Source organism: Saccharicrinis aurantiacus (assembly GCF_001660705.2).
GTDB classification, from domain to species: Bacteria; Bacteroidota; Bacteroidia; order Bacteroidales; family Marinilabiliaceae; genus Saccharicrinis; species Saccharicrinis aurantiacus.
Window position 1 is genome coordinate 57,672 of sequence record NZ_LYBV02000026.1, and the last position, 115,343, is coordinate 173,014.

Annotated in this window: 92 protein-coding genes and 1 tRNA gene; 57 read left to right on the plus strand and 36 right to left on the minus strand. The window is 33.8% G+C overall.

Features of this window, described 5'->3' with window-relative positions:
• Positions 1-203 precede the first annotated feature (203 nt).
• Complete coding sequence (locus A8B35_RS10410; protein WP_068472648.1) at positions 204-1,922, plus strand: DEAD/DEAH box helicase; 1,719 nt, start codon at positions 204-206, stop codon at positions 1,920-1,922.
• A 153-nt stretch (positions 1,923-2,075) separates the two neighbouring features.
• Here A8B35_RS10410 and A8B35_RS10415 read toward each other — a convergent pair whose 3' ends face one another.
• A complete protein-coding gene (locus tag A8B35_RS10415; RefSeq protein WP_068472650.1) occupies positions 2,076-2,627 on the minus strand; it encodes an NUMOD4 domain-containing protein in 552 nt (183 codons plus the stop codon).
• 349 nt (positions 2,628-2,976) lie between these two features.
• Here A8B35_RS10415 and A8B35_RS10420 point away from each other — a divergent pair, with 349 nt between their 5' ends.
• On the plus strand, positions 2,977-3,975 hold the full coding sequence (locus tag A8B35_RS10420; RefSeq protein WP_068472652.1) for a tRNA dihydrouridine synthase: 999 nt from the start codon (positions 2,977-2,979) through the stop codon (positions 3,973-3,975).
• On the opposite strand, the gene A8B35_RS10425 is transcribed toward A8B35_RS10420, so the two are convergent.
• Positions 3,972-5,750, minus strand: a complete 1,779-nt coding sequence (locus A8B35_RS10425; RefSeq protein WP_068472654.1) for a chloride channel protein — start codon at positions 5,748-5,750, stop codon at positions 3,972-3,974. The two genes, A8B35_RS10420 and A8B35_RS10425, sit on opposite strands and share 4 nt — an antisense overlap.
• A gap of 226 nt (positions 5,751-5,976) precedes the next feature.
• On the opposite strand from A8B35_RS10425, the gene A8B35_RS10430 reads away from it, so the two are divergent.
• The 7 genes from A8B35_RS10430 (at position 5,977) to A8B35_RS10460 (ending at position 16,573) form a co-directional block, all read left to right on the plus strand.
• Positions 5,977-7,071 (plus strand): AhpC/TSA family protein, encoded by a 1,095-nt coding sequence (locus tag A8B35_RS10430; RefSeq protein WP_068472656.1) that lies wholly within the window; start codon positions 5,977-5,979, stop codon positions 7,069-7,071.
• A gap of 294 nt (positions 7,072-7,365) precedes the next feature.
• Positions 7,366-7,953, plus strand: coding sequence for an RNA polymerase sigma factor (locus A8B35_RS10435; RefSeq protein ID WP_068472658.1), 588 nt, complete (start codon positions 7,366-7,368; stop codon positions 7,951-7,953).
• Between the two features lie 90 nt (positions 7,954-8,043).
• Positions 8,044-9,204: a FecR family protein gene (locus tag A8B35_RS10440; RefSeq protein ID WP_068472659.1), complete on the plus strand. Its 1,161-nt coding sequence runs from the start codon at positions 8,044-8,046 to the stop codon at positions 9,202-9,204.
• 26 nt (positions 9,205-9,230) lie between these two features.
• Positions 9,231-12,875, plus strand: coding sequence for a SusC/RagA family TonB-linked outer membrane protein (locus A8B35_RS10445; RefSeq protein ID WP_083634409.1), 3,645 nt, complete (start codon positions 9,231-9,233; stop codon positions 12,873-12,875).
• Positions 12,876-12,908: 33 nt separating this feature from the next.
• Positions 12,909-14,390: a RagB/SusD family nutrient uptake outer membrane protein gene (locus tag A8B35_RS10450; protein ID WP_075602901.1), complete on the plus strand. Its 1,482-nt coding sequence runs from the start codon at positions 12,909-12,911 to the stop codon at positions 14,388-14,390.
• Between the two features lie 6 nt (positions 14,391-14,396).
• Positions 14,397-15,365, plus strand: coding sequence for a substrate import-associated zinc metallohydrolase lipoprotein (locus A8B35_RS10455; RefSeq protein ID WP_171973189.1), 969 nt, complete (start codon positions 14,397-14,399; stop codon positions 15,363-15,365).
• A complete protein-coding gene (locus tag A8B35_RS10460; protein ID WP_068472662.1) occupies positions 15,365-16,573 on the plus strand; it encodes a DUF4302 domain-containing protein in 1,209 nt (402 codons plus the stop codon). Before A8B35_RS10455 ends, A8B35_RS10460 begins: the two co-directional genes overlap by 1 nt.
• Before the next feature lie 105 nt (positions 16,574-16,678).
• Here the strand turns inward: A8B35_RS10460 and A8B35_RS10465 are convergent, their stop codons facing one another.
• Positions 16,679-17,704 carry a hypothetical protein gene (locus tag A8B35_RS10465; protein WP_068472664.1) on the minus strand — a complete coding sequence of 342 codons (1,026 nt, stop codon included), beginning with the start codon at positions 17,702-17,704 and terminating at the stop codon, positions 16,679-16,681.
• 11 nt (positions 17,705-17,715) lie between these two features.
• Positions 17,716-19,005: a phenylacetate--CoA ligase family protein gene (locus A8B35_RS10470; protein ID WP_068472665.1), complete on the minus strand. Its 1,290-nt coding sequence runs from the start codon at positions 19,003-19,005 to the stop codon at positions 17,716-17,718.
• Positions 19,006-19,418: 413 nt separating this feature from the next.
• On the opposite strand from A8B35_RS10470, the gene A8B35_RS10475 reads away from it, so the two are divergent.
• The 22 genes from A8B35_RS10475 (at position 19,419) to A8B35_RS10580 (ending at position 47,100) form a co-directional block, all read left to right on the plus strand.
• Complete coding sequence (locus A8B35_RS10475; RefSeq protein ID WP_068472666.1) at positions 19,419-20,255, plus strand: ABC transporter permease; 837 nt, start codon at positions 19,419-19,421, stop codon at positions 20,253-20,255.
• Positions 20,256-20,274: 19 nt separating this feature from the next.
• Positions 20,275-21,534, plus strand: a complete 1,260-nt coding sequence (locus tag A8B35_RS10480) for an ABC transporter ATP-binding protein (RefSeq protein WP_068472667.1) — start codon at positions 20,275-20,277, stop codon at positions 21,532-21,534.
• Between the two features lie 6 nt (positions 21,535-21,540).
• Positions 21,541-23,442 (plus strand): polysaccharide pyruvyl transferase family protein, encoded by a 1,902-nt coding sequence (locus A8B35_RS10485; protein WP_068472668.1) that lies wholly within the window; start codon positions 21,541-21,543, stop codon positions 23,440-23,442.
• Positions 23,442-24,647 carry a glycosyltransferase gene (locus tag A8B35_RS10490; protein WP_068472670.1) on the plus strand — a complete coding sequence of 402 codons (1,206 nt, stop codon included), beginning with the start codon at positions 23,442-23,444 and terminating at the stop codon, positions 24,645-24,647. Before A8B35_RS10485 ends, A8B35_RS10490 begins: the two co-directional genes overlap by 1 nt.
• Before the next feature lie 3 nt (positions 24,648-24,650).
• On the plus strand, positions 24,651-25,481 hold the full coding sequence (locus tag A8B35_RS10495; RefSeq protein ID WP_068472671.1) for a glycosyltransferase family 2 protein: 831 nt from the start codon (positions 24,651-24,653) through the stop codon (positions 25,479-25,481).
• A 24-nt stretch (positions 25,482-25,505) separates the two neighbouring features.
• Entirely contained in the window at positions 25,506-26,735 is a 1,230-nt protein-coding gene (locus A8B35_RS10500) for a glycosyltransferase family 4 protein (protein WP_068472672.1), read from the plus strand.
• Between the two features lie 51 nt (positions 26,736-26,786).
• Positions 26,787-27,980 carry a glycosyltransferase gene (locus A8B35_RS10505; protein ID WP_068472673.1) on the plus strand — a complete coding sequence of 398 codons (1,194 nt, stop codon included), beginning with the start codon at positions 26,787-26,789 and terminating at the stop codon, positions 27,978-27,980.
• Positions 27,970-29,022, plus strand: coding sequence for an acyltransferase family protein (locus A8B35_RS10510; RefSeq protein WP_068472674.1), 1,053 nt, complete (start codon positions 27,970-27,972; stop codon positions 29,020-29,022). The genes A8B35_RS10505 and A8B35_RS10510 overlap by 11 nt, the downstream gene beginning before the upstream one ends.
• Positions 29,019-30,212: a glycosyltransferase family 4 protein gene (locus A8B35_RS10515; protein ID WP_068472676.1), complete on the plus strand. Its 1,194-nt coding sequence runs from the start codon at positions 29,019-29,021 to the stop codon at positions 30,210-30,212. The genes A8B35_RS10510 and A8B35_RS10515 overlap by 4 nt, the downstream gene beginning before the upstream one ends.
• Positions 30,213-30,217: 5 nt before the next feature.
• A complete protein-coding gene (locus tag A8B35_RS10520) occupies positions 30,218-31,573 on the plus strand; it encodes a glycosyltransferase family 2 protein (protein ID WP_068472677.1) in 1,356 nt (451 codons plus the stop codon).
• Positions 31,563-32,702, plus strand: coding sequence for a glycosyltransferase family 4 protein (locus A8B35_RS10525; RefSeq protein ID WP_068472678.1), 1,140 nt, complete (start codon positions 31,563-31,565; stop codon positions 32,700-32,702). The genes A8B35_RS10520 and A8B35_RS10525 overlap by 11 nt, the downstream gene beginning before the upstream one ends.
• A 5-nt stretch (positions 32,703-32,707) precedes the next feature.
• Entirely contained in the window at positions 32,708-33,826 is a 1,119-nt protein-coding gene (locus tag A8B35_RS10530; RefSeq protein WP_222844141.1) for a glycosyltransferase, read from the plus strand.
• Positions 33,827-33,831: 5 nt separating this feature from the next.
• A complete protein-coding gene (locus A8B35_RS10535; protein ID WP_068472680.1) occupies positions 33,832-35,232 on the plus strand; it encodes an O-antigen ligase family protein in 1,401 nt (466 codons plus the stop codon).
• Positions 35,216-36,334, plus strand: a complete 1,119-nt coding sequence (locus tag A8B35_RS10540; RefSeq protein WP_075602902.1) for an acyltransferase family protein — start codon at positions 35,216-35,218, stop codon at positions 36,332-36,334. The genes A8B35_RS10535 and A8B35_RS10540 overlap by 17 nt, the downstream gene beginning before the upstream one ends.
• 6 nt (positions 36,335-36,340) lie before the next feature.
• A complete protein-coding gene (locus A8B35_RS10545) occupies positions 36,341-37,360 on the plus strand; it encodes a glycosyltransferase family 4 protein (protein ID WP_068472683.1) in 1,020 nt (339 codons plus the stop codon).
• Positions 37,357-38,703, plus strand: coding sequence for a phenylacetate--CoA ligase family protein (locus tag A8B35_RS10550; protein WP_068472684.1), 1,347 nt, complete (start codon positions 37,357-37,359; stop codon positions 38,701-38,703). The genes A8B35_RS10545 and A8B35_RS10550 overlap by 4 nt, the downstream gene beginning before the upstream one ends.
• On the plus strand, positions 38,700-39,887 hold the full coding sequence (locus A8B35_RS10555; RefSeq protein ID WP_068472685.1) for a glycosyltransferase family 4 protein: 1,188 nt from the start codon (positions 38,700-38,702) through the stop codon (positions 39,885-39,887). The genes A8B35_RS10550 and A8B35_RS10555 overlap by 4 nt, the downstream gene beginning before the upstream one ends.
• Positions 39,880-40,800: an NAD-dependent epimerase/dehydratase family protein gene (locus A8B35_RS10560; RefSeq protein ID WP_068473068.1), complete on the plus strand. Its 921-nt coding sequence runs from the start codon at positions 39,880-39,882 to the stop codon at positions 40,798-40,800. The genes A8B35_RS10555 and A8B35_RS10560 overlap by 8 nt, the downstream gene beginning before the upstream one ends.
• 1 nt (position 40,801) lies before the next feature.
• On the plus strand, positions 40,802-41,776 hold the full coding sequence (locus A8B35_RS10565) for an MraY family glycosyltransferase (RefSeq protein WP_083634412.1): 975 nt from the start codon (positions 40,802-40,804) through the stop codon (positions 41,774-41,776).
• A 142-nt stretch (positions 41,777-41,918) separates the two neighbouring features.
• Positions 41,919-43,823: a polysaccharide biosynthesis protein gene (locus A8B35_RS10570; protein WP_068472687.1), complete on the plus strand. Its 1,905-nt coding sequence runs from the start codon at positions 41,919-41,921 to the stop codon at positions 43,821-43,823.
• 135 nt (positions 43,824-43,958) lie between these two features.
• Positions 43,959-44,735 (plus strand): polysaccharide biosynthesis/export family protein, encoded by a 777-nt coding sequence (locus A8B35_RS10575; RefSeq protein ID WP_068472692.1) that lies wholly within the window; start codon positions 43,959-43,961, stop codon positions 44,733-44,735.
• Positions 44,736-44,751: 16 nt separating this feature from the next.
• Positions 44,752-47,100 carry a GumC family protein gene (locus A8B35_RS10580; protein WP_068472694.1) on the plus strand — a complete coding sequence of 783 codons (2,349 nt, stop codon included), beginning with the start codon at positions 44,752-44,754 and terminating at the stop codon, positions 47,098-47,100.
• Between the two features lie 73 nt (positions 47,101-47,173).
• On the opposite strand, the gene A8B35_RS10585 is transcribed toward A8B35_RS10580, so the two are convergent.
• The 4 genes from A8B35_RS10585 to A8B35_RS10600 form a co-directional block, all read right to left on the minus strand.
• Positions 47,174-49,639 carry a TonB-dependent receptor plug domain-containing protein gene (locus A8B35_RS10585; protein ID WP_068472696.1) on the minus strand — a complete coding sequence of 822 codons (2,466 nt, stop codon included), beginning with the start codon at positions 49,637-49,639 and terminating at the stop codon, positions 47,174-47,176.
• A gap of 13 nt (positions 49,640-49,652) precedes the next feature.
• Positions 49,653-50,156: a YfiR family protein gene (locus A8B35_RS10590; RefSeq protein ID WP_075602903.1), complete on the minus strand. Its 504-nt coding sequence runs from the start codon at positions 50,154-50,156 to the stop codon at positions 49,653-49,655.
• 275 nt (positions 50,157-50,431) lie between these two features.
• Positions 50,432-51,754: a tRNA (N6-isopentenyl adenosine(37)-C2)-methylthiotransferase MiaB gene (gene miaB / locus A8B35_RS10595; protein ID WP_068472700.1), complete on the minus strand. Its 1,323-nt coding sequence runs from the start codon at positions 51,752-51,754 to the stop codon at positions 50,432-50,434.
• A gap of 95 nt (positions 51,755-51,849) precedes the next feature.
• The gene (locus A8B35_RS10600) at positions 51,850-52,509 is read right to left on the minus strand and encodes a ferredoxin--NADP reductase (RefSeq protein ID WP_068472701.1); all 660 of its coding nucleotides are present in this window, start codon (positions 52,507-52,509) and stop codon (positions 51,850-51,852) included.
• A gap of 201 nt (positions 52,510-52,710) precedes the next feature.
• Between A8B35_RS10600 and ppk1 the strand changes: the two genes are divergently transcribed.
• The 10 genes from ppk1 to A8B35_RS10650 all read left to right on the plus strand — a co-directional run bounded on the left by ppk1 (position 52,711) and on the right by A8B35_RS10650 (position 67,005).
• The gene (ppk1, locus tag A8B35_RS10605) at positions 52,711-54,759 is read left to right on the plus strand and encodes a polyphosphate kinase 1 (RefSeq protein WP_068472703.1); all 2,049 of its coding nucleotides are present in this window, start codon (positions 52,711-52,713) and stop codon (positions 54,757-54,759) included.
• A 102-nt stretch (positions 54,760-54,861) separates the two neighbouring features.
• On the plus strand, positions 54,862-55,893 hold the full coding sequence (gene tdh, locus A8B35_RS10610) for an L-threonine 3-dehydrogenase (protein ID WP_245820785.1): 1,032 nt from the start codon (positions 54,862-54,864) through the stop codon (positions 55,891-55,893).
• Positions 55,894-56,434: 541 nt separating this feature from the next.
• Positions 56,435-59,302 (plus strand): excinuclease ABC subunit UvrA, encoded by a 2,868-nt coding sequence (uvrA, locus tag A8B35_RS10615; RefSeq protein WP_068472705.1) that lies wholly within the window; start codon positions 56,435-56,437, stop codon positions 59,300-59,302.
• A 33-nt stretch (positions 59,303-59,335) separates the two neighbouring features.
• Positions 59,336-59,848 (plus strand): GNAT family N-acetyltransferase, encoded by a 513-nt coding sequence (locus A8B35_RS10620; RefSeq protein ID WP_068472706.1) that lies wholly within the window; start codon positions 59,336-59,338, stop codon positions 59,846-59,848.
• A gap of 107 nt (positions 59,849-59,955) precedes the next feature.
• Positions 59,956-62,151, plus strand: a complete 2,196-nt coding sequence (locus A8B35_RS10625; RefSeq protein ID WP_068472709.1) for a S9 family peptidase — start codon at positions 59,956-59,958, stop codon at positions 62,149-62,151.
• 190 nt (positions 62,152-62,341) lie between these two features.
• A complete protein-coding gene (locus tag A8B35_RS10630) occupies positions 62,342-62,734 on the plus strand; it encodes a hypothetical protein (protein WP_068472711.1) in 393 nt (130 codons plus the stop codon).
• A gap of 115 nt (positions 62,735-62,849) precedes the next feature.
• On the plus strand, positions 62,850-63,482 hold the full coding sequence (locus A8B35_RS10635) for an energy transducer TonB (protein WP_171973190.1): 633 nt from the start codon (positions 62,850-62,852) through the stop codon (positions 63,480-63,482).
• A 126-nt stretch (positions 63,483-63,608) separates the two neighbouring features.
• Entirely contained in the window at positions 63,609-65,528 is a 1,920-nt protein-coding gene (gene argS, locus A8B35_RS10640) for an arginine--tRNA ligase (RefSeq protein WP_068472713.1), read from the plus strand.
• Positions 65,529-65,614: 86 nt separating this feature from the next.
• Positions 65,615-66,298 carry a glutamine amidotransferase-related protein gene (locus A8B35_RS10645; protein WP_068472714.1) on the plus strand — a complete coding sequence of 228 codons (684 nt, stop codon included), beginning with the start codon at positions 65,615-65,617 and terminating at the stop codon, positions 66,296-66,298.
• Positions 66,299-66,417: 119 nt separating this feature from the next.
• On the plus strand, positions 66,418-67,005 hold the full coding sequence (locus A8B35_RS10650; protein WP_075602904.1) for a hypothetical protein: 588 nt from the start codon (positions 66,418-66,420) through the stop codon (positions 67,003-67,005).
• A 58-nt stretch (positions 67,006-67,063) separates the two neighbouring features.
• Here the strand turns inward: A8B35_RS10650 and A8B35_RS10655 are convergent, their stop codons facing one another.
• The 5 genes from A8B35_RS10655 to A8B35_RS10675 form a co-directional block, all read right to left on the minus strand.
• Positions 67,064-67,999, minus strand: coding sequence for a lytic transglycosylase domain-containing protein (locus A8B35_RS10655; protein WP_068472724.1), 936 nt, complete (start codon positions 67,997-67,999; stop codon positions 67,064-67,066).
• A gap of 260 nt (positions 68,000-68,259) precedes the next feature.
• Positions 68,260-69,366, minus strand: coding sequence for a 4-hydroxythreonine-4-phosphate dehydrogenase PdxA (gene pdxA / locus A8B35_RS10660; RefSeq protein WP_068472726.1), 1,107 nt, complete (start codon positions 69,364-69,366; stop codon positions 68,260-68,262).
• Between the two features lie 429 nt (positions 69,367-69,795).
• Complete coding sequence (locus A8B35_RS10665) at positions 69,796-71,223, minus strand: leucyl aminopeptidase family protein (RefSeq protein WP_068472727.1); 1,428 nt, start codon at positions 71,221-71,223, stop codon at positions 69,796-69,798.
• Between the two features lie 163 nt (positions 71,224-71,386).
• A complete protein-coding gene (locus A8B35_RS10670; RefSeq protein ID WP_068472731.1) occupies positions 71,387-71,782 on the minus strand; it encodes a hypothetical protein in 396 nt (131 codons plus the stop codon).
• A 67-nt stretch (positions 71,783-71,849) separates the two neighbouring features.
• Positions 71,850-72,863, minus strand: coding sequence for a DUF4837 family protein (locus tag A8B35_RS10675; protein ID WP_068472735.1), 1,014 nt, complete (start codon positions 72,861-72,863; stop codon positions 71,850-71,852).
• A 406-nt stretch (positions 72,864-73,269) separates the two neighbouring features.
• Between A8B35_RS10675 and ispE the strand changes: the two genes are divergently transcribed.
• Together ispE and A8B35_RS10685 are read left to right on the plus strand one after the other, a co-directional pair.
• Entirely contained in the window at positions 73,270-74,082 is an 813-nt protein-coding gene (gene ispE / locus A8B35_RS10680) for a 4-(cytidine 5'-diphospho)-2-C-methyl-D-erythritol kinase (protein WP_068472736.1), read from the plus strand.
• A gap of 166 nt (positions 74,083-74,248) precedes the next feature.
• Positions 74,249-74,322, plus strand: a tRNA-Met gene (locus A8B35_RS10685).
• A 32-nt stretch (positions 74,323-74,354) separates the two neighbouring features.
• Here A8B35_RS10685 and A8B35_RS10690 read toward each other — a convergent pair.
• Positions 74,355-74,846: a hypothetical protein gene (locus A8B35_RS10690; protein WP_068472738.1), complete on the minus strand. Its 492-nt coding sequence runs from the start codon at positions 74,844-74,846 to the stop codon at positions 74,355-74,357.
• An 85-nt stretch (positions 74,847-74,931) separates the two neighbouring features.
• A complete protein-coding gene (locus A8B35_RS10695) occupies positions 74,932-75,417 on the minus strand; it encodes a hypothetical protein (RefSeq protein WP_075602905.1) in 486 nt (161 codons plus the stop codon).
• A 719-nt stretch (positions 75,418-76,136) separates the two neighbouring features.
• Between A8B35_RS10695 and A8B35_RS10700 the strand changes: the two genes are divergently transcribed.
• From A8B35_RS10700 to A8B35_RS10730, 7 genes are all read left to right on the plus strand, one after another.
• The gene (locus tag A8B35_RS10700; protein ID WP_068472740.1) at positions 76,137-76,712 is read left to right on the plus strand and encodes an RNA polymerase sigma factor; all 576 of its coding nucleotides are present in this window, start codon (positions 76,137-76,139) and stop codon (positions 76,710-76,712) included.
• A 20-nt stretch (positions 76,713-76,732) separates the two neighbouring features.
• Positions 76,733-77,152 carry a hypothetical protein gene (locus A8B35_RS10705; RefSeq protein WP_068472745.1) on the plus strand — a complete coding sequence of 140 codons (420 nt, stop codon included), beginning with the start codon at positions 76,733-76,735 and terminating at the stop codon, positions 77,150-77,152.
• Positions 77,153-77,177: 25 nt separating this feature from the next.
• On the plus strand, positions 77,178-77,975 hold the full coding sequence (locus tag A8B35_RS10710; protein WP_068472746.1) for a class I SAM-dependent methyltransferase: 798 nt from the start codon (positions 77,178-77,180) through the stop codon (positions 77,973-77,975).
• 151 nt (positions 77,976-78,126) lie between these two features.
• Positions 78,127-80,487, plus strand: coding sequence for an efflux RND transporter permease subunit (locus A8B35_RS10715; RefSeq protein WP_068472748.1), 2,361 nt, complete (start codon positions 78,127-78,129; stop codon positions 80,485-80,487).
• Positions 80,487-81,782, plus strand: coding sequence for a 1-acyl-sn-glycerol-3-phosphate acyltransferase (locus A8B35_RS10720; protein ID WP_068472750.1), 1,296 nt, complete (start codon positions 80,487-80,489; stop codon positions 81,780-81,782). Before A8B35_RS10715 ends, A8B35_RS10720 begins: the two co-directional genes overlap by 1 nt.
• A 16-nt stretch (positions 81,783-81,798) precedes the next feature.
• Positions 81,799-82,596, plus strand: coding sequence for an SDR family oxidoreductase (locus A8B35_RS10725; protein WP_068472751.1), 798 nt, complete (start codon positions 81,799-81,801; stop codon positions 82,594-82,596).
• 43 nt (positions 82,597-82,639) lie between these two features.
• Positions 82,640-83,698, plus strand: a complete 1,059-nt coding sequence (locus tag A8B35_RS10730; protein WP_068472752.1) for a VOC family protein — start codon at positions 82,640-82,642, stop codon at positions 83,696-83,698.
• Positions 83,699-83,777: 79 nt separating this feature from the next.
• Here A8B35_RS10730 and lepB read toward each other — a convergent pair whose 3' ends face one another.
• The 9 genes from lepB to A8B35_RS10775 form a co-directional block, all read right to left on the minus strand.
• Entirely contained in the window at positions 83,778-85,214 is a 1,437-nt protein-coding gene (lepB, locus tag A8B35_RS10735) for a signal peptidase I (RefSeq protein ID WP_068472753.1), read from the minus strand.
• Between the two features lie 169 nt (positions 85,215-85,383).
• On the minus strand, positions 85,384-87,693 hold the full coding sequence (locus tag A8B35_RS10740) for a TonB-dependent receptor (protein WP_068472754.1): 2,310 nt from the start codon (positions 87,691-87,693) through the stop codon (positions 85,384-85,386).
• A 20-nt stretch (positions 87,694-87,713) separates the two neighbouring features.
• Positions 87,714-88,625, minus strand: coding sequence for a DUF4249 family protein (locus A8B35_RS10745; RefSeq protein WP_071792532.1), 912 nt, complete (start codon positions 88,623-88,625; stop codon positions 87,714-87,716).
• A 2-nt stretch (positions 88,626-88,627) separates the two neighbouring features.
• Complete coding sequence (locus tag A8B35_RS10750; RefSeq protein ID WP_139314866.1) at positions 88,628-89,284, minus strand: outer membrane protein; 657 nt, start codon at positions 89,282-89,284, stop codon at positions 88,628-88,630.
• A 21-nt stretch (positions 89,285-89,305) separates the two neighbouring features.
• Positions 89,306-89,935, minus strand: coding sequence for an outer membrane beta-barrel protein (locus A8B35_RS10755; RefSeq protein WP_083634414.1), 630 nt, complete (start codon positions 89,933-89,935; stop codon positions 89,306-89,308).
• A gap of 21 nt (positions 89,936-89,956) precedes the next feature.
• Entirely contained in the window at positions 89,957-90,577 is a 621-nt protein-coding gene (locus A8B35_RS10760) for a hypothetical protein (protein WP_068472763.1), read from the minus strand.
• Positions 90,578-90,941: 364 nt separating this feature from the next.
• Entirely contained in the window at positions 90,942-91,520 is a 579-nt protein-coding gene (locus A8B35_RS10765) for a hypothetical protein (RefSeq protein WP_139314867.1), read from the minus strand.
• Positions 91,521-91,594: 74 nt separating this feature from the next.
• Positions 91,595-91,879, minus strand: coding sequence for a DNA-binding domain-containing protein (locus A8B35_RS10770; RefSeq protein WP_068472766.1), 285 nt, complete (start codon positions 91,877-91,879; stop codon positions 91,595-91,597).
• Between the two features lie 777 nt (positions 91,880-92,656).
• The gene (locus A8B35_RS10775) at positions 92,657-93,268 is read right to left on the minus strand and encodes a hypothetical protein (protein ID WP_139314868.1); all 612 of its coding nucleotides are present in this window, start codon (positions 93,266-93,268) and stop codon (positions 92,657-92,659) included.
• Between the two features lie 851 nt (positions 93,269-94,119).
• Between A8B35_RS10775 and A8B35_RS10780 the strand changes: the two genes are divergently transcribed.
• Complete coding sequence (locus A8B35_RS10780) at positions 94,120-95,046, plus strand: DMT family transporter (protein ID WP_068472770.1); 927 nt, start codon at positions 94,120-94,122, stop codon at positions 95,044-95,046.
• A gap of 302 nt (positions 95,047-95,348) precedes the next feature.
• Complete coding sequence (gene dnaB, locus A8B35_RS10785; RefSeq protein ID WP_068472773.1) at positions 95,349-96,899, plus strand: replicative DNA helicase; 1,551 nt, start codon at positions 95,349-95,351, stop codon at positions 96,897-96,899.
• A gap of 363 nt (positions 96,900-97,262) precedes the next feature.
• Here dnaB and A8B35_RS10790 read toward each other — a convergent pair whose 3' ends face one another.
• The 4 genes from A8B35_RS10790 to A8B35_RS10805 form a co-directional block, all read right to left on the minus strand.
• A complete protein-coding gene (locus A8B35_RS10790; RefSeq protein WP_068472775.1) occupies positions 97,263-97,961 on the minus strand; it encodes a YjjG family noncanonical pyrimidine nucleotidase in 699 nt (232 codons plus the stop codon).
• A gap of 272 nt (positions 97,962-98,233) precedes the next feature.
• On the minus strand, positions 98,234-99,097 hold the full coding sequence (locus tag A8B35_RS10795; protein ID WP_068472777.1) for a Cbp1 family collagen-binding glycoprotein adhesin: 864 nt from the start codon (positions 99,095-99,097) through the stop codon (positions 98,234-98,236).
• A gap of 172 nt (positions 99,098-99,269) precedes the next feature.
• The gene (gene rsmI, locus A8B35_RS10800; protein WP_068472779.1) at positions 99,270-99,980 is read right to left on the minus strand and encodes a 16S rRNA (cytidine(1402)-2'-O)-methyltransferase; all 711 of its coding nucleotides are present in this window, start codon (positions 99,978-99,980) and stop codon (positions 99,270-99,272) included.
• 9 nt (positions 99,981-99,989) lie between these two features.
• On the minus strand, positions 99,990-100,805 hold the full coding sequence (locus A8B35_RS10805) for a hypothetical protein (RefSeq protein ID WP_068472781.1): 816 nt from the start codon (positions 100,803-100,805) through the stop codon (positions 99,990-99,992).
• 141 nt (positions 100,806-100,946) lie between these two features.
• Between A8B35_RS10805 and A8B35_RS10810 the strand changes: the two genes are divergently transcribed.
• Together A8B35_RS10810 and A8B35_RS10815 are read left to right on the plus strand one after the other, a co-directional pair.
• A complete protein-coding gene (locus A8B35_RS10810) occupies positions 100,947-101,525 on the plus strand; it encodes a thymidine kinase (protein ID WP_068472782.1) in 579 nt (192 codons plus the stop codon).
• 14 nt (positions 101,526-101,539) lie between these two features.
• Positions 101,540-104,002: a bifunctional UDP-N-acetylmuramoyl-tripeptide:D-alanyl-D-alanine ligase/alanine racemase gene (locus A8B35_RS10815; RefSeq protein WP_068472784.1), complete on the plus strand. Its 2,463-nt coding sequence runs from the start codon at positions 101,540-101,542 to the stop codon at positions 104,000-104,002.
• 134 nt (positions 104,003-104,136) lie between these two features.
• On the opposite strand, the gene A8B35_RS10820 is transcribed toward A8B35_RS10815, so the two are convergent.
• From A8B35_RS10820 to A8B35_RS10840, 5 genes are all read right to left on the minus strand, one after another.
• The gene (locus tag A8B35_RS10820) at positions 104,137-104,847 is read right to left on the minus strand and encodes a Crp/Fnr family transcriptional regulator (protein WP_068472786.1); all 711 of its coding nucleotides are present in this window, start codon (positions 104,845-104,847) and stop codon (positions 104,137-104,139) included.
• Between the two features lie 151 nt (positions 104,848-104,998).
• On the minus strand, positions 104,999-105,634 hold the full coding sequence (locus A8B35_RS10825) for a flavodoxin family protein (RefSeq protein WP_068472788.1): 636 nt from the start codon (positions 105,632-105,634) through the stop codon (positions 104,999-105,001).
• A 229-nt stretch (positions 105,635-105,863) separates the two neighbouring features.
• Positions 105,864-107,513, minus strand: a complete 1,650-nt coding sequence (locus tag A8B35_RS10830) for an NAD+ synthase (RefSeq protein WP_068472790.1) — start codon at positions 107,511-107,513, stop codon at positions 105,864-105,866.
• A gap of 47 nt (positions 107,514-107,560) precedes the next feature.
• Positions 107,561-108,217, minus strand: a complete 657-nt coding sequence (locus A8B35_RS10835) for a porin family protein (protein ID WP_068472791.1) — start codon at positions 108,215-108,217, stop codon at positions 107,561-107,563.
• A gap of 188 nt (positions 108,218-108,405) precedes the next feature.
• Entirely contained in the window at positions 108,406-109,380 is a 975-nt protein-coding gene (locus tag A8B35_RS10840; protein ID WP_068472794.1) for a bile acid:sodium symporter, read from the minus strand.
• A gap of 122 nt (positions 109,381-109,502) precedes the next feature.
• On the opposite strand from A8B35_RS10840, the gene gldB reads away from it, so the two are divergent.
• Together gldB and A8B35_RS10850 are read left to right on the plus strand one after the other, a co-directional pair.
• Positions 109,503-110,519, plus strand: a complete 1,017-nt coding sequence (gene gldB / locus A8B35_RS10845; RefSeq protein ID WP_068472796.1) for a gliding motility lipoprotein GldB — start codon at positions 109,503-109,505, stop codon at positions 110,517-110,519.
• A gap of 15 nt (positions 110,520-110,534) precedes the next feature.
• Positions 110,535-111,065 carry a 5-formyltetrahydrofolate cyclo-ligase gene (locus A8B35_RS10850; RefSeq protein ID WP_068472799.1) on the plus strand — a complete coding sequence of 177 codons (531 nt, stop codon included), beginning with the start codon at positions 110,535-110,537 and terminating at the stop codon, positions 111,063-111,065.
• 60 nt (positions 111,066-111,125) lie between these two features.
• Here the strand turns inward: A8B35_RS10850 and A8B35_RS10855 are convergent, their stop codons facing one another.
• Positions 111,126-111,293 carry a DUF362 domain-containing protein gene (locus A8B35_RS10855; protein WP_068472801.1) on the minus strand — a complete coding sequence of 56 codons (168 nt, stop codon included), beginning with the start codon at positions 111,291-111,293 and terminating at the stop codon, positions 111,126-111,128.
• Positions 111,294-111,585: 292 nt separating this feature from the next.
• The gene (locus A8B35_RS10860) at positions 111,586-112,776 is read right to left on the minus strand and encodes a M20 metallopeptidase family protein (RefSeq protein WP_068472802.1); all 1,191 of its coding nucleotides are present in this window, start codon (positions 112,774-112,776) and stop codon (positions 111,586-111,588) included.
• A gap of 164 nt (positions 112,777-112,940) precedes the next feature.
• On the opposite strand from A8B35_RS10860, the gene A8B35_RS10865 reads away from it, so the two are divergent.
• On the plus strand, positions 112,941-113,879 hold the full coding sequence (locus A8B35_RS10865) for a cation diffusion facilitator family transporter (protein ID WP_068472803.1): 939 nt from the start codon (positions 112,941-112,943) through the stop codon (positions 113,877-113,879).
• Between the two features lie 680 nt (positions 113,880-114,559).
• Here the strand turns inward: A8B35_RS10865 and A8B35_RS10870 are convergent.
• Positions 114,560-115,231, minus strand: coding sequence for a DUF4369 domain-containing protein (locus A8B35_RS10870; protein WP_068472804.1), 672 nt, complete (start codon positions 115,229-115,231; stop codon positions 114,560-114,562).
• Positions 115,232-115,343: the final 112 nt, after the last annotated feature.

Genomic DNA, 115,343 nt, shown 5'->3' on the forward strand with positions numbered 1-115,343 from the left:
TTAGCAGAAAAAGCGAGCTAGAGTAAGCAGATTAACGTTAATAAAACATAATTGATAATTGAAAATTGGTAATTAAACTTACCTTTGCGCTCGATTTACCGATAAGAGTAAGTCATAATTTCATTACGTAATTCTAGTATGCTTCTGTTTTCCAGTTTATTATTTGGTTGAGATGTGGGGGTAAACTGGATAAATTGGTACATATGATAACATTTAAAGAATTAGGATTGTCTGAGAATATTCTAAAGGCAATTGATGAATTAGGATTTGTAAATCCAACCCCAATTCAGGAAAAGTCTATCCCTGAGTTAATAAACAACAAATCTGATTTAGTAGCCTTAGCGCAAACAGGAACAGGAAAGACTGCAGCCTTTGGTTTACCAGTATTAGAAAGAATTGATATTTCTAATAACAAAGTACAAGCTTTGATGCTTTGTCCAACACGTGAGTTGGCACTTCAAATCAGTAGAGATCTTGAGAATTTCAGTAAACATATGAAAGGACTTCATGTAACTTCTGTATATGGAGGAGCTGATATTCAAAAACAAATCAAAGAGTTAAGAAGAGGTACACATATTGTAGTTGGTACTCCAGGACGTGTTAATGACTTAACAAAGAGAGGAATACTAAAATTAGCTAACCTTGAGTATTTGGTTCTTGATGAGGCTGATGAGATGTTAAACATGGGATTTAAAGAAGAATTAGATTCTATTATTGGTAACACTCCTGATTCTCGTCAATCTTTATTGTTCTCTGCGACAATGCCAAAGGAAATTGCCAGTATGGCAAAAAGATACCTTACTGATCCAGTAGAGTTAAAAGTTGGTAAAACAAATTCAGGAGCAAATACAGTAGATCACCAATACTATATGGTTCATGCTAAAGATCGATATTTGGCATTAAAGCGTTTAGCAGATATACATCCTGATATTTATGGAATTGTTTTCTGTCGTACCCGTTACGAAACCAAAGAGGTTGCTGAAAAACTAATGTCTGATGGTTATAGTGCAGATGCTTTACATGGTGATTTATCTCAAGCACAGCGTGATCAAGTAATGCACCGTTTCCGTAACAAGAATATTCAAATACTTGTTGCTACAGATGTTGCTGCTCGTGGTATTGATGTTAACGAGTTGACTCACGTTATTAACTATAACCTTCCGGATGATATAGAGGCATATACTCATAGAAGTGGAAGAACAGGTAGAGCAGGAAAAACAGGTACAAGTATTGCCATTATTCATACTAAAGAATCAAGTAAGATTCGTGAAATTGAGCGTATTTCAGGTATCAAGTTTACTAAAAAATTAATTCCTTCAGGAGAAGAGATTTGTCAACGCCAATTATTCCATTTAGTTGACAGAGTTGAGAATGTTGAAGTGAATCACGAACAAGTAGATTCTTTTTTACCAAGTATTTTCGAGAAGCTTGAAGGTTTTGATAGAGAAGAATTAATTAAACGTTTTGTATCTGTTGAGTTTAACAGATTTATTGCCTATTACGAAGGTGCTAAAGACTTAAATGTTTATAGAAAAGAGCGTGATGATTTCGGCGGAGGACGTTCAAACCGCAGAGACCGAGGAGATAGAGGTAACTTTGCTAGAATGTATATTAATGTAGGTAAGGCTAAAAATCTTACAGCACCGCGTTTGATGGGAATCGTTAATGAGTATTCTGGTAAAAACAAAATAGGTTTTGGTAAAATTGAAATTTTAAGAAACTTCTCTTTCTTTGAAGTGGATGAGGGTAATAAGTCAGATATTATCTCAGCCTTAAAGGGGAAAGCATTTGAAGGGGAAACCTTACACGTTGAACAAGCTTCAGCTAAGCCAAGTGGTGGCGGAGGCGGTGGCCGTAAAGGTGGCGGTAACTATGGAAACGGTGGTGGAAATAGACGACGTTCAGATAAACGAAGAAGATAGTTCCTTCAAAAACAATATTTCAAAGGTTGCCTCAGTTTAGGCAGCCTTTTTTTTATTAAAAAAAATGGTATAAAAAAAGACTGTCGGTTTGGAGCGACAGTCTTTTTGATCGATAGTTTAGTTGTACTGGTTAGATGGTACGTCTTTAATATTTTATACGGTGGCCCAACAAGCCTTGTTTTTAATTCTTGAGATCTGCATCTCACTAACGCAAAATAGCTGAGCAATCACTTTTTGTTTATGCCCTTTTTTTAGCATTGTTTTAATTGCATTTACATCTTTCGGCTTTAACTTTGAACGAGTAACAATACCACCTTTTTCTTGTCGTGCTTTTGTCATTCTTTCTTTAGCTCTATTAAAGCTTTCAACTTTTGTCATCCACATTAAGTTTGAAACTTGATTATTAATTTTGTTCCAATCTTTATGTCCTACAACTTCTTGTAGTTCGTTATCTTTTGCGATAAAGGCCTCTGCAACTAATTTGTGCACAAGGCATGTTTTCTTTTTACTATTGATAATAATATTTACACTATTATAACCTTTAATTTGTCCTTGTTTAACAAATTTACCTTCGGGCTTACTGGTGTAAAAACTGATTATTCTACCATAATTACTAATACTGTATTTGTTGTTAGAATTAGCAATTGTTCTCCATTTTTCGTTCGTTAGCCTTGTTAGTTTGGTTTGGTTAATGATTGGGTCCATTACTCTTAATAGTTAAGGGGGTTATAAGCATTTTAATTCGTATTTGATGTTACAAATGTATGCTAAGAAACTGTCTTATCCAAACAGGAAGGTGTTTGTAAGTGATTGTATTGGTGAGTTTTGTAATTGGGGTTGTCGTGTTTTTTAAATGAAGTATCGAAGTTTTTATACGAAATGTATTCTTTTTTAAATGAAGTAAAAAATGTATTTTTTTTCAAAAAATGTGCATATTAATTTATCTATAAATGTTGATATTTTAGTTCTGGTCAACTATTTTATAGTATTATTGTTTATTACACGAATTAGCCTTGGTGAATTGTAAATTCAATCAGGTTTTAATATTTATTAAATGAGTTTTTGGAATACCTTAGATAGTTTTTTTGCACTTGCTCCGATGGAGGATGTAACAGATACCGTATTTAGAGAAATGGTATTGAGGAATACACATACAAATAAAATGAATGTAGTTTTCTCTGAGTTTCTTTCAACAGATGGCTTTTGTCATCCTATAGGGAGAGAAAAAGTGTCGCATCGTTTTTTTATAAATGATTCCGAATTAGAGTTGTTGAAACAAAAGGATGTTAAGTTGGTAGCGCAAATTTGGGGAACAGACCCGAAAAAGTTTGCAGAAACAGCTGAATATATTACCAACCACACTCCTTTTGATGGTATTGATATAAATATGGGTTGTCCTCAAAAAAACATTATAAAAAAAGGAGCTTGTTCAGCCTTGATTAATACCCCAGAATTGGCCAAAGAGATTATTCACTCAACTATTAATGCAACTACATTACCTGTGAGTGTAAAAACGCGCATAGGGTTTAAATCAGTTAATACAGAAGAATGGGCGACTACATTACTATCTACACCTATAAAAGCATTAACAGTACATGGAAGGACACAAAAGATGATGTCTGATGGTGTTGCGGATTGGAATGAAATTAGAAAGGTGGTAGATCTTCGCAATAAATTAGGATTAAAAATCCCAATTATTGGAAATGGAGATGTAACAAGTATTGATGATGGAAATACCAAGATTAGTGATTACTTGACTGATGGGGTAATGGTTGGAAGGGGAATTTTTTCCGATTTCTGGTTTTTTTCTAATAAAAAGGAAGTAAGTATTGAGGATAAGCTTAGCGCGATGCTACTACATGCTGAATTATACCATAATACTTGGGAAGGACAGAAGCCTTGGGTTGTATTGCGTCGGTTTTTTAAAATTTACACCTATCATTTGCCGCAGGCTGCGAAGCTACGTGATGGAGTTATGAATACGAATAGTTTAGAAGAATTGAAGCAAATTATTTTTGAATATAGAAAAACTATTGATGCTTTAGTCGACTAATAATGCGACGAAAATCGTTTCATTTGATTTCTATAGGCGGTGTATGCATTGGCTCTTGATATAAAGCCAATGTATCGCCCTTCATCAACAACAGCAATATTAAATCGACTTGATTTACGAAATAAGTTGACTAATTCTTCCATATTACTATCTGGTGTGATATAGTATTCTGGCATATACATGATATCTTCAACCATAACAGTATTGTATAATTCAGGTTTGAAAATAATACCTCTAATATCATCCATCTTTAACATTCCTCTTAAAATCCCTTTATCATCTACTACTGGAAAAATATTACGATGCGCTTTTGATATAATTTCTACTAAATCTCCTAGGGTAGCATCTGGTGCAACAGGAGCAAAATCCTTCTCGATAAGTTTCTTTACATCCATAACTGTCATAATATTTTGGTCTTTGTCATGGGTCAACAATTCATTTCTGTGTGCAAGTTGATGCGTGTAAACAGAATGTTTTTCAAATGATTTTGCAGTAATGTAAGATGTTGTTGCTGTAATCATCAATGGTAGAAACATCGAATAGCCTCCCGATAGATCGGCAATAAGAAATAATCCGGTTAAGGGAGCATGAAGAACCCCTGCTATCAGCCCACCCATACCGATCAGGGCGAAGTTCCGTTCCGATAATTGAACCCAACCAAATTTGTTGATAATTGTAGCGAAAAGAATGCCTGTGTTGGCACCCATAAAAAGGGTAGGAGCAAATATTCCCCCTACGCCACCGCTGCCAAATGTTACTGATGTGGCAATTACTTTGATACCAATTGTAAGCATTAATGCGATTATAAGAGTAACAAAATTATCTTGAAAATATGCGAAAATACCAATGTTATTTAAATAGTTAACATCGCCGCTTAATGCAGAATTTATTTCTTGATAGCCTTCCCCAAATAATTGAGGAAACAGAAACATTAAAATACCTAAAATACTAGCGCCAATAAATAAACGTTTACCAATACTGCTTGTGTTTTCAAATAGTCCTTCTATATATTTATAGGTTCGTGTAAAATAGGTAGCAATTAAACCACAGCTAAGTCCAAGAAGTATATAGAAGAATAATTCTTCTATATCGTACGTGTGGGTTACGTCAAAGGGGTAAACAACTTCAGTACCTAAAAAGATATAGGATACTGTAACGGCAGAAGCCGATGCAATTAATAGAGGTACGAGTGAGGCTAAAGTTAAGTCGAGCATGATCACTTCTAAAGCAAATACTATGGCCGCGATAGGTGCCTTGAATATGGCTGACATGGCACCAGCACAGGCGCAGCCAAGTAATAGGGTTATTTGTCTGTAATTTAGGTGTAAAAAACGACCTAAGTTAGAACCTATAGCCGCACCTGTTGATACCGTAGGTCCCTCTAATCCAACAGATCCTCCGAAGCCAACAGTTAATGAACTGGCAATAACAGAGGAAATCATGTTGTGCTTATTCATTTTACCCTGTGTTTTCGAAATAGCATATAATACATTCGGTATACCATGCCGAACAGGTCTTTTTACAATATATTTAATAAAAAGAACAGTTAATAGAATTCCTATACCTGGGGCAATAATGAAAAACCACCCATTCGTACTATTGTCAATTACATGATGTACTAGATCGTGTATTTTTTGTACCAGCATTTTAATGGTTACTGCAGCTAAACCTGAGGCGACTCCTATAACGATGCTTAATGCAATAATAAATTGTCTATTAGTTACATTTTTTAATCGCCACTTGAAGAGTTTTATAAGTAGGTGTTTTTTCTTCATAGATTAATTTTCTGCCCTTAATTTATGAAAAATTAGATTGCGAATGTGTTTATATGCTAATATTCTATATGGTTATTATTCATATTTGATTTTGGGCTAATTTATTATATTGGCATCCTCTTTAGAGAGATTGAAAATTGACCATATTAATACATTAGAAAGTGGTTTAGAATAAAACAAAATGAGATTAAAATTCTAACATAAATTATAAAGTAACTATTAGATTATGAATAAAATAATAATTGGATTTTCGTTAATGGTATTGATGCTAGCATCGTGTAATACAAAAAATAAGTTTAGCCTTAAGGGAAATCTTAAAGGGGCTGAAGGGAAAAATATTACACTTAGTATGTACGATAAAAGTGGCGTTAATGTGATTGATACCTTATCGATTGTTGATGGTGCGATTAACTTTGAATTAGAATTATCAGAACCTGTTTTGTTAATACTTGGAGAAAGTGGTAAGCGAGGGGCTGCTAGTTTTTTTGCTGATAATTCTGATTATACAATTAATGGTGATGCAGAAAACTTATTAGATGTAGAAATAAGTGGAGGTGATATATATAACTTATATAAAGAAGCAAATAATGCAGATGATAAGTTGCGTGAGATTAGTGCAGAATTGAGAGAAGCATATGTAGCAGCCAGTAACGAAGGGGATACAGCTAGAGCAAATTCTATTTCAGAAGAATACGATGGGGAAGTTAAGAAGGTAGAAGAATTTAAATTGGAGTTAGTAAAACAAAACTCAAGTTCTCCTGTCTCAGCATTTCTTATTTACGAGCAGTTTCGTCATAAAGCACTTGAAGAAATAGCGTCAGGATTTTTATTGTTAGATAAATCTTTAGAGAGCTGTACTTATTATGAGGCTTTGGTTAGTCGAAAATCTAAATTAGAGTCAGTAGCTGTTGGGAAGAAGGCTCCAGATTTCGAATTACTCGATGTTGATGGTAAACCATTTAGTTTATCTTCGGTAAAAGCAAAAGTATTACTAGTTGATTTTTGGGCAAGCTGGTGTGGCCCGTGTAGAGCTGAGAATCCGCATGTAGTTGAATTGTATAATGACTATAGCGACAAGGGTTTCGATGTTTTAGGGGTTTCTTTAGATAAACAAAAAGATGCTTGGTTAAAGGCTATTGAAGATGATAAGCTGACATGGAATCATGTTTCTGATTTAAAAGGTTGGAAAAACGAAGCTGCACAATTATATGCAGTTAATAGTATACCGCACACTGTATTGCTAGATGAGAATGGGGTGATTATTGCTAAAAATTTGAGAGGAGAAGAGTTAAGAAAGAAAGTAGCTGAGCTGCTTGATTAAAAAAGTTAAATAAGATGTGTAGTAAAAAAGCTTGACTAGTAGTCAGGCTTTTTTTTGCACTATAAAAGTAATCTATTACTTTTACGCCGCATTTGTTGATGAATTATTATTCATTTACCACTTTTGTTGTCAAAATGCTACAAGGTGTTTAGACTTAAGTATCGTTATTATAATAGTTCTTACTTCCACGTTTCAACCAAATTACTAACAAAATCAACATTGCAGTCTTTTATAGTTTGGTAATACCTGCTGCTCAATAATTATAGAAGTGAGTAGCATTTTTCTTTTTGCATTATGAGTGATATAAGTAACACATCTTATCGGTTATTGGTAAAACAACTTCAGACTAGTGATGAAGCAGCTTTTGAAAAGGTGTATGATTTAATGGCGTCAAAAATTTATCATTTTGTGAAGTTGTCGATAAAAAATAAGGAAGATGCTCAAGAAATTACTCAGGAGGTATTTATTAAGTTATGGAATGAGCGAGAAAGGATAGATTCGTCTAAATCTCTTCAGTCTTTTCTATACGTTATAGCAAAAAATAAAATTAACGATCACTTGAGAAAAGTATTAAATGAGAAAAAATATCTTGAGAGTATTATTCATTCCTATAATATTTTAGATGATGATTTAGTCAATATTATAGACTTCAGAGATACCGAGAAGGTTATATTAAAACTAATATCTATGTTACCAGAACGACGTAGGCAAGTGTTTGAATTAAGCAGGTTTAAAGGTTATACTTATAAGGAAATATCTAAAGAATTAGGAATATCTGAAAATACAGTTGATACACAAATAAGAAAAGCATTAGCTAATTTAAAAGAGGGGTTGTTGCGATTATCTATTTATTTATTGCTAGTAATAGGTGGTATTATTTAAGGGTATCGGTATATAAATGTTGTTTTTTTTAAAAAAAAAGCAATCTAGAGTCACGGAACATTAAAACTCAAACGTATTATAGTATAGTTGATGGATAATAATTCAAAAATATCAAAGCATATAGGTTCTATTTTAAATAAAAAAAGAATTAAAATAGATGAAGCAGAAGAGTTAACTGAATTTGTTAATAATTTTTCTGAGAGTATTGATGTCGATAATTATTTGAAGAATAATTGGAATGAAGCTGATGGAGATATAAAATTGCCTCATATGCTTCAAGCAATAAAAAAGAAAAGTAATATAAGTAGTCAAGAAAAAATAAAATGGTATAAAACAATTTGGTTCGAAAGAATATCTGTAGCTAGTGTTTTATTAGTGTTGTGCATTGGAACAATGTTTTATATAAAATCATCTCAACCAGAAACAGAATCTTTAATTGGCAAAGCAGGGCTTAAGGTTGTTGAGGATCAAATAACATTATCCGTTGGAGGTGATGTTTTTAATTTGTCGAAAAAGAATATTGCATTTAATAAAAATAAAGCAGAAGTAAATGGAACAGAGAGTCAGCTTGTGGTTAATGCTATTGAAGAAGAAAGTAAAACTATTAGTGTAGCTCAATGGAGCACCCTAAAGGTTCCAAAATTAAAAAACTACTTTATAAAACTTTCAGATGGTACTAAGGTGTGGTTAAACGCTTGTTCCGAGATAAAGTTTCCTGATCATTTTGTTGATGGAAAAAGGGAGGTTTTTATTAGCGGAGAGGCCTACTTTGAGGTTCAATCAGATGTGAATAATCCATTTTTTGTAAATACCAATAATTCTGTTATTCAAGTTACAGGTACTAAATTTAATGTTAATAACTATAGAGATGAGCTTAATACGGTTACTTTATTAGAAGGTAAGGTATCTGTGAAAGTAGGAGAAGAAAAGTATCATATATTGCCTGGTCAACAACTGGTTCGTGGTAATGATGGGGAATGTAATATATTAAAAGTTGATGCAGCGCTTTATTCAATGTGGAAGGATGGAGTTTACGAGTTTAGTAATATGCCAATAAAAGAATTGGCATGTAGATTAGAGCGTTGGTATGATGTTGACTTTGAGTTTGAGAATGATTCTATTGCGAGTGATTGCTTTAGCGGAATGATTAAAAAAGAGTATGATATAAAGTATTTTATACAAGTTTTAGAAAAAACTACAAATTATAAATTTACACTACAAGGATCCAAAATAGTAGTAAAAGAAGAGTAACCTAAATTTTAAAATAGTAAGAGCTTATGAAAAAGCCTTTGTCTTTTTTACCCTTCTGGATTCCAGATAGGTATAGGGATTCTTATGTCCCAATTCGAATATCATTTTTGGTATTTATATTTTTATTTTCCAACTTCTCTTTATTTGCTAAAGCGCAAGGTAATATAATATTACAAAGAGATGTGTTAACAGTTGAAGAGCTGTTTAAAGAGGTTAAAACACAAACAGGCTACACCGTTATATACAATAATAGTAAGCTTAATGGGGCAGATGTTATAACATTGCCAAAGCAAAATCTTGAGCTTGATAATTTAATGCACGCAGTGTTAAAAGAACGTGCCTTAGATTATGAAGTTGAAGGTGATTATATAATTGTAAGGCCGCAAAAAGCACCTAACTCACAGGATCAAACGGCTATTAAAAAAATTGCAGGAACAGTTGTTGATGAAGAAGGTTATCCTTTGCCAGGTGTTGCTGTTTTAATTAAAGGCACACAAAAGGGAACGGCTACAAATATTGATGGTGAGTTTCAAATGTCTGTACCTACAGATGCCATTATAGTGGTATCCTTTATTGGTATGATTACTCAAGAGGTAAGTATAGAAGGTCGTACAAAATTAGTGGTAACATTAAAGTCTGAACTAACTGATTTAGATGAGGTAGTTGTTACAGGTTATCAGCGAATTGATCGACGACTTTTTACAGGTTCTGCTGCTAAGCTAAATACAGAAGAAGTTAAGCTTGACGCTGTCCCTGATGTATCAAAATTTCTACAAGGTCAGGTAGCTGGAGTTTCAGTAGACAACGTTTCTGGTACGTTTGGAACAGCACCAGTTGTTCGTATACGTGGTAATGCCTCAATTAACGGAAATAACAAACCTCTTTGGGTAGTTGATGGAGTTATACTTGAAGATTTAGTAGAGGTAACAGCTGATGATTTAACATCAGGTAATTTGTCAACAGTATTGAGTTCTGGTGTCGCCGGGTTAAATCCTGATGATATTGAGGATATTCAAGTACTAAAAGATGCCTCTGCTACTGCTTTATATGGAGCACAAGCCATGAATGGTGTTATAGTAATTAATACCAAGAGTGGTAAGAAAGGAAAAATGCGTGTTAACTATTCGGGTAGTGTAGCTGTTAAGGAAAGACCCAATTACGGACAGTTTGATATTGCTAATTCAGCTGAAGAAATTTCTCTATATAAAGAATTAGCGCGCAAAGGTTGGATTGATTTACCAGGTTCAGTTAGAGCTAAAGATTATGGGGTTATGGGTAAAATGTACTCCGAAATAGCTAAAAATAATATTGGATGGGGTGCAAACGGAACTGTTAACGAGGCATTCCTTTCAAAGTATGCTAACGCTAATACCGATTGGTTTGACGAGTTGTTCCAAAATTCAATAGTTAATCAACATTCACTAAGTTTCTCTGGTGGATCTGAAAAGATGAATTATTACGCATCTCTAAGTTATTATAACGATAACGGTAGAACAATTGCTGATAACGTATCTAAATATACAGGTACAATGAAAATGGATTTTCAGTTAACTGATAAATTTAATGTTGGTTTGAAATTATCTTTTTCTCATAGAGATCAGGAGTTACCCGGTTCAAAAGATAGAGAATTCAATGCTGTAGAGGGCGTTTATAAGCGCGATTTTGATATTAATCCTTTTAGTTATGCTTTAAATACCAGTAGAAGTATGCGTGCATATGACGAAAATGGAGATTTAGAATATTTTAGAAGAGATTATAATCCCTTTAACATAATTCACGAGCTTGAAAATAATAAGGTTGAATTAGCGGCTACTGATTTAGTGGGCCAATTAAATTTAGATTATCAGTTTACCAAAGATTTATCTATTAATTCGATAAGCCAAATTCGAAGAAATACGGCTTTGCGCGAGCATATGATTCATGAGAATTCTAATCAGGCCAATGCTTATCGTGCTATGGATACCCAATTTATAAGAGATGCAAATCAATTATTATTTAGCGATCCTGATTTTCCTAACTCAAATCCATACTCAATTCTACCAACTGGTGGGTTTTATAACACAGTGGATAATAGTTTAGATTTTTTCTCTACAAGAAATTCTATTTCGTACAATCCAACAATTAATGATACCCACATAATGAGTTTCTTGTTCGGGCAAGAAATAAAGTATGCAAACCGTAAAGAAATTTCAAGTAATGGCTGGGGAATTCAATACGATAGAGGTAATCTCTATAGCGAACATGCAATGCTTTCAAAGTATTTGAGTTTACAAAATCAGAATAGAGAATCTCTAGATGAGGTTAAAGATCGTTTTATGGGTTTGTTTTTTAATGCAGCTTATTCGTATAAAGGTAAATATACTTTTAACGGAACAGTAAGGCGAGATGGGTCTAATCAGTTAGGTAAAACTAAAACAGCCAGATATCTAAATTCATGGAATGTAAGTGGTAAATGGAATATCACAGAAGAGAATTTTATGGAAGGCATAAATGGGATTAATTTACTTAGCTTAAAATCTACCTATGGTTTAAGTGGGGTGATGGGGCCATCAGCAAGTGCTATTGAAAAATTAATTGCTTACCAAACATGGCGTCCTTATGATAAGGAAACTGGTATTGAAGTTGAGGATTTAACTAATGAGGATTTGTCCTGGGAAAAAATGTATGAGTTCAGTTTAGGAATGGAAGCTGCATTTTTGAATAATAGGATTTATACTGATTTTGCTTACTACCAACGTAATTCTTTCGATTTAGTAGGCTCTGTTCGCACTTCAGGAGTTGGCGGAGAGCATATTAAGTATGGTAATTTTGCAGATATGGAAACCAAAGGTTTCGAAATTATGCTGAATACTGTAAATGTAATAGTTAGTCACTTTAAGTGGAACAGCAGTATTAACTTAGATTATAATACAAACGAAATTACAAAGCTCGATAATTACAATACTTTTAATGAATATGTAAGTAATACCGGAGGTAATATGTTAGGCAAACCACGAAGAGGTTTGTATTCTGTTGAGTTTGCTGGCTTAGATCAATTCGGACTACCTCAGTTTGTGAATACCGAAGGGGAACCCATGGATGAGAACTTAAACTGGCAAGAAAGAAAGGATGCTGAAAAGTATTTAAAATATGAAGGTTTGTTAGATGCACCTTTATCAGGAGGATTTAATAACACATTCGAATATAAAAACTTATCCTTAGGTGTTGGTTTGGTATTCAGAGCAGGTAACAAAGTTCGTTTAGATGATTTATTCACAAGTGAACCTGAAAAAATGGGCACACAATCTATATCTAAAGAGTTAGTTAATAGATGGTCGGCTCCAGGTGATGAAAACTATACCAACGTTCCTGCCATAATGGATATGAGATTTGATAAAGATCTCGATAGTCAAAGCTTAAATATCTACGAAATGTATAATAAAAGTGATGTTAGAGTTGCTGACGGTAGCTTTGTTCGATTAAGAAATATTAGCCTTGGTTATAATATTCCTGCAACGTTTGCAAAAAAGATGGGTATGCAAAGAGCTAAAGTGTCATTTCAGGCACAGAATATATGTTTGTTGTACTCAGATAGTAAGCTAAATGGTTTAGATCCCGAGTTTTATAGATCTGGTGGCGTTTCTCTTCCCGTACCACGTACTTATACATTTAGTTTAAATCTTAGTTTTTAATGAGATATGATAATGAAAAGTAAAAATATATATATGAAATACACATATACATTATTAATTGTACTATCTCTATGTTGTTCAGGTTGTAACGATTTCTTAAACGAGGCACCTGATAATAGGATAGAAGTTAATACACTCGATAAGGCTTCCGAGCTTTTAGTTGCTGCTTATCCAAATGTAGATTACTTATTTACAGATTGGTTTACCGAAGAGGCTGAATATATAGAAACCAATAATCAAACTCCACTGATGACAGAGTCTTTTATGTGGGAAGAGTTAGGGAGTTATGATGATACTAACTCTCCATCAGGATATTGGTATGCCGCATATAAATCCATTGCTCAGGCAAACTCAGCTTTAGAGGCTTTGGAAAATATCGAAGATGAGGATGATGTTTATAGAAATGCTATTAAAGGAGAAGCATTCCTGTGTAGAGCTTATTCACACTTTATGATTGCTACATTATTCTGTAATAATTATGATAGCACAACAGCAATTAAGGACATGGGTATTCCTTATGTAGCGGAAAGTGAAAAGCAACTCATAAAAGAGTACGATAGGGGAACATTAGCTAATACCTATGAAAAAATAGAGGCAGATCTTTTAGCAGGTTTAAAATTAGTTAGCGATGATTATTACAGTGGAAGTAAAAAATATCACTTTACTAAGCAAGCAGCTTATGCCTTTGCATCACGGTTTTATTTGTATAAAAAGGATTATAATAAATCTATTGAGTATGCAGATAAAGTATTTGGTGGCTCAGCAATAAACAAAGCTTATATAAAAGATTTAATTGCCTATTCTGAGCAGTCTGGTGTAACTGAAAAAATGCAGTTTTATATAAACAACGGCGATGCTAGTAATATATTAATAGTCGAAAAGCTAGTAAGTATAGGGTTACGTCATAATTACGGTTACCGAACAGCTATTAAATCATGGAATGCATTGTTTGAGGCTACTATTTTTTCTGGTAATGATTTCAGATATCGTTATATGTCTTACTATGGTGATGGGAGCAGGAATGTTATCAAAGCAGCAAAGTTTGATGAAGAATTTTACAAAGAAAGTTTAACAGCAACAACAGGGTATCCGTTTTATGTGCAAGCTGTATTTAGAGGAGAAGATTTACTCTTTAATAGAATAGAATCATACATACAGTTAGGGGATTTAGATAAGGCTTTAAACGACTTGAATGAGTTTTCTCAGTATCGTTACTCTACCCCAGTTGCCCTTACAATATCAGATGTTCAAGCCTATTACACAACAGTAGATGAAGAAGGTGTTACAGTTGTTCCGAGTGAGAAAGAAGCTTTATTGCAATTGTGTTTAAGCGAAAAAAGAAAGGAATACATACATGAGGGAATGAGGTGGTTTGATATTAAACGATATAATATCGAGGTAACTCATATAACATTTGATCATAAGAAGTTAGTGTTAGAAAAAAATGATCTGCGTAAAGTATTACAGATACCTATAGATGCAACTGAAGCTGGCTTAACTAAGAATCCAAGATAAATGAATATGAAGAATATAAAAATTATACATATACTATTACTTTTAGTTTTTATAACTAGTTGTAATGATGATGAGGCTCCTATTTATGTCCCTGATGAGCTTGAGGAATCTACCGATTTGATAGATGTGTACTTTAAAGATAACTTTCTCGAGCCATACGGAACTGCAGTCCGATGGCGCTGGGATGATAAGTTAGTTGATAACTCAAAAAGAGTTACCCCAATTAAGCGTGAATTTTGTATACCTATGGGTAACTTTATTAAAAACTTTTGGATAGCTCCATTCGAAAAAACAGAGGATGGTAAATCTTTTATTTATGAGCTTTTCCCACCAGAGGTTATGTTAATTGGTTCGCCAATGTATAATTCAGATGGAGAATCAATAACCCTTGGCTATGCTGATGCCGGTGTACGAATTACATTTACTCAAGTCAATGAGTATGATTTAGGTAATCCAGATTGGGTTTTGATGCAGTTAAGAACTGCAGAGCATGAGTTCGGACATATTGTTCATCAAAATTACAATTTACCAAATGGTTTAAAAGAGGTAACTCCTGCTAATTACAAATCTAATAATTGGCTAAATCTAGCTGGAGATGTTCAACAAAGCAACCCACGTATTTCACGCGAAGCTATATCATTAGGTATGGTATCAAATTATGGAACTTCTGATGTTAATGAAGATTTTTGCGAACTACTCTCAATTTATATCACTTCTGAAGTAGCGGAGTTTGAAGAGCGTTATTTAACGCATGAACCAGAAGAAATTATAAAACTAGATGATGGAACTGAGATTGAGCCGAACGCAGATGCTGCAGAAGTAAATGCAGGGCGAGATTTTATTGCTATTAAATTAAAGTTAGTTAAAGATTACTATTGGGAGAAATTTAAAATTGATCTTGATGTTTTACGAGACGAAATTGTATTTAGACTAAAAAATCCAAATAACCCTAATGGGGATAAATCTGATAAATAATGAAACATATATATTACATATTAGGTATCTGTATCCTTCTTATTTCATCTTGTACCGATGAAACTGAAGAAGTTTTTAAAGAAAGTCCTGAGGTTCGGATGTCCGGAGTGTTATCAGAATATCAAAATATTCTTATGAGTGGAGATGGACAGTGGTTAGCTTATTATGGAGGAGAGGCTATTTTAATGCACTTTTACAATGATAGTGTTGCTTTCAAATCAACATTTAACAATGGAAATGATGATAGAACAATAACTTACCGAGTAGGTGCTTCTCAAGCTCCAGAGCTTATATTTGAAACGCACTCGGTTTTTCATTCTTTATACGAATTGGATAGAGCCAATAGAGAGTATGAGTTTTTATTTGAAGAAATAAGTGATACTGAAATTACTTTCATCAGTAAAACTGATTTAGGTGCAGATAAAACCCGTATTGTTTTTGTTAAAGGTGTACCAAGTGATATTGATGATGCAAGAAAATTAAAACCAATAGTAGATTCATTGTCTTATTTTAAGGATTTCTATGTTGATGATAATCCTATTAATTATAGGCTTGTTACATTATCAGGAAAGACCTTTGTGAAGAATATTCAGGAGGATGGATTAATTGTAAATACACCATTAGATATGGGTATTACTAGGGATGGAGTCATTTTTGTGCCATCTCTGGAGATAGAAGGAGAAAGTGTGAGTGAATTTGTATTCGACGAAACCTCAAGCGTTTTTACGGCAAAAAACACTAGTAAAAAAATAGAAATTAGAGTTAGTGAGGATACACATTTTTCTAACTCGGATGTGTTTAGTAAGTTTATGGAGGTTGATTTTAAAGGGTTAATAAATACCTCATACTCTATGGATTCAGTGTTAACCTATTTACGCAAAGATGTTCCTAATTTTAGTGGAGTACAGTTTTATGTTATTAGAGGATGGACTTTAGCTTACGCTCCAGGTAGTGAAGGTGGTAATTGGGCCGGACTTTCTGATTTTCACTATAATAAAAGAGATGATAATAATTTACTAATAACATGGGATTATCTTGTTTGGGGAGGTTCTTTTTGGGAACTCTTTTACTATAGTAGAGGTGGAGATATTCTTTTCAATGAGTTTCTTCTTGATCCTAATGGTATTTATGTTGATGAGGTGGGAAGTGGAGAATACATCTTAGTTAGTAATACCGATCCTTCAAAATATATTCAATTAAACGATTAATAGTGTATTTTAATATTATTGTGGTAATAATACCTTAACGAAGGTGTTAATCTATTTGTATTAAAATTTAAGGGGGTGAATTGCTAAATGCATTTCGCCCTCTTTTTATATTATACTCTTTAAGTAATTAACAATTTTATTATCCTTAGGTAATAATCTACCGAGTTTTAGTAATGGATTAATAAGCATTAGAGGACCTGATAAGTAATTAGAGCTTGCACCATAACATTTAATTTCTTTAGCACCACTACTAATCTTGAATTTAGCTAATCCATCACCATCTTTTGTAGGGGGTCTTCCTCCTAGGTTATAAGTTTTTATGTTATTTTCATGAAATTGAGAAACTAGCTTCTTACTCAGAAATGACGACATACCATATTTGTATCCAAAGCTATTACATCCTTTTAAAAGCATGTAGGCGTAATTATTACAAGTAAAAACCAGTTCGGCACAATTAATTTTATCCTCATTGCTTGTTCCGTATATGGTTGTGCTGTCGTTATTATGCATTCTTTTTAGTGTTTTATTATTGAAAAACCTTAAGTAAAAATGATCATAATCTTTATCAAATTTCGATTTGCGCTTATCGTGTGTAGATTTAATAAGAGTATCGAGCTGATTGAATAAATTAGCAATGTTACCTGTTTGTATAGAAGTGTTTTGTTTAAAAGCTTTTTTTACATTACGCTTAAATTGTGATCCATACTTTATTGTGTCAGCATCTTTTACCGGAATTATATACTCTACACGTTCCGTTCGGTATAGCTCTTGGCTGGTATATTTTAAGCTGTGTTTGTTATCATAAGAACCAATATTAAGTTTCAAAAATCTATTATAAAGGCTGAATTGATATAAACTATCTAAGCATTTATTATAATGATCTTCATTAAGTTCTCTTAATGCTGGGCCAGAATAAAAATATAACTCATACCCTTTGATCGTTTTATTGTTGACAATTAGCCCAGCGATTTTAGCAATTTTAGAAGATCCATCGTTAAAATCAATGTAAATCGGTTCTGTATCTTCATCGTATACCAAGTTAAGCCATTCAGGAGTACAGAAAACACTATGTTGAAACTCAATTAGGTCTTGCTTCCATTTAGTCTCGGGTATAACAGATATATCATACATATTGATCTTGGTTAGTTAGAGATTAGTGAAATAAACCTTCTGAATTTACCCATTTTAGATCGTTCAATGTTTTCAACTTGACTCACTATAATTGTTACATCTTCATTGAGTCTATTATCGATTAGTTTTTTAAGAAGCGTTATATCTTTATCTTGAATGTCAATAGATGCCACAATGAGAATCTGAAAATCAGATATTGTTTTTTGTATAACTCTATACTCTATCAGTGCTTTAAATTTCTGTGCAAAATCCTTTATAATATAATAGAAGAAGGTATCTCCTGGGAGTTTTCTTCCTGAAGGCAAAAACATTAGCTCTTCTTTTCTACCTTCTAATTTGGTGATATATCTTTTATTGTCAACTGTTTCAATGCATCCAAGATCACCAATGTCATAGCGAATAAAAGGTGTTGCCTTATTAAATAAAGATGTACAAATAATACGGCCAAGTTGACCATCGGGAACTAGGTTGTCTGATTCATCAACAATTTCAATGTATAGTAATTCCTCTGATAATTTCCACTTATTAGTTTCACCAAATCCTATAATGCCAAGCTCAGAAGCTCCATACTCATTTGCAATTGGCAATTTCGTAGTCTCTCGTATTAAAATTTCATCTTGTTCAGAGCAGGTTTCTGCTGTAACTATAATGGCTTTTAATCGGGGGCATACCTCTTTTAATATGATTTGTTGTTTTTTTAAGTAATTACAAAACGAAATTATGGGAAATGAATAACCATATATATATTCTAATCGGTGTAATCTAAATTTTCTAATCCAACGCTCAAAAGTGCGATCCGATAAATCAAGTAAAGAAAACCGGTGTCTATTAGAAATATAATCTTTAAGTTTTTCTTTCAGATTTTCTTTTGAGTTAGATGGGCTCCCAAAAAACCTAGCTTGTTTATCATTAAGGGAGATTCCTAACTCTTTATATCTGTTACTAAATAACATCCATGTTAACGCATGGTTAAAATAGTCTAATGCGTAATAAAAGGGAGTTCCTGTCGAACCAGAAGTATTTCTTATGTAATATTTTTTATATCTGGTTTTATTTCTTGAAGTATCAACTCGGAGATCTTTTTTTTCAAGGATGGGTATATCACTCCATTTGTGAATAGGTTTAGTTACAAGGGTTTTATAATGGGAGTTATTCTTAAAGTGGTATTTGAATATTTCAAAACACTTTTCTTCTTGCCAAGAGGATGTTTCCTTAACCGTAGAAATTTTGTTAAAGAATTCACTAGCTTTCTTTACTGGGAACCCCTTTAACTTTAATAATGTATTAAAAGAAAAAGACAAAGTGATATTTTTTTTAGTTTAGAAGATTAAAAATATTCAATTTTTATTTAATAATAACTGTTTTTTCCACTAAAAGACATTTTTATGTTATGGATTATCATTATCTTAATTCAAATTATTATAGAGGTTTTTAGTTGATTTATAGAGGTATGTAGGAGGTGTAAATCACTTATCCGATTAATGATGTTATTCAGCAATAAATAGATTGCATTAATCATTTTTAAACATTCTATCTATTAAATGTATTGTACTTTAGAATTTGAAATTAAACATAAAGAGGTGAATTTATAATCTTTTTAGTGTTTAATACTCTCTATAAATTTATATGCTTGTCTCCTTTATTAGATCAAATAAAGATGTGACTGAGGAGGCGAAGCTGTGTAACATTGTTGATATTTTAACCCTTTAAAATAATGAATTTTCAAAATACAATATTACCTTCAGGTAGTCTTTTTAACCTAAGGCTAAAGGAGATTTGGAAGTATCGTGACTTACTTTTATTATTTGTTCGACGTGACTTTGTTGCGGTGTACAAACAAACCATATTAGGTCCAACCTGGTTTTTTATACAACCATTATTTACTACAGTTATTTATACATTTATTTTTGGTAGTATAGCTGACCTTCCTGCGGATGGAGTTCCGCACAGTTTGTTCTATTTAGCCGGAATAACAGCTTGGAATTACTTTGCAAACTGCTTAACTACCATATCAGATACCTTTTCTAAAAACTCAAGTCTATTCGGTAAGGTATATTTCCCAAGGGCTGTAACCCCATTGTCAATAGTTATTTCAAAACTGATTCAGTTAATGCTTCAATTGGTATTATTCGTTTTAGTGTACGTGTACTATATTATAAATGGCGCAAATATTGCTCCTAATATAACCCTACTGTTATTCCCAGTTTTAGTGCTAACCATGGCAATGCTAAGTTTGGGCTTAGGTATGATCATTTCTTCAATGACAACTAAATACCGCGATTTAAAGTTTCTGGTTAAGTTTGGAATTCAATTAGCGATGTACGGATCTTCTGTAATTTATCCTCTGTCCGAGTTTCCAGATCAATACCGAACGTTAATAGCATTAAATCCGATGGTTGGAGTAATCGAAACATTTAAGTATATGTTTTTTGGTGTGGGAACCCTCTCAAATGGCCTAATATTATATTCAATGACTGTTTCTGTTTTACTGTTTGTAATTGGTCTTGCAATTTTCAATAAAACAGAGAAGAACTTTATGGATACTGTTTAATTATTAATAATACGAATTAATGAAACCAATAATAAGAATTGAGAACCTTTCAAAACAGTATAGACTAGGAACTATTGGTACTGGTACGTTGTCTAATGATTTAAAAAGATGGAGTTATCGAATTAGAGGTAAGGAAGATCCCTTTTTAAAAGTTGGAGATACAAATAATAGAGCATCGAAAGGGCAGTCTAATTATGTGTGGGCTCTAAAGGATATTAATTTTGAGGTCAATCCAGGTGAAGTTGTAGGCATTATTGGGCGTAATGGAGCAGGTAAATCCACTTTATTAAAAATACTATCAAAAGTAACAGGTCCATCAACAGGGAGGATTGATTATGATGGAAGAATAGGTTCATTATTAGAAGTAGGTACTGGATTTCATCCAGAACTTACAGGTCGGGATAATATCTTCTTAAACGGTGCGATATTGGGTATGACCAAGAAAGAAATTAGATCTAAACTTGATGAGATTATTGATTTTTCAGGTTGCGAAAGGTATATCGATACTCCTGTTAAACGTTACTCATCAGGTATGACAGTTAGGTTAGGTTTCGCAGTAGCTGCCCATTTAGAACCCGAAATATTAGTTGTTGATGAGGTTTTGGCTGTTGGTGATGCTGAATTTCAAAGGAAAGCCATTGGTAAAATGCAAGATGTCTCCAGAAATGAAGGCCGCACGGTATTGTTTGTAAGTCATAATATGGCAAGTATACAAGCATTGTGTACAAAAGGAATTTTGCTGAGAAATGGAGAGGTTGCTTTACATAGCGATATCAGTAGTGTAATTAACGAATATGTAAGTTGTAATACAGATATAGATTTCAGAACCAGTTACGTGAATACTGAAAAATTGCAAGGGGAAGGTATTGGTATAAAGCAAGTATATTATTTGGCAGATGGAGTACAAGTTGATAATATAATGAGTGGTCAGGATGTCGATATCGTAATTCATTACGAATCAAGTTCGAGTTCTGGGTATATGAATACATTGGTAGGAATATATAATAACTTAGATGAAAAGTTAATTATACTGAATAGTGATTATGATAACAAAAAGGTTCCTTGTAAAAGAGAAGGGAAAATTACCTGTCGTTTAAAAAATATTCAGTTGGTTGAAGGTCAATATTCTTTAAATATTCAGTTAAGTAATGCTACTTCAGTAAAACACATAAAGGGCGTAATTAATTTAATGGTTGAAAAAGGCGATTTCTATGGAAATGGTTTAATCCCAACCATAAATGAATGTAAGTTTTTAGTTAATCAAGAATGGTATAGCTAATTTAATATGAGATTAAAAGCATTCAATTCAGCTGTGCAAGCCACGGTATTTCTTAATGATACTGAAGCTTCGTTGTATATATCATCACAAAAAGGCAAGGAATATGTATTGTTATATTCAGAACTTGATCTCCCACATAAAATTAAGAACCTTAGTGTTGATAAATTAGTTGTAGATCTATCATGCTACAATGGTGACTTTGGTGTAATTAGAAATTTATTTAAAGAGTTAAAAATTAGTTCCGGCTTTATTGAAATTATTTGGAGCTATTACTTGTATACTCAAAATAATGTAATAGTTAATCAGCTAGTTTCTGAATTGGTAATTGATCATTGTAAGAGAAAAGACATAATGTCTTGTGGACCTTATGATATTGATAAAGTAATGAATGATACAGAGGGTGAAAGTTGCAACATAACTAACATTCAATATGTATTTACTAAGCAATGTGCTTTAAAAATAGATGAGTATTATTCTTTTTTTAAAGCTAAGGGATGGAGGAGCAGATTTATTCCCAGTAACCTCTCTTGCCTCAAGAGAGATGTTTTAATCAATAATGAAATACTAACTGATGATGAAAGATATAATATTGCAATTTTTTATCATAAGCAACTCGAAGATAGTAATACGTCGCTCATTACAAGAAGATCTATTACCGATTTAAAAGATATCTTTTACAACAGTAATGATAATATAAATGCGAATAAGGTTAAAGCTTATTCAAAATATATTGGAGAAAGAAAAATAGAGGTAAGCGATTATTATAAGCACTATCATCAAAAGTTTTGGAATAATATATTTGAGCAAGAAAGTTCCACTAGGATTAACAAAATGGCTCAATTAGCACACCTAAATTCTAAATCTACAAAGAAAGGAATAAACACGAAGGTTTTTATTGTTGGATGGTATGGAACTGAAACTGTTGGAGATAAAGCCATACTAGGTTCAATAATAGAAGATTATAAGGTTAAATACAATGATGTGGAATTCATAATTGGAAGTTTGTTCCCTTACGTTACAAATAGAACAATGAAAGAACTTGGGGTTAATGCCAAGGTAGTTAATACACAGAATTATGATTTAATAAAATATAGTGTTTTATGCGATGAGATAGTGATGGGTGGCGGTCCATTGATGGATCTCCATTTTCTATATGTACCTCAAGTTGCCTTTAGTATTGGAAAAAAATATGGTAAGAAAACAGTGGTGTATGGCTGTGGTCTTGGACCTCTTAATTCACAGAAGCATATTGCTACAGTGAAGTCGATATTCAGCAATGCTTCTTTAATTAAGTTAAGAGATTATAACTCTATTAAATTCGCAAATTCATGGGGCTTCAATAATGTCGATTATTCTGGTGATCCAGCTAAAGATTATATCTTAAAATCACAAATGGCTTCAGCTACTAAAAATAACGGCAAAATTGTAGCTTGCTTCTTAAGAGAGCCACTTCGATCATTTTTTAAGGACTTATCTGATATTGAGTATTCAGAGCTGATATCAAATTTTGAGTCCTCTTTAGCGCTTATAATTAAAGATTATGTTGAGAAAAATGAAGTAGATAAAGTTGTATTTTATCATATGCATAATTTAGTAATTGGAGGTGATGATAGAGATTATTCAAGATATCTCATTAAAAAATATTTTAAAGATTATAGTAAAGTATCATATGATAGAAACTTATCAACGGTAAACTCTATTTCTGAAGCAATGAAAATGTCAAGCCTTAATATTTGTATGAGGTTCCATTCTGTATTATTCGCAGACACCTTAGGTACAAATTACGTTGCCTTAGATTATACAAATGGAGGCAAAATTACAGGCTTTCTAAAAGATCAAGGTAAATTAAGTAAAATGCGAACAATTAATGATGTCTTAAACTATAAACTAGACACAAAGTTACTTTAATGCTTAGGGTATTACATATTTGTTATTTAGATTCAGGAGGTGCAGGAAGAGCAACAGTACGTTTACACCAGGCCTTAAATAATTTGGATGTTGATAGTAAACTACTCGTGTTATATAAAAATACTAGCGAATCAAAAGTGTATAAATATGAGCAGAAAGATAAATTATTGATTCGTTTATTAAAGAAGTTCGGGATAAAGCAAACAGCTAAACAAAAGCATAAGAAATGTATTTCGGAGTTTAAAAAAACATACTTTATATATACCTCTCCAAAATCTGATTATAAAGTTGATAAACATGAATTAGTAGAGTGGGCTGATATTATTCACTTACATTGGGTATCAGGTTTCGTAGATTACAAGTCTTTTTTAAAATCGGTAAGCAAGCCAGTTGTTTGGACAATACACGATAAAAATCCGACTTTGGGAGGATTCCATTTGTTAATTGACAAAAAAAGGAATGAAAAGAATCCGATAATTAATTTAGAAAAAGCGCACTCCAATTACAAGCGCTTAGCATATAAGCAGCATAATAACCTTACAGTTGTTGCGCCTTCAAAGTTTTTAGCCGATTATTCTAGTAAAAGTAAATTGCTTGGGAGTTTTAAGCATCATCATATTTATAATTCAATTGACGTAAACTTATTCTATCCAAAAAATAATAAAGAGTTACGAAAATCCTACGAAATAGAAAATGATAAAACTGTTTTATTATTTATGAGTGAGGGATTAGATCATAAACATAAAGGCATTCATTTATTAATTTCAGCATTAAAAAAAATGGATTTATCCAACACGATTCTTATCACAGTGGGAAGTGGTAATGTTGAAGGTGTTGAAAATGTAATTTCGTTTGGTAAGGTGCAAGATGATAATAAACTATGTGAATTATACTCAATAGCTGATGCTGTTATTATACCAAGTTTAGAAGATAATTTGCCAAATGTTATGCTTGAAGCGATGGCATGCGGAACCCCAGTGATAGGAACGCCTATAGGAGGAATGATTGATGTTATTCAAGATGGTATAACCGGAATTAAATCTGAAGGCGTAGAACCTGTTCAAATCAGAGAAGCGATAGAAACTTATTTGAATACTAAGGATAAGTTTAATAGTGATGTTATAAGGAATTATGCCGTAAGTAACTTTATTGCAAGCAAGCAGGCCAGTGCTTACTTAAAAATTTATAAGAGTATTAAGAGTTAATATATGATGTTATCTATTATAACTGTTGTCTTAAATGATAGAGCAGGATTACTACGAACTTTTAATTCTGTCTTTAATCAAAGCTATTCACATTACGAATATATAGTTATTGATGGAGGAAGTACCGATGGAACTATAGAAGTTATAGAACAGTTTGCTGATAAAATTACTTATTGGCAATCAGAAAAAGATAGTGGCATCTATAATGCTATGAATAAGGGCATCAATAAAGCCAAGGGTGATTACATTGGTTTTATGAATGCTGGTGATTATTATGTTGATGATATTTTTAGTAAAGTCTTCGCCGAAACAAATATTGGCTTTGATATATTGTATGGTAATCAGTATTTTGTAAAAGAAGATGGGCGAGTTTTACTAAAAACAAAACCTTCAGTATTAAGTATGTATGATTTCTATGTTGGTTCATTATATCACCAAGCGTCTTTTATAAAAAGATCATTATTTGAGAATGACCAATACAATGAAAATCTTAGGATTATTTCAGATGCTGAGTTTTACTTGAAAAAAATCATATATGAAGGAGCCTCATATAAGCATGTTGGATTAGAAATGAGTTATTATAATACAGAGGGCTTGAGCAGTAGTTCAAAGGCTAAGGATATTATAAAGAAAGAACGTGCGTATTTGTATAAAAAATACTTTAATGAAATGAGCTTAGCAGATTACGAAATGCTGAAAGAGTATAAAACCTCTAAGCTTGTTCATATGATTCCAGAAATAAATAAAATGGATCGCTTTGGCGATTATATCACAAAAATAGTACAACTGCAAGTTTATTTATATCGCTTGTTTAAAAGAGCGAGGCACGTATAAGCTATGAACTAAAAAACAACTACAATGGAGAAACCTTTAAAAATAGTATTGGCATTGGGATCAAGACACACGATTCCACCTGTAAGCAATAGTTCTGGTGTAGCTTGGATTCTATATCACATAGCTAAACGTTTATCAAAACAGAAATTTGATATTCATGTGATCAGCAAATGGAATGATGAATTAGAAGAGGGTTTCGATTCAATTTACCACCATATTAATTTAGATACAAAAACGGCCAAAGCAAAAATGCGATTTTGGAAACGAGTTCCATATAGAATGAGAAAGAAGCTTTTTACATTTTCTCAACCAGATAGAATAGTCTACTATCAAGGAATTCGTAAGAAAATGAAGCAAATTAAACCTGACTTAGTTCTTTCTGTTGTGCATTCAGAATTGTTTTATATGCTTCATAAGGCCTATCCTCAAGCTAAACATGCCTATTGGTACCACAGTAGCGATATTTTTGGACTAGAAAAGCGTTTAACGGATTACCTATTTAGCAATACAGAAGGAGTTCTTGTATTAAACAACTTAACAGTAAATAGTATAAAAACCCAATTACCTGATATTAATATCCCTATTAGCAGAATTTATAACGCTTTAGATTTATCTGTTAGAGGGGAGATAGATGAGAGTAAATTGCGGGAACAAGAACGGGCTAAGTATAATTTTAAGAAGGATGATATAGTTATTGGATACGCAGGTAGATTTGCTAGGGAGAAAAATATAATGTCTTTATTTAAAGCTGTTAAAGAGTTAGTGGATAAGAGAATTCCAGTAAAGCTTCTAATGGCAGGAGATATCAATAATGAAAAAATGCCTGATTGGGATTATTATAATAAGTGTATTGAATACGCAAATGAGAATATTAAGGATAGTCTGTTTTTTGTGGGTTGGATGTCAAACAAAGAATTAAGTAAATTCTATTGTGCCATTGATTTAGGGGTTTTATTATCGCAAGAGAAAGAGGGTTCTCCAATGTTTTTTCTTGAAGCATGTTCTTTCGGGAAACCTATGATTGCTACAAGTGTAGGCTCTAACCCTGAGCATTTAGAGCATGGAGTGAACGGGTTTTTATTAGATGTGGCCAATATTGACAAGGAATTACCGAACTTAATATTAAAAATAGTAGAAGATAAAGTGGCTTATTCCGACATGAGTAAAAATTGCCGTAAGTACATTAAAGAGCATCATTCATATGATGACAAAGTAATTGAGTTCGAGAAGTTTTTATTAGAGGTAGACGCATAATCTTATTTATAGGATTGGTATAAATACCGTTTGTTAATAAAATTAAGTTTTGTGAGAGTATTAATATATGATGGTACTTTAAACCCTCCAACTTTTGTAAAGGCATTAGCAACAAATTTAGCTAATGAAGGGTGTAAAGTCTATCTAGCGGGAAAAGCGGATAGATATAAGAAACAAAATAATAAGTTTCAGTATTTGCCTATGTACTATAGGAGTTTACCGTGGCTTATAATTTTACTAATACAAGTTTTAGTTAGACTCATAGTAAAAAGACCTAATCGCTTGCCGTTTGTATTGAATATTAGTTTAAAAAGAGAATCTCTTCAAGAAAAGTTTTTTACGTTTATTCAAACTGCGCAAGTATATCTACTAAACCCATCTGTTATACATATACAATGGGCTACACATATAAACTTGTTTAAAGAACTGATAGAAAGTCAGGAATTTAAATTTATTGTTAGTTTTAGAGGTCGTTTGGTAAATGTGAGCCCCTTTATTGATTCTAACATAGCAGATTTGTATAAAGAATACTTCCCCAAAGTTAATGGCTTTCATGCTGTCTCAAATGGTATTTTAAAGAATGGAGAAAAATTTGGAGCTGATAGAGAAAGATCAGCGATTATAATGCCAGCTGTTAAGGACGATTTATTTCATAGTATTACCTCTCTATATGTCTCGTCTAAAAATATAGGCATTCTTAAGTTATTGTCGGTAGGACGTTTTCATTGGAAAAAAGGTTACCAGTATGCAATTGATGCCTGTAGTATTTTAAAGAGTAAAGGCATAAAATTTGAGTATACTATAATAGCTGGAGGCGATAAAGAAGAAGTATTATTTGCAATAAATGACCTTGGGCTTGAAAATGAAATAACAATACTAAATAACATGCCGCATAGCAAAGTGTTAGAGTCTTTTCGGGAGGCTGACGTTTTTATATTGCCCAGTTTAGAGGAAGGTATCGCAAATGTAGCTCTTGAAGCCATGACAATTGGAGTGCCTATTATTTCAACAGACTGTGGAGGTATGTCAGAATTAATAGAGCACAATGTAAATGGATGGATAGTTCCAACGGCGAGTTCTAATGCTCTTTCAAACCAAATATTAGACTTTATAAATTTGCCCACTTCTGTTAAGGAGAGTGTTGTTATAAAAGCTAGGGAAACTATTGAAGAAAAGCATCTGCAGTCGAAGCAAACGTGCGATATGATTGATTTTTATAAACGAATTATCAACGATGAGGTATAATTATCTCGATTTTGCACGCGCCATATTAATGATGCTGGGAGTTGTTATTCATAGTGCTTTTATATTTAGTACATATACTTGGCGAGTAACATCAGAAGTGCATTTGAAGGTTTTTAGTCAAATTATCGACTTTATACATAGTTTTAGAATGGAAAGCTTCTACATTATAGCAGGCTTTTTTTCAATGCTTGTGATGAAAAAATACTCATTACAACATTTTATTAAATCTCGTTTTTTTCGTTTAGGAGTTCCCTTATTGTTTTGTGGTTTCACCTTGAATATTGTAATGCTGGGCTATTCTTATACTAATGAGTTTAATTTATCAAACCTATTAACTGTTAGTTTTTGGCTTCATGGCGGATGGCTTGCACATTTATGGTTTTTGGCAAATCTTATCGGTTATAGTATAATACTGTACTTCACTATTAATCTTCCAAGTTTTAAGTATACAAAAACAAACTATTGGATATTCGTAATTGTAGTTGTACTCTTTCAAATGATATTATCTCGAATATCTTGGCGCATTCCTAGTGAGAAACTAAATAATACATTCGTATTCTTTGATATAAGCAAGTTTATACGGTATATACCATTTTTTTGGATTGGTATAAAAATGTTTGTTAACAAAGAGCTTTATGAAAAGCTTTTGAGTATCAATATTTTTAATTCAATTGTAGTTATTCTATACTTTGTGATTAAAGCTTATCCCATAAATGGGTATATAGAAGAAGTAATAAGTGCTTTATATGGTTTGAGTTTTCCTTGTTTATTATTCTCTGTATTTAAATTTTTCTTTGATAAGAGGAATAAGTTTGTGGAATCTGTATCAGATGCATCTTATACCATTTATTTATTGCATCAGCCATTTATTGTGTTGTGGGGTTTCTTTATATTAAGAATTGAGATGCCTTATTGGGTTCATTTTCTTTTAATTTTAATCCCTGCATGGTTGTTACCTTATTTGTTTCATCGTTACGTTGTAAAAGAATCACGTGTGTTATTACTTTTATTAAATGGTAAGAATATAAAACCACAAAAATGAGTGTAATTTCTAAAACGGGAAAATATATTGGTTTGGTATTACATGATACTCCGAAATACTCTGAAACTTTTTTTATGAGTAAAATTGAAGGTTTAGTCAATTCAGGATATAATGTACTTCTATTTGCTCCTAACATGAAAAAAATGAAGATAAGCGGATGTACAATTATAGAACCCCCGGTGGTTAAAAGTAATAGCGTATTGAGCTATATGTTTTTAATTATTCCATTAATAAAATTGCTATTTAGAAACCCTCAGAGGTTAAAGAAATTTTTATCTCTTGAGATGGGAACTAATAAGAGCTTTGTAAATTCCGTTAAAAATGCTTGCTTAAATTCACATATTTTACTGAAGGATTTTGAATGGATACATTTTGGATTTGCTACATGTGCTATTAATCGAGAGAATATCGCAACAGTTGTAGGAGCTAAAATGGCAATAAGTTTTAGAGGATATGATATAAACGTTTATCCATTAAAGTTTCCAAATGCATATACTAGTATTTGGAATAAAGTAGATAAAGTACATTCAATATCTGATTCCTTATATGCTAAAGCATTGCAGCTTGGCTTATCGCCCAATACTCCTTATTCAAAAATCACACCTGCAATTGATGTTGATTTTTATAATAAAGTAGATAAAATATCAAAAAGTAAAACACTTCGTTTATTTACAGTAGGTAGATTAACATGGATAAAAGGCTTTGATTATTCAATTGAAGCCATGAAAATTTTATCAGACCGAGGGATTGATTTTAAATATACCATTGCTGGTGATGGAGCGCTTAATGAGCGCTTAAAATACTTAGTTCATTTATATGGACTTCAGGATAAAGTTATATTTGTGGGAGCTATAACTAAAGGTGAAATATTGAGCTATTTGCGTAAAACTGATATTTATTTACAGCCAAGTTTAGAGGAAGGTTTTTGTAATGCTATACTTGAAGCTCAATCATGTCAGTGCTTATGCATTGCTAGTAATGTAGGAGGTTTAAGGGAGAATATAGTTGATGATGAATCAGGATGGTTAGTGAAAAAAAGATCTCCGGATGCTATTGCAAACAAGGTGATTGAAGTATTAAATCTTTCAGAGGAGAAAAAGTCTAAAGTTAGAGCATATGCTACTAATCGAGTTAAAACCAAGTTCTCATTGGAGGAACAAATTCAAAAATTCAGTAAATTTTATTTGTAATCCTTATGGTAGAAAAGTTATACTTATTTTCTTTTATAAAGTATGTGCAGCCTACTTGGTATTTTAATTTAAAGAGTCAAGCTGACTATTCATATTGGGTAGATTATAATTGTCTTAGTGAGGAGCAAAAAACTATAATTAATTATGACGACTCCTATGTTTTGGAAGATTCATCTTATAGAGATGCTGCCTATCAAGCATGGCATAAAGGTATTATTTCAATTTCTCAAACAGAAAGTATAACAATAGTTGGAGAGATTCCATTGGAGGATGAATATCGATTTATAAAAAAATATTATAGCCAATTCTGGAGTTTTTTTATCTTAATTATCCGACTTATTTCATTAAAGAATCCTTGGCTTGAGGTTCAATCATTCCTTAAAAGTAGAAATATTCAGCGTGAGCAAATTTATGCTTCAACACTATATGTAGAAGCTAAAGTTAGAATGTCTAATAGTTTAATTGAAAAGGAGCCTTTGGTATCAGTTATTATACCTACTTTAAACAGATATACCTATCTTAAAGATGTACTAAAAGATCTTGAATCGCAGGATTATAAAAATATAGAGGTGCTAATATGTGACCAATCTGATCCTATAGAAGAAGGTTTTTATAAAGGTTGGAATCTTAACCTAAAGTTATATAAACAAGAGGAAAAAGCTCTTTGGTTAGCTCGAAACAAATGTATTAAGGAAAGTAAAGGAGACTTTTTATTATTCTATGATGATGATTCTCTAGTGGAATCCGATTGGGTGTCCAATCATTTACGTTGTATAGATTATTTTAAAGTTCCCATCTCATCTGGTGTGTCTCTTAGTAAAGTAGGTGGAGTAATTCCTACCAATTATTCTTTTTTTCGTTGGAGTGATCAAATAGATACAGGTAATGTGATGATTTCTAGATCTGTATTTAATCAGACAGGCCTATTTGATAGGCAATTTGAGAAAATGCGGATGGGAGATGGCGAATTTGGATTGAGATGTTATACTCTCGGAATTCCAAATGTTAGTAATCCTTTGGCATCAAGGATACACTTAAAAGTTAGTACCGGTGGATTACGACATATGGGTGCGTGGGATGCCTTCAGAAGTAGAAAATTTTTAGCTCCATTACCAATTCCAAGTGTGCTTTATTTTACTAGAAGTTATTTTGGCTCCAAAGTAGCCTTATATAGTATCATGAAAACGTTGCCCCTTTCAGTGATGCCTTACAGGTTTAAGCAGAGTAATTTAATGTCGATGTTTGGGTTGTTATTATTTGTTCTACTATTGCCTAAATATATTTATCAAGTTGTAAAGTCCTGGAGAATAGCTTCTAAAATGCTGATAAAGGGACCAAAAATAGAAGTGTATGACCTATAAAGTTCTCATCGTTACTTCTGAGTTCCCCCCAGGTCCTGGAGGGATAGGGAATCATGCATACTCTTTAAGTAAAAGCCTTTCTAAATTAGGGAATGATGTTTATGTGATTTCAGATGCAGATTTCGTAAAGAAAGAAGATGTTGTAGCATTTGATAAAAAACATAAAAACCTTTCTATCTCAAGAATCTGGCGAAGTGGTATTAAAACTTATTTTAATAGAATAACAACAACAAGGAATATTATAAAAAAAAATAAAATTGACGTTGTAATTTATTCGGGTAAATTTTCCTTATGGATTTCTGGTCTATTGAGCTTAAATAAAAGATCATATAAAACTATTGGTGTTCTCCATGGTTCCGAGGTTAAAATGCGGAATGCTTTTTACAGGTATATAACCAATTTGTGCATCAGTAGATTAAATTATTTATTACCTGTATCTAAATTTACGCATAGTTTATTAAATAAATCTCTTCAAAAGAATCCGTACCAGATTATTGAAAATGGTATTGATTTACACGAGATGGCAGCTCTTAATGAGGGAAAACGAGTTGATAAAAATAAGTTTATTGGAGATCCTTGTCTATTAACAGTGGGTAATGTAACTCCTCGTAAAGGACAGCAAAGAGTTATAAGAGCCTTACCAAATTTGATAAAACAATATCCTAATTTGCATTATCATATAGTAGGTTTGCCCACCTTTGAGAAAGAGTTTTCAACCATTTCAGAATCCTTGGGTGTTAACGATTATATTACTTTTCATGGCCGTTTGCCTAAGCGTACTGATTTAGGTGTGGCATATAATAGTGCAGATTGTTTCTTAATTTTAAGCGAGAATCAGCCTGACGGAGATGTTGAAGGTTTTGGAATTGTGGTATTGGAAGCAAACTTCTTTGGTTTACCAGTTATTGGTGCAAAAGGCTGTGGAATTGCCGATGCTATTAAGCATGGTAGTAACGGTTATTTAGTTGATGGAAATAGTCCTCAAGATATTAACGAGTCATTAAATAAAGTGCAGATCAATTCCAGTGAATTATCTAAAAATGCTATAGATTGGGCACATAACCATAGTTGGGATTATATTGGTAAAAAGTACGATACAATAATTAACACCTTGCTGAAAGAAAAATGATATTGTTGATAATTTCACATACAGAACATTATAAAAATGCTAAAGGAGATGTTATTGGCTGGGGGCCAACCATTCGTGAAGTTAATTATTTGGCTCAGCATTTCGATAAAATTTATCATTGTGCTCCATTGTTAGAAACGAACCAAGTTCCGCCAAGTTCTTTGCTATATGAGTATCCTAATATAGAATTTGTACCGTTAGTTCCTAGCGGAGGAAAGGGTGTTTCTGCAAAACTAAATGTATTGTGGCAAGCTCGTAAGAATATAAAAATAGTAAGTGAAATCATTCCTAAGGTTGATTATTTTCAGTTTAGAGCACCAACAGGCATGGGGGTTTATATGATACCATGGCTATTTTTAGAAAGAACAAAGGGATGGTTTAAATATGCAGGAAATTGGGCTCAAAAAAATCCTCCCCTAGGGTATGCCATTCAACGTTGGTTGCTGAAAAATCAATCTAAATATAAAGTTACTATAAATGGGCGTTGGGCAGGACAGCCTGCTCACTGTATAACATTTGAAAATCCGTGTTTAACAAATTTAGAAACTGAGGAAGGAATAGCAATATTAAATAGGAAAGACTATAGTGGTCAATTAAACTTTTGCTTTGTGGGTAGACTCGAATCGGCAAAAGGGGTAGGGAGAATATTGCGTGCGTTTTCTCAATTAAAGGATCATAGTAAGATAGGTGTTATTCATTTAGTAGGGGATGGAGTTGAGCGCTCTAAGTTTGAATTAATAGCAAAAGATATACCTCTAGATATAAGGTTTCATGGCTTTGTAGAGCGTAATAAAGTAGCTGAAATTATGAAAGACTGTCATGTTTTCTTATTACCTTCAACAGCTTCAGAGGGATTCCCTAAAGTAATTGCTGAAGCTGCCAATTATGGATGTATACCTATTGTTTCAGATGTGTCTAGTATTGGTCATTACATTAAACATCTTGATAATGGATTTTTAGTAAGTCATAAGGATGAAGAAGGCCTTGAGTTCATAAATGTAATTCAAGACATAAATTTTAATCAAAATCTTAAGGAAATAGCGTTAAGGGCTCAAAAAATTTCATCAAGATTTACCTTTGAGTGGTACTTAAACCTTATTGAAACCAAAATATTGAATAGTTAATAGGTATGTTTGAGTTTTTAGACAAAAAGAACAACCAGTTAGTATTTATTGCCATACACGTAGCTATTGGATACCTAGGATCTGTTAGTGCTTTTTTTGTATCTGGGTTCTATGTTTTAATAATAGCATTATTCTTTTTTGATGTTTTACTGAAAGGAGACTCAGGATCAAGAGCTGGTTTTTATGCTTTGTATATTGTTGGATTCGAAATTGTTTATCGTATATCAGGCATTACTATAAGTGCAGAACTCGGCAAATATGCAAGTATTATAATTCTACTTAGTGGAATGATAGTCGGTAAAAAAAATAGTTCGCCGTATATCTTTATTTTGTTATTGGTTCTATTATTACCAGGCATGCTATTATCAACATCAGAATCCTCTTCTTGGACCCGTAAAATAATAATGGCAAGTATTTCAGGACCACTAAGTCTCGTGTTTTCAGGAATGTACTTTTATAAAAGAAGAGTTTCTCTCAAAGCATATAATATGGGGATGAAATTTGTATTCTACCCTTCAATCGCTTTGTTAGTATTACTAACGTTTAAGGCAAGTTTAGCAAATATTCAAATTACAACCTTATCATCAAATGCTAGCTTATCGGGAGGTTTTGGACCTAATCAAGTATCTACAGCTCTCGGGTGGTTATTTGCTGTGGGCGTAATGGAGTTGATTAGGGGGAACTGTTTATTAAGGTACAAATGGCTCGATATAACAGTGTGTGCTTTCCTTTTATTTAGAGGTCTTCTAACGATGTCGAGAGGAGGAATTATGGGAGCTTTTATAGCAATAATTTTTGCATTGTTAATCATGTATGTCATCGATAAGCAGTCCCGTAGAAAGATAAATAAATTGTTGATGCCAATTTTTGTCGTATCCTTATTTATGTTTGTGGGTGTGTGGTATGCAAACTATTTAACCAATGATTTTTTATTATATAGGTATCAAGGCAAGAATGGTAAAGAACTTAGAACAGGAGAAATTGACGAAGATAAGAGTGTTTTAACAGGAAGGGCCGAATTTATGGCTGCAGATATCGAAGCTTTTAAAGCTGAGCCTTTTGTAGGTGTTGGTTATGGTATGTCCCCGGTTTGGCACGAAATACATACAGGATCAGCTGCAGCTTCGCATACAGAATATACGCGTTTGTTTGCAGAGAATGGCTCATTAGGAGTTATATATATGTTGATAGCTTTCTTAATTCTTCCTATTTCCCATTTTTTCAATCTGAAAGTAGGTTCTGGAAATCATTTTCATTTTTTAGTTTTTCTTATAATAAGTTATACGGTAATGGTACATGCTGCTATGAGACTTGCAATTCCAGGGGTTGTATATGGAGCTGCATTTATGAGTATTTATCAGAATAATAGACCTAAACGCAATGCTAAGAATGTCCTTCCTAAATAAGTTTCGTAGGATATCTTCTCAAAGGTATATTCCTGAGGTTGATGGTTTACGCTTTTTAGCAATAATGCCTGTTCTAATTATGCATTTTAGAACGGTCTTTTTCAGATACCATTCGATATATAAGGTTTCAGAAACTTCTTCATTTTTTAAGCGAGTTGATGAATGGTTAGTTACCGGAGATGTTGGGGTATTGGTTTTTTTTGTAATAAGTGGCTTTATTTTATCATTACCTTATGCAAAGGCGTTTAAAAAAGGAGAAAAGACTATTGCCTATAAAACCTACCTATTAAGGAGATTAACAAGAATAGAACCTCCGTACTTTATTGTCTTAATTTTACTTTTTTGTGGGCATTTATATATTAATACGGCTGACTATGAAGTTCTAAAGTCATCATTTCTTGCAAGTTTATTTTATTGTCATAATATTAGTTATGGAACTTGGTCTATTATAAATCCTGTTGCATGGTCTCTCGAAATCGAGATACAATTTTATTTATTAGTCCCATTTGTAACCTATTTGTTTAAAATAAAAAGTAACTATATACGTCATGTACTAATAGTCAGTTTGATATTCTTGTTTCCATATATTGCAAGTTGGACAGGTGTAGGTCATCTTTCATTATTAAAATATGTACAATATTTCTTGGCTGGGTTTTTAGTTACCGATATTTATACTTCTTATAAGAATAATATTCACCAATTCTTTATTCTGGATTTCATTGGTTTTATTTCGATTATTCTTGTGTTCGTACTACAATATTTTAAGGTTCGATTGTTTCTTCCAATAGTTTTAAGCACGCTATTTCTATGTGTATTGTACGGAAGTAGCATCAAAAAGCTTTTCGCCAATAAACTGTTAAGTACTATTGGTGGAATGTGTTATACAACCTATTTAATTCATTTACCCGTATTAGTTATACTAATGAGTATTTTAGATAGCTATACTTTGGGCTTCGGGTTTTGGGTCGATTTCATATTTTACATAACAGTTATTGTGCCTCTAACCTTAATAATATGTTCTTATACTTATTTGATTCTTGAAAAACCATTCATGAATAAAAGATGGCCACAACAATTTAAAGCATATATTTTAAAAAGATAATAATTGATGTCTACTTCGATATTATATATTGGTAATAAACTTGCCGTGAGTGGCAAAAGTCCTACTACGATTGATACGTTAGGTAAGAAATTTGAAGAGATGGGTTTTAAAATGTGCTATTCTTCGAGTTACTTAAATAAAGGAGTTCGCTTAATACACATGATATACTCTACTATAAAACTTAGGAATAAAGTTGATTTTGTATGCATTGATACATATAGTAATCAGGCATTTTACTTTACCTATATAGTAGCAAAGTTATGTCGTTTTTTTAATATAAAATATATTCCTTTTTTACACGGAGGTAGATTGCCAGATAGGTTAAATGATAGCCCCAAAATGTGTAAATATATTTTTGAGAATAGTTACAATAACATATCTCCTTCAAGTTATTTATTTGAAGCATTTCGATCTCATGGTTTTCCAAGTCTTTTAATTCCTAATTCGATTCCTCTTAAAGAATATTCTTACAAGCAACGTTCCGAATTAAGTTGCAGGTTATTATATGTAAGACATCTTGCAAGTATTTATAATCCTCAGATGGCAGTAAGACTTGTTTCTTTATTAAAAGAAAATCATCCGGATGTTCACCTAAATATTGTAGGTGAAGACAAGGATGGTAGCTTGCAAGACTGTATTTTATTAGCTGAATCGTTAAGTGTTACTAATAATATTACATTCTCAGGTAGACTTTCAAAAAAAGACTGGCATAAACTATCACAAGACTATGATATCTTTATAAATACTACCAATTTTGATAATATGCCAGTTAGTGTTATTGAAGGTATGGCTCTAGGAATGCCAATTGTTAGCACAAATGTTGGAGGATTATCGTACTTAATTGATGATGGGAAAGATGGTTTTTTGGTAAATGAAAATGATGATAAACAAATGGCTAATATTATTAATGGAATTTTATCAAACCCTCAGAAAGCAATTGATTGTTCAAAAAAGGCACGGTTAAAGGTTGAGCAATTTGATTGGGAAGAAGTTAAAAAGCAATGGTTTAATGTATTTAGTTCATGAAGAGAGCACGGTCTATTTATAGTTGGATATTAGAGTATTTTATTTTACCAATCGGAGATTTTATTAGTGGTAACTCAGTAATGACGTCACTTCATCAATTAGATCAAGAGGTTCATTTGTCAGAAATTGAATTACATAATCTTCAGAATAAAAAACTTAAAAAGTTATTGATCCATTCTGTAAAAAACTGTGAATATTATTCAGATCTAGATATTGAGATAAAAGAGAATGATGACTTTATCAAGATATTAAAGTCATTTCCAATTTTGACAAAAGATGATATAAGGAAGAACTCAGAACGGATGATATCCGTAAAGCGTAAAAAATTATATGCACAAAAAAGTAGTGGTAGTACAGGGGTTCCAACTAAAGTATATTGGATAAAAAAGGAGTTTAGTAGGTATAGGGCAACCACTTTACTTTGGTGGAAATGGGCCGGATATGAATTTGGTGATAGCATTCTTCAAACAGGTATGACATCAAAACGATCTTTGCTAAAACATATTAAAGACAGACTGTTTAAAACCTTTTATTTACATGCCTATAATCATAATGATGTAGACCTAAGTAAAGCTTTAAAATGGCTCAATAATCAAAAAAAGGTAGTTTTAGGCGGCTATGCTTCTTCATTATATATAATAGCTAAATATTGCAAAGAAAATGGAATAACAAAAGATCTTAAAACTTGTATTTCGTGGGGCGATAAATTGTTTGATAAATATAAAGTCCTTATCGAAGAGGTATTTAATTGTAAGGTATTTAATACTTATGGGTCTTCAGAAGGCTTTATGATTGCCTCTCAAAAAGATTTAGAATATATGTACATTATGGCGCCCAATGTTTATCTCGAAATTGTTGATGATAACGGAGTGGAAGTGCCTGATGGTACAATGGGGCATGTAGTTGTCACTAACTTAAATAATTATGGAATGCCTTTAATTAGGTATAAATTAGGGGATTTAGCTATAAAATTACCCAAGTCAAAATATCCCTTAAATAGAGATCTAGAACTTCCAGTTCTTCAGCAAGTTATCGGTAGAGATACGGATATAGTTCTGACCCCCAAAGGTAAAAAGTTAAGTGTTCATTCATTTAATAGTGTTTTAGAACATTTTGAATTACTAAAGCAGTTTCAAATTGTACAATATGATATTAAAGGTGTTGAAATTAAGTATGTAGAATTAAATGAACTTGATTCTTCATACCTAAAAGAAATAGAAAGTAAATTAGCATTGATGATAGGTGAAAATGGTTTTCAGTTAACTCTTACAAAAGTTACTAAAATCGCATCTTCAAAATCAGGTAAGCCTGAAATGGTTATATCTCATATAAATAAGAAATGAGAATATTAGTTTTCTATCAATATTTTGGAACTCCAAAAGGAAAATGGAGTACTCGAATTTATGAACTTACAAAAAGGTGGGTAAACGAAGGAAATAAGGTAACGGTTGTTACATCGCCGTATGAAAAATCTGATATTAAAGCTAAAAAAAGAATAGAGCGTCAAAAGGTTGAAGGAATAGAACTTATTGTGATTAATTATCCTGATTCTAACCGTTTTTCTAAACTTAAAAGAATTCTAAATTTTCTACTTTTCTCTTTTTTTTCAATTTATTATGCTTTAACCGAGAAAACAGATATTGTAATAGCTAGTTCAGGGCCAATAACGGTTGGTGTCCCTGCTTTATTTGCAAAATTTTTTCGTAGAAAAAAATATATTTTTGAGGTGAGGGATTTATGGCCCCAGGGTGCTATATCACTGGGTATCCTTACTAATCCTCTTCTAATTAAAGTTTCTTTCTTTTTTGAGAAATTGTGCTACAAACAAGCATCATGTGTGGTTGGATGTTCACAAGGAATGGCTGATAATATTACGGATAGATTTCCAAATGTCTACACAAGTGTTATTCCAAACGCTTCAGATAATTCCTTATTTAAAACTAATGTATTAAGTAATAAAGAAGGAAAACCTATTTTTATATATACAGGTTCTTTAGGTGCGATGGATGATGTTGATTTAGTTATCGAGGCCACAAAAGTTTTGAAAGAAAGAGGTGAAGCAGATTTCTTAGTGGAAATAGTAGGGGATGGGGTTGAACGAAATAACCTAGAACAAAAAGTAAGACTATATCAATTATCGAATGTTGTATTTACTGGATTATTGCCTAAAAAAGAAGTTGTCAATAAAATAACACACGCACTTGCAGCTTTCGTTTGTTTTAAACCTTTACCTATACTAAATACAGTTTCTCCAAATAAAATGTTTGATGCTTTTGCTGCCAGTGTACCAATTATACAAAACACTGATGGTTGGATTAAAGATTATGTAAATATACATCAGTGTGGAATAAGTGTTGATCCAAAAGATCCTAATTCTATGGCAGATGCAATGAAGAAATTTTTAAGTGATAAATCGTTTCAAGTAAAGGCGTCAATTAATGCTAAAAAGGCTGCCGAAACTGATTTTAATCGGGACAGATTATCAGAAAAGTATATGAATATAATTGAGAATGTTATTCATGGGTAAGCGTTACTTGTTAACAGGAGCCTCTGGTTTCTTAGGTGCTTATTTGTATGAAAATTTAATTAAGTATGGTGAAGTAGATACACTAGGAAGGAATCCAGATAGTACTATTAGCTGTGATTTAGGTTTTGAAGTCCCAAATATTAAGAGTTGCTACGATTGTTTAGTACATGCAGCAGGTAAAGCACACTTTGTACCTCGAACACAAGAAGAAAAGAATGAGTTTGATAATGTAAATTATCAAGGTGTAGTCCGTTTACTCAAAGGAATAAAGTATAGTGGTAAGTTACCCAATAGTATAATTGTTATCAGTACAGTTGCTGTTTATGGATTAGAACATGGTAATGATATTACAGAAGATGCATTGTGTAATCCCAGTACGCCTTATGGAATTAGTAAATTGAAGGCTGAAAATGAATTTATTAGGTTCGGAAACGAATATGATATAAATATTGTTATTCTCAGGTTACCATTGGTTATAGGTAAAAATCCTAGCGGTAATTTGTGCGATATGATTAAAGCGATAAAATTAGGTCATTTCCCATTAATAAATGGAGGCAGAGCACAGCGTTCTATGGTTTTTGCCCAAGATATAGCACATTTTTTGCCAAAAATACAAACAGAAGATGGCGTATTTAACTTAACAGATAGTTATCACCCATCATATAAAGCAATAGCTAAAGTAATTTGTGAAAGTCACAATTTGAAAGAAGTTTTTAATATTCCTAAGGCAATCGCAATTGTGTTAGCTTTTATTGGAGAAACAATTGGTATTATCACCAAAAGAACATTTCCTTTTAATTTGAATAGGTATTATAAAATGACGAGAAGCTTAACATTCTCTGATAAAAAAGCGCAGAAGTATGGCTGGGAACCGAGACCTGTTATAGAATATTATAAAACAATAATGAAGTAGTATGAGTAATAATGTGATTGTATTGGTGGGGATAGTGCTTTTTATGGTATTTTTTCTCCTTATTAATCTATATTTTAAATTAGCTGTAAAATTCAATATAATTGATGCTCCTAACCTTCGCTCTTCGCACAGAGAATTAACAATTAGAGGAGGTGCAATTATATTTCCAATCAGCATACTCTTATATGAAATTTTATTTCATTTTCCAGATTTACACTTTTTAATAGGCTTATTACTTCTTTCAGTAGTCTGTTTTTGGGATGATATGAAGGATATATCTACACAGGTAAGGTTTTTATCTCAAATAGTGGCAGTTGTCTTATTATTAATGTCTTTAGGTGTTGAGAATATTTGGTTTCTAGTTGCCATTTTTCCAATAATTATAGGTTTTATTAACGGATATAATTTTATGGATGGTATAAATGGTATAACTGGTTTATATTCAGTCGTTATACTGGTGTCTTTGTTTTTGGTTAATATTGAAGTAGTATTATTTGTTAAAAATGAATTTTTCTTATTTTTATTTATACCACTTATAGTATTCTTATTTTATAATTTCCGTAAGAAGGCAAAATGCTTTGCAGGTGATATTGGTTCTATAACAATAGCATTCACTCTTTCATTTCTTTTTCTTCTGCTTATAAAGCAAACCGAGAAGTTTATTTACTTGTTATTCGTTTCTGTATATGGTATCGATATTTTAGCAACAATTATTGAGCGTTTATGGTTAAAACAAAATATTTTTAAACCGCATAGGATGCACTTATATCAGTTATTTGCTAACGAAGGGAAATGGTCTCATCTAAAAGTCGCTACAATTTACTCTACTATTCAGTTATTAATTAATTTTATTGTAATATCATTAGTTAATTTCTCATCTGATGTACAATTATTAGCAGCAATCTTAATAGTTGTACCTCTTTTAATATCTTACATTTCATTAAAGCAGAAGTATAAAAGCCTTGTGCTGTCTTAATTCAGTAATTACCTTTTTTTTAGTTTACTATAAACAGAGCTTTAACTATTTTAATATATTATTCATCATAAATTATCGTATCGCGCTTAAAAAAAGATGAAATTTGGTTGAGTTGATTAAATAATTTAAACTCTTAAACTTAATGAAATCTTTTTTACTGAATATATTTAATGGTAGAATAGTATCACCCTGGTGGATATTATTGATTGATTTAGGTATTACGATTAATGCTTTTGTAATTGCCTTTGCTCTTAGGTTGGGTACTCGTTTAGATAAAGTTCCTGTATCAGATTTATTTTTAATAGCTGCTTGGGTAGTTTTAATTTACCTTATTTCATTTTTCATTTTTCGCTCTTATAAAGGAGTAATTCGACACAGTAGTTACAATGAACTAAAAATACTTGTAATATCCTGTTTTACTTCATTTGTGTTTTTAAGTGTTGTGAATATTATTATTAAAGGGTTTGACTTAAATTGGATTCGAGTTCCTAATCTTATTTTGGTTTTTCACTTCTTATTAACGGCAATATTAACTTTTATTTTTAGAGTTATCGTAAAAGAAACCTATTCACTATTAACTAAAAAACGAAAGTCAAAAAATATATACATATATGGTGCTGGAGTAATGGGGCAAATTACTTTAGAAGCTATAAGAAGTGATAAAGACAATCAGTATAATATTGTTGGATTTATTGATGACGACCCTTCGAAAAAGGGAGTATTGCTACAATCGATACCAGTAGTAAGTTGGGAAAAAGCATTAAAATCTGCAGCAATTAAGGATATTGAAGAAATCATATTAGCAATTAATAATATTGATGTTGAGCGTAAATATGCTATTACCGATGAATGTTTAAGACGTAATTGGAAATTGAAAGTAATGCCCTCTGTTGGAAATTGGGTTAATGGAATTTCTAATAATAGACAAATCAGGGATATTAGAATTGAGGATATTTTGGGTCGTGAGGAAATAAAATTGAATCAACTTAAGATCATGGATGGCCTAGAAGGAAAGATTGTTATGGTTACTGGAGCAGCAGGTTCTATTGGATCTGAAATAGTTCGACAACTATTAAAATTCCCTGTTAAAAAAATCTTATTGATTGATGTTGCAGAATCTCCTTTGTACGATTTAGAGCAAGAATTATTATTAAGCCACTACGATATTCCTTTCGAAACAATATTAGTTAGTATAACTAATGTGAAAAGGATGGAAGAGGTCTTTTTGCAATATCAGCCAAATATTATATTTAATGCAGCTGCCTATAAGCACGTACCGTTATTGGAAAAGTTTCCGTATGAAGCAATTCGTGTAAATATAGGAGGAACTCGTAACCTGGCAACTCTAGCTGTAAAGTATGGAGTAGAAAAGTTTGTTATGGTTTCAACGGACAAAGCTGTTAATCCGACAAATGTTATGGGGGCGTCTAAAAGAATTTGTGAGATATTTATCCAATCTCTTTCGCAAAAAAAAGGTATAAAAACTTCCTTTATTACAACAAGATTTGGCAATGTATTAGGTTCAAATGGGTCTGTAGTGCCTTTATTCAAGAAACAGATTGATAGAGGAGGACCAGTTACTGTTACCGATCCTAATATCACTCGTTATTTTATGACGATACCAGAAGCGTGTCAGCTTGTTTTAGAAGCTGGTTTTATGGGTAAGGGTGGTGAAATTTTTGTATTTGATATGGGAGAGCCAGTCAAAATAAAAGATTTAGCTGAAGAAATGATTCGCTTAGCAGGTTTAAAAGTAGGGGAAGATATCGAAATTAAATATACAGGTTTAAGACCTGGAGAGAAACTTACAGAGGAGTTATTAGCATCAAAAGAAAATACTCTACCAACTCATCACGATAAGATTATGATAGGACAAGTCAGAGATCATGATTTTAAGATTGTGAGTGAAAATATAACTAATTTGGTTTCTCAACTGTCAGATGAAACCACTGAAAAGCTCGTATTAAGAATGAAGGAATTGGTTCCTGAATTCATTTCAAATAATAGTATTTATTCAGAATTAGATAAAAAAGAGATTTTTATCTAAGAATTCCTGATCTTTTATGTCACATATACAATTTTCTTAGTATTTTGATTAAGTGATAGTTTGTATCGATTAAATAATTAGGAAGTCCAGTATATTTGTTAGCATTAATTAGACCGCATAAACTATAATGTCACTATGAATAAATCCATATTAGGTGTAACTCTTTTTGTTCTATTATTTACTACAGGATGCGTTTCTTTAAAGAAATCGATTTACTTACAAGGACATATTACTAAGGAATTAGATGAAGTAGATCAATACTACAAGCCAGATAAGTCAGACTATCTGATTAAGCCTAATGATAATTTGTACATCAGAATTAACTCTTTAGACGAACGTACCTCTGCTTTTTTGAATAACGATGGTGGAAGTGCTACTGCAAATATTTCAAGTCCAATGTCAGCTAGTTTGCAAGGTTACCGTGTACAACTAGATGGCTCTATACAATTTCCATTTGTTGGTAAGATACATGTAAGTGGTTTAAGTTTGGATGAAGTTAGAGAGAAAATACAATTAGCTGTATCAAAATACGTTGAGGAGTGTAGCGTAAACGTTAAACTACTTAATGATAATATTACTATTCTGGGTGAAGTTAAGTCTCCTGGGCGATTTCTTCTTTATGCGGAAGAAGTTAATATACTTGAAGCAATTAGTATGGCAGGTGATATGACTGATTTTGCAAATAAAGAAAAAATAAGGCTAATCCGAAAGGAAGGAGATGTGCAACAAATGTTAGAAATTAACACCTTAGATGAGCGTATTATTTATTCTCCATATTATTATTTAAAGCCTGGCGATATAATATACGTTGAGCCACGCAAATTAAAATCTATGGCCTTGTCAAATATACCATTAGGATTAAGTTTGACCTTTTTAAATACAGCATTATTATTGTTTGCGCTATTTAACTAAAATAACCATTTAGTATATGAATCAGGATTTTGATGATTACACTTCAGACGCTAACTCTGAAAGTACTCTTAATGTAGGAAAACTTTTAAAACGAGCACTAAGATTTTGGTACATAGTTCTTATATGTCTTCTTTTAGGAAGTGCATATGGGATTTATAGTTACAAAACTACCATGCCCATATATAAAGTTAGTTCTTTAATGCTAATTAATAATGGCGAAGGTAATATGAATTCCTTGCTTGGGACTAGTGAAAATGGTTTACCTGGTATAAGTCTGGGAGCATATAGTAATATAAATAACCTTATTGTATTTTTAACATCAAGTAGTCATGTTGAAAAAGTGATTAGAAAACTTGATTTTTCTGTTACGTATTTTCAAAAAGGTATGTTTCTAGAACAAGAAATATACGATAAAACCCCATTTATTGTAGTACAGGATACTACCGAAAATGGTTTTATTGGAGGGAGTTTTGATATTATATTTACATCAAAGGATAAGTTTTTAATTAATAGAACAGGTAAAAAAACAATATATGAAGGCAAGTTATTTGAGAAAATGGCAATACGTTCTAATAAGTTTACAGTCCTTCCCAATGAAAAAGTAAAAAACATTGAGTACACCAATAATCCTTATCGTTTTGAATTTAATCCGGTAAAAACTCTTGTGAATCGTTACATGAGAAAAATTGCGATATCATTATACCGTAAAAAGTCTTCGGTATATGAGATCTCAACAACAGAAAATAATACTAATAAAGCAAAGGATTTTATTAATGAGGTTTCTAATAGTGCTATTCAGTATAACTTAGACAAGAAGAATCATATTGCAAATAATACAATTTCATTTATTGATAAACAACTGTCGGGTGTATCCGACTCATTAAGTTCTGCTGAAAAGATATTGGAAGAATTTAGATCTAGTAATGAGGTAATGGATGTATCCATGCAGGGGCAGATGATTATTAAGCAATCTCAAGATCTTGAAATACAAAAGGCTGCATTGATGGCTCAGCTTGATTATTATAAGTATTTAAGTAATTATATCGAGAATAATAGTAATGTTTCAGATTTAATGGCACCTTCCTCTAGTGGAGTTAACGACCCTGTTCTGCAACAATTAATAAGTGAGTTATCTGTAAAGCATGCTGAAAAGTCTAGTTTACAATTTAATTCAAGAGAAGATAATCCAACTATATCAAGAATAAACCGCCAGATAGCAACTATAAAGTCATCTATTCTCGAGAGTACTAAAAGTATCATTTCTACCACTAATTTAACCATTGAAGATCTCAATAAGCGATTAATGAGTTTAAGTAGACAAATTAAACAACTGCCAAAAACAGAACAAGTCTTACTTGGTATTGAGCGTAAGTTTAATTTTAATGATGAGATGTATAAGTACCTGTTACAGAGAAGATCTGAAGCGCAGTTGGCTAAGGCTTCAAACATGGCAGATAATGAAATAATAGAATCAGCTACAACTAAATCCAGAATCAGCCCCAATAAAAATAAGGTAATTATTTTTGTAATTGTTATAGGTTTATTCTTACCATTAGTACTTATATTTTTAATATTATTGGCAAATAAAAAGATACTAGATAAGGAGGATGTTCAAGGAATACTAGGCAATCCCTTCATTGGAACAATGCCTTATACTAAATGCAAAAGTGATGAAATCCCATTTTTGTTAAGTCCTAAATCAATATTCTCTGAATCAGTGCGTTCTATTAGAACAAGTTTACAGTTTTTCAAAGGGAAAAGTAAAGCAAAAACCATTCTATTAACATCATCTATTTCAGGTGAAGGTAAAACATTTTGTGCCGTTAATATTGCTAGTAGTTATGCATTAATGGGTAATAAAACTGTATTAATTGGCTTCGACCTTAGAAAGCCTAGATTAGATACTTATTTTATTAAGGATAAAAAGAAGTCTGCAAAGTATGGATTGAGTAGTTTTTTATCTGGTGATGATCAATTCATGGATAGTAATTTTATCATACCATCAGATGTAGAATTGTTAGATTATATACCAAGTGGCAAAATACCACCCAATCCTTCCGAGTTAATAGCGAGTGAAAGAACTGGTCTTTTATTTCGGGAATTAAATGAATTATATGATGTTATAATTATTGATACTCCTCCTATTGGTTTAGTTACAGATGCAATGTTATTAGAAGGATTTGCTGATACAAAGATATTAGTTGTACGCCAAGGTTATACTCCAAAGTTGGTGTTAAACTCATTAGTTAAAGAAAATAAGCTAGATAACTTTAATAAGTTATCCGTCTTACTAAATGGGGTTCCTATAAAGAAAACGGGTTACTCATATCAATATGGTGGATCCTATTATGTAGATAAAAAATAGACTATCATTGTTTAAAATAAAACAGGCAGTTGGATAACTTTCAACTGCCTGTTTTATTTTAAGTATATTTATTTTAGAACTTGAAATGAACACCAGCTAGAATCATCATAGGAGTTTCATCCATAAACGCGAACTCTTGTGAGGTATTACCCAATAAGTTCTTTCCATTAACGTAAACGGTTAATGATTTAGTAGCCTTATAAGACACCTTAGTATTAAAGATCAGTTTACTACTTAATGGAACATCGTAGTATTGATTTTCGAATGTTTGATCACCATAGTAGTATCCTTGCGGATAGATTTCTATTTTCTCAGTTGGACGATATATGATAGAGAATCCACCAAAATATGAAGGAGTGGCCTTATGCGTATAATTGTTTTTTAGGATATCTGGTAAAGTTGATGATGACCCTTTTACCACATCAGGTATATCGCCTGGAGCAATGGCGCCAGTAGCTAATTGGTAGCCTAAATCAGTTAATGCTTGTGTTGTTGCATCAGTAGCAAAATGAAGTATCATTTCATCACGACTATTCTGTAAATAATTATCTAGAGTAGTTTTTTGAACAGTTAGATTACCCTTCAATACTAGTTTTTTAGATACTACCCAATCTATACTAATTGTTGCCCCAAGTTGTTTTGAAATTAAATCTAATGCGCTATGTTTAAGGTTTACAGAGTCAGGAACAGAAATTGGAGCAGTTTGTCCACTTGGGTCTGTGAGTACTTCTAAAGCATTATATATATTCACATCAGTGTAGTTAGGCATTAGCGCTCCGAAGCCTGATGTTCTAGTATAAAAAGCTTCTAGGTCAATTAAGATACTTTTACTTGGTCTTACTCTATAACCGAGCTCAATCATATCCATTGTTTTTAATTCAGGATTCTCATCACCATCAAATTGCATAACTCTTGGGTATGGTCTGTTTTTTAGATTCCATGTATAATTAGAGTAGGTATTTACGATAAATGAGGATTGATTTGCACGGGAATATACAGCTCTTATAATATTGTTGTCGTTAATTTTGTAAGATCCAATAAATTGCCACGAAGCGTAAATGTCGTCAGGATGATTGTACTTTTCTGCACGAAGTGCTGCAACTAATCTAAGTTTCTCAGTTGGATTGTAATCAAAACGAGCACTAGCTGCCATAATATTTATGGTACTCTTTTTATTTAAATATCCATTGCCAATCTCTGCAATGTGTTCACTATCATCATACGAAATGTTTTGATAGCTTAATCCCGGTCTAATACTTAGCTTGTTCAACTTAAAGTTATATTCTGCCAAAGCAGAAAATTGCGTATTGTCGAGTTCAAAACCTTCTTCCCCAGCAAGGTAGTTAATAGTTCCACCATTGTAGTTGGCTTGAAAGGAGAAATCTTTAATATCAGCTCTTAAATCAACATATTGAGTTTCTGCAATTTTGGTTGAGTATGGACTTGGGATATCACCCATAGATGAAGTTAATGATTCGGAATTTTGGTAACCCGCCATAAGGTTTATTGAAGCATTCTCAGTTGGGGTAAATTCAAGGTATCCATTTAAACCCATTCGTTCCTTTGATTGCCCCGGATTAGGAAATGAGGTGTTGATATCATAAGTCTGATCACCTACCATAAAAGGCTCCCAAATTTGGTAAGGACCATTGTACATTCGGCCAATCTCATCAACAGAATAGTATCCTGAACCAACCTTATTGCCATCTAATGTGAATAGAGGGTTTCCATCTTCATCCTCGCCGTTGTAAATGAGTAATTCTTCGCGTTCTCGGTCCCTCACTTCATAGTTTCCTGTAATCCCAAAACCAAGTTTATTATTAACTTTTTTTCTAAAGGCGATATCTCCTATGTACGTATTCAAACTACCAGCTTGGATATTTCCGGAAACTAATGCGCTTTCATTGGTGATATTTTGCGTTATTATATTGATAACACCTGATAATGCATTGGGACCGTATAAAGCACTAGAAGGTCCTCGAACAACTTCTATTTTATCAATGTCTTCAAAACTAATTGGTAGGGTTTCCCATAAAGTACCACCATGTGAATAGTTAAATACTGGGCGACCATTAATCATCACCAATGTATTCATATTCTCAGAGTATACTAACATGTTTTTAGCAGGTAAATTGTCATTACCTCTAATGTGAACATCATAGTTACCATTAGTTTTTTCTCTGACAATCATTCCTGGTACAAGCCTTAAAGCTTCTTCTAATGAAGTTGCACCTGAGGCTATAATTTCATCATGGCTTAATACAGTTGAGGAAAGTGGAGAGTCAAAAAGGTTTTCATTAGACTTTGAGGCTGATGTTACATTTTTATTTAATAATAATTCGTATAATTCTTCAATGCTCGATGCACCAACTATGTCCATTAAGTGCATAATTTCATCTAATTCATAATTTGCAAGCTCATCAATTGACATTTCAAGAACATCATTTTTACTTACAGTGTTGATATCTCTTTTCTGGGCAAAAGACGATATTGTAATCGTAATGAATGCGATTACAAAAAAGTGTTTTTTTAATAACATATGATAGGTGTGTTTATTGTACTTCGATACCTAAACTGATTAGTTTAGGACTAACTTTTAAATTGTTTGAATTGATGTTGTTTTTACTAATTTCAAATTTCATTTTGCCATCCACTAAAGCGTAGTTAATATGTGCGCCTTTATTGCACATTTTTGCTTTGTCTGTTACAATTAATGTTGGCTCATTTAGTAGCGATTTCGTAATTTCATCAATACTATTGGATTTTGAAGTGGGAATGTAAAGGATGTTTGCGCCTTTTGCTTCATCTGGAGAGCCAACTTTTTTTATAATAATAGTTTTGGCATTAATTTTTCTAGATGAAGCTAATTTCTTTAATTCATCTTCAACATCATCAGAACCATAAATTCCAATAATAAAATCTTTTTGATTTGAGGATTGTGGCCATTCAATGTACTTTGCAAAATTGAATAAAAACAAAGCTTTAAACATGGATTGTTGACCAGTAGCGGATAATGACATAATCGCCATTATCAAAACAAGAATTTTCTTTTTCATTTACTAATAGTGTTGAAATCTTAGATATTATCTGCATAGGTTAATTTAGTTGCAGCTATATAAGATTATTGTTTAATGTAGTTATGTATTGAACAACGTATTCGGATATGATGCTGAAAGGTTACGCTATTTTAAAGGTTTTATGTTGTGATATGATTAACGTAGCTATGGTAGTGGTTAAAGGCTTTAGATGCTAGATAAGTAGGGCTAAATAAAAAAGTGCCTATCAGAAATATTATCTAATAGGCACTTGAAATAGTATTTTAATAACGTAGTTATACTAACTCTCCTTCTAAAGAAAATTTGGCAGCATTTGTTATTTTTAAGTTTATTATCTGACCAATTAAATCTTGGTTATCCGATTCAAAACGAATGACTAGTTTACCTTCTGTATGTCCTGATAAATAGCCAGCTTTGCGATCTTTTTCTCTAACTAGAACCTTTAATGTTTTACCAACCTGAGATTTATTATATGCATAAGTGTTTTCTGATAAGTCGTCACTTAATAAAGCAAAACGTCTTTTCTTTTCTTCAAGAGGGACGGTATCTTCCCATCTGTAAGAAGCTGCACCTGGTCGTGGTGAATACATTGCAATGTAAGCCATGTTGTATTTAAACTCATGCATTGCTTTACGTGTATTTTCAAACTGCTCTTCAGTTTCATCAGTAAAACCAACAATAATATCGGTAAATACGGTTGCTTGTGGTAAAATACGTCTAAGCTCAGTCATGCTTTCTCGGTATCGCTCAAGTGAATGCTTTCTATTCATCTTAATTAATACTTTCTCATCACCACTTTGAATTGGGAAGTGAATTTGTTTACCTAAACAGTCATACTTCGCCATAATATGAAATATGTCCGTAGTCATATCCATTGGATGTGGAGATGTAAAGTATACCCAAAACTCACTGTCAACTTCTTCTCCAATTTGGCCTACTTTTTCAAGTAGCTCAGGAAATAAAATTTCATCACCTTTTTTATCTAAACCATAAGAGTTAACATTTTGCCCCAAAAGTGTTATTGTTTTATAACCTTCTTGTGCTAATCTTTTTACTTCAGATAATATTTCTTCTGATGATCGAGAGATTTCTCTACCTCTGGTATATGGAACCGCGCAATACGTACAAAATTTGTTGCATCCATTTTGAATTGGAATAAATGCTTCAAATTTTGAATTGTATTTTGGCTTTACATTCCAAAACATTTTTATTTCTTCACTATCAGTTTCTGGAACAACTGACAGAGATAAAGGATTTGTAATGCCATACTCACCAAGCATTTTTGGTAACTGTGGTAATTCGGGCATCCCAAAAACAATATCAAATAGTTTTAAGAATTTTTCTTTATCAGCCGGTAATATACACCCCGAAATAAATGTGATTAAACTCTTCTTGTTTTTCCACCTATTCCATTTCGATATTTTTGAGTAAACTTTATCAATTGCCTTTTGACGGACAGAACAAGCTAAAATCCCAATAATATTTGCATCCTCTTCCTTTTCAACACGCGTGCAACCTGCCGCTTCTAATACTGACGCCACGCGCTCTGAGTCGCTCATATTCATTTGGCATCCTAATGTCAGTAAAAAATATTTCACTTTAACTATTTGTTTATGTTCAGAGATAAAAAGTAATCTCTAATGCTTAGTTTATTAATCCTTCCCTATTGCAATTATCATACCCTAACAACAGATTAAAAATAAACCTCTGCATGTATCTGCTCATTTGCTATTCCCTTGTTTTCAAGAATATCGTACGCATCATGTATCATATTGCAATTTCCGCACAAATATACTTCAGTTTCTTTATCTAGCTCTATTTCTTGTAAATAATTTGTAAGTCTACCGGCATAGTCGCCCGATTTATCTCTAGAAGAACAAAGTACATACTTCTCTTTTTCGTACTCACTTCTTTCGTATCCTTCAGCCGCGCTTCTTACTCCGTGTATGATTTTATAATCCAAGTCAGGGTTTGATTTTACCATGCTATGAAATGGCGAAAGGCCTGTTCCGCTTGCAATAAAAAGATATTTGGTCTCATCCTTTTTCTTTTCGTTTAGGCCAAAATAGCCTACAGGTTCTTCTACAACAACATTGTCGCCTGCTTTAAGCTTTTTTAATACAGGAGTAACCAATCCGTTTTCAACCTCTTTTACTAAAATCTCAATAAACGGAGCATCAACAGCACTGTAAATTGAATATTCACGCGTATGTATTCCGTTAGGAGGTCCAACACAAACATGTTGCCCGGCTGAAAATTCTAAATCATTCTTTTCAAAGCGTATAATAAAAGCTGTATCGGTTAAGTGTCTTATTTCTAATATTTCATGATAGTTTAGTCTTTGTCTGCTCATTATCTAATAGTTTTATTCCAATTTTAAATCAGACAATAAAGTCTGTTAATATTCCACTTTTAAACCCTTAGACTACTAAAATGTTCAACAATTTTGCTGCTTTAGCAATCTACTTGTGAGTTTATTCATTAAATTTATATTTTTATAAGTCCATTTATGATTTGCTAATCATGTCACCCTATATAAATTTGATGTCATACAATGTTAGAAAATAGCTTTAGAAGTAAGGAAATTAGCTGGTTATCTTTTAATAATAGAGTTTTGCAAGAGGCGGCTAGAGATAATGTTCCTTTAGTTGAGAGAATAAAGTTTTTAGGAATATACTCGAATAACATGGATGAGTTTTTTCGAGTTCGTGTTGCAATTTTAAAGCGCTTAAGTCAACTTGATAAAAATTCGGTTTTTGAAGGAGGATCCCCCAAGGAAATTTTAAAGCAAATACACGATATTGTTTTATTGCAATCGATTAAATTTTCGATGGCTTATGATAAAATTCTCAGTGATCTTGCAGAGAATAATATTTACTTGATTAACGAAAATGATTTATCCCCTGATCAGGGCGAATTTGTAAAACGCTACTTCCAACGTAAGGTTCGGGGTCATTTAATGCCAATTATTTTATCGAAAAAACGCCAATTACACGATTTGGCAGATGACGGAATTTACTTGGCAATTTACTTAAAGGATACCGAGAATGATAAAATGAACTATGCTTTAATTGAAATTCCACCAAGTATAGATCGTTTTGTTTTGTTGCCATCAACAGATGGTAAAAAGTATGTTATGTTATTAGATGACGTAATAAGATACGAGCTTAAAGATATTTTTTACATGTTTAAGTTTGACGAAATAAAGGCATATACTTTTAAATTAACTCGCGATGCGGAGTTGGATATTAACGACGATATATCAGAGAGTTATGTGAAAAAGATATCAAAGAGTCTTGAGCGACGTAAGGAAGCAATACCGGTTCGATTTGTTCATGATAAAGAAATGCCTGAGGAATTACTCAATATTTTATTGAAGAAACTGAATTTTAAATCAGGCGATGCAGTAATCCGTGGTGGGAGATACCATAATTTTAAAGATTTTATTGGTTTTCCTAAGTTTGGTAGTAGCACAGGTATGAGCTACCCAAAATTACCAGGGATACCCCATAAGGATATTAAGCCATCACAATCTTTCTTTAATATAATTACGAAGAAGGATTTACTATTACATTTTCCGTATCACTCATTCGAAAATTTTATTGATTATCTGCGCGAAGCTTCAATAGACCCAACGGTTAGTGCTATAAAAATTACGATTTATAGAGTTGCAAAACAGTCGGCTGTGATGAATTCGCTCATTAATGCTGCTCGTAACGGAAAGAAGGTTACTGCCGTAATGGAGCTTCAAGCTAGATTTGATGAGAAGGCAAATATTGCATGGGCCAACCGACTAGAAAATGCAGGGGTAAGAGTTATTTTTGGTGTTCCAGGGCTTAAAGTTCACGCAAAATTATGTATTGTAACAAGAAAAGAAAGAGGACGTTTTTCTGACTATGCCTGTATTGGAACTGGTAATTTTAATGAAGATTCTGCAACCATATTTGCCGATCATTTATTATTTACAAAGCATATTGGTATAACCACCGAAATTAATTCAATATTCGATTTCTTTCACAAGAATTACAACATACCAGAATTTAAACATTTATTAGTTGCTCCATTTTGTTTAAGAAATACAGTGGAGACTTATATCGAGAAAGAAATTGCAAACGCCGCAGAAGGTAAGAAAGCACGTATTGATATAAAACTTAATAATTTGGTTGATTACAATTTAATTCAATTGATATATCGTGCCAAATCATCAGGAGTAGAGGTGCGATTAAACATACGTGGTATGAACTCTCTTTATTCAGATTTTAAAGATGAAGCCGGGCCAATAGAATCCATAGGTATTATTGATCGCTTTCTTGAGCATTCAAGGATATTTGTATTTCATAATAATGGCGATGAAAAATTCTTTATTTCTTCAGCTGATTTAATGACTCGAAATTTAGACAGAAGAATTGAGGTTGCTTGTCCTATTTACGATAAACGCTTACAAAAGGAGATACGTTTAATGCTTAACTATCAATTAAAAGATAATTGTTCGGCACGTATATTAGATAACAAGTTAGTGAATGAGTTAAGGCCAAGGGCAGAAGGTGAACCTGAGTTTAGATCTCAATTAGAATTTTATAATTGGCTTCAAGATCAAAAGTGATGAGATTATTCATATATAGATACTCATGCAATTGAGTTTTATCATAAATCATGAATGTAACAATGTACAATTTTGCACTAGTTAAAAATTAAGCAAAGGACGATGGGTAAAATGAAAGCTCTTGTAAAGGCAAAACCAGAAAAGGGAATCTGGATGCAAGAAGTAGAATTGCCAAAAGTTGGAGTAAATGATGTTTTGATTAAGGTTGCTAAAACAGCTATTTGCGGAACGGATTTACATATATATTTATGGGACGATTGGGCCAAAAGAACCATTAATACACCAATGGTTGTAGGCCATGAGTATGTTGGCTATGTGGCCGAAGTGGGTTCTGAAGTTAAGGAGTTTAAAGAGGGAGATAGGGTTACAGGAGAAGGACATATTGCCTGCGGACATTGCAGAAACTGTAGAAGAGGAAGACAGCATATTTGCGAAAATACAATAGGTATTGGTGTTAATATCGATGGTTCGTTTGCTGAGTATGTAAAAGTTCCGGCCACTAATGTAATGAAAGTTCACCCTAAAATTTCCGATGAAGTTGCTTCAATCATGGATCCGTTCGGAAATGCAACACATACAACGTTGAGTTTTCCAATAATTGGGGAAGATGTTTTGGTAACAGGTTCTGGTTTAATAGGAAGCATGTGTGTTGCTATTGCAAAGTTTGCAGGAGCAAGATATGTTGTGGCTACAGAAACGAATGAATATAGAGCTAAACTGGCAAAACAGATGGGCGCAACGCGAGTTGTAAATCCGTTAAAAGAGAATTTGCAAGATGTTGTAGCTGAAATGGATCTGAAAGGCTTTGATATTGGTTTAGAATGTTCAGGTAACCCACATGCTTTTAGCTCAATGATTGAGCATATGTATAATTCAGGCAAAATATCAATGCTGGGGATATTACCAGAGACCACTACGGTTGATTGGAATAAAATTATTTTTAAGGGCTTAACCTTAAAGGGTATTTATGGACGCGAAATGTATGAAACTTGGTACCATATGGAACAAATGCTTCTATCAGGTATCAACCTAGAACCTATGATTACACATAGATTTGGTGTTGATGATTTCCAAAAAGGTTTTGATATTATGGAGACGGCAAATAGTGGTAAAGTAATATTGAATTGGGATTAGTTTTATAATACGAACACTCATATTTCAAAGTTCTCAAGCTTGTTGCGAGAATTCTGAAAATAAGTTATAAACAAAAAGCAGTAAGTTTTAGGTTGGCCAAGATTACTGCTTTTTTTGTATCTCTGATTTTATGGAAAATATCTACTTGCTTACCGAAATCAAAAAACAGCCTATATAGCCTTCGGAAAATCCGAAAGCTCGAATGCATTTTAAATAAAGATTTCGGGAAACCCGCCGGACCTATTTAAATTTAAATTCACCTTTTGGAAATCCCGACAAGCTGTTTTTAATTTTATAACGGTTTTCGGAAAGTCCGATACGCCTATTTATATTTAAATATGCTTTCGGAAAATCTGGAGGACTTATTTAAGGTTAGGCTCATCTTTCGGAAATCCGGTAAAGCTCATTGTACAGCATTATTTATTGTTTGCACATTTTTATTGATCAATTGGGGATATATAATAATGTGAATAATTAAAGCTCAAATGTAAACTGTATTTATTTACCTTTGTTTCATAATAAAAACTGAGAATAAATAAGTATGAGTTCAGAGATAAAAAGCACCACCGAAAATCAAGAGGAATATATTGAAGATGGTAAAATTACGGTTTTAGGTGCCCGAGTTCATAATCTGCAAGACATAGATATTGAGTTTCCTCGAAACGAGTTAGTTGTTATTACGGGTTTAAGTGGTAGTGGTAAATCATCTTTAGCTTTTGATACTATTTATGCCGAGGGCCAACGTCGATATATCGAAACATTCTCAGCCTATGCACGTCAGTTTTTAGGTAATATGGAACGACCCGATGTTGATAAAATAACCGGATTAAGTCCTGTAATCTCCATCGAACAAAAAACTACTAATAAAAATCCTCGTTCCACAGTTGGCACTATCACCGAGATATACGATTTCCTTCGTTTATTATATGCTCGTGCAGGAGTTGCATATTCGTACAACACAGGCGAAAAAATGGTGAAATACACCACTGAGAAAATATTAGATTTGATATTTGATAATTTCGAGGGTAAAAAGGTATACATCTTAGCCCCATTGGTGAATAACCGTAAGGGACATTATAAAGAACTATTTGAGCAAATTAGAAAAAAAGGCTACCTACATGCACGTGTGGATGGAGAGATAGTTGAGCTGGATCACGGTTACAAGTTAGATCGTTATAAAAACCACAGCATCGAAATGGTGGTAGACCGTACAAAGGTTAATGCAAAAGACAGAAAGCGATTGACCGAGTCCGTAGAGCTTGCTATGAAAAATGGGAAAGGCATTATGATGATGCTAAATGCAGATACGGATGAAGCAAAATATTACTCTCAAAAATTAATGTGTCCCACAAGTGGAATTTCATACAGCGAACCAGCTCCACATAATTTTTCATTTAATTCGCCACAAGGCGCTTGTTCAAAGTGTAAAGGATTAGGCGTTATTGATGAGGTTGATATTGAAAAAGTGATCCCTGATGATAAGTTAAGTATACATGCTGGCGGAATTGTACCTCTTGGAAAATATAAAAACAGTTTAATATTTTGGCAAATTGAGGCTTTGGCCGAAAAGCATAATTTCACTATTAAAACGCCAATTAAAAATATTCCAGAAGAAGCTCTTGACGATATCTTACATGGTTCAAGCGAGCCTATTACACTTAAAAATACACCGCTCGGAAATACATCAAACTACTTTGCAAGTTTTGAGGGTGTTATAAAATACGTTATTCAGCAGCAAAGCAACGATACTTCAAAGAAGGCCAAAAAATGGGCCATGCAATTTGTTACCAATTCAATTTGTCCTAGTTGTAACGGACAGCGTTTGAAAAAAGAGTCGCTTCATTTTAAAATTGCTGATAAAAACATAGCGGAACTCGCTCAAATGGATTTAAACCAATTGGCAGATTTATTTGAGGGGATTGAAAAACAACTTGACAATAAGCAGAAAGCAATTGCAAGCGAACTTCTAAAGGAAATTAGAAATCGCCTAGGTTTTCTTCTCGATGTTGGGTTAACCTATCTATCCTTAAATCGAACGGCAAATACATTATCCGGTGGTGAGAGCCAACGTATTAGGTTGGCAACGCAAATTGGCTCACAGTTGGTTAATGTACTTTATATATTAGATGAACCTAGCATTGGTTTGCATCAGCGCGATAATCATAAATTGATTCAATCGCTGAAGCAGCTGCGGGATACCGGTAATTCTATTCTAGTTGTGGAACACGATAAGGATATGATGATGGAAGCCGATCACCTGATTGATATGGGACCATTTGCAGGCCGACATGGAGGAGAGGTTGTGGCACAAGGTAAACCCGAGGAAGTGATTAAACACAACTCTTTAACTGCCGATTACCTGAATAATAAAAAATGTATTGAGGTTCCAAAAACCCGACGAAAAGGGAATGGTAATAAACTAGTACTTCATAAGGCAAGTGGTAATAATTTAAAGGGTATTACGGTTAAATTTCCATTGGGAAAACTGATTTGTATTTCAGGAGTTTCGGGTAGTGGGAAATCTACCTTGATAAACGAAACTCTTTACCCAATTTTAAATCAGCATGTATATAATTCGGTAAAAGATCCGATGCCATTTAAGAAAATAGATGGATTAGAGCATGTAGATAAAGTTGTGGATGTGGATCAATCACCTCTTGGCAGAACGCCACGTTCGAACCCTGCTACCTATACCAAAATGTTCGATGAAATTCGAAAGCTATTTACGGGTCTGCCAGAATCAAAAATAAGAGATTATAAACCGGGCCGATTTTCATTTAACATGGCCGGTGGTCGATGTGAAACATGCAAAGGTGGAGGCGTTCAGGTAATTGAGATGAATTTTCTACCTGATGTAATGGTCGATTGTCCTGAGTGTAATGGAAAACGATACAATCGCGAGACTTTAGAAGTTCGATATAAAGGAAAATCGATTAGCGATGTGCTTAACCTTACCATTAATCAGGCCGTTGAATTTTTTGAGGCTATCCCCAAAATAGCATCTAAACTTAAGGTGCTGCAGCAAGTGGGCTTGGGTTATATCACACTTGGTCAACCTTCTACTACGCTTTCTGGTGGTGAATCACAACGCGTGAAATTAGCCAGTGAATTGGCAAAAAAAGATACTGGTAAAACGATCTATATTCTAGATGAACCTACAACAGGCCTACATTTCGAAGATATCCGAGTGTTACTCGAAGTTGTAAACCGCCTGGTTGATAAAGGAAATACGGTTATCGTAATTGAGCACAATCTCGATGTGATTAAAGTAGCCGACCATGTAATTGATATTGGTAAAGAAGGCGGCCGTTTTGGTGGTGAATTATTATGTGAAGGAACTCCTGAGCAAGTAGCTAAAAATAAAGAAAGCTTTACCGCTAAGTTTTTACGTGAAGAGCTGAAAAAGTAATTAAACTACATTAAATATTTTATAAGAATAAAAATGATTGCTCTTGAACCGTTTCTAGAATCTGACTTTGATAGATTTATTTCTTGGATTGTTGATGAAAAAATGATGTTTCAATTCGCAGGCCCTGCATTTACATTTCCTGTTTCTCATCAACAATTAAAGCAATATATATTAGCTGAAAATAGATTAATTTATAAGGTGATTGAAACCAAATCGAGCAGGGTAATTGGTCATGCTGAGATTAATAATATCGATGTAAGCAATAAGAGCGCGCGTTTATGCAGAATACTGATTGCCGAAGAGCAAGATAGAAATAAGGGGTATGGCAGAATGTTAATTCACCTGCTTCTTGAAGTCAGTTTTTCGAAACTAAATTTACATCGTATTGATTTAGGTGTGTTTGATAATAATATAGGTGCAATTAAGTGTTACGAGAAGTGTGGGTTTCAGAAAGAGGGTTTATTGCGAGATACCTTCTTAATAGATGATGAGTATTTCTCAACCTATAACATGAGTATCCTGAAAAGAGAATGGAATAAGCCATAAAATAGATTAGAGATTACCATTAATAGCCTGTTAGGCAGTTTGTGAAGCCTATAGATTTTTATAGCTTTGCTGCTGTATTAACTATATCAACATAAACACTTTTTTCGATGAGACACGTTATATTAGGCTTAGCTTTATTATTGAGCACTATTGTTGTTGCCCAACAACAAACGGTGAGCCTAGAAGATATTCAGAAAAATGGGACATTCCGCGCTAAATCAGTTCATGGCTTAAAATCTATGGATGATGGAGCTTACTACACAACATTAGCAGAAGGAAAGACCCAAGTTATAAAATATTCCTATTCAACAGGTAAGGCCGTAAAAACCCTTATTGATTTATCTAAAATTGATAATTGCCCTATTGATCATATTGAAGGTTACGATATAAATAGTACACAAACTAAGGTGTTGATGTATGTAAATAAAAAAGCTATTTATCGTCACTCATATACGGCAAACTACTACGTTTATGATATTCCATCAAAGGAGATCACTCCTTTATCTAACGAGGGTGTACAACAAGTAGCTACCTTTTCACCAAATGGAGAGATGGTTGCATTTGTTAAAGAAAACGACCTTTATATTGCAAAATTAAAATTTGGTACAGAGGTTAGAATTACCAAGGATGGAGAATACAACAAAATTATTAATGGTATTCCTGATTGGGTTTACGAGGAAGAATTTGCCTACAATAAAGCACTCGAATGGTCTCCTGAAAGTACAGAATTGGCTTACGTTCGATTTGATGAGAGTGATGTGAAAGAATTTACATTTCCCTTATACAAAGGTACGCATCCAACTAATGAAGATTATTCTTTATACCCAGGTGAATATTCGTTTAAATATCCTAAAGCCGGAGAAACAAATGCTAAAGTTGATGTGAAGGTGTTTCATATTAAAAATAGAACCACAAAAACCATGAAGCTTGAGAATACTGATACAGATTATTATATCCCACGTATCAGATGGACAAAGCAAGATGGTAAGTTGGGGATCTTAAAAATGAACCGTCTGCAAAATCAATTTGATCTTATTATTGCCAATAGTGCATCGGGTGTTTGTAAAACCATTTTTACCGATAGAAACAAGTACTATGTTGCAGAGGAGGTTTTAGATAATCTTACATTTTTAGATGATGCCAAACATTTTGTTTATGTGGGAGAGTTTGATGGATATAACCATATTCACCTATACTCAATGGCTGGGCTAAAAATTAAGCAAATCACCAAAGGAGAATGGGATGTTACAAAGTTTTATGGTTACGATACTAAAAAGAAACTTTTTTACTATCAGGCAGCTAAAGAGAATGCAACCAAGCGCGAAATTTATGCCACAAGTATTGATGCAAAAAAAACGTATAAATTGTCTGCTAAAAGCGGTACGAATAACGCCGTGTTTAGTAATGATTTTAAATTTTTCACCAATTACTACTCAAGCACTACGGTACCAACTTTAGTTACATTACATAGTCAGAATGGTAAATTATTACGAACTCTTGAGGACAATAACACATTAAAGAGTGCGGTAAGTAAATATAAAATAGCATCAAAAGAATTCTTTACTTTTAAAACATCTGAGGGAATTGAACTTAATGGGTGGGTGGTTAAACCTTTAGGTTTTGATGCCAATAAAAAGTACCCTGTTTTAATGACTCAATATAGCGGTCCTAATTCGCAACAAGTTCTTGATCGTTGGGGCTACGGATGGGAGCAAACATTAGCTGCCGAAGGATATGTGGTGGCTTGTATTGATCCTAGAGGTACTGGTGCACGCGGAGAAGAGTTCAGGAAGTGTACCTATATGAATTTAGGAAAATATGAGTCTGACGATCAAATAGAGGCTGCTAAGTATTTGGGTTCATTAAATTATATTGATGAAACAAAAATAGGTATATGGGGTTGGAGCTACGGTGGTTTTATGAGCTGTAGTTGCTTAAGTAAAGGCAATGGCATATTCAAATTAGGTATTGCAGTTGCGCCAGTTACCAATTGGAGGTATTATGATAGTGTTTACACAGAGCGTTTTATGCGTCGTCCTCAAGAAAATGCCAAAGGCTACGATGCCAATTCACCTATTAGCATGGTGGATGATTTACAGGGACGATTATTTTTAATACATGGTACAGCTGATGATAATGTTCACTACCAAAATACTTTGGAGTATGTAGAGCAATTGGTGCAAGCCAATAAGCAATTCGATATGTTTATTTATCCCAATAGAAACCATAGTATTTATGGCGGTAATACCCGAATGCATTTATATAACATGATGTTTGATTATTTAGAAACTAATTTGAAATAGCATATCAAATACAATCTTATTAGGCTCCTTTAATCCTTAGTATTAGAGGAGCTTTTTTATGCTCTTCACTTAAAATTTGTATCTATTTACAGCTAATGTTTTTTAACTATCATTAACCATCATACTGCTTTGGTATGCATGTTGTTGGCATAGAATTTGGCTTTGTTAGTACACTAATAAAGCCATGAAAATGATACAGTATTCTTTCAATAATGACAATGAGCTATTAAGTATTGAATTTACAGATACCGTTAATTTTATTGATATAAATGGTATCTGGGATAAACTTGAATTAATAATTAATCCTGAAGTAAAACATCTAAAAGCTCTGATTAAGATGAACTGCTGTGAATCAGACTTAAATCCGGCTCACCTTCAAAGTATTATTGATACCCAACGTATGAAACATAGACAAGGTGTATTTTATAGCGTTGCCATTGTTTGTACAAAACCGGTTAATACAGCCATGGCCATGGTATATCAGAATATCAGTAATTTATGCAACTTGGATGTTAGAGTCTTTTCAAGTGTTTCCAATGCCGAAAAGCATCTGTTAAACAAAGAGCACATGCTTGCTCGTTAACATCAATACCCATATTCGATGCATTAGTTATGCAATCTGTTTATCATTCTGATTAAGTCAAAACTCTATTTGTCTTCTAAAGAAGGATTGAGTACTTTTGATTTAAAATCGAATTTTGAGGCTTCTATACACATTTCTATTTCTTATAAGTTTACTTCAGACTAATAAAGTCTTTGCCCAAGAAACCACACTTGTAAAACATGTGGATGGTAATTACTACGAAGAATATCTTAGTTTGAAAAATGATACAAGCATAAAGGATGGTAGTTATCTTAGGTTCTATAAAGGCAAGGTAATTGAGAAGGGGCAGTTCTCAAATAATACTAAAATAGGTAAGTGGCTTTATTTTTCATTAGATGCGATATTTGAGTATGAGTATAACTACGATACACAAAGAATCAGTAAAATATCAGGAAAAGATAAAGTTGAAGACTATGTTCAAACTCCAGTATACTTTAAGGGTAGCCCTATAATTCCTTATCTTTTTCTGATTAAAAATATTCGCTACCCAATTGAAGCAAAAAAGCATAACATAAAAGGCCGTGTGTCTTTGGCAATTCAGATTAATAACCTTGGCGAGATTGTTAGTTTTTATGTTAGAGAAAAGTTGCATCCCCTCTTAGATAAGGCAGTTGTTGATGTTGCCAAAACATTTCCGAACAATTGGCAATGGATTCCGGCGCAATACAATGGGCATAATATCGATGGAGAATACATCATTAATATCGAATTTGAACTAGTAGAATAAGGTATACGATTAATTTCGCTGCATTGCACTTTTCTAGTATTGAAATCTATCGCTCCTATCCGCAATAATTAAACACTTTCTTTTATCTTTGCACTTTCAAATTTTGAATTTTAGCATACGCAAGTAATGAGCATAGAAAATCAATTAAGAAGCAGGTTAATAACTGCCGTTAAAGAATTATACAATCAGGATATAAACGAGAAACAAGCACAAGTACAAATTACTCGCAAGGATTTGAAAGGTGATTTTACTATTGTTGTTTTTCCACTTCTAAAGATTTCAAAAAAGTCGCCTGAAGATACCGGTATTGAAATTGGCGAGTATATTAAAGCCAACGAAGAATCTGTAGCAGCCTATAATATTGTAAAAGGCTTCTTAAATATTGAACTTGCTGCTGACTATTGGTTAAATCTAATCAACGAAATAGCTCTTAAAGATCAATTTGGTTATGTTGAGGCTAAGGAGGATTCACCATTAATGATGATTGAATATTCTTCTCCAAATACCAATAAACCATTGCACCTTGGGCATATCAGAAACAATTTATTGGGATACTCTCTATCAAGAATTGCTACTGCAAACGGCAATAAGGTTGTAAAAACCAATATTGTTAATGATAGAGGTATACATATTTGTAAATCGATGCTTGCCTGGAAAAAGTGGGGTGAAGGAATTACTCCAGAGTCATCAGGTAAAAAAGGAGATCATTTAGTAGGTGACTTCTATGTGAAATTCGATAAGGAATATAAAATTGAAATAGCTCAAATCATTGCTGATAAGTTAAGTGATTATTCAGCTATTAAGGATACTGAAGATTTTGGTGCTCTGCACAAGTCATTAAAAGCTAAAAAGAAAAGCAAAGAGGGCCTTAATGAAGTTGAAGCTGCTCAACTTGAAGCTTGTGATGAATTGGCTAAATATGCAGAGAACAATGCTCCACTAATTCTCGAAGCACGTGAAATGCTAAGAAAGTGGGAAGCTAAGGATGAAGAAGTATATGCTGATTGGAAAATGATGAACGAATGGGTTTATGCAGGTTTCGATGTTAGTTATAAAAAATTAGGTGTAGACTTTGATAAAATATATTACGAATCTGATACCTATACTGTAGGTAGAGATATGGTATTGGGAGGTCTTGAAAAAGGTACTTTCAATAAGCGTGAAGATGGCAGTGTTTGGGTTGACTTATCTGATAAAGGTTTAGATGAGAAGCTTTTGCTAAGAAAAGATGGAACTTCTGTTTATATGACCCAAGATATTGGTACAGCAAAGCTTCGTTTCGACGACTATGATATCGATAAAATGGTATATGTTGTAGGTAATGAGCAAGATTACCACTTCAAGGTTCTATCGTTAGTTTTAGATAAATTAGGTTTCAATTGGGGGAAGGATTTACAGCACTTCTCATACGGAATGGTTGAATTACCTCAAGGTAAAATGAAATCGAGAGAAGGAACAGTTGTTGATGCTGATGATTTGGTTGATGCAATGGTAAATACTGCTCGCGATATGTCTAAAGAATTAGGTAAGCTTGATGGTTATACTGATGAGGAAGCTGAGAAAGTATATAAAATGATTGCTTTGGGTGCTTTAAAATACTTTATTCTTAAAGTTGACCCTCGTAAGAATATGACTTTTAATCCAGAGGAGTCTATTGACTTTAATGGAAATACTGGTCCGTTCATACAATATACACATGCGCGTATTCAGTCTATTTTCAGAAAAGCTGCCGACCAAGGGGTTACTGTTGATGAGCAGCTAAATACTAGTGTAGCTATAGATGAAAAAGAAAACAACTTAATCAAGATGATTTCTAATTTCCCTAACATTGTTGCCGAAGCTGGAAAGACATATTCACCTGCAGTTATTGCTAATTACGCATATGACCTAGCTAAAGAATACAATCAGTTTTATCACGATCATTATATTTTAACTGAAGAGGATAAAGACATTATGCAAATGCGTTTTGTTCTATCTAAATCGGTAGGGAAAACCATAAAGAATGCCATGTTCTTATTAGGAGTTGATGTCCCTGAAAAAATGTAATTGAAATTTATTACAAGATATCATACCAAGATTTTAGCTTTAAGTAGTTAGTCTTGGTATTTTTATATAGATAAAAACTACCAATCATGAAGATTCACTGGATACAACATGTAGCGTTTGAGGGACTAGGAAACATTGAAGAGTGGGTAGAAAACAATGGGTACGAGCTAACTTGCACCCGCCAGTTTAAAGGAGATATATTACCCGACTTGAATGCCTTTGACCTGTTAATTGTTATGGGCGGACCAATGGGAGTGTATGATTTTGAAGAGTACCCATGGATTAAACATGAAGCAGAATTTATAAGAGCTTGTATTCAGTTAGGTAAGCCTATTCTTGGTATTTGTTTAGGTTCTCAGTTTATAGCCTCAGCATTGGGTGCTAAAGTATACCCCGGTCCTTGTAAAGAAATTGGTTGGTACCCATTAAGTATTACAGCGGATTCTGTTCTAGGTAAACAGGGTGATAATGTTAAAGTATTTCATTGGCATGGAGATACTTTTGATTTACCTATAGATGCACAGTTGTTAGCATCAACTGACGAGGTGGTTAATCAAGCCTACAAAATCAATAACAATGTTATTGGACTTCAGTTTCATTTAGAGCAGACAACAGATACCATTGATACCATGTTGCTAAATTGTAGTGAAGAAATAGCGCAAGGCGGAGATAAAGTTCAAACAGATGCTGAAATCAGAACACAGCTTAACTACTTTGAAAGTAATAAAAGGCTAATGTTCTCTATATTAGATTTCTTGATAAAAACCTAATGGTTTCAAGGTTCAATTATGGTTGAAGGAGTTTGTATGCTAACACTTACAGAATACCTCTTAGGTTGTTTATGTTAATTTAATATATGTATATTAGTGTCATCGAAAAATTAAACCACATGAACAAACTTCTACTATTATTACTCACATGCTTTTTATTAGAAGGCAATGCTCAAACAAAAGGAGATTTTAACACACTCCTTAAAGATCATAATATTCAGTTTAAAGCTCCAACGGGTTTCAAGTCAACGCCTGTTATCGAAAATCCAGATTTAACTTATAACTATGCCTTGCTTAGTGTTAAGGATAGCATTGAGGTGCGTTATACAATATTCCCTTTAGCTAGTTTAATGTCGGATTACGAAACTAATTTGGCTGATCCTAATGTAACAGTAGTAAACCCAAATAAATACTATGAGTCAATGTATATGGCAAATATTCTTAGTATTTCTCAGTTGGGTGCAGGTAATATGCCAACTCAAAACAGCCTGCATAGCGAGGTTGCTAGAATTGAGTTTAATGCCGACTTTGCTGCAACTTCCTTATTCGATTGTAATTCAGAATACGCAAAAGACTACGATCACTGTTTGTTTATTTTAGTGCACAAAGAGAATGTTGCAGATATTTATATCTCCATTTTAAGTGACGATCAAGGTAAAATTGAAGAGAAATTACTAGAGGTATTTAAAAGTATCAACTTCAAATAAATTGTAATTCTAATATCAATAACTTTCTGTTGATATTGGAATTATAATCAAATGAGAATTACCTTTTAGGAAGGGCAATTGAGTATTCCTTTTTTCTAGTATTGGTTAATGCATTGGCACGTAACCATGGATTTAAGTCTTTAAACTCTTTGTAAGAACTATTGTGTTGTTTGGCAAACTCGGCAATATTAACAATGGTACTATCAACTTTAATTATATTTGTAGGAATAGCGCCATACAAATGATCCTCATCAACATGGAAGCCGTAAAAATCAGGATGCGTAAGTATTTCTTTAATGGCTAAAATACGATATACATATCTTCCGGTTTCTTCACCTAATAATAACTCGTAATAATTATCAATTAATTGCTTGTTTAGCTGCTTTTTTATTCCTGTTCTGCCGGCATTGTATGATGCAGCTACTAAAGTCCAGTCTCCAAACTCAGCATGCATTTTATTAAAGTACTTGCAGGCAGCCACTGTTGCCTTTTCTATATTGTAGCGTTCATCAACCTCGGTAGTAACTTCAAGTCCATACTCGCGACCTGTAGTTTTCATAAATTGCCAAATTCCGGCTGCTCCTGCAGGAGAAATTGCTCGTGGCATTAAGCTACTTTCAATAACAGCTAAGTATTTAAAGTCGTCAGGAATGTTATTTTCTTTTAGAATAGGTTCTATAATCGGAAAATATCTATTACATCGTTTCACAAACAATACTGTTTGCGATTGCCAATAGGTATTTACCAGTAATTCTCTATCAAAGTTTTCTTTAACCCAATGCTTCTCAAGGGGTACTTTTTCACCGGCAAAATTTAATTGGTTTGGTATTTCGAGTGAATGAATAGAGTAGGGGTTTACTTCCTCTAGAGGAATGGCTTCTTTACTTTCTGGTGGTGTTGAGTTAACAAACAATTGCGAAATAATAAAAATGGCAATTATTGCTGAGCTAATGGTTAATATTCGGATTGATATATTGTGAAATGATTGCTTCATGATTCTTTTTTTAGTGTGATATTCATTATTATTTTATGAATATCAGGTACTGAGATTTTAATTTTACGGTATAGTAAAGATGCAACTTTATTGTACCAATGTCCATACAATTAACATACCATCATACATAAATTGATGAATTATAATAGCTTTGATTTTAAGGAGTACTAGCTGTTGTTAAGTAATACTATTTGAAACGAGGTGTAACAAAAAAAGAGGCTGATTTATCAGCCTCTATTCTTATATGTTTACACTTTAAATTAAGCTTCGTTTTCTTGCTTAGGCTCTTCCTTTGGTAATTCAACATCAAGTTTATCATCCATTTTAGAGATATCGTAAGAACGTAATGGCCTTTTGCTAATCTCAGCATTATTATTTCTGCTTTTATAAATGTCGATAGCCTGATATAAAGCCTGACGGAATGATTCTGGATCAGCCTTATCCTGTCCTGCTATTTCAAATGCAGTGCCATGGTCAGGACTAGTACGAACTACAGGCAGACCAGCTGTGAAATTAACCCCATTAGAGAATGATAGTGTTTTAAATGGTATTAAACCTTGATCGTGGTACATTGCCAATACAGCATCAAACTTTGAAAGGTTATTTGAACCAAAGAAACCATCAGCAGGGTAGGGCCCAAGTGCCATAATACCCAATGATTTTGCTTTTTCTATGGCCGGAATAATTACATCAATTTCCTCTTTACCTATTAAGCCATTATCGCCTGCATGTGGGTTCAAGCCCAATACGGCAATTTTTGGTTTGCGTATGGTAAAGTCATTTTTTAGTGAGTGATTTAATATACGCAGTTTATCAACAATTTTATCTGTGTTTATGGCGTTAGATACTTGTGTTACCGGTATATGTCCTGTAACAACACCTACTTTCATAATATCACTGATTAGTAACATTAATGAGCCATTATCGCTAAACTTTTGCTCAAGATATTCGGTATGCCCTGGAAACGAAAACTCATCAGACTGAATGTTCTTTTTATGGATTGGAGCTGTAACAAGCGCATCAATATTACCATCTTTAAGATCGTTAGTGGCTTTTTCAATGGCCATATATGCAGCAGTACCTCCATCTTTAGTGGCTTTACCTAATTCAACTCTTACTTCGTCATCAACACAGTTGATAATATTAACCCTTTTAGGATGCGCTTCGTTAGCTTCCTTAATATTATTTAAACTAAAGTTAGCTATGTTTAGTGTTTTGCGGTGGTAAGCAGCTACTTTAGACGATCCGTAAATTACTGGTGTACAAAAGTCCAACATACGGTTGTCGGCTAAAGTTTTGAAAATTATCTCATAACCAATTCCGTTAATATCGCCATGAGTAATTCCTATTTTTATTTTTCCTTTCATTTTGGTCTCCTATTGTGAGTATTTCGATTGGATTAATCGGCATACTAGTTTTGTGAGTTAGGTTATTTACCCTTAACCCATGCTAATTGCAACAATATACTTAAAGTTTGTAAAGATAAAAACAAAAGGCAAAAGATAAGACCTTTTAGATAAGAGATGTTAGTTTATAGATCATAGACTAATTGAAATATCTTAGCCTTTTGCGCAGTAGGGTATGAAACGGCAGTGATTGCTTTAGGCTGCCGATTTTATAAGGAGGGTGTAGGCGACCGCAGGAAGCCCACGCACCGACTATATAAAACGAGCCGCCTAAAGTAATTACTATAGTGGAATGCCCGTATAACTGCCCAAATTATTTTGGGATAAAAGAAAAAAGCGTCAAGGATAATGCTATCCTTAACGCTTTTATATTATGATGTATAGAGCTTATTACTTGCTTAAGCCCTTAAAGAATTGGTATAATAAACGAACGCCAACTCCTGAGCCGCCTTTACCACGATAGCTGCTTTTTTTAAGGTGAAATGAAGGACCTGCAATATCAAGGTGAATCCATGGATAGTTGGTGAATTTAGCTAAGAATTTACCTGCGGTAATTGAGCCTCCTTCGCGGCTACCTAGATTCTTAATATCAGCAATGTCTGACTTAATCAACTCATCGTAATCGCTCCAAAAAGGGAAGCGCACTACGCGCTCGTGAGTGGCATAGCCATCTGCTTCTAATTGTGCAAAAGTAGCATCGCTTGCCGTTCCCATACCTACAGTACCATACTCGCCAATTGCCATAACAGCCGAACCTGTTAATGTAGCTAAATCAATTACTAATTCAGGCTCGTATTTATTGGCGTAACTAATAGCGTCGGCCATAATTAAACGACCTTCGGCATCGGTATTTAGTACCTCTACGGTTAAGCCGTTGTGCATGGTTAAAATATCGCCTGGTACTATTGCGTTTTCGCCTGGGCGATTATCTGTAGCAGGTACCAAACCGATAATATGTATTGGTAATTTGTTTTTAGCAATGGCCGCCATTGTTCCGATAACCGAAGCTGCTCCACCCATATCACATTTCATGGTATCTAAACTTCCGGGAGGCGTTTTTAGATTAATACCACCCGTATCAAATACCACACCTTTACCCACTAATACGTAGGGTTTTGTGTTTTTAGCATTCTCGGGTTTCCACTCCATTATGGTAAATGTAGGCGGATCGATACTACCTTTGTTTACGCCCAATAAACCTCCAAACTTAAGAGCTTCAATCTTAGTTTTGTTAAGCACTTCGGTAGTAAAACCATCCTTTTGACCTTGTGCCACCATAAAGTCGGCAATGTCAGTGGCATTTAATCTATCTACCGGAGTATTTACTAAATCGCGTGTGATATAAACAGAATCAACAATGTGATTTAGTTCTGTAATTTGATCCTCGGTAATTACTTCAGACTGCACTGTAACCTCAGTTAGTGCAAATTCCTTTTCTTTACCTTCAGTTTTATAGTTGAAGCTGTAGGCACTTAAGGCAATCCCTTCGGCTAAAGCCAAAGTTGATTGTGTGCATCCCTTTAAATCTAGAACAGAAACCGTATTTAGATCCTCGCCTTTTAGGGTTTTAAATATGCTATTACCTTTTTTGCGTAAGCTTTCTAATTCATCGTTTCCATCTTTATCGCTTAACACAATAAATAAAAAGTTGCTTAGCTGATTTAAAGTAATTAGTTTTTTATCGGCATCAAGCTTGCCTTGTATGTATGCCAATTCGTTAGAATTTAGCGATAGTTGCGATAAATCGTCGGCCTTACTAATGATAACCGCTTTGTTGCTATTGTCCAAAGCTTGAGCCTTAATTATAGTTGGTTGCATGTATTTTTAATTGTTAATTATCAATTGTTAATGGTTAATAAACTTACAGTTTCTGCATGTAGGGGAGTAGTTATTCTGCAATAGGCTTTAGGCTAATTTCTAAGTTGCCTTATTACTCTATTTAAGTCACTACTGACTACTAACTAAAAACTATACAATCTTATTAAGTCAATTCGTTGCTATTTTGTTTGCTTTGCTGGCGAAAATAATCTCGGGTAATTACCTTTTTAAGCTCGCGGTGTATGATTAACTCTGTGATTACTTCGTCGTAATGGCTATCGGGCATTTCGTTCTGATACATGGCAATTTGTTGCTCACTCACATCAATACGATATAAAAAATGCATAAACTGCTCCATGTTGTTTGCCAATAAATCGGCCACATAAAACTTCATTTGGTGAAATAGCTCGTCGTAGAATATATCAGCCTGCTCCGAGAAGTGAATGGTAAAACCAAACTCCGCAAAGTCTTTCTGAATTTGTTTACCCGTTTCAATAATCAGTTCGTTTTTACGCGTTGCCTGTTGCAAGGCAGCGCGCGTTAAACTAGGAAAACCCATGTTGTAGAGTTGTTAATTGTTAATTATAATTTGTTAATGGATTTACCTATCCGGAATCCATACAAGCCTACTTAGTAGCTGTTTCAGTTGCTTTTTTTATAGGTTTGTAGGTGCGTAAAACAGCCTCTAACTGGCGCATCATATTGCGTTTGTTAGGTTTTGTAGGGTTGTATGCATACCCTTCGGTAACTGTTATTTTATTGGTTTCTTTATTTAGGTGCGAGTAGCTAATAAATGGTCCGCCCATCATATCGCCTTCAACACGCCACAAGCCACGTAGCTCAATAACATTTTTATCGTTAGGGGTATTAATTACCTGATAGCTAACCGGAAATTTAGGTTCCGTAGTCATGTAGGAACCCTCACTTGGTCCAGGAACTTGAGCCTTAAGCATCTCGTAGCGTTTGTTAAGTAAATACTCTTTAGAGAAGGAACCTTCGCCCACATAATCAATTTGGTAAGTGATAACTCCTAGGCTCGATGATGCTGTTTCGTGCGACATCCATAGCACCTCATCGTTTCTTTTGCGTAAGCTAAATTCGCGCGGTACATTAATCACGTAATCGTAGTTCTCTTTCATTAAGTCCGTCATTTCCTTACTAAAAGTCTTTGTATAAAACTTATTTAGTCTATCGCGTTCAGCCTTGGTAAAAAAGCCCACAAGCTTTAGTTCATTCTCTTCAATCTGTAGTTTTAAACTACTCGTATCCTTAGCAAATACCTTAACCAGTGCCTGATCTCGAGCCCAAGTTTCTTTATAAAACTTAATACCTTCTTCCTTCACCTTTGCACCCACTTCAACAATAACAATATTACGGTAAGTCTTCATAAAATCAGAAAACGAGCGGTAGGGTATCACCGAAGCATCAAACATGGGTTCTTCTTGTGGCAGGCCAATCATAGGCTGAACCATAATGTCCCAAATCATTTTACCTCCTTCCGATTTCTTTACAGAATCGTTCATTACAATTACCATAACTCCCGCTTTGCCCGAAGGTGCAGGTTTATGTGCATTAGGTTTTGTTTTACAGGCCGATAGTGATATAACCATAGCCGTAATAATATACAGTAGATTGCGCATATAATGATTGTTTATTTATGGGTTGATATTAATTGATACACAAATGTACAAAACATTATCAAACGTACTACACTAGCTTGCGAGTATCAAGTATGAAGATGAATGGTTTATTAAAACACCTAGTAAGCTGTAAGTCTCATTAACAACTAATAATTAACTTGGGGCTTCCCTGCGGGGCGGGCTAAACGCTATATCTTTGCTTCGCCATAATGGGCTCACAAAGGATGCCGCTCTTATCCCTAAGCCAAATAACTGCAAGCACTTAAATCCTATAACTAATATTAGTAAATATTTCTCACTGATAATACTTATTCATCTTATTGTTCATTTTCAAATTCTATTCGCACATATCTTCTACTAAAAACTAACGAACTATTGTATATTTGTCGCAATAAAAACAATACATATGATTTGCTTTCCCAATGCTAAAATAAACATAGGACTTAATATTACCGAAAAACGTAAAGACGGTTACCATAACCTAGAAACCGTATTTTACCCTATAGCACTTTGCGATTCACTCGAAATTATAGAAAATAAAGAATCTAACGAGCCCTATATTTGGAGTTCCTCTGGTTTAGTTATTGATGGCGATGCTAAAGACAACCTCTGTATTAAGGCACTCTTAAAGCTGAAAGAAGACTTTGATATACCTCCGATAAAAATACATTTACATAAAGTAATACCTTTTGGTGCTGGTATTGGTGGCGGATCAGCTGATGCAGCATTTACCCTAAGCACAATAAATACTTTGTTTAAATTGGGCCTAAGCAAAGATGAACTCATCGCTTATGCAGCCAAAATTGGTGCCGACTGTGCTTTTTTTATTTTAAACACACCGTGTTTCGCCTCTGGCATTGGTGAAGAACTTCAAACCATTGATTTAAACCTGCAAGGCTATCATCTTGTGCTAATCAAACCAAACGTTCATATTTCAACGGCAGAAGCTTTTAGTGGTATTACACCTCAAAAGCCAAAGCATCCCATTAAGGATGCCATCAACGAACCTTTGGAGAATTGGACTACTTTAATATCTAACGATTTTGAACCAGGCATATTAAATGCTCATCCTGATATTAAAGCTATAAAAGAAGAATTCTGTAAGCTAGGTGCAATTTATGCAAGCATGACAGGCAGTGGAGCGGCCGTTTATGGTATTTTTAAAGATAAACCTGAAATTAAAATGAAAGATTGTTATGTTTGGCAATCCGACTTATAATTTATTTTAAACTTTAATAAATTGAATCTTAAACAGATAAGTTTAAAGCTTAAAATAACATCAAATTATTTACAAACTTCATTTGGTAATTAACAATTAATCCTATACATTTGCCACCGCAAAAAAGGAATAACACTCCGCTTCTCTGAAGCATTTGCAACAAAATGCCGAGGTAGCTCAGCTGGTTAGAGCGCATGATTCATAATCATGAGGTCGGCGGTTCAAGCCCGCCTCTCGGTACTAAAAGCTTCACAATTGTGAAGCTTTTTTTGTTAACGTGAAGCTTGAATCAAATTTACAACAGGAGTTACTACGATACTAGTATTTAATTCTGATGTAGATACTTCAAAACGTTCAACACCTCTAATATAAGTATGTAATCCATCCTTATAGGTATAATTTAGTTGAGGATCATCCATTCCTTTTAATAATTCTATTTCAAGCATTTTAAGCATTGTTTCAGCAGTCTCTTGATTATCCAAATGAATTATCATTTCGCTAATAAATACGCCATTATCTCCGCTATACTCACCTTTAATCACTTTATAACAAATGGTACCATTACAGGATAAAAAAGAAATATCTTTTTCTTTCTCTTCCCACCCTAAATTTGACATGTCTTGGTTTTGAACATTATAGAACAATCTTACACCTTCAATAATGGTTGGTTCAACTATAACAAGGTTTATATCCTCCTCACCGCATGAATATATACTAACAATAAATAAAAGCACCATCAATCTTATAGAACGAATAAACTCCATAGTAATAATATTAACAATTTAAGTAAAATGAATTCCATAATATTATACAGCAAGCGAAGGCTTGCTTATATATAGAAGAGATAGACTATCTATACATCCAACTGTAAGATGTATAAAAGCCAAGGGTATATGTAACTAAATACATAACAGCGTCAACAATGTAAAATTTAAACTTTTTCTTTTCACCAATTTTGATGACCAATGCAGCAACTATTGCTGATTTTTGAACAAACTTGCATGCATGATAGCCATCGGTGGCTAATACAAATACGTTGGTGCTGCCAAAATACTTAGGCCCCTGATTTGGGTCATTATTTTTATACTTATTCACCCAAGATAGTTCTGGGTTCCAAAATTGTGCATTAGCATTAGGAAAAGTCCTTTCGAATTTATAATAATGATGCGAAAGAAGTTCAGCATGTCCATCGGCAAAACCTGCTACATACATCAATGAAGCCGATTTCCAATTCTTTGATGGAAAATCTGTGAATGCATACCTAATAAGGCTCTGAGAATATCCTGCCAACGAGCAAAATAATAGTGTGCTAATTATTATTCTAATTTTTCTCATAAAACTAGTATTAAGCACTTAAACTAACCGAGAATCAATTGTTGTAAGATTCTGGAATGTATAGAATAGGTATTACCTGTTAAATGATTAACAGATCGATAAGATCTCCAATTGGGTTACTCTGATTCACCGTAAATAGATTACAAGTTTAAGTTATGTTTTTTTTAAAATAAACACAAGGGAAAACATTAATCGTTCACGTTCAGTAACTTAGGTTTGGTAAGTTATTTAACAAAATGACAATCTGTCAAATTAATAACCAACACTAAATAATAGTAGTTCGTATTAAGAATATTCAATGATCATTTTGTATACTTTATAAGAGTGAAAATCTATTATAAACTCTTACTGTATTATTTGAGTGTTGTTTGTAATGTATTTGTAGTGAGTTGTTTGGGTTTGTTCTCTTGAGTGATGTGGAACTATCAATAAAACAGAGCTATAATCTATGATATTTACAAAAAACCTAAGAATATCCTCAAATTAAGCATATTCATGTATATGATTCTTATTAGGTAATAAAGTATTTATTTGATAAATAGAAAAATTTTCACTTTTTTCCTTTATAGTTATTTAAAATAGTAATAAACCTTGTGGTAATTAATAAATATCGAGTTTGAAGGTGTCTTAATACCGCTCTAGGTGTCTCACTAATTTAAAAGAGTTTATTTTACAAATATCTGTAACTTGAGTTCTTTTAAAGGCGTCATACCGTATAGATGAACCCAAAAGAAGACAATTTACTTATAGAGGAAATTAAAAGCGGCAAAGTAGAAGCCTATAGTGCCCTTGTGGATAAATACAAGAGGATGGCCTATACCTTGGCTCTAAGTATAACAAAACACAGTGAAGATGCTGAGGAAGTAGCTCAGGATGCTTTTGTTAAAGCCTATAAAAATTTAAATACTTTCAAAGGAAAATCAAAGTTTAGCACATGGCTATATCAAATAATATACAGAACTGCACTGAGTAAAGTACGTATCAAAAAACATTTTAATCAGAACATTGATGATCTAAATGAAATTGATATAAACCTTGATAGTTATCAAATTGATCATTTAGAAAGATTTGATAAAAAGAAAATTATAAAAATAGCAATTAGCAAGCTTAAAGAGGATGAGGCCTTCATATTAGTTTTATATTACTATCAAGAATTAAGTATTGAAGAAATATCAAAAACTACTGAACTCAGCTCAAGTAATGTAAAAGTAAAACTACATAGAGCTCGAAAAAACATGTTGGCTATTTTACAAAAGTTAATGAACGGGAAAGCACAATCATTAATTCAGGCCTAATAAATTTAAATTTTAAGAAGATGAAACATCATAATATACATACCAACGAAGACGATGAACTTTTACGTGATTTATTCTCATCGATAGAACTTGAAGAACCTTCAGCTGATTTTACAAAAAAGGTTATGCACACTGTGGGTTCACAAGCTCCTGTTTTTGAATTAAAGAAAGAAACTAAGCTAAATTACACCACTATTTACTTCGCATTATCTTGCGCCAGTATTCTATTGCTCTTATGGTTTGCTCAGAGTAATATTGAGCTACTTGATATTTACGGAATGAGTACTTTACACAGTACATTCAAATACTCTATTGATATTATCATGAGTACCTTTCACAAAATTCCATCCTTAGCTTTTATAATTACTCTTGCATGCGGATTATTATACATTATTGACAAAACAATTTTTAGATTTGCATTATCTAAATATGAACTTTAACTCTATTTATTAAAAAAACTCCTAAATGGATTATATCAGCATCAACAAAAACCTTTGGAATAAAAAAACTGAAATACATTATAAATCTAAATTTTATGATGTTGATTCCTTTTTAAAAGGAAAAGATTCTTTAAATCCGATTGAACTAGAATTATTAGGTAATCTAGATGGTAAGAAAGTATTGCACTTACAATGCCATTTTGGTATGGATACAATTTCCTTAGCAAGACATGGGGCTATTTCAACAGGTGTTGATTTTTCTGATGAAGCCATTAAGAAAGCCAAAGAGTTAAATAGTTCGCTTAGTACAAATGCAAGTTTCATACAAAGCGACATCTACAAACTACCTGATGTTTTAGATGAAAAGTTTGATATAATATACACATCATACGGAGTAATTGGTTGGCTCCCGGATATGGAAAAATGGGCCGAAATTATTAACCACTTTCTAAAACCTGGAGGTAAGTTAGTTTTTGTAGAGTTTCACCCTATAGTTTGGATGTTTAGCTATGATTTTAAGAAAGTAGAATTTAATTATTCTGATTCAGAAGCTATCATCGAAGAATTAGAAGCTACTTATACAGATTCTGAATCAAACTCTAATATAAAAGAGAAATCTGTATGTTGGAATCATGGATTAAGTACTGTTATCAATTCAATTATTAAAACAGGTTTAAGCATTAACGACTTTCAGGAGTATAATTACTCACCTTATAATTGTTTTGAGAACACAATAGAGGTAGAGGAAAACCAACATAAGATTAAAGGTTTAGAAGACAAGTTCCCACTTGTTTATTCATTAGTTGCCTCAAAGAAAAAATAAGCGCATCATAAACTCATTAAAAACATTTAGAAAACTGTGCGAGAAAACACCCAACTTAAGTAATCCTTAAATGTAGAACTCCTATATTTGCAAAATATTTGCACTAGGGAATTTTTCCTTAGTATTTATCATTTTCAAGATTACAAACTAGGTGAAAAAGCACGAAGTAAATCACGCAATAATTAAATATAGAGTAGCCATATTATCGGCTATCATAGGTATTACTCTTTTTATGGGGTACAATGCCCAAAAAGTAGAGCTAGACTACGAGTTAGCACAAATGTTGCCAGAAACAGACTCTACTTTTATTGAGTATAATAACTTTAAAGAACTCTTTGGAGAAGATGCTCGCTTAATATTATTAGGCGTTAAGGACCCATCAGTACTTCAACTCGATAATTTTGAAGCCTTTTATAAACTTAGTAAAGATATTAAGGAGATTACAGTTGAGTATAATAAAGAAGACTATAGGGGTGTAAAGTCGGTAACTTCACTTTGCTCACTGCAAGGTTTGTCGTATTCAAAGGCAGATTCAACTATTAGTAATTACCCCTACTTTAACAAAGTACCAAAAACACAGCTCGAACTTGATTCCATCATAAAAGACCTTACATCAAACCGTTTTTATAAGGATCTTGTATTTACAAAAACCGATACTTCTTTTGTAACCTTAATGTCGATTTCGCTTGAAAACGATATTGTCAATTCTAAAAGTCGTATTGAATTAGTGCACCATCTGCAAGAAGCTGCCGAAATCTTTACTGAGGAAACTGGCATTGAAATTCATTACTCCGGACTACCGTATATCCGCACACACGTAATGTCGAAAGTTAGAGGTGAGCTAAGTTTATTTATTGGATTAGCCGCGCTTGTTTTAGCCATCATTCTTTATATAATTTTCCGCTCGTTCAAAGTAGTACTTACCTCATTATTTATAGTTGGAATATCAGTAATTTGGGTATTCGGGTTTGTTGTACTATTCGGATTTAAGATTACTATACTTACAGGCTTAATACCGCCGCTTATTATTGTTATAGGTATTCCTAATATTATATTTCTGCTTAATAAATACCATCAGGAATGCGAATCGCATGGTAAAGCAACGGTTGCATTAGAAACAACAATTAGTAAAATTGGTGGAGTTATCTTTTTAACGAACCTAACAACTGCTGCAGGCTTTGCTACCTTCTTGGTAACAAGCTCTTCACTTTTGGTAGAATTTGGTATAATTGCTTCTATCAATATTATGTGTTTGTTTCTTATTTCGGTTACAATTTTCCCAATCACATTAAGTTTTCAGAAGAAACCGAATTCAAAACATACGAAGCATCTTGACAATAAATTTTTAACCAACACCATAAAATGGCTTATTTCGAATACTTTAAATAGTAGAAATAAAGTATATTTTGGAACAGCGTCATTGGTTTTAATTAGTGTAATAGGCATGAGCAAAATCAAAACTGCAGGTAATGTAGTTGATGATATTCCGCATGATGATGATGTTTATCAAGATCTATTATTCTTTGAAAAAGAGTATAAGGGAGTTCTTCCTTTTGAGATTATCATAGATGCAAAAGAAGAAAATGGGATATTTGCCAATGGAGCAAAAACCCTTTATAAAATGCATAAATTGGATAAGTTGATTCAACGGAATGAAAACTTCAAAAGGGATTTTACTAAACCAATGTCGATAATTGATGGAATAAAATACATTTATCAAACTTACCGGGGGGGCGATAGTAAATACTATGTACTTCCCCCGCCTAAGGAATTAAATAAAATAAAGGACATTAAGCAAGCTGGGGGATCTAGCGCCGACTTATCAGCCTTTTTAGATTCAACAAGACAGATCGCACGAATGACTGTGATGATGGCAAATGTAAATACCATTCAAATTAAAGCGTTGAAGGATGAGTTACGAGTTGAAGTTGATAAGATTTTCCCACCCTCAGAATACGATGTTACCTTTACTGGTACAAGTTTGGTTTTCTTAGAAGGAACAAACTTCTTGGTTCGTAACTTATTTATGAGTTTAGCCATTGCAATTGTATTGATATCTATTTTCATATCAATAATGTTTAAATCGCTCCGAACTGCATTAATATCCATTTTACCTAATGTAATTCCATTGTTATTTACTGCAGGAGTTATGGGCTATTTCGGTATTCATATCAAACCTTCAACCATATTGGTATTTAGTATTGCGTTTGGTATTTCAGTGGATGATAGTATTCATTACCTAGCCAAATACAAGCAAGAGTTAGCTTTACACAAAGGACGCATTAAATTCTCGGTTATCGAAGCCATCAAGGGTTCTGGTATTAGCATGATTTATACATCTATTGTATTATTCTTTGGATTCTCAATATTCACGGCATCAAGCTTTGGAGGAACTATAGCATTAGGTTTATTGGTATCCTTAACCTTAATTGTTGCTATGCTTACCAACTTAATATTATTACCAACCCTACTAATGTCGCTTGATAAAGCCAAACAAAAGAAGAAAAAGTAATGCTCTATTATTTATTAAAGTATACCATGATGTTTACGCTGAGGTTATTCTTCAGAAAAGTAAGCTTCGGAAATATTAAGAATTACCCTTCAAGTGGGCCGGTAATATTAGCTGCTATGCATCCAAACTCGTTTATCGATGATATGACTTTGGGTGCTTTTACAAAAAGAGAGTTAACTTTTTTGGCTCGTGGCGATGTTTTTAGCACCAAGCTAAACCGTTTTTTATTGGGGCAAATGTTTGTATCGCCAATATACCGCGCAATGGATAATGCTAAGGATGTTAAAAAGAACATTGAAGCATTAGATAGTTACTCGCGAAAGCTACGTAAGGGTAAGGTAATTCTAATTCACTCAGAAGGAATTTGTGTTATTGAAAAACGCGTTCGTAAAATACGCAAAGGTACTGCTCGTATTGCTTTTGGTGCTGAAGAGAGCAGCGATTTTAATTTAGGATTAAAAGTGGTTCCGGTTTCGATGAACTATACTAATGCTCCAAAAATACGTGAGCGCGTTATGGTTGACTTTGGTGAGCCCATTGAAATGAAGCAGTACGAAGCTCTTTACAAGGAGAATCCTGCTAAAGCAACTAATCAGTTTAATAATGATTTACATGCTGCCTTGGTAAGTAAATCTATTCATCTTGAAAATAAAGAAACAGACACTTTAGCCAATCAATGTCTTGAGATTATTGAGAACGATAAACCACCAAAGTCCCTTCCCATTCTTAATAATGATACTGAGCAGCTAGCAAAAGAGAAAGCTGTTGCGGATAAAATAAATGATTTATACGCCAATAACAATCAGAAATACGAAGCCCTAGAAGCTAGCTCTAAAAAATATTTTGATAGTTTGCACAAACATAATTTAAGAGATAAAGCAATTACGCCAAGTAAAAACATTGCGCTAAAATCTATCTTATTATTCATTGTATCACCACTCTTTTCTCTTGCATATATTTTGAATGTGCTCCCTGTATTTTTGGGAAGAAAGGTTGCTGAAAAGGTTGTTAAAACCGATGAGTTTTACGGCTCAGTATACGTTGGCGCATCATGGCTTTTCGGTATTATTTATTACGCTATTTTAGCAACAGTGGTTGCTATAACTACAACATACAGCGGAATATTATCGGTTTTAGCCATAGCCTTCTTTGGTTTCTGGAGTGTTTTATTAAGAGATGAATACATCAAACTATTCAATCACTTTAAGTATAATAGAATATTTAAGAAGAATCCAGAACTCAAATCAGCATTACAATTAATGCGCAGCGAAATTAAAAGTTCTATATCGTTATAATCAGCTAAGATAAACTATGAAAGATCTTAAAAATAAGATAGTGTGGATTACTGGAGCTTCATCGGGGATAGGTGAGGCATTGGCTTATGCATTGGCTAATGAAGGTGCCCACTTAGTACTTACAGCTCGCAATAAATCACGACTCAAGGAAGTAGCAACTATTTGTTTGCAGCACACAAAACAGTGTGATGTTTTTGAAGCCGACTTATTTGATATTGATAAATTTGATGACCTGGTTGATCGGGTTATTAAAAGGGTAGGCCGCATTGATTTGTTGATAAACAATGCAGGCATGAGTCAACGATCGTTGGTTAAAGACACCCCTTTGCAGAATGATAGAAAAATAATGGAGCTCAATTTTTTTAGTGTAGTAGCATTAACTAAATTGGTTTTACCCTATATGATTCAACAACAGAGCGGACATATTGTGGTAACAAGTAGTATTGTTGGTAAGTTTGGATTTCCTTTACGCTCGGCGTATGCAGCATCTAAACATGCACTACAAGGTTTCTTTGAGTCGCTAAGTGCTGAATTACATAAGGATAATATTAATGTAACCATTGTTTCGCCAGGCCGTATTCAAACCAATATTTCAAAGCATGCTTTACTTTCTGATGGAAGCGCAAATGGTGTTATGGATCCTGGTCAGGAAACTGGAATGCCAAGCGATAAGTGTGCCGATCAAATATTAAAAGCTATTAAAAAAAATAAGAAAGATATATTAGTAGGCCAAAAAGAATTATTAATGGTGTATATTCGTCGGTTCGTACCATTTATGTACAGAATAATGACCAATAAAATAGATCATAAGTAGCTTTATTATAGGTGGTACTATTAATGAAATAACAAATCAGCAGATGAATAAAACAATAACAGGAATTCAACAAATAGGAGTAGGCGTTAAAAATGCCAAGGAAGCATGGGCATGGTACATCAAGCACTTCGGAATGGATATTAATGTATTTGAAGATACTGCTGTTGCTGAATTAATGTTACCTCATACTGATGGAAAAACCAGAGAAAGATATGCTGCACTTGCCATTAATATGGAAGGTGGCGGAGGCTTTGAGATATGGCAACATACCGGTATAGAACCCAAAGCTCCTGCTTTTGAATTAAACTTGGGTGATTACGGAATCTACAGTACTAAAATAAAAACTTCAGATATTAACACTGCTTATGAAACTCATAAAGCGAGTGGTTTAGATATTCAAGGTGAAATTTCAGAGGACCCTAGTGGTAACAAACATTACTATGTAAAAGATCCGTATAACAATTTATTCGAGGTTGTGGCTAGTAGCTTTCTTTACAAAAAGCAAAAATCAGTAACTGGTGGCGTTTATGGCTGTACTATTGGAGTTAGTAACGTTGACGAATCCTTAAAAGTATATAGAGATATATTGGGTTATGATGAGGTGGTGTATGATAAAACCGATGCCTTTGATGATTTAAAATGTCTTCCTTCTGGAGATCAGAAATTCAGAAGAATATTACTGAAACATTCGAAACCTCGTACTGGTAGTTTCAGTAAAATTTATGGTCCTTCGCAAATAGAATTAGTGCAAGCTTTAGAGCGCGAACCTCAGAAAATATTTAAAGATAGAATATGGGGCGAATTGGGCTTTATTCACCTATGCTTTGATATTATTGGCATGGATGCTTTACGCGAAGAATGTAAAAGTAAGAACAATGCATTTACTGTAGATAGCTCTGATAGCTTTGATATGGGAGTAGCAGCAGGTCACTTTGCTTATATAGAAGACCCAGACGGAACATTAATTGAGTTTGTTGAAACGCATAAACTTCCGATTATTGAAAAGTTGGGTTGGTATATGAATCTTAAAGGTAGAGACCCTAAAAAGGGATTGCCCAAATGGATGATTAATACTTTAGCTTTTAGTAGAATAAAGCAATAGAAAATAAGATACAAATAACAAACGCAATTACATTAGTAGTTGCGTTTGTTGTTTAATAATTACAATTAAGATAGAGCCATTACTCATTTCCTACCCATTTAAAGAATCGATCAAACCTTATTTTTCCGTTAAACAATGATTTATCTTGATTCCAAGATAACCACACCAGAAGAGGTTTCCCCACAACATGATCCTCGGGCACAAAACCCCAATACCGTGAATCGGCTGACTGATGCCTATTGTCTCCAAGCATAAAGTAATAATCCATTTTAAAAGTATATTCACTAGCCTCTTCTTCATTAATATAAATAGTGTTGTTCTTCACTTTTAAGGTATTACCCTCGTAAGCCGTAATAACCCTATCATACAACACTATATTTTTCATATTCAATTGAATAGTGGCTCCTTTCTGTGGAATATATAATGGACCAAAATTATCTCTTGACCACATATAATCGGTGCTATAAGGCCAAACATCTGGTAATTTAGTTGAATCCACTAATTCATCGACCATTACTATATGACGAATAAATGGTAATCCTTTTATTTCTGACGCCTTTTTTTCGGTTAAAGGAATCCTATATTGAGATGGACCCATCGTCATATTTTGAACATCTTCACTGGAGATCTCAAGTTTATCTATGAAACTTTGGTTTATCTTAACTCCATTTGTAGTTATATTGTACCAATGCTGGAGTCCTGCTATATTTTTAGACTTTTCACCATTTATATAAACTTGGGTATGTCGCATTTCTATTGAATCTCCAGCCACTGCAATACATCTTTTTACATAATTATCTCTTCTATCTACCGGACGATAAACTACCTCTCCATAATCATTAGGGTGATTGTAAATATGCGTTCTACCAAACTCTTTTAGCTTATGATTGACTTCCCATTGGCTAGCATTATCCAGACCGGCTAATATACTTTTATCATGATTGGCATAGGCTAAACCAATTAATCGGCTCGTCTTATATATATCTGGATTTGTATATCTAACCGGCACAGTGTCTCCTGTTGGGAAATTGAAAACTACAATATCATTATTCTCTACTTTCCCAAAGCCTTTGAGTCGCTTATAATCCCATTTAGGCCATTCAAAATACGATTTCGTATTTAAAATGGGTATAGTGTTTTGTAGTAATGGAAAAGATAGTGGAGTATATGGTAGTCGTGGTCCATAGCTAACTTTACTAACAAATAAGTGATCTTTTACAAGAAGAGAGTTCTCCATTGAAGAGGATGGAATTTTATAGTTTTGGAATAGAAATAAGTTTATAAAATAAACTGCCACTAAGGCAAATATTAAGGCATCAATCCACTCTATCCAAGCTTTAGGTTTACTCCCGTCTTTGGTTTTCTTCCAAAAACTCCAAGGAACCTTCTTTGTAATGTAAATATCTAATACAATTAAAATACCTGGTAATAACCACAAGTTACCTACCCATATTACCCATAAAAGGTAAGTTAGAGCAGCTGCAATGAATTTAAGCCATTTCATTTTTGTTCTCATAAATGTTAAAGTCTGTATGTTTAAAAAGATTCAGTTATATCTCAACGCTAAAGTATAAAACATAATAGCTATATATGTATGGATTGACTATTAAACTAGTGCTTTATGTTATTTATAAAAAATATAAATAACGCAACGATAAGAATCTTATTATTTGCACAGTGCGGTGTTAGAAACTCCTTTTAAAAGACACATATGGCATAATAGGAAACATGGTTAATTGCTGAAATTGCCCTTTATCTGATCTATAGTAGATATAAGGGTTTTGTTTATTGTAGGCGTTAATTACACCCACCGACCAAGTGCGTGATCCTCGGTCTTTTTGCTTTTCCATGTTAAAACCAATATCAAGGCGGTGATACAATGGCATGCGCGCATTGTTGGGCTGATTATAGTAATCTACTTGAGTTAAATCGGAGTAGTACTCATCCTCTGCAAAAATTGGGAATGCACTGTTTGCAGTATGGGTTGGCATACTAACCGGAGTGCCTGAGTGCAAACTAAAACTACTGGTAAACCACCTTTTTATTCCATCGCGATTATAAACTACCTTGGAGGCCACCAGGCTTAATTCATGTCTGATGTCGTAATCAAAATTGAACCATTCGCCATTATTAATCTCATCGTACTTACTTTGAGCTCGCGCTAGGGTGTATGATAAGCGCAAATCCCAACCATGATTATTATAGGTTCCTAAAAACTCTAAACCGTAGGCTCTTCCTTCGCCCTGATCAATAAGTTCGTACCAATTGCTTGAGCCGTAAATATCGTACGGAAATCGGTAGTTACTCGCTTGCTTATAAATGTGCTTATAATAGGCTTCCACATCAATCATCCATGAACCCTTTTGCCAATTAAAGCCAGTTGACGACTGCCAAGCCTCCTGTGGCATTAGCCCATTTGTAAGTGGAAGCCAAGTATAACCCGGAAAGCCATTATTATTTTTACGCATGGCATACAGGGGCTGAACATTGCGCATAGCTCCAAGTTTCAGTTTTAGGGCCTCGCTTAACTGGTACGAAGCATTGAGTCGGGGCTCTAGATAGGTATTGGTTTGTACTTTATCTTGGAATACAGTTCCACGTAAGCCCAATTCTAATTTTAGCTTATTGTACTTGTATATGGATGATGCAAATGCCACATAACTCAGTTGTTCTTGATTTTCTTGAGCATTGATTTGTGTTATATCTCCGTTATATGTAGCTGTTTTATGGCTTGGCTCAATACCTCTCCAACTGGCCTCTATACCAGTTTTAAAGGTCAGCCTAGAATTTAAGGACCAGTTGATATCGCCTTTAAATCCCAACTCTTTAAGCGTTGAAGCTGATGCTTGCTCTACATAATCGCCATCTGTGTGACCATCTGAAACATCATACTCTTCAAATTGGGTATAGTAGGTACTTAAATTTAAGAATGAACCATTATTTAAAATGGTATTGTAACGCACCGATCCTAGCTGATTACCCCAACCTTGATGCATTGCAAAATTTGATTCCTCTTCATCCACTCTCGCATTTAATTCGTCTTTACCCGTGTAATAACTCATAAAGAAATTATGCTTCTCCTTTACCGTAAAATTCACTTTGGCATTAATATCATAAAAGTATAAAGCCATTTTAACATCTTCATCACTCATAGCGCGCATTACCAACTGATCAACCCACGATCGTCGGGCCGAAAATAAGAAGGATGCTTTATCCTTTATTATGGGGCCTTCAAAAGTGAATGCACCCGATAGTGTACTCAACGATAACTCGCCACCATACTCCTTTTTGTTCCCTTCGCGGGATGTAACATCAAGCACCGAGGAAAGACGACCCCCATAGCTTGCAGGTATTCCACCTTTGTATAAATCAACACTTTTAAGAGTGGATGCGTTAAAAACAGAAAGCAAACCAAAGGCATGATTTAGATTGTAGATAGGCGCCTCATCGAGCAAAATCAGATTCTGATCGTAGTTACCACCGCGTACAAATAGTTCGGAGCCACCCTCCTTACCTGAACTAACACTTGGTAGCGTTTTTAATGAGCTAATAAGGTTGGCTTCTCCCATAAAAACCGGATTATAAATAATATCCTTAATGGGCATTTTAGTAATTCCTGTTTCCTTTGCCATACTCTGATAGCGTTTAGCTATTACTTTAAACTCCTCAATTTCAACACCCTTTTGTAACTGAATATTAATTAATGTATCAGTCGACAGGCTAATATTGAGTAATTGACTTTGATAGCCTATAAAAGAAACCAAAAGTTGTACAGAATCTTTTGGGTGAATACTTAAAGTGTAGTAACCATGCAGATTACTAACCGCTCCTACAAAAGTTGACATATCGTAAATAGAAGCATTCGGTAAAGCCTCTTGAGAATTGGCATCGCTAATGGTTCCGTATATTTTCACATCGCTTTGCGCGGATGCCGAAGTGTAAATCAACAGAAACAATAAACTCATTGTTCCTGAATGCTTAATTAAATTATTCATAATAAAAGGATGGCTAAAGTTTAATAATGAATAGATATTGAGTCGTTTTTAGCTGTATCATCAAACACAAACTCTGTAATATCAACACCCGAGAATATGCCCAAGCCTCCTTCTATGTTAGTGGGGATTGGCACTGGATAATAGGAGAAGGGTAAATTTATTTCAGGATCAAAAGTGCGTTGTAAATAGGCCGATTTAAAATAGGCATCGTACAAAGGATTAGTAGTAAGAATCCGAACCTTTACCTTTTCCGAACCAATAAGAGTAACTAGATTTATTACAGCTTTTGTACTTCTTAAATTATTGGCATCTACTCTAACAAAATAGTCGTATAGGTAATGAAACCCATCCGGCCCACCTGAAAAAGAATAGGCATTAAAATCATCTGCAAAGGGTGAATTACAAAAAAGAAACTCGTGACACCAATACTTTGATTGATCTTCATAAGAGGTATATTCATTGTATATGAATAAATATAATGCACCAACAGATTCGTCAACTTTATTAATACTAATTTTAACTACGTCGTTGCTATACTCTTTAAACTCTCTATCAATGGTGATATTGGGCTTACTTACCGAAGTAGTTTTTGCCGACAATACAGATTGATCAAATGCAGCTGTAACCTCGTATTCCTTATTTGGAGTTGCTATATGTTTAAAGAAATAGTTTCCCTTTGCATCAGACTGATTTACTGTTTCAATTAACTCACCACTTAAAAACAGGCTAACATTCGCCTTTAATATGGGCTCTATTGCACCATTGTGCTTAGTGGCTGACCAACTAAGCTGAGCACTAATAGCGCTATCGTTTTGCATAATGCAATTTAATATGGGCTGTTTATCTGCCTCGGGATAATCTAAGTCTAAATCGCTAATACACGAATAAAAGCATAGTAGAATACCTATGAAGTATAATGTTTGTTTAATCATGTTTACTTGCTTTTCTTTTTACTCAGTGGTATGGTTACAGAAAGTTGAATAGTATTCGTTTTAAATGTTTCTTTTGTTTGTACTAAATATTCACTATTGCCTCCGAAATAAGGGTTACCATATGCTGACGAAGAAGATAGTGTCCGATTGAGTCCATGTAAATAATCAAGACTGCAGCTCATAAAACCAAAATTATATCCGAGTCCCATTACTATTGAATGAGAGTGTGGATCAATGCCAAAGCCTCCTCCACCTGTTGCAAAAATTGAAATATCGCTTACATAGGCATATTGGTAACCTAACTTTGCCGAAAACTTATTATAAGTGTAATTTATTGCAATAGGAATTGCTAACGATTCTTCAGAGCTCTTCCTGTTATTATTACCACCCTCATAATACTCATAATCCTCATAGGTCTTATCGTTTATCATTACTGATGATAAATTGTATCCGACTCCCAGGGTCAAATGCCAACTATCAGTAAAGCGAAAAGCATGTTCATAACCAATCCCTAAACCCATTAAAGGCTTGTAGTTGTATTCATTGGTACTCTTTATAAAGGTTGTATTGGTACTTAGTTTTAAACCACTCTGTGGCTGCGCAAAGGCATAGGTCGACATAAGGCCTATGATACATAGGCTCACAATTAGTTTTTTCATAATTATGTGGTTTTGGATATATTATTTACGCTTTTTACCTAAGGGTATGCTTACAGAAGCTTGCAAAACATTTAGTTTTCTAGTACCAGGGGAGTATACCATATTAGTAGAACCTCCATCATAATAAGAGTAACCATTTCCTTTTCTCGATTGATTTAAAGAGCTAGTATATTCTAGCTCTAGATTTACAAAGCCAAGATTATAGCCTATACCAATTAATGCTGAATGATCATGAGGGTTACTTTGGAGAACGCCTTCATCAACAAATAGGCTTACATCAATTTTGTAGCCATATTGGTAACCTGCTCTAAGGTAGAATTTGTTAAATGTATAATTGATGGCAATGGGTACTGATAAATACTCAGCCGTTTGAGATTGATGACTTGGTATATTACCGTAGTTATCAGTTTTACTAGTAGCTGAAGTACTATACATATTGTAGCCTGCCCCCAATGTTAAGTGCCAACTATCGGTAAAGCTAAACGCATGCTGATAGCTAATACCAAGTCCCAATTGAGGTTTGTAATCAAATTCATTAGTATTATTCACAAAGGATGTATTGGTACCTATTTTAATACCACTCTGTGGCTGCGCAAAGGCATAGGTCGACATAAGGCCTATGATGCATAGGCTCACAATTAGTTTTTTCATAATTATGTGGTTTTGGATATATTATTTACGTTTTTTACCTAATGGTATGGTTACAGAAAGTTGAATGGTGCTCATACTTGAAGTAACTATTGGTTCAGTCACATACCCACCTTGTACAACGGGTTCGGCATAAACCGAAGTATAGTACATTTCTCGCTTAGGCGTATATATATAATCAATACTACAATCGATAAAACCAAAGTTATAAGCAATACCGGTAGTAACTGAATTTACATGAAAATCAGGACTAGGTAAGCCTCCTTTGCCAAATAAGTCAACATCGCTAATGTATTGATACTGGTACCCAAGTTTTACTGATGTTTTATTATAGGTGTAATTGATAGTTAGCGGAACAATTAAGGATTCTTCACTCATTTTTTCATCGGCATTTAAGTTATCGTTATACGATATAATGAAAGAGTTCATCTGATAACCTAAGCCAAGAGCAAGGTGCCATTTATCGGTAAACTTAAATACTTGCTGATACGAAATAGAAGATCCTATTTGGGGCTGAAAACTATAGGTTTCATTCTTGGGAATAATAGTTTGGTTTACCCCCAGCTTTATACCACTTTGTGGTTGTGCAAAAGCATAAGTTGTTATGAAACTTATGATACTTAAACATAGAAAAGGCTTTGTCATTACAGTTGGTTCGTTTATTGATTATGATTACAAATATATGCGGATTTACAACTATAAATCAAGTCAATAAGTTTGTTTAACTTAACATTAACTACTTGTTAGCTATATCAAAATAATTTTAACATAACTTTCACACTTTAGGGTTCATCTAAAATCATCTTTCAATAGTGTACATGAACCTATAATGGAATGATACATACTATAGCAATAAACAAAGTACTTGCTTATTTATGCTTATAAATTAGTATTGGTTTATTAATGACAGAAAGCGAATATTTAGCCTTTAACTTTAGCTATATATTCGCTTCCATATTATAATTGAAGATCAACAACTTCTTAATGAATCGTGTTAACTACTAATGGATTAATCAACATCAACGCTATCACTAGTTAATAACACAGGGGCTTGATAAATAGTACCCCCTACCGAAAATAAACCATTGGGGTTGCATATTAAAGCCAATTCGGAAGCATCGAAATCTGTATTATAGTAGGCATATATTTGTGGTCCCTGATTGCCAGAAACATAATCCGTTTCAAGGGTGGTTAAGGTATGTGAGCCATCTCCTTTATTATCGGGAATTCTAGTGCTAGTATCATTATAATTTCCTGTATACTGATCAGAACTAACATATCCTGTTTCAATATTGGTTATGGGTTGTGAGTCGTCTCCTCCTTTATTTACAGTGCATGCATCCGAATCGTTATAACTAATATTTAAAGAAACAAACCTTTTACTTTTACCCCATTGCTTTTGCTCATCAAAGGTCATCTCTAACAAGCTTGTTATGGTATTACTTAATTGCGCATCGTTGGAAAACTGCAATACATTATTTACAGCTACTACACCACTGCTTTGCTCTGATAGTGTATACGTTTCGTCTTCTTTATCACATGAAATCATTACTAGTGTACTCACTATTATTACATATATAAATCTCATAGCTTTATTTATTATTGATGTTTAGTTTATGTGGTCTGTGATTATAGAAATAGGTGTTTAGTCTTAATTATATTTCAGCTTAAATCACAAGTAGTAGATCTTATAAGATATTGCTTAGTAAACTTATAAGGTATTCGCGCAACAGTGGATATGGAATCGCCCTGCTTGAGGTGCTCAGATACCACATGAGAAAATTCATTTAACACACTCAATACCTGGGTATCGGTTATTGATTTACCTCTACCCGTCATTGTTTCAATAGTCTCGGGCAGGGTAATAGTGCGTCGCTCTTGAATAAAGACCACACAATCTTTTTCTGCTTGGGTAAAATGATTTTTGAATAAAGAATACTTGATCATTATTAATATAGGTTTAATATGCCTTGCACCAAACAAGGCATGGGGTTATTTATTTACATAAGCATGGCTTATGCGAGTAACTTAATATTGATAATAATTATTGAATCATGGCTCGACTTCGTTCATATATTGGTTATCGGTTAATACAAACCTATAAATTATATCATGCTAAGCAAATCTGAAAAGGGCTTGATTAATAACGTTTAATGAGGTTTAAAACAGTGCTTTTGTAAATGGATACCCCTTGTTTTTATATGAGATATATCATATTTTAAATAAAGCACACATGCCTTCCAAAGTGCAAAAATGTTGTAGAACATGAAAAAATAGGAAGTGATCTTATGGTAAGTTGCGAATCTGTCTCATATATTTTGTTTACAGTTGGTTTGTTTACTAATTATGATCACAAATATATGTGCATTTATTTCCATAGATCAAGCTTGTAATTCTGTTTAACTTAACATTAACCTATGTGTAGCTAAAGTATATGGATATTAACATAACCTTAACTACAATCGCAAAAGTGGAAGTAATGGTCGATTTTATATAAGAGGTAAAAGATAGTATCTCATTGGGATAGTAAGAGAGATAGTTACCAAGAGAATAATGAACCAGATTGCCTTGTTAGTTGATGCTTCAAGGTCTATGGATAGTTCAGTTGTGCAATTGATTCACAATAGGGTTAGGAAAAAGGAGAGAGTAAGTTTTAGGTAAGGCTTGGTTAAAGATTACTTATAATTAAAACAAGATAGCTTGACACAAATTGGAGTTAAGCTATTAAAAGCTTACTCCGAAAGACACCCCTAAACTATATATTTTATCAACCACATAAGGGATGTTTGTAACTGTGCGGTAATCGAAGGTAAGGGCTGCATCTAAGTTGGCTTTTGATGAAATAGGAATTGACTTACCAAAGCTTGCTGCTGTAATTGCTCCTGAAGCCCATTTGCCTGACCAGTTGAGTTGGGTACCGATATCGCCAGATACATACCATGATGAAATACGCTCCGAGAAATTATACTTAAACTGAGCTGTTAATGGCATCGACCTTAGCTCAAGAATATACGGAAAGTACTGATCGTACAGATCAAGTGTGTATGAAACATCACCTAAATACTCATCGTATGCCAGGTTTATAGCAACATCAAGTTTCTTGTTAATGTGGTAACCCATGCCTAAATTTAACCCTATACTACTAGTTGAACTACTTTCGGTATACACTCCTTGAGTCCCATAATTACGGAGCGCAATATCAATATCATGGAAAACCGTTTTTGCATTCAGTTTTAAGGCATAATATACTCCTGAACGTGTGGTTTCGCTTTCTATTGATTGTGCATTAATTTGCATAAAGCCCATTAGGGCTAATAGAGACAATAGCTTTTTCATTGTTGTTATAATTATTGGTTAATATTCATATTATTAGTGTAGGCTACTAAACAGCATATTTAAATTTATTTATTTATTACGTTTTACATTGAGTATTTTTATGCGATCATTCTCTTCTGCTGTTAAATGCTTCAAATAGCTTGTGTATTTTATCATAATACAAAATTTAGGTTAAATGCCTTTGATTGCTTAAAGATGCGTTAATGGCTATTTGCCCTTTAAATATTCATCGATAAACTATGCAGAAACTTTTGGCGGCTTGGTTTTCATAAGTGGTTTTAATGGACGGAGGCAAAAGTAAGAAAATATGGTATTCGCACAAAGCTAAAGTACTAGATTCCAGTTGGTATATTTTAATTGTAGTTCTGTGGTTTTACAAATAGCATAGTCTGTTTTTTAAACGAGGTGTATTGTTTTATAAATAAAGCTAGGTTCGTATTAGTTGCATCTTGATTTAATAAGTGTTGATTAATATAATTTCATTCTGCGTATCACCTTTCAACTTGCACTATTGAACACGTAATAGTATTAACAATTTTTATACTATAACACAGTGCTTTTACTTAACGGTTTTTATAGCTTTGCTTTAGCAATGAGAACAAATACAATACATACTGCAATATTAAAGCTCTGGCTCGTGAATAATATTAGTTTATTCGGGCATAAGCGTATTGTTATGTAGTATACAGATATAAATTATTACACTAATTAGCCTCTCGAATAATATATTCGAGAGGCTTTTTTTTGCGTGCTTGTTTAAAGTTGTTGAGAAGTATGAAGAGTGATATAAAAAGTATACTCTCATAATTTCTCAACAAAGCTAAATGGCCTTTACCTTAAATTCTATAATTATGGTTCGAAAGTTTTTTAACACAAACGCTTATGCTTACTTATTAGCGTTAATCGGAATTGTATTCTTTTCATCTAAAGCTGTATTAGTAAAAGTAGCTTATGGTTTTAATATTGATGCCGTAAGTATCTTAACGCTTCGAATGCTTTTTGCTTTACCTATTTATATTGTTCTTGCCATTATTAGTACTTTGAAACAACGCAGTAGTAGTTTAAATAAAAAGGATTACTTATTTGTAATAGCCTTGGGATTTTTAGGATATTACTTGGCCAGTATTCTCGATTTTAAAGGTTTGCAATATATATCGGCAAGTTTAGAGCGTTTAATATTATTTATATACCCCACCATGGTGTTATTAATCTCGGCTTTGTTTTTTAAAGTTAAGCCATCGCGAGAGCAGAAAATAGCCGTAGTAATTACTTATATAGGTGTTCTATTAGCCTTTTATAATTATGTGAGTTCTGATGGCGATAGCCTGTTGTTAGGAGCTATATTTATTGTATTAAGTGCCATTACATATGCGTTTTATTTGGTAGGTACAGGTAGTTTAATTCCTAAGTTTGGTATATGGCGTTTTACCAGTTATGCAATGATTGTGGCTACTATAGGTATTGTTATACACTATTTTATAAATAGAGGAGGATCTTTATGGGATTATCCAGCAGAGATTTATCAGTTATCGGCCATAATGGCTGTGGTATGTACTATTATTCCGAGTTTATTATTAGCCGAGGCCATCCGTATTTTGGGCTCCTCTAATGTAGCAGTGCTTGGTAGTGTAGGCCCCATAAGCACTATAGTATTGGCAGTAATATTTTTAGATGAGAAAATAACTATCTATCAAATACTGGGCACGGTAATAGTTATTGCTGGAATTTCTTTTTTAGGGAAAAATAAGGCCACTTCAAGTAAAAAGGTAAATTGTTAATTACTTGTGATAGGCATTTAAACCTCTATTGGAGGCTTGTGTAAAATATACGCAGCTCGAACCCAATTGGCTTAGGGATAAGAGCGGCATCCTTTGTGAGCCCATTATGGCGAAGCAAAGATATAGCGTTTAGCCCGCCCCTTGGGGAAGCCCCTAATTGGCTTTACATTTAATAACTATTGCGTGTGTTTTTATTGATTATTTACACATTTTTTAATGTCAAAAAAAGAATATCGATGTCTGAAAATTAAGATAGATGTTTACCTTTGTAACCCCCAAATTTTAGAATTGATATAATAATTATGGCAGATAGAAAATACACCCCTAAGAAGGCAGCACCGAAACAAGATTTAGAGTTTGGTAAAATGCCACCTCAGGCTTTAGAACTGGAGGAGGCTGTTTTAGGAGCTTTAATGCTTGAGAAGGAGGCTTTTTTAACAGTTGGTGAGATTTTAAAGCCAGAGTGTTTTTATAAAGATACCCACCAGAAAATTTACAAGGCTATTGTGAGTTTATCAACCAAGGAATTACCTGTTGATATGCTTACGGTTACTGAAGAGTTGCGAGCTTTGGGCGATTTAGATGAGGTTGGGGGTGCTTATTTTATAACGCAATTAACGGGTAGAGTTGCTTCGGCAGCGCATATTGAATACCATGCTCGTATTATTTGGCAAAAGTATTTGCAACGCGAGGTAATACGCATAAGTAGTGATATTCAGAGCAAAGCTTACGACGAAAGTATTGATGTTGATGATTTGCTTGATGAGTCGGAAAGTTCATTTTTTACCCTAAGTCAGGGTAATATGAAAAAGGATGTTACTCAGATTAACCCGGTGATTGATGAGGCGATGGAAATGATTAAGATTGCCTCGCAGCGTGATGATGGTTTGAGTGGGGTACCTTCGGGGTTTGCTGAGTTGGATAAAATTACTTCGGGATGGCAAAATACCGATATGATTGTAATTGCCGCGCGTCCTGCGATGGGTAAAACTGCTTTTGTACTGTCTATGGCACGTAACATGGCACTTACGCATAAAAAAGGAGTTGCCGTATTTTCGCTTGAGATGGCCAATGTGCAATTGGTGAATCGTTTGATAGTTTCAGAGACTGAAATTACGGGTGAAAAAATTAAGAAGGGTAATTTAGCGCCTTACGAGTGGCAACAGCTCGATCATAAAATACAAAACCTTATTGATGCGCCTATTTATGTTGATGATACAGCCGGATTGTCGGTTTTTGAATTGCGAGCCAAAGCGCGTAGGTTAAAGAAACAGCACGATATAAGCATTATTATAATTGACTACTTGCAGCTAATGAACGCAAGTGGTATGAATCCTGGCTCTCGTCAGGAGGAGGTGAGTTTAATTTCGCGTAACCTTAAAGGCTTGGCAAAGGAATTGAATATTCCTATTGTGGCGCTATCGCAGCTTAACCGTGGTGTTGAAGGAAGGGCAGGAGCAGAGGGTAAACGTCCGCAACTATCCGATCTTCGTGAGTCGGGAGCCATTGAGCAGGATGCCGATATGGTATGTTTTATTCACCGACCAGAATATTATGGTATTACTGAGGATGAGCAAGGTAATAACCTTATTGGAATGGGGCAGATTATTATTGCAAAGCATCGTAATGGTGCCACAGGCGATGTAAACCTTCGATTTAGAGGTGAGCTAGCACGATTTGAAGATCCGGATACGGGCGTTTTTGGTGCTGACTTAGGAATGGATCAAGGCGGACAATCGGTTACTTTTGGCTCTAAAATGAATGAGCCTGAAGGTTCGGGTTCTAATTTTGCCAAAGAAGTTGGATTGCCTGATTTACCACCATCGCCTCATGATAGTGATGTTCCTTTTTAGATTTTAGGTTATTAGACAATGTTTTCCTAATTAAATTTTCACTCAAGCCGTGAAGGCTTCTACTTTTTTCTACAGTCAAAAAAGTAGACAAAAAGACCGTCGACTGCACCCATTTCACTCAAAAAACTAGGTTTCATGACTGAAATTGTTTTAAACTCGCACTTTTTCGTGCCTCAAAGCACTCAAACAGAAAACAATTTTTAACCGTCATTTCAATCCAGTTTTTTGGTTCACTGGCTGAGGTCGATACTAAACAAGGCGTGCAGCACATTATATAAAAATGTTTAGGACGCCATTGCTTATTAGAAAAAAGATAATAGACTATTGGGTGTAATGCGAATAAGTCTACTATCTATTATCTCTTTAAACTATCGAATGTAATTCTTGTAAGTCGCTAATCTCATGCATTAAAGTGCGAGTGTGCGGCTTTTTTTGTGGGTTAAAGAAAACGTAATCGAGCCCAAAATTAATAGCCCCATCAATATCCGTTTTTAAATTATCGCCAATAACCAAGCATTCGCTTTTGCGAGCATTGGTGCTTCTTACTGCATGCTCAAAAAACGATTTTTTAGGTTTCGAAGCACCAATAGTTTCCGAAATAAACACTTTGGTAAAAAATGGCTTTAGCTTACTATTTTTAAGTTTGGTAAACTGAACCTCTTTAAAACCATTGGTAATAATATGCAGTTGGTGCTTGCGTTTTAAGGCCTCTAATACTTGCAGTGTATTAGGCATTAACATTGTTTTGGTAGGACTAACAGTGATATAGTCGCTCGCAAAATTCTCTGCCGTTGATTCGCACTTTAATCCGGCCTCTGAAAAAGGCGTATGAAAACGATCGAAGTTCAGTTTTGCTTTATTTATTTTCCCCAGGCGGTATAATTCCCAAAGCTCATTGTTATAGGCTTCGTACCTATCGTAGAAATGCTTAAAACTCTCAAAATTATTACCCAAATGGTACTTTTCAAAAAGCTGCTCAAGCGTATGTAGCGAGTTTGTTTCAAAGTCCCAAAGCGTATGATCTAAGTCGAAAAATAAGTGCTTGTATTTTTGTGGTAACATATATAAGAGGTAATTTTTTTTAAAGCCCTAAAACTAAATAGGGCTGTGAAATTATTTTACGGCCTAATAAAATTAATGGTGCGTGAAATTTTCTCATTGCTCGCCCAAAGGCTTTTTCATGCTTTAAAGTTTCTTTAAAGCTTCCCCAAGCCCTTTTTCTTCCAATGCAGAAACTTTAAAGCTTCCCTAAGCCGTGTTTCTTGTAATGCAGAAATTTCATTGCTCGCCCAAGCGCTTTTTGGACGTTTAAATAAAATTCACGCCGTTTTTTACTAGTTAACCTGAGCCACAAAAAATTTCGAGATACTCCAAAAGGCATCTTTATCCGTAATAACTACAAGTTTATTGCCCTCGTCGTCAGTATCAATGCTGTACGAACTGTTTGGGTGGTTCGAAAGAATCTTCACCTTTGGTCTGTACAAGGCAATAGAGTCTGTTTCTCTAATATCAATCTCAGTAAAATAGTTCTCATTAAAGCTATCCTCAAGTAACTTAGCCTTACTTAAAAAACCATCGGCAGTTAATATTTTGTGTTCCTTCAGTTCCTTTTTAGTACCAAACGAATAATAGGCAGTATATAATTTTTTAACGGCCATTTTTAACTCACTAGTGGCACCTTTATTCTCTTTGTTAAGCGAGTCAAGCACCTGTTCCATTCCTTCAACCGTAAAGTTTAGGGCTGCAATCTGAATATCCTTTTTATTAATCTGCTCCTTTAGCTTAATAATTTCAATCCTTTTTTCCTCTAACTGTCTGTTAAGTCGCGTTACTAAATCGTTCAGTTTTTTATCCGACGAATGGTTACTAATTAGCTGTTTCTCCAAGGCTGCAATTTCAGCTTTGTTGGCAAGCATCAAATCGTAAATAGATTGAATATCACTGTTAATCTGATCCTGAATACTTCTCGAATTCTTTTCCGACGAGTTCAAATTCACATCAATCAAATTCTCTTTCTTCTTTATTTCCTGCAAATTATCATCAATACTAATTAAAGAAGTCACCAATTCATTCGAAATCTTCTCCAACTCAGCATTGGCAATTATCAACGAATCGTTTTGTTCTTGAGTAGTTTTGTGTCCTTGGTTGTTACAAGCAAATAATAGCACCAATAAAGGCAATGCAATTAGTTTCTTCATGATAATTATTTTATAGTTATTCTTAATTATTTTTTGGGGCTTCCCCTGCGGGTCGGGCTATGCGCTATATCTTTGTTCGCCATAATGGGCTCTCAAAGGATGCCGCTTCTATCCCTAAGCCAGCTGGGTTCTAAAGCCTGTGCCTCTATCATCAGCCAATTAACAATGTTTGTTAATCCTTCTTATATTTCTTTTCCTTCTTAGTTTCCTTTTCCACTTTTCCGCTCACCACAATTACAATTTCACCTTTAACTGTTTTGGCATCAAAGTGGGCAAAAAGCTCATCTAAAGTACCTCTGGCATTCTCTTCGTGCAATTTAGTTATTTCGCGCGAAACACTAGCTTGTCTTTCTCCGCCAAAATATTCGGCCATTTGCGCCAAGGTTTTTGTTAGTCTAAAAGGCGATTCGTAAAAAATCATTGTGCGGGTTTCCTCAGCCAATAATTTCATTTTAGTTTGTCGGCCTTTTTTCTGTGGTAAAAAACCTTCAAAGCAAAAGCGGTCGTTCGGTAAACCTGAGTTCACCAAGGCCGGAACAAAAGCGGTGGCACCCGGTAGGCACTCTACCTCAACGCCAGCCTCAATAGCATGTTTCACTAGTAAGTAACCCGGATCTGAAATAGCCGGTGTACCTGCATCCGAAACCAAAGCACCCGTCTGTCCAGCTAATATATGCTGCACCACATTATCAGAAGTATTGTGTTCGTTAAACTTATGGTGCGAAAACATTTTGGCTTCTATCTCAAAATGCTTTAATAAAAAGCCTGTTTTACGCGTATCTTCAGCTAAAATAAAATCAGCCTCCTTTAAAATTCGTAAGGCACGGTAAGTAATGTCTTCTAAATTTCCAATTGGGGTTGGAACAATATATAATTTACCCATTATGTTGTATTAAAATCTTCGTTGTACGTAGTTGAAAAAGTTTTTACTCAGCTCTTCATTCTCCCAATTAAAGTTCGATTTCAGAAAAGTAAGTGCACTTTCAAATGAATCCATTTCGTTAAGTTGGCCCAGCGTATCCGACATTAACGTGGCATTGCCATTAAATAACTCTCGCTGGTATAAAAAACGATCGTTAATACCCAATCCTTTGCTTAAATCGGCAACGGGTTTTCCCAATAGGTTTTTACTAATGTCAGCATGAGTAACTTGATCGTTTAAAGCCCTTTTGCCCTTTTGTAAAGTTTCACCAAGTCGTAAGTTATTTGCTTGCTCTGTTTTTGTTGCCACCGCTTCTGTTTTTACAGCAGTTGCAGTTGGTTTTTCTTCCACAATTTCTTTGGGCTTTTCAGCTTCAATAATTGGCTTCGCTTCAATAACCGAAGTCTCTTTTACAAGTTCTTCAGTGGTCTTATTTTCAATTATCTCTTCCTTAACTATACTTTCTTCCTTCTCAGTAGCAATTGGCTCTACTGTAGTAAGCTCTTCTGCCTTGGCTTCTGGTATAATCTCAGGCTGAATAATTTCTTTCGGAGCAACAGGTGTTTCTTGTTTTATGGGTTCAGTTTTTGCAATAGGCTTACTCTCTACAGTATTAGCACCTAAGCCTTTTAGCATATTAAGCTCTTCCGTAAGGTGGCTTACTTTTTTTTCAGTTAATTCAATAAATGCATTCGGAATATTTGCCTGTCCCTGAAATGACTTAATGAGTGTTTCAATCTCACTGAGATCATTTAAAATGATACTTAATAATGCTTCTTTATCCATAAAAAATATATCAAGAATAAAATATAAAGTCTTTTTTCTTACTTTCTTTGCAAAGTTAATGATTGCTTGCTTATAAAAGCCCGTAATACGTTAAAGAGATAAAAATAAAGTTATTCGCACTAAATTTGGGTATATCGTCTCATGTTTTTAGAAAAATCAAATAATACCAATGCCAAAAATGGTTGGATCGAGGTAATAGCCGGGTCTATGTTTTCAGGTAAAACCGAAGAATTAATACGTCGTTTGCGCAGGTCAAAAATTGCCAAGCAACGAGTGGAGATATTTAAACCGCATATCGATGTTCGTTATAGTACCGATGAGGTAGTTTCGCACAATGCCAATTCAATTGTATCCACACCAGTGGAAACTTCAGGAAATATTTTACTTTTATGCGGCAATGTTGATGTTGTAGGAATAGATGAAGCTCAGTTTTTCGACACCGGTTTGCTTGATGTTTGTAATCAGTTAGCCAATCAGGGAATTAGAGTTATTGTAGCAGGTTTAGATATGGATTTTAAGGGGAAACCATTCGGACCAATGCCTGGCTTAATGGCCTGTGCAGAATATGTTACAAAGGTTCATGCTATTTGTATGCGTTGCGGAAATTTAGCCCAATACTCACATCGTTTGGCTACAGAAGAGGCGCGCATTATGTTGGGAGAGAAATCAGAATACGAACCGCTTTGCAGAGATTGTTATACCGGTTTGCAGAAAGTCTAAAATTGTAAGTGAAAATGGAGAGTTATCAATTATTAGAGTTATCAGAGTGGATTGACGGAAAGGTTATTATTAATAATGACCAAAGCATACGATATTTATCTATTGATAGTAGAACTATTGCTGATGCTGCCAATGCCTTGTTTATTGCCATTAGAGGAGAGCGCAACGATGGGCACCATTTTATAGCTAAGCTCTACGAGCTTGGGGTTCGTAACTTTATGGTTGATCATACCTTTTTGTATTTTCATAAATGTAAAGAAGCCAACTTTATTATTGTTGATAACTGCGTTGAAGGTTTACAGAGTTTAGCAAGAGCCAAACGATTAAAAAGTAAGTGCGATGTGGTTGCCATTACAGGTAGTAATGGTAAAACTGTTGTTAAGGAATGGCTCGCTCAAATGGTAGGTAGCAGCCGTAGACTGGTGCGTTCGCCAAAGAGTTATAATAGCCAAGTGGGGGTTCCTCTTTCCGTTTGGAATTTAACCGAACAGAGTCAGTTGGGCGTATTTGAGGCTGGTATTTCAGAGCCCAATGAAATGAGTAAGCTCGAGTCTATTATTCAACCAAATATTGGAATTATCACCAATATAGGCTCTGCTCATCGCGAGAATTTTGAATCGCAAAGTCAAAAACTAAAAGAAAAGATTAAGCTATTTAAAGGTTGTTCCACAATTATTTATTGTGCTGATGATGCTTTAATAGATGACGAAATAAATAAAACTTATCCCCTTATCAATAAAGTTACTTGGGGAACATCAGATAACGCTCAAATTAAAGTAAGCACTAAATCTGTTGATGATAGATGGAGCTTTAGTTTAACCTACAAAGGTGAGGAGTATTTATTTGATAGCTCTTATACCGATGCTGCTTCAAAGGAAAATTTATTAAATACCATTAGCTGTTTATTTGTATTGGGTTATTCTGCAGAGTATATTCAGAGTAATCTTGCAAAGGTAGTTCCTGTTGCCATGCGAATGGAATTAAAAGAGGGTATAAATAATTGTATACTGGTAAACGACTCCTACAACTCTGATATATCTTCTCTTTCGCTTTCTCTCGACTTTTTAAGTCAACAAAGTAAGGGAACAAACTCATCCAAAACCTTAATCTTATCGGATATATACCAGAGTGGATTAACCGATGAAGAAATTTGTAGTAGAATAAACGAATTGTTGCTTAAAAAGGGCGTTTCAAAATTATATGCAGTGGGGGAAGCCTTGAGCAGAAATGCTACTTGTTTTCAAATGAACGCTCGCTTTTATAATTCTACGGATGTTTTATTGTCAAATGTTACTCAAAACGACTTTAATAATGAGGCTATCCTTATTAAGGGATCAAGATCGTTTGAATTTGAAAAGATAACAGCTGCACTAGAACAAAAACATCACGAAACTCGATTAGAGATTAATTTAAATGCATTGGTTGATAACTTAAATTTTTATCGAAGTAAACTTCATAAAAATACCAAGGTGTTGGCTATGGTTAAGGCTTTTAGTTACGGGAGTGGTTCGTTTGAGATTGCAAACGTACTTGAGCATCAGAAAATTGATTATTTGGGAGTGGCTTTTGTTGATGAAGGTGTGGAGCTACGCAAAGCTGGCATATCCTTACCAATAATTGTAATGAATCCTGAGGAGAAGAGCTTTTCAACAATGCTACATTATAACTTAGAACCTGAGTTGTATAGTATAAAGGTGGTAAAGTCGTTTGTTGCGGCCTTACAAAGCGAAGCAATAACCGAATATCCGGTGCACATTAAAATTGATACAGGCATGAATAGGCTAGGCTTCAATAATGAAGATGTCTGGCTTTTAAATGCTCTGTTGAAGGAATATAGCTTCTTAAAAGTGCAATCCGTATTTTCGCATCTATCAGGCAGTGATTATGAGGCTTTTGATGATTTCTCAATGCATCAGTTTAATCTATTTGATGCCCTTGTAGCTAAAATTGAAAAAACAATCAATAGAAAAGTAGATAAGCACATACTGAATTCTGCTGGTATTCTGCGATTTCCGAATCATCAATATGATATGGTTCGCATTGGAATTGGTATGTATGGCATTGGTCCAATAGAATCGCATAAATTAAGTAATGTCATTAAATTCCGATCTTACATATCTCAAATTAGAAAAGTGCCTAAGGGACAAACCATAGGTTATAACAGACAAGGGAAGTTAGATTACGATTCGGATATTGCCATTGTACCAGTTGGCTATGCTGATGGTTTAGATAGGCACCTGGGTAACGGAAAAGGCGCAATGTTAGTTAACGCTCAGTTAGCACCTATTGTGGGTAATATTTGTATGGATATGTGTATGCTAGATGTTACAGGTTTAGATGCAAACGAAGGGCAAGAGGTGGAGATATTCGGTCCAAATATCCGAGTTGAAGAAATCGCGAAAAGCTTAGATACTATACCGTATGAAGTATTTACGGGCATTAGTAGAAGAGTAAATAGGGTATATTATTATGAGTAGTTATTAAGCAATATCGGTTAATGTAGATACTTATTTCTGTCAACATAAAATTTAAAACTTCTAATCGTAAATAGAGAAGAAGTATAGAGAAGTATTTAGTAAACGAAAAAAGGAGCTTTAAGCTCCTTTTTTTATTATCCTAGTTTCGAAATTCTTTCTAGTTTCTCTGCGTCTAATATTCGAATAATTCTACCATCAACAGTTATTACTTGTTCATTAACAAAAGTAGATAAAGTCCTGATGGCATTAGAAGTTGTCATATTCGAAAAGTTAGCAAGGTCTTCACGCGATAGGTAAACATTTAATGTTACTCCATCATCTTCCATTCCGTAAATATCCTTTAATACCAATAAGCTTTCAGCCAATCGCCCCCTAATGTGTTTTTGGGTTAAGGTTACCGTTCTGTATCTCGAAAAGCCTAACTCACGTGCTAACGACTCAATAATATTCAAGCTAAATTTAGGGTTCGTTTCCAACAGCTTGTATACAATACTCTTGGGTATATAGAAAATAACACAAGGCTCAATAACAACAGCAGAAGCAACATGTGGCCCTCCGGCAAAAAATGCACGATAGCCAATAAAGCTAGTTGGGTTGGCCATACGAACGATTTGATCACGCCCGCCAAACCCATTTTTATACACCTTTACTTTACCTGAACCCAAGCAAAGCAGCTCATCAGGGGTTTCGCCCTCCTGATAAATCACTTCATTTTTCTTGAACTGACGAACAGTGTGATTGTTTAAAACAATCTCCTTCTCTTCATCTGTAAGAACAGAATATAGTTGCGTAATGTCTTCAATTGTAGGTAACTCTACATTGGAATTCGTAATTTTCTTTGGCATCTTAAAAATGTGTTTTACAACATCTAATTTCGGCTAAAGTATAAAAAAGCCCTCATATTCCCAAGTAATTAGAAAATATGAGGACTTTTTTGTCTGTTTATATATTGTTAATTTGGTGTAACTGGTTATTGGTTAGTGTTTAAATGGTGATTTATCGAATAAAACTTGTCCATTCTTTTTCTTCCTTTTCAGGTTCTTTAACCGTTGATTTACCAGCTTCAACCAATTTCATTAGCCACGCCATATTTTTGCCAAGTACACGCATAATTTGTACCCCCTCTTTATCTTCAAGGGCATCACCCGGCTTCGTTCCATGTATTACATTCCAATAGCACGATGTTGGAATTAGCATCTCACAATAGCTGAGGTAATTATTTAGCTCATTAAATGTAGGTAACCCGCCCGATCTGCGCACAGCTACAACGCTAGCCCCAACTTTATGCCTAAAAAAAGACTTGTTTGCACCAGCCACGTAAAATGCTCTATCTAAAAACGATTTAAGATTACCACCAAGCGAAGCATAGTGAACAGGAGAGCCTAGTAAAATACCATCAGCTTCTTTCATTTTCTGAATCCAATAATTCACGTCATCTCCTTTTATAATACACTTTTCATCTTGGTTTTTAGCGCACATTCCACAGGCAATACAACTGCTTATAGCTTTGTGTCCCACATGAATCATTTCGGTTTCAATACCTTCTTTCTCTAATTCATTAAATACAATGTTAATGGCGTGGTAAGTATTTCCTTTTTTATGAGGACTACCGTTAATGGCTACTACTTTCATAATAAAAAAAATTATCTGAATGTTTATACTATTTAACTTTAATGGGCTTCCCTGCGGGCCGGGCTATACACTATATCTTTGCTTCGCCATAATGGGCTCACAAAGGATGCCGTTTCTATCCCTAAGCCAGTATGACCGCTCAAAAAAGGCCGAACTAACATGAAAGATGTAAGTTCGGCCTAATATATTTTTTAAGCAAATTCTAAATTGGCTTCTTAGTAAATCAATTTTATATTTTGCTTACCAAAGGAATTCGTCTTCCCAAGCCAAAAGCCTTTGACGATACCCTAATAATTGGTGGAGTTTGAAAACGTTTATATTCGTTTCTATTAACCAAACTCACCGCTTTTAGTACTGTTTCGGCATCAAAACCTTGCGCTATTATTTTTTCTGGCGATTCATTTTTCTCAATATAATTGAATAAAATGTTGTCTAAAACATCATAATCAGGTAACGAATCAGAATCTTTTTGATCAGGTCTTAATTCCGCTGATGGTGGTTTTACAATGGTGTTTTCAGGAATTACCTCACCATCTTTATTCATATATCTAGCAAGGTCAAACACATCCGTTTTATATACATCCCCAATTACAGACATACCGCCGTTCATATCGCCGTATAAGGTACCATAACCCACAGCAGCCTCACTTTTGTTAGAAGTATTTAATAATATATGCCCGAATTTATTAGAGAGCGCCATTAATAAAGTTCCTCTGATACGTGCCTGAATATTTTCTTCTGTAACGTCAGGTTTCTGACCTTCGAAAACATCACTAAGCGTTCCTTCGTATGCATCCACAATCCCTTTAATAGGAACTATGTCGTACTGAATTCCAAGGTTTTTAGCCAAGTCTTCAGCATCTTTAATAGAATGATCAGATGAATATTTAGAAGGCAATAAAAGTACTCTTACATTTTCAGCACCCAAAGCTCTAGCTGCAATAACAACCGTAACTGCTGAATCAATACCACCCGATAGGCCTAAAGTAGCTTGTTTAAAGCCCATCTTGTTAAAGTAATCTTTCACTCCAAGAACCAAGGCATCGTGAATTAACGCTAATTTGTCGTATTCCTTAACCTCAATAGTTGTGTTGTCTTCAATTTTATCGAGTTCGCAATATTGTAAGTCCTCGGCAAAAGCCGCAAGTTCTTTAACCACCTTGCCTTCACTATTTACTACCAAAGAGCTTCCATCAAAAACCAATTCGGTATTGGCTCCAATCTGGTTTACATATACAATTGGAATATGATTCTTCTTTGCCTTATTGCTAATAATCTGCTGGCGAATTTCTCCTTGGTTATACGAGAACGGAGAAGCCGCAATGTTAATTACCAAATCAGGCTCTAAGTTCATAAGCTCCTTCATTGGCGATTTAGTGTATAGCTTACTTTTTGCGAATGAATTTGCAACAGGCTGTTCGTCCCACAAATCTTCACAAATAGTAATAGCTAGCTTTTTTCCCTTGTATGAAATTGTTCTGTAACTGCTATTGGGTTGAAAATAGCGATACTCATCAAATACATCGTAGTTTGGTAGTAGGGTTTTGTGTTGTATACCCTCGACAACACCCTCGTGAAGAAAAAATGCAGAATTGAATAAGTTTTTTCCTTTGGTTTCAGGGTTAATACTTGGCCCTCCTACAATTGCAGCTATCCCAATACATTGTTGTGCAATAATTTCTATTTGCTCAATACATTGTTGCACAAACTCTTCTCTTTCGAGTAAGTCGAGTGGGGGATATCCGCAAACCGACAATTCAGAGAATACAACCAAATCGGTATTGTTCTCTTTTGCAGTTTTGATAGTACTCAGTATCTTTTCAGTGTTTTTAGCAAAATTACCTACATGGTAATTTAGTTGTGCTAAGGCTATTTTCATTTTAAATAAATGTAATTGTTATGTACTTGCCAGCTTTTAATTGGCGATTAAAAGATAAGGGCTAATTGAAATACCAGTCTGTTAAGAACCGTTTTATCATCAAAGTCTTTATTCTTGGTAATGTCGTTAAATCCTTGGTTGTAATGCATTCCGAACGAAAGGTAACTGTTTCCTCCAAGCGAATATTGCATGCCGCCTCCAAAATGATACGATCCAAATAAATCACGAACTTCGTTTGATAAGCTGTTACCTGAACCATCATTAGTTTTTACATTAATATTGGCTGATAAGCCAAAAACACCATAAAAACTAGTGCGTTGTTGATCGTTGGTTTGTAGTTTTAAGCTCAAAGGGATTTCTAAATATTTTAATCGATATTCTAACGATTCTCCTGGTTCTAATTCTGTAGGTTTTCCTCCAATGGTAAAATCACCACCTTCAATATATTTTAATGTACCACCTGTGGTATTAATGGTAAGACCAGTAGAAATGGCGTAATTAGGAGCAAAAAACTTATCCATTACTACTCCAAAATTGTAGCCAAAAGAACTTCCATTTCCATCTACATCTGCGTGGTCTGATTTTAACCAACTAATTTGCGGACTTAATGCAAATGCAAACCTAAGGTCCGATTCGCGTTGTGTTTGAGCACAGATGGCATTTGTTATCAATATAAATAAAGCTGCAAAAAGTAATTTTCTCATGATGTAATATAATTTCTAAGCAATGTTTAGATAAATTGTTGTTTAGTTCAAGTGTTCTTGGTATTAAAACAGATGATTTAATATGTACTGATATCTCTTGTAGTACAAAATAATTGTTTAATAATTATACCGCAAACATAATTAAAATCTGTGATAGTATCAGCTTAATGATATAGCTTAAGCTAGGCTTAGTCCTTAATTTTTTGAGTATTCCTCTCTTCTTTTTGAGCAATAAAACTAATTATAACTAACTGTATAGAATGATATATCATGATGGGCACAATAAAAACTCCTTGGGATGGTATATCTTTAAATAGCACTTTTGCCATTACAGAACCATGAACCAATGATTTTTTTGAACCGCAGAAAGATGCTGTAATTCTATCTTCTCTGCTGAATCCCAGTTTAAGTGCCACATAATTGCTGATGAAATATACCATTATAAAAATACCAATGGTGATGATAAGGGTATATATAATGTAGCTTACTTTAAAGTTGCCAAAAATATTAGATGAAAATGAATTGCTAAAGCTGTGGTAAACTATTGTGAGTATTACTGATTTATCAAATAAAGTCAATGCTCTTTTATTGTTTTGAGCAATATGTCCCAAGCGTTTATTTAAAACTAAGCCAATGCATACGGGCAATATAATTTTTAATATCAAGCTTACTACACTATCTGTAATGCTAAACTGATGATCACTGGTAGTCATAAAAATGGCAACCCACAAGGGTGTGATAATTACGCCTAACAAACCCGATAAACTCGCATTGAAAATGGCTGCCGGAATATTTCCTTTTGCAATTGATACCATTACAACTGATGAAGAAACGGTTGAGGGCAACGCAGCCATAAAGAATAGTGCCATCCAAAGTATTTGCAAATCAGAATTACTTACCAAGGGAAGTAAACACAATATCAGTAAAGGGAATAATAAAAAGGTAGTGGCCTGTATTAAAATGTGGAGTTTATAGTTTGCCAAACCCATTTTCATTTCTTTAGGGCTAAGTTTTAAACCATAAAACAGAAATATTAAAGAAATACCAATGTCGGTAATGGTTTCTAGATTTGTGTTTATTGTATGATCAGAGATGGGTATAAACCAAGCAAATACAATTACACAAATGAGTGCTATAATAAAACCGTCTATCTTTTTTAGCATTAGGGATATCTTTGATTACAAAAATAAAATAATCTATTTCCGAGATCGCTATATCGGCAAATAAAAATGTCGGATAAAATATTTAAGTTTGGACTTCAAACAACTTCAATAAAAATGTGCCCATGTTATTAAATAAAATATCATCAAAATACTTATTGCTTGCCCTAATTATGATGGTTTTGTTCTCGTGTAATTCAGATAATACGCCTGATGTATCTAATATTAATGCCGATGTTAATATTATAGAGTTTTATAAGGAGTTTGATGCTATGGATTCTTCAAACGTAGAAAGTTCTTTGGCTACACTGAACGAGAAATATCCTGTTTTTATGGATGCTTACTGTCAGCGTATTGTAAAATCGGGACCGCTAAATGGTGCTGATTATGCAAAACGAGTTTTAGCATTTGTTGATTATGATGCGAATAAGGATATCATTGATTCGGCGCAACATGTATTTGTTGATCATAAAGATTTTTCGGCCCAGCTGAGCCAAGCTTTTAAATATTACAAATATTATTTCCCGGAGAATGAAGTGCCTGATATTTATTTGATGGTATCTGGCTTTAGCCAATCTATTGCCGTTGATATGGATTGGGTAGGGGTGAGTATTGAAAAGTATTTAGGGGCAGACTGCATCTTTTATGAGTGGTTAGAGATTCCAAAATATTTAAGAGTGGGCATGATAAAAGAAAAAATGGCACCTGATGTTCTTCGAGCAATGGGGCTCACTTTGTATCCTGAGCGTAATGTGAATGATGATGTAATTAGTAATATGATTTATCAGGGTAAGATCAAGTATTTTGTGAAGAAGATGTTCCCAAAGCTAGAGAATACTTTACTTTTTGATTATTCAAAGGATCAACTGCGATGGGCAGAAAAAACAGAGAAAGATACTTGGGCCGCAATTGTTGAATGGAAGCATTTGTTTAACGATGAGCGAATGACAATTCAGAAATATACTGGCGATGCACCTTTTTCAGCTCATTTTGGAAGCGATTCAGCCCCACGTATTGGCGAGTACCTAGGATATCAGATTATACAATCGTATATGAAGAACAATCCGGATGTTAGCCTCAAAGAATTAATGGAGAACAATGATGGACGTAAAATATTAGCGGCATCAAAATACAGACCATAGTGTAATACATAGTCCATGAATAAAAGGTTTCTTAGAGAAGACATTGCAACGCAAAAGAAAACGTTATCAAACAAGGATAAGGAAAACGCTTCTCGGTCCGTTTTTGCCGACTTAGAGCGTATGTCATTATTTGGTTCGGCTAAAAATATTCTATGCTATTGGTCGTTGAACGATGAATTAGGAACGCATGCCTTTATTCAAAAGTGGTTTCACGATAAAGTAATTTACCTTCCGGTTGTAAATGGCGCTAAAGTTGATTTAATACAATTTACAGGCTTAGATAAAATGCGCAGTGGTGCTTATAATATACTTGAGCCTATTGGCGATGTTTTTAGCAATTTAGAAACCATTAATTTAGCCATTGTTCCGGGTGTAGCATTTTCTGATAATGGCGACCGAATGGGCAGGGGAGGTGGTTATTACGACCGTCTGTTGCCTCACTTGGTAAATGCTTATAAAATAGGGGTAGGCTATCAATTACAAAGGCGAAACCCTATACCAATAGAGCCGCATGATGTTAAGTTAGATCAGGTTTTGTTTGGCTAAGACATAAAAAAACTCCATCTCGTAAGAAATGGAGTTTTTTTATTTTTTTGTTTGGTGCAATTAAGCTGGGCTAATTGCTTCTGTAGGACAAACATCAGCACAAGTACCACAATCAGTACAAGCATCAGCGTCAATTTTATAAATATCTCCTTCAGAAATTGCATCTACTGGACACTCGTCAACACAAGTTCCGCATGCAATACAATCGTCATTAATAACGTAAGCCATGATTATATTATTTTAATATTAGTATTTAGGCTAGCAAAATTATTTTCTTTTTTTTAAAAAGGAAACAAAAATCGAATATTGCTATCAATTTGAAATGCTTTTAAATAAGGTAAAGCCTTGCCTCTTATTTGTTATTTGCAATATTTAAATCAAAAACCATCTATAAAAGTACCCGATTTAATAGCTATTGTATTCAAATTCAAATCTTACTATAAAACAGAAAATGTTCAAATAAAGGATCACTTTTATAGATACTGTTAGAACTTTGCCAAGTTCGCTTCAATAAGCATGCTTATTTCTTCAGGGCTTCTATTGCCAAATAAGCCATCAGGCCAACTGAAGTTTCTAAAGCATCTTCGTTTAAGTTAAAACCTGGCGTATGTAAACCTCCCGTTTTTTTATCTCCATCTTGTTTTACTCCGAAACGATAAAAAGTACAAGGGAATTTTTCAGTGTAATAGCCAAAGTCTTCAGCAGTCATTCTAATATCCATTTTATGCACATGCTTTGTTCCCAAATAATCTTGAGCCGCATTGTAAGCCATCTCGGTAACGGTAGCTTCATTGGTAACTACAGGGTAGCCATCGTTGATTTTAACCTCGCAATTAGCGCCCATGCTCGAAGCCATTTCAGTGGCAACTTTTTTAATTTGTTCTTTTATTTTAGCGCGCCACTCTTCGTTCATTGTTCTTAAAGTACCAGCAACCTCAACCTTTTCAGGGATAATATTGGTAGCACCATTGGCAATTACTTTACCAAACGATAAAACAGTAGGGATGCTTGCTGCTACAAATCGACTCACAATTTGCTGTAAGGCTACAATAATATGCGAAGTTACCAATACGTTATCAGTTAAGGTGTGTGGCATGGCAGCATGACCGCCTTTACCCGTAATGGTTAAGTAAATTTCATCGCCCGAAGCCATGTACATACCCTCTTTAAAGCCCACATCGCCCGCATCCATATCTGGTAGCACATGTTGCCCTAAAATAATTTCAGGTTTTGGGTTATCTAAAGCACCTTCTTCCATCATTAATTTAGCACCTCCCGGAAATTTCTCTTCACCTGGTTGAAATATTAACAATATGGTGCCTTCCCATTCGTTTTTAAGTTCATTTAATATTTTGGCAGTTCCTAAAAGCGAAGCAGAGTGGGCATCGTGACCGCAAGCATGCATCACACCTTTGTTGCACGATTTTATATCATGGGTTTCGTTCTCATCAATAGGTAGGGCATCCATATCAGCTCGCAAAGCAATCACTCTTTTATCAGGATTTTTGCCTTTTATGGTGCCAATAATACCCGTTTTTACATAACCAGCTTTATAGGAGATGCCATATTCATCCAGTTTACTGCAGATATATTTAGAAGTTTCAAATTCTTCAAAGGATAATTCCGGATTTTCGTGAATATGTCTTCTAATCCCTATTATTTCCGAATAATATTTCTTTGTAAGGTTCTTTATTTCGTGCTTAAAATCCATTGTTACTTATCTAAAATTATGCCTGCAAATATACACTCATTTATTCTTATTTCGCTTTTTGCTTGTATCATCTTTACTTGCTCTCACTTAATTTAGAGATCATTTAGAAACGAATTTGAAAAATGAAACATCTATTTTATTAAATTTACTTTTAAAACTAATTTATGGGCCATAATCATTCTCACCATCATCATCACAATCATGGGCATCATCATCCCGAACTTAAAGGAACCAATTTGAGTATTGCCATTTTACTAAATGTGCTCATAACCGTATCTCAAATTATTGGGGCCTTGTATAGCAAAAGTTTATCATTAATGACAGATGCTTTGCACAATCTGTCGGATGTAATGGCGCTTATTATCTCATGGGTTGCCAATAAGTTAAGCAAGCGCGAAAGCACACATAAGGAAACATTTGGTTATAAACGGGCCGAAATATTAGCCGCATTTATAAATGCGGCGACTCTACTTGGGATATCAGTATACTTAATAGTAGAAGCCGTAGAGCGATTAATGGGCGGTTCAAGTATTGCTGTTAAAGGCGATATGGTTATTTGGTTGGCCCTACTCAGTATTGTAGCCAATGGTTTAAGTGTGCTGCTGATTCAGAAAGATGCCAAACATAGCATGAATATGAAGGCAGCTTATCTTCATTTGTTTTCTGATATGTTAACCTCAATTGCGGTTTTAATTGGCGGTTTAATGATGAAATATTATGGTTTTTATTGGGTCGATAGTATTTTAAGTATCATGATTGCCATCTACTTAATCATCTCAAGTTGGAAATTAGTGATAGGCGCCACCAAAGTACTCATGCAATTTGCACCATCGCATATAAATCTTAACGATATTGTTGAATCTATAAAGAAAATCGAAGGGGTTAAGGGCCTACATCATATCCATATTTGGCAACTAAGCGATCACGAAAATCATTTCGAAGCTCATATCGAATTAGATAAAGATCTTAAACTATCAGAGGTAGATGCTATTTTAAATATAGTGCGTCATGAGTTGAGCCATCACTATAATATTAGTCATCACACTTTGCAGGCCGAATATAATGTGTGTAACGATAAGTCAATTATTAATTTACACGAGTAGGCATTGCTTATAACCCAAGTTAGATTAAAATTTAAAGACACAAAGCTTAGCGAAATTGCGAGAGCATTAATACATGTTGCACAAAGCTTAGCAAAATTACGAGAACATTAATACACATTACACGGGTCTATTCAATAAACTGTGGGGTCTATTCGGGTCTATTCAATAAACTGTGTCACCAGCATTTTTTCTTTTGCTAAAGCCCTTCAGGATCAATTTTGGCCTAAATTATATTACGTATTGGGTTTTCAACCCAAACCCGACTTCATTTCTTGCCTTGAAGCAAGAAACGGAAGCAAAGAAATTCAAGGCTACTTTACAAATAACTTTCTTATTTATTTAAAGCTTAAGTGCGGTTGGCGGATCTGAGAGCACAGCTCTCAGCTAGCCAATCTTACTAAAGCTTTAGATAAAACAAAAGTTTTTTGTAAAGAGGCCATATAACATGACGCATAAAAACAAACCCCTAAAAATAAAAGATCCGATACTAAGATAGACATCAGTAAAATAGAACCAAGCCTTAAAAACATTTAGGAAACTATTGGTATTGGATAGTTAATATGCACAGTAGGTATGGTTAAAAGTATAAAAAAAGCCGACACAATGGCCGGCTTTTGTATTTTCAAACAACTTTATTGCAAAGCTGAATTTATAACATTGATATTAACTTAATACCTCAACTATTCTTTTTTCTTTTGCTCAAGTATATCATTGAGTGTAGTAACATATTTATGCGTTCCTAAGTCTGTTTCAAACGCAGTTACTAAAGATTTATATTCCTCTAAATTAAACTCGCTAGCAGCTTGTATTGCCCAATGAGCAGCCACAACGTTGTTTGTATTATTTTTTATGAATTGCAGAAAATACTCTTTTTGCTCTTCCATAATTTCGTCAACCTCTGTTCTGATTGCATCAACAGCTTCTTGGTTACCAGAACTCATAGCTTGTTGGTATTCACGTTTTACTTCGTCTAACCTTACTTGCGAAGGAATTGCCTCGATAAAAGAATTATAGATATCCGTATTTTTAGAACCCGTAATAGTAGCTTTATTAAGCTCTTTTACATCGGCAGCAATAGTGATATCTGCATTTTCGCCAAAGAATATGATTGGAGCTCTATAGGTATCAATAAAAATTAAATATAACTGGGCATCTTTTTCAGATCCTGTAAAAGTAAACTTACCATCTGTAATAACAGCGGTGTCTTTAGGTGCAGGACGACCATTTTCAAGAGTATGTAAAATCGCTTGTCCGTTTAATACCCCTTCTACTGTACCGTTAATTGTGTAGTCTTTTTGCTGACATGCTACAAAACTGATGGCAGCCAAAGCAATAATTAATAAATTTTTCATATGTTTTTTTTCAAGTAATAATTCCTATTTGTTTAGAGCTACAACAATACTATAATTTTAAATAATCTTCGATTAAATATTTCAAAGTTTCTATTCTAATATTTGTTTTGTT

Excerpts from the sequence above, each read along its gene's own strand:
- A8B35_RS10410 (WP_068472648.1), top strand. The coding sequence starts at position 204 with ATGATAACATTTAAAGAATTAGGATTGTCTGAGAATATTCTAAAGGCA.
- A8B35_RS10415 (WP_068472650.1), bottom strand. The coding sequence starts at position 2,627 with ATGGACCCAATCATTAACCAAACCAAACTAACAAGGCTAACGAACGAA.
- A8B35_RS10420 (WP_068472652.1), top strand. The coding sequence starts at position 2,977 with ATGAGTTTTTGGAATACCTTAGATAGTTTTTTTGCACTTGCTCCGATG.
- A8B35_RS10425 (WP_068472654.1), bottom strand. The coding sequence starts at position 5,750 with ATGAAGAAAAAACACCTACTTATAAAACTCTTCAAGTGGCGATTAAAA.
- A8B35_RS10430 (WP_068472656.1), top strand. The coding sequence starts at position 5,977 with ATGAATAAAATAATAATTGGATTTTCGTTAATGGTATTGATGCTAGCA.
- A8B35_RS10435 (WP_068472658.1), top strand. The coding sequence starts at position 7,366 with ATGAGTGATATAAGTAACACATCTTATCGGTTATTGGTAAAACAACTT.
- A8B35_RS10440 (WP_068472659.1), top strand. The coding sequence starts at position 8,044 with ATGGATAATAATTCAAAAATATCAAAGCATATAGGTTCTATTTTAAAT.
- A8B35_RS10445 (WP_083634409.1), top strand. The coding sequence starts at position 9,231 with ATGAAAAAGCCTTTGTCTTTTTTACCCTTCTGGATTCCAGATAGGTAT.
- A8B35_RS10450 (WP_075602901.1), top strand. The coding sequence starts at position 12,909 with ATGAAATACACATATACATTATTAATTGTACTATCTCTATGTTGTTCA.
- A8B35_RS10455 (WP_171973189.1), top strand. The coding sequence starts at position 14,397 with ATGAAGAATATAAAAATTATACATATACTATTACTTTTAGTTTTTATA.
- A8B35_RS10460 (WP_068472662.1), top strand. The coding sequence starts at position 15,365 with ATGAAACATATATATTACATATTAGGTATCTGTATCCTTCTTATTTCA.
- A8B35_RS10465 (WP_068472664.1), bottom strand. The coding sequence starts at position 17,704 with ATGTATGATATATCTGTTATACCCGAGACTAAATGGAAGCAAGACCTA.
- A8B35_RS10475 (WP_068472666.1), top strand. The coding sequence starts at position 19,419 with ATGAATTTTCAAAATACAATATTACCTTCAGGTAGTCTTTTTAACCTA.
- A8B35_RS10480 (WP_068472667.1), top strand. The coding sequence starts at position 20,275 with ATGAAACCAATAATAAGAATTGAGAACCTTTCAAAACAGTATAGACTA.
- A8B35_RS10485 (WP_068472668.1), top strand. The coding sequence starts at position 21,541 with ATGAGATTAAAAGCATTCAATTCAGCTGTGCAAGCCACGGTATTTCTT.
- A8B35_RS10490 (WP_068472670.1), top strand. The coding sequence starts at position 23,442 with ATGCTTAGGGTATTACATATTTGTTATTTAGATTCAGGAGGTGCAGGA.
- A8B35_RS10495 (WP_068472671.1), top strand. The coding sequence starts at position 24,651 with ATGATGTTATCTATTATAACTGTTGTCTTAAATGATAGAGCAGGATTA.
- A8B35_RS10500 (WP_068472672.1), top strand. The coding sequence starts at position 25,506 with ATGGAGAAACCTTTAAAAATAGTATTGGCATTGGGATCAAGACACACG.
- A8B35_RS10510 (WP_068472674.1), top strand. The coding sequence starts at position 27,970 with ATGAGGTATAATTATCTCGATTTTGCACGCGCCATATTAATGATGCTG.
- A8B35_RS10515 (WP_068472676.1), top strand. The coding sequence starts at position 29,019 with ATGAGTGTAATTTCTAAAACGGGAAAATATATTGGTTTGGTATTACAT.
- A8B35_RS10520 (WP_068472677.1), top strand. The coding sequence starts at position 30,218 with ATGGTAGAAAAGTTATACTTATTTTCTTTTATAAAGTATGTGCAGCCT.
- A8B35_RS10525 (WP_068472678.1), top strand. The coding sequence starts at position 31,563 with ATGACCTATAAAGTTCTCATCGTTACTTCTGAGTTCCCCCCAGGTCCT.
- A8B35_RS10535 (WP_068472680.1), top strand. The coding sequence starts at position 33,832 with ATGTTTGAGTTTTTAGACAAAAAGAACAACCAGTTAGTATTTATTGCC.
- A8B35_RS10540 (WP_075602902.1), top strand. The coding sequence starts at position 35,216 with ATGTCCTTCCTAAATAAGTTTCGTAGGATATCTTCTCAAAGGTATATT.
- A8B35_RS10545 (WP_068472683.1), top strand. The coding sequence starts at position 36,341 with ATGTCTACTTCGATATTATATATTGGTAATAAACTTGCCGTGAGTGGC.
- A8B35_RS10550 (WP_068472684.1), top strand. The coding sequence starts at position 37,357 with ATGAAGAGAGCACGGTCTATTTATAGTTGGATATTAGAGTATTTTATT.
- A8B35_RS10555 (WP_068472685.1), top strand. The coding sequence starts at position 38,700 with ATGAGAATATTAGTTTTCTATCAATATTTTGGAACTCCAAAAGGAAAA.
- A8B35_RS10560 (WP_068473068.1), top strand. The coding sequence starts at position 39,880 with ATGGGTAAGCGTTACTTGTTAACAGGAGCCTCTGGTTTCTTAGGTGCT.
- A8B35_RS10565 (WP_083634412.1), top strand. The coding sequence starts at position 40,802 with ATGAGTAATAATGTGATTGTATTGGTGGGGATAGTGCTTTTTATGGTA.
- A8B35_RS10570 (WP_068472687.1), top strand. The coding sequence starts at position 41,919 with ATGAAATCTTTTTTACTGAATATATTTAATGGTAGAATAGTATCACCC.
- A8B35_RS10575 (WP_068472692.1), top strand. The coding sequence starts at position 43,959 with ATGAATAAATCCATATTAGGTGTAACTCTTTTTGTTCTATTATTTACT.
- A8B35_RS10580 (WP_068472694.1), top strand. The coding sequence starts at position 44,752 with ATGAATCAGGATTTTGATGATTACACTTCAGACGCTAACTCTGAAAGT.
- A8B35_RS10585 (WP_068472696.1), bottom strand. The coding sequence starts at position 49,639 with ATGTTATTAAAAAAACACTTTTTTGTAATCGCATTCATTACGATTACA.
- A8B35_RS10590 (WP_075602903.1), bottom strand. The coding sequence starts at position 50,156 with ATGAAAAAGAAAATTCTTGTTTTGATAATGGCGATTATGTCATTATCC.
- A8B35_RS10600 (WP_068472701.1), bottom strand. The coding sequence starts at position 52,509 with ATGAGCAGACAAAGACTAAACTATCATGAAATATTAGAAATAAGACAC.
- ppk1 (WP_068472703.1), top strand. The coding sequence starts at position 52,711 with ATGTTAGAAAATAGCTTTAGAAGTAAGGAAATTAGCTGGTTATCTTTT.
- tdh (WP_245820785.1), top strand. The coding sequence starts at position 54,862 with ATGGGTAAAATGAAAGCTCTTGTAAAGGCAAAACCAGAAAAGGGAATC.
- uvrA (WP_068472705.1), top strand. The coding sequence starts at position 56,435 with ATGAGTTCAGAGATAAAAAGCACCACCGAAAATCAAGAGGAATATATT.
- A8B35_RS10620 (WP_068472706.1), top strand. The coding sequence starts at position 59,336 with ATGATTGCTCTTGAACCGTTTCTAGAATCTGACTTTGATAGATTTATT.
- A8B35_RS10625 (WP_068472709.1), top strand. The coding sequence starts at position 59,956 with ATGAGACACGTTATATTAGGCTTAGCTTTATTATTGAGCACTATTGTT.
- A8B35_RS10630 (WP_068472711.1), top strand. The coding sequence starts at position 62,342 with ATGATACAGTATTCTTTCAATAATGACAATGAGCTATTAAGTATTGAA.
- argS (WP_068472713.1), top strand. The coding sequence starts at position 63,609 with ATGAGCATAGAAAATCAATTAAGAAGCAGGTTAATAACTGCCGTTAAA.
- A8B35_RS10645 (WP_068472714.1), top strand. The coding sequence starts at position 65,615 with ATGAAGATTCACTGGATACAACATGTAGCGTTTGAGGGACTAGGAAAC.
- A8B35_RS10650 (WP_075602904.1), top strand. The coding sequence starts at position 66,418 with ATGAACAAACTTCTACTATTATTACTCACATGCTTTTTATTAGAAGGC.
- A8B35_RS10655 (WP_068472724.1), bottom strand. The coding sequence starts at position 67,999 with ATGAAGCAATCATTTCACAATATATCAATCCGAATATTAACCATTAGC.
- pdxA (WP_068472726.1), bottom strand. The coding sequence starts at position 69,366 with ATGAAAGGAAAAATAAAAATAGGAATTACTCATGGCGATATTAACGGA.
- A8B35_RS10665 (WP_068472727.1), bottom strand. The coding sequence starts at position 71,223 with ATGCAACCAACTATAATTAAGGCTCAAGCTTTGGACAATAGCAACAAA.
- A8B35_RS10670 (WP_068472731.1), bottom strand. The coding sequence starts at position 71,782 with ATGGGTTTTCCTAGTTTAACGCGCGCTGCCTTGCAACAGGCAACGCGT.
- A8B35_RS10675 (WP_068472735.1), bottom strand. The coding sequence starts at position 72,863 with ATGCGCAATCTACTGTATATTATTACGGCTATGGTTATATCACTATCG.
- ispE (WP_068472736.1), top strand. The coding sequence starts at position 73,270 with ATGATTTGCTTTCCCAATGCTAAAATAAACATAGGACTTAATATTACC.
- A8B35_RS10690 (WP_068472738.1), bottom strand. The coding sequence starts at position 74,846 with ATGGAGTTTATTCGTTCTATAAGATTGATGGTGCTTTTATTTATTGTT.
- A8B35_RS10695 (WP_075602905.1), bottom strand. The coding sequence starts at position 75,417 with ATGAGAAAAATTAGAATAATAATTAGCACACTATTATTTTGCTCGTTG.
- A8B35_RS10700 (WP_068472740.1), top strand. The coding sequence starts at position 76,137 with ATGAACCCAAAAGAAGACAATTTACTTATAGAGGAAATTAAAAGCGGC.
- A8B35_RS10705 (WP_068472745.1), top strand. The coding sequence starts at position 76,733 with ATGAAACATCATAATATACATACCAACGAAGACGATGAACTTTTACGT.
- A8B35_RS10710 (WP_068472746.1), top strand. The coding sequence starts at position 77,178 with ATGGATTATATCAGCATCAACAAAAACCTTTGGAATAAAAAAACTGAA.
- A8B35_RS10720 (WP_068472750.1), top strand. The coding sequence starts at position 80,487 with ATGCTCTATTATTTATTAAAGTATACCATGATGTTTACGCTGAGGTTA.
- A8B35_RS10725 (WP_068472751.1), top strand. The coding sequence starts at position 81,799 with ATGAAAGATCTTAAAAATAAGATAGTGTGGATTACTGGAGCTTCATCG.
- A8B35_RS10730 (WP_068472752.1), top strand. The coding sequence starts at position 82,640 with ATGAATAAAACAATAACAGGAATTCAACAAATAGGAGTAGGCGTTAAA.
- lepB (WP_068472753.1), bottom strand. The coding sequence starts at position 85,214 with ATGAGAACAAAAATGAAATGGCTTAAATTCATTGCAGCTGCTCTAACT.
- A8B35_RS10740 (WP_068472754.1), bottom strand. The coding sequence starts at position 87,693 with ATGAATAATTTAATTAAGCATTCAGGAACAATGAGTTTATTGTTTCTG.
- A8B35_RS10745 (WP_071792532.1), bottom strand. The coding sequence starts at position 88,625 with ATGATTAAACAAACATTATACTTCATAGGTATTCTACTATGCTTTTAT.
- A8B35_RS10750 (WP_139314866.1), bottom strand. The coding sequence starts at position 89,284 with ATGAAAAAACTAATTGTGAGCCTATGTATCATAGGCCTTATGTCGACC.
- A8B35_RS10755 (WP_083634414.1), bottom strand. The coding sequence starts at position 89,935 with ATGAAAAAACTAATTGTGAGCCTATGCATCATAGGCCTTATGTCGACC.
- A8B35_RS10760 (WP_068472763.1), bottom strand. The coding sequence starts at position 90,577 with ATGACAAAGCCTTTTCTATGTTTAAGTATCATAAGTTTCATAACAACT.
- A8B35_RS10765 (WP_139314867.1), bottom strand. The coding sequence starts at position 91,520 with ATGAGATTTATATATGTAATAATAGTGAGTACACTAGTAATGATTTCA.
- A8B35_RS10770 (WP_068472766.1), bottom strand. The coding sequence starts at position 91,879 with ATGATCAAGTATTCTTTATTCAAAAATCATTTTACCCAAGCAGAAAAA.
- A8B35_RS10775 (WP_139314868.1), bottom strand. The coding sequence starts at position 93,268 with ATGAAAAAGCTATTGTCTCTATTAGCCCTAATGGGCTTTATGCAAATT.
- A8B35_RS10780 (WP_068472770.1), top strand. The coding sequence starts at position 94,120 with ATGGTTCGAAAGTTTTTTAACACAAACGCTTATGCTTACTTATTAGCG.
- dnaB (WP_068472773.1), top strand. The coding sequence starts at position 95,349 with ATGGCAGATAGAAAATACACCCCTAAGAAGGCAGCACCGAAACAAGAT.
- A8B35_RS10790 (WP_068472775.1), bottom strand. The coding sequence starts at position 97,961 with ATGTTACCACAAAAATACAAGCACTTATTTTTCGACTTAGATCATACG.
- A8B35_RS10795 (WP_068472777.1), bottom strand. The coding sequence starts at position 99,097 with ATGAAGAAACTAATTGCATTGCCTTTATTGGTGCTATTATTTGCTTGT.
- rsmI (WP_068472779.1), bottom strand. The coding sequence starts at position 99,980 with ATGGGTAAATTATATATTGTTCCAACCCCAATTGGAAATTTAGAAGAC.
- A8B35_RS10805 (WP_068472781.1), bottom strand. The coding sequence starts at position 100,805 with ATGGATAAAGAAGCATTATTAAGTATCATTTTAAATGATCTCAGTGAG.
- A8B35_RS10810 (WP_068472782.1), top strand. The coding sequence starts at position 100,947 with ATGTTTTTAGAAAAATCAAATAATACCAATGCCAAAAATGGTTGGATC.
- A8B35_RS10815 (WP_068472784.1), top strand. The coding sequence starts at position 101,540 with ATGGAGAGTTATCAATTATTAGAGTTATCAGAGTGGATTGACGGAAAG.
- A8B35_RS10820 (WP_068472786.1), bottom strand. The coding sequence starts at position 104,847 with ATGCCAAAGAAAATTACGAATTCCAATGTAGAGTTACCTACAATTGAA.
- A8B35_RS10825 (WP_068472788.1), bottom strand. The coding sequence starts at position 105,634 with ATGAAAGTAGTAGCCATTAACGGTAGTCCTCATAAAAAAGGAAATACT.
- A8B35_RS10830 (WP_068472790.1), bottom strand. The coding sequence starts at position 107,513 with ATGAAAATAGCCTTAGCACAACTAAATTACCATGTAGGTAATTTTGCT.
- A8B35_RS10835 (WP_068472791.1), bottom strand. The coding sequence starts at position 108,217 with ATGAGAAAATTACTTTTTGCAGCTTTATTTATATTGATAACAAATGCC.
- A8B35_RS10840 (WP_068472794.1), bottom strand. The coding sequence starts at position 109,380 with ATGCTAAAAAAGATAGACGGTTTTATTATAGCACTCATTTGTGTAATT.
- gldB (WP_068472796.1), top strand. The coding sequence starts at position 109,503 with ATGTTATTAAATAAAATATCATCAAAATACTTATTGCTTGCCCTAATT.
- A8B35_RS10850 (WP_068472799.1), top strand. The coding sequence starts at position 110,535 with ATGAATAAAAGGTTTCTTAGAGAAGACATTGCAACGCAAAAGAAAACG.
- A8B35_RS10855 (WP_068472801.1), bottom strand. The coding sequence starts at position 111,293 with ATGGCTTACGTTATTAATGACGATTGTATTGCATGCGGAACTTGTGTT.
- A8B35_RS10860 (WP_068472802.1), bottom strand. The coding sequence starts at position 112,776 with ATGGATTTTAAGCACGAAATAAAGAACCTTACAAAGAAATATTATTCG.
- A8B35_RS10865 (WP_068472803.1), top strand. The coding sequence starts at position 112,941 with ATGGGCCATAATCATTCTCACCATCATCATCACAATCATGGGCATCAT.
- A8B35_RS10870 (WP_068472804.1), bottom strand. The coding sequence starts at position 115,231 with ATGAAAAATTTATTAATTATTGCTTTGGCTGCCATCAGTTTTGTAGCA.